The organism is Actinokineospora cianjurensis (assembly GCF_003663795.1).
Classification (GTDB): domain Bacteria; phylum Actinomycetota; class Actinomycetes; order Mycobacteriales; family Pseudonocardiaceae; genus Actinokineospora; species Actinokineospora terrae.
Window position 1 is genome coordinate 1 of record NZ_RCDD01000011.1, and the last position, 115,343, is coordinate 115,343.

Consider the following 115,343-nt stretch of genomic DNA (forward strand, 5'->3'; position numbering starts at 1 on the left):
GTGTTCGACCTGCGCCCGGCCGCGATCATCCGCGACCTGGACCTGCTGCGCCCGATCTACGCGCAGACCGCCGCGTACGGCCACTTCGGTCGCCCGGAGCTGGACTTGCCTTGGGAGCGCACGGATCGCGCCGACGCCCTCAAGCAGGCGGCCACCGACTGAGCCCCACCGGGCGGGCCACTCGCGGGTGGCCCGCCCACCGGCCTCAGTTGGGGTGGTCGCTGAGGATGGCCTCGCCCTTGGTCAGCCAGGACACGCCGAAGGCGACGATCGCGATCGACTCCAGCCACAGCGCGGGCCGCATGCCCGCGGTGGCCGCGTCGAAGAGCCAGACGCTCGCCGCGAGCAGGCCCAGGCACGCCAGCATGATCACCCCGCAGGCCAGGTACACCCGGTTGCGGGCCCGCTTGGCCGGGGTGGGCGTCGGGTCGTCGGAGCGGCGGAACAGCACCAGGCTGAAGTACGCCAGCGACAGGAAGAACACCACCGAGCTGACCAGGTGCAGCAGGCTCACCAACCCGTCGCCGCCCATCGGGTGCGCCGGGGCGGTCGGGAAGATCGCGACGCCGACCGCGGCCACCGCGGCGATGTTGGACACGACGTTGTCGATCGGCTCGTAACCCCGGTAGGAGAACAGGAACACCCCGACCGCGCACATCGCGCCGACCATCAGGTCGCGCACCTCGCTGTAGTAGTAGCCGCTGATCGACAGCCGCATGCCGTCGCCGAGGACGAGGTTGCCGACGATCAGCACGACGGGCAGCCCGAGCCCGATCACCCCGATCGCGCGGCGCAGGAACAGGTACGAGTGCACCAGGGTCTGGTGCGGGGAGCTCCGGTGGGTGGGTGTCGCGACCATGGCCGCCTCCGGGGGGAGTGTTTCGCGCTGGTTGACGAAAAGATAACTCCCCGGTCCGGTTTTTACCCCGACAGGGCCCGCAGAACCGCCCTTTCGGCCCTGCTCGGCCGCGTCCCGACCAGCTCCGGGTGCCCGGGCAGCGGCGGGTGCGGCAGCGGCGGCGCGCACAGGAAGTCCGGGTGCGGGTAGAGCACCGTCCCCAGCGTCGTGACCGCGCGGCCAAGCGTGGCGCGCCAGTCCCGGATCAGCGTCGGCATCCCGGGATTCTGGCGCGCCCGCGGGCCCCGCGCGCCCCTTCTCGAATCGTGGACGGTTGACCGCGCCGCGAAACGGGTACCCCGCGGGAAGCCCTGATCCCCGACGAACACCAATCACGAGCCTGCCGACGGCGGGTGGATGGGAGGTCGATCATGGGATCTCTGCGCAAGAGCGTCGCTGTGGCCGCGATCGCGGCGGCGACGAGCACGGCGGGTCTGGTGGCGGTGGCCCCGCAGGCGGCGGCTTCTCCAGCCCCGTGCAGTCCCGCCGCCCGGGCGTGCGTCGCGTTGGGCGCCAACGCCGCGTGGTTGATGAACGGCGGGGCGGTGACCTACGGGTCGGTCCCCATCACCAGCGGCAAACCCGGCTACCGCACGCCGAAGGGCAGCTTCAAGGTCACCTACAAGGACATCGACCACTGGAGCCACTCGTTCAACGGCCCGATGCCGTTCTCGGTCTTCTTCACCACGACCGGGGTGGCGTTCCACGAGGGCAGCCTCTCGCAGCTCTCGCACGGCTGCGTCCACCTGTCCCCGGAGGCGGCGCGGGTGTTCTACGACAGCCTCGCCCCGGGGGACGTGGTCGAGGTGGTCGCCTAGGTGTCCGAAGGCGGGCCCGGGAGATCCGGGCCCGCCTTCGTCTGTTGTTGCGGTGCTGGTCGACGCGGGTTCACCGGGGTCTGCGACGGTGCGTCGATCGGTGTCGGCGTGGCACCAGTGGGGGAGAAGTCGCAGATGGGTCGTGTGGTGGTGCTCGCCGTGCTGCTGCTGGTCGGGTCGTCGGGCACCGCGTGGGCCGACTCGTCGCAGGTGGGCTCTTCCCAGGTGGGCTCTTCCCAGGTGGGCTCGTCGCAGACCGCCGCCGCGCAGACCGGCATACCGCAGACGGTCTCGGTGCAGGTGGTGGACGGTGACCTGCTGCTCTCGGTCGAGCGCGGTCCGGTGACCCTGCCCGAGCCCCACTTCGCGGGCTCCTGGTACACCACGGCGGGGACGCTGCCCGGGGTGACGGTGGTCGACACCAGGGCGGCCGACCCGGGGTGGAGCCTGTCCGGCCAGTTCGACGACGAGTCCGGGGGGACGCCGCTGTCGTGGACGCCCGCGGTGGTCGCCCAGTCCGCGGTGCAGGTGCTGACCCTGGGGAAGTCGACCATCGGCATGCGCGGCAGCGGCCTGCTGGCGGTCGCCGACCCGGCCGCCGGGCGCGGGACGGCACGGCTGACCGCGGGATACCGGCTGCTGCTCCCCGCGGCGGCCGGGTACGAGGCCACGTTGACTCTGACCGTCATCTAGTCCGTTCGTCGTTCACCCGCGGGCGCACCACCGTTCACGCACGTGTGCGAGGTTGCCGCGTCATCGGGAAACTGGGGAGTGTTGCTGTGGGTAGACCTCGTTCTGTCGTCCTGTGCCTGGCGCTCGTGGGGCTGCTGGTGGGTGCGCCCCCGGTGGCCGCCCAGGCCGGGCGGCTGGTGGGGGCGGGCACGACGACCGTGAACACCCTGGTCCAGCAGTGGCGGACCGCGGTGCCCTCGGTGACCTACGCCGGGATCGGCGCCGCCGCCGGGCTGACCGAGTTCGACGCGGGGCGCGCGGACTTCGCCCTCTCGGAGTTCACCGCGGCCGAGGCGGGGGTGAGCACGACCCGGCCGAGGCGCTACGTCCCGATCGCCGCCCAGGGCATCAGCATCGTCTACAACGTGACGGTCGACGGCTACCGGGTCCAGGGCCTGCGCCTGCCCAGCGCCACCATCGCCGACATCTTCACCGGCGTGGTGACCAGGTGGGACGACCCGGCCATCGCCGCGCTGAATCAGGACATCCCCCTGCCCCCGCTGCCCATCCGGCCGGTGGTCCGGGCCGAGGCCGCCCCGGTGACCGCGCGGTTCACCGAGTGGTTGGACGCGACGCAACCCGAGCGGTGGAACGCGTTCTGCCCGGGCTGCTCGACCACGAGCACCTACCCGAGCGCCCCGGGGATCACCGCGATCGCGGGAGCGCTCGGGGTCGCCAACCACACCCGCCAGACCAACGGGACCATCGCCCTGCTCGAACGCTCCTACAACCAGTCCATCGAACTCCCCCAGGTCATGCCGCCGGACGGCCGCGGTGCATTTGTCGCGCAGACGCCGGACTCGGTCCAGGTCGGACTCGGCCAGGCGCGCCAGGTCGCGGACGGGTCCTTCGACTACCGGTCCATCCACGCCAACCCGGTCCGCGGCGCCTACCCGCTCGTCATGTACGTCTACCTGGTCGTACCCACCACAGTGGACAGTGAGCTGCGCGGGTTCGCCGAGTACGCCCTGTGCGAGGGGCAGGCCAGCGGGCTCGTCCTGGGGATGACACCCGTGCCGCAGGCCCAGGTGGCGGCGAGCGCGGTCGCGGTCGGTGCCACCTGCGGACCCGACCGGCCATCGCAATCGCTGTGGACCGAGGTCGAGGCGGGGGAGTTGCTGATGTCGGTCGAGGCGGGCGGTGTCGCGCTCCCGGCGCCGGTGATGGCCCCGGACGGCTCGATCCTGACCACCTCCGGCCGTCTGCGCACCATCACCATCACCGACACCCGCGCGGGCAACCCGGGGTGGTCGCTGTCCGGCCAGCTCACCGACTTCACCGGCCCGTCCGGCACCATCGCCAGGTCCAACGCCGCGTGGACGCCGATGGTCCTCGAACAGGCCCCTGGTCAGGTGATCACGCCGGGCGCGGTCACCGACCTGTCGACCGCCCGGCTGCTGGCCGTGGCCACCAAGGGCGCGGGCACCGCGAGGCTGACCGCGCGCCTCGACCTGTGGGCACCCACCAGCACCGCGGCGGGTGACTACACGGCCCTGCTCACCCTCACCGCGATCTGACCCGGCCGTCGACCAGTTCGACGACCTGGTCCACGCCTGCCAGGTGGGTGCGGTCGTGGGTGACGAGCACGGTCGCGGTGCCGTGTTCGCGGGTCTTGGCGGTGATGAGGTCGACGATGGCGGCGCCCCTGGCGTGGTCCAGCGCGCTGGTCGGCTCGTCGACCAGGAGGACCTGGGGGCGGTTGACCAGGGCGCGGGCGATGTTCACGCGTTGGCGCTGACCACCGGAGAGCTGGTGCGGGCGGCGGTGCGCCAGGTCTTCGAGGCCCACCTCGGCGAGCAGGGCCGCGTCGCCGCGTCGACCGTCCAAGTGGGACATGACGCGGAGTTGTTCGGCGGCGGTGAGCGCGGGCAGCAGGTTCGGTTGCTGGAACACGATCCCGATCGAGCGCCTGCGCAGCGCCGTGAGCGCCGAGCGGCCACGGCCGTCGACGCGGTCGCCGCCGATGACGACCCGCCCCGAGTCCGGCCGGACCAGGGTGGCGGCGACGGCGAGCAGGCTCGACTTGCCGGAACCGGACGGGCCGAGCACGGCGGTCACGGTGCCCGCGGGGACGTGCAGGTCGACGGCGTCGAGGGCGGTGAGCCGCCGGTCGCCGTCGGGGTAGGTGAGGGTGATGGCGTCCAGGGTGAGGCTCATCGGGCACTTCCCAGCGCGGTCAAGGGGTCCACCGAGGTGACCCGGCGGATGGCGAGCGCGGCCCCCAGGAGCCCGAGGCCGACGAGCACGGCCGCGGGAGCGGCGAGCGTGGCGAGGTCGAGCACGAACGGCGCCGCGTCCCCGAGCAGCGCGCCGACCGCCGCGGCGATACCCGTGCCGACCGCGGTTCCCAGGACGAGCAGCACCGCCGCCTGACCGACGGCGTCGCGCAGCAAGTACACAGTGGACGCACCGAGCGCTTTGAGCACCGCGATGTCCGGTGAGCGCTGGATGGTCCACACCGTGAAGAACGCGCCGACCACCAGCGCCGAGATCGCGAACAAGAACCCGCGCATCAACACCAGCGACCCGTTCTCCGCCGCGAACGACCCGATCCGGCCCACGGCATCGTCGAGGCCCTCGGTCGTGGTCCCGATCCGCTGGTCCGCCGCCGCGATGTCGCAGTCCGATGTGGACAGGACCAGGACCGAGAACCCGCTGCCCGGCTCCATCGGCACCCACACGACCGGCGCGTGGCTGAAGTACTCGGTGTCGTTCGCCACCCGCACCACGGACGTCCTGTCACCCAGGGTGATCCGCTCCCCGTCCCGAACCCCCAACTCCCGCGCGACCGCCGCCGCCACCACGGCACTCCCCGGCTCGACGTCCCGCAACCCCGACCCGACCGGCACGGCGAACACCGCGACCCCCGCGCTCCGCCCACCCGCCTCCGCCCGCCCCATCTCCACCCGCAACGGCTCCACCCGCCGCACCCCCGCCGTCCCGGCCCACGCCCGCGCGCTCCGCTCGTCCAACCCGGTCCCCCCGAACCCCGCGTCCTGCCCGGCGAACACCACGTGGTCCCCGACCAACCCCAGCACCGCCGACGTGTTCCGCCCCGCCAACCCCGCTGTCAACCCCGACAACAACCCGACCAGCACGGTGATCAGCACGACCACCCCCACCAACAACCCGAACCGCCCCCGCGCGAACCACAACTCACGCCACGCCACGAACACCAGCCACCTCCTCCACCTCGGCCCCACCACCACGACCACCGTCCGGTGCGGTGCCATCAGCCTGCCGCTGGGGAAGTGCCGCGACATCGGTCCGGCGATCGCTTCCCGGTAGCCGCCCGGTGTGGTCTCGGCTCAACCTTTCGATTGATGCCGCCGCACGGCCGCGCGGTTACGCTGGCGGCATCGTGAGCTCAGTGGACTCCCGGGCGTCCGCCCGTCTTCTCACCGCGGGACCCGACCTGCTGGGGGTGGCTCTCGTCGTGCTTGCCGCGGTGCGGGATCCTCGGCCCGCTGTCCTTGTGCTCGTGGCTGGGCTTGTCGGGTGTTTGGTTCCCAGGTCGCGGTGGACGTTGGTGCTCTTGGGGATCCTGTGGGTGACGCTGCTCGCGGTGACCCCGGGTGCGGTGTGGTTCGCCTTCCCCTTCTACTTCCTGCTGCTGCGTGCGCTCCCGATCCGGGTCGCCGCGGCGGGTGTGGCGGTGACGGCGGTCGTGGCCGTGGCTGGGTTTGGGTGGCACCAGCACGTGCTGTCTATAGGTACGGTCATCGGCCCGCTGCTCGGTGGGGTCGTCGCGGTGGCGGCCGTGGTTGTCTATCGCGAGAGCGAGCATCGCCGGGAGTTGACCGTGGAGCTCGCCGCCGCTGAACGTGCTGCCGGGGTCTTGGCCGAACGCGAGCGGCTGGCCAGGGAGGTGCACGACACGCTGGCGCAGAGCCTGTCCAGCATCCACCTCCTACTCAGCGCCGCCCAACGGGGCGACACCGCCCGGCACGTCGACGCCGCCAAGGCCGCCGCCGCGGACGCGCTGGCCGAGGCGCGGCGGTTCGTCCGCGACCAGAACCCGCCCGCACTCGACGGCGGCTCCCTCCCCGACGCGCTGCGCCTAGCCTGCGCCGCGACCACCACGGCGGCGGGCCTCACCGTGCACTGTCACATCACCGGCACCGAGGTAGACCTACCCGCCACCCACCAACTGACCATCCTGCGCGTAGCCCAATCCGCCCTCGGCAACGTCGTCAACCACGCCGACGCCACCGAGGTCCAGGTCACCCTCAGCTACCTCGACACCGAGGTAACCCTGGACGTCGTCGACAACGGCCGAGGAATCCCCACCACCGAGCCCCCCACCGCCGGGCCCCCAGCCACCGAACCCCCGCCCACCGACCGCGGCTACGGCCTCGCCGCCATGCGAGCCAGAGCCCGAGCCCTGGCAGGCGACCTCGTCATCGAGTCCGACCCCGGCCAGGGCACCGCCATCGCCATCACCCTGCCGGTGCCCGCGTGACCCCCGCCGCAGGCCACCCCGTCGTCCGGGGCGGAGCGCGTACCGACCGGGGGCGCACCCAGGCCGCCGCGCGAGCACTCGCGGGAGAATGGCCTCGTCGACGTCGCTCGGGAAACCTTCACACCACCGTCGTCCCCGCTGCCGCCGACCACCCCACCCGGGCCATCCTGAGTCGTGAGCCGGACCTCGAGCCCCCGGACGCCGATGGGCTCACTGCCGTGGGGACCCGTGCGGTCGCGCGGACGCCCGTTGTCGACCCCGGCCAGCAGACTGTCAACGCCATCACGCCGCCGGTCCCAGCCGGCCGGGATGGAGTTCCGGGCGCTGGGGCCTCGGGTGCCGACCAGGGGTGCGGCGGTACGCGCGCGTCCACAACAGACCTCGTTGTCGACCCCGGCCAGGGCACCGCCATCGCCATCACCCTGCCGGTGCCCGCGTGATCCGGGTCCTCGTCGCCGATGACCACCCCATCGTCCGCTCCGGCCTGCGGGCCGTGCTGGGCGGAGAGCCGGACCTGGTCGTCGCCGTTGAGGTCGCGACCGCTGAGGAGGCTGTGCGGCAGGCGAGATCGGTTGACGTGGTGCTCATGGACCTGCACTTCGGCGACGGGATGTCCGGGGCGTGGGCCACGGCCGCCATCAGCGCCGACCCGGCCGGGCCCAAGGTGCTGGTGCTCACCACCTACGACACCGACGCCGACATCCTCGCCGCCATCGAGGCCGGGGCGACCGGGTACCTCCTCAAGGACGCCCCGCCCGAGGACCTGGCCGCCGCCATCCGGGCCGCGGCCAAGGGGCAGTCCGCGCTCGCCCCCGCCGTCGCGGCCAGGCTGGTGGAGCGCGTGCGCGACCCCGGCGCCACCTTGTCCGCCCGGGAGACTGAAGTGCTCGGCCTCGTCGCCGATGGACTGTCCAACCTGGCCATCAGCAGACGGCTGCACCTGAGCCAGGCCACGGTCAAGTCACACCTGGTGCACGTCTACGCCAAGCTCGGCGTGGACTCCCGCACCGCGGCCGTGGCCGTCGCCACCTCGCGCGGGTTCATCCGGGGTCACCCGGTATGACCTGAAATCCCCGGCGCAAAGCCTCAAGGGACCCCGGTGGCCGCCGATGAAGCCGTCGACACCGGACCTGGAAGCGTGGTGGAGTGTGGAAGACTTCGATGATGTGGTCCAGGAATTCCTGGTCGAGTCCTACGAGAACCTCGACCAGTTGGACCAAGACCTCGTCGCGCTCGAGCGCGACCCAACGGCGCGCGACCGACTCGCGAGTGTTTTCCGCACCATTCACACCATCAAGGGCACCAGCGGGTTCCTCGCGTTCTCGAAGCTGGAGCAGGTGACGCACGCAGGCGAGTCGCTGCTCGCCCGGCTGCGTGATGGCGCGCAGACCCTGGACCGCCGGGGCGCTGACGTCCTCCTGCGCGTCGTCGACGTCGTCCGCGCCCTGCTGGCGCAGATCGAGCGTGACGGCCAAGAGGGCGACATGGAGCTCGAGGACGTGATCGCGGAGGTCGAGGCGTGCATCGCCGGGGGCCCCGCGCCCGCGGCCAAGTCGGCGGAGCCGGTCGCCGCGACCGACACCGCGACCGACACCGAGCCCAAGGCCGACGCGGAGCCCAAGGCCGACGCGGAGCCCGAGCAGGCCCCGGTCGCCGAGACCGCCCCCGCGCAGCCGGAGACCCCCGAGGCCGCCACCCCGGCGCCCGCGGAGGAAGCCGCCGCCAGCCGCAGGGGTGTCGCCGACACCTCCGTCCGCGTCGATGTCGACCTGCTCGACAAGCTGATGCGCCTGGTCGGCGAGCTCGTGCTGACCCGCAACCAGATGGTGCGGGCCACCGAGCACGCCGGTGACCACACGATGAGCCGGGCCGCCCAGCGGCTCAACCTCATCACCAGCGAGCTGCAGGAAGGGGTCATGAAGACCCGCATGCAGCCCATCAGCCACCTGTGGTCGAAGCTGCCCCGGGTCGTCCGCGACCTGAGCAACTCCGTCGGCCGCCAGGTGCGCCTCGAGCTCGAGGGCGCCGAGACCGAGCTGGACCGCAGCCTCCTCGAGGCCGTCAAGGACCCGCTCACCCACCTCGTGCGAAACGCCGTCGACCACGGCCTGGAGTCCCCCGCGGACCGGGTCAAGGCGGGCAAGAACCCCGAGGGCACGCTGACCCTGCGCGCCTACCACGAGCACGGCCACGTCGTGGTCGAGGTCGCCGACGACGGCAAGGGCGTCGACCCGAAGCTCATCGGCGCCACCGCGGTCAAGCGCGGTCTGCTCACCGCGGAGCAGGTCGCGGCGATGGACACCGACGAGGTGCTGCGCCTGGTGTTCCGGGCTGGCTTCTCGACCGCCGCCAAGGTCAGCAACGTCTCCGGCCGCGGCGTCGGCATGGACGTCGTGCGCACCAACCTGGAGGCCATCGGCGGCGCGGTCGACCTGCGCTCCGTGGTCGGCAAGGGCACCACCTGGCGCCTGACCATCCCGCTCACGCTGGCCATCGTGCAGGCGCTGATCGTGGAGAGCGACAACGAGCGCTACGTGCTGCCGCAGATGTCGGTCCGCGAGCTCGTCTCGGTCGAGGGCCAGACCTCCGCCCGCATCGAGTACGTCTCCGGCGCCCCGGTCTGCCGCCTGCGCGGCAAGCTGCTGCCGCTGGTCCGGCTCACCGAGGCGCTCGGCGGCAAGGCCGTGCGCCCCGAGGAGAACGGCGAGGCCATCTACATCGCGGTGCTCAACGGCGAGGGCCACGAGTTCGGCCTGGTCGTCGACCGCGTGCTCACCACCGAGGAGGTCGTGGTCAAGCCGCTGGCCAGCCACCTCAAGGACGTCGGCTGCTACGCCGGTGCCACCATCCTCGGCGACGGCAGGGTCTCGCTGATCCTCGACGTGCTGGCGCTGGCCCGCAACGCCCACCTCGGCAACGCCGAGCGGGCCGCCGCTGCCGCCGCCGCGATGTCCGAGGTCAAGCCGGAGACCCGCGACCGACTGCTGGTCACCAGGGTCAGCGACCGCCGCGTCGCGATCCCGCTGAGCATGGTCACCCGGCTCGAGGAGTTCCCGGTGCAGGCCGTGGAGCGCGTCGGCAGCCGCGAGGTCGTCCAGTACCGGGGCCAGATCCTGCCGGTGCTGCGCCTCTCGGGTCTGCTCGGCTCGTGGTCGGAGGACGTCTCCGACACCGTGCCCGCGGTCGTGTACTCCTCGGGTGGCCACTCGGTGGCCCTCGCGGTGGACGGGATCCTCGACATCGTCGACGACACCGCCCCGCACGGCCCGTCCGACGGTGACGGCCTCTCCGGCTCCACCGTGATCGACGACAAGGTCACCGAGCTGCTGGACATGCGTCGGGCCATCATGGCCGCCGACCCGGACTTCCAGCTGCCCGAGTTCGTGACCCGTGACTACGTGGAGGCGTCGTGAGTTCCGTCCGGTACGCCACCTTCGAGGTGGCAGGCCAGCTCTTCGGCCTGGAGGTCAGCGAGGTCCAGGAGGTGCTCGCGTTCTCCGAGTACACCCCGGTACCGCTCGCCCCCGGCCACGTCGGCGGCCTGTTCAACCTGCGCGGTCAGGTCATCGCGGCGCTGGACCTGCGGGTCCGCCTCGGTGAGCCCGCCCAGGAGCGCACCGGCCCGGCGATGAACGTCATCGTCCGCACCGACGAGGAGTCGGTCAGCCTGCTGGTCGACCGCATCGGCGACGTGGTCGAGCTGGAGCCCACCGCGGCCGAGCCGATCCCGGACACGCTGTCCGGTCCGGCCCGCGAGCTGATCACCGCGGCCTTCCCGCTGGCCGACCGGTTGATGCTCGCGCTCGACGCCAGGGCCGCCGTCCGCGGCGAGGCCGCCTAAGAGAAACCCCTGGAGGCTCCGGGGCCCACGGGCCCCGGAGCCTCCGCTCAGGCGGGTGGGTCCGCCTCCCCTTCTTCCTCCACTCCACAGCTCAGCCGCGTCGAACGCGGCACCAGGGAAGGGCTCACGCAGATGGCTGACTCGACCTCCACGGCCGAATCCGGCGCCCGCCGCGGCGGGGTCGGCAGGTTCCTCGCCGACCGCTCGCTCGCCACCAAGATCTTCGCCGCCATCGCGCTGCCCGCCGTGGTCGCCATCGGCGTCGGCGTCCAGGGCATCGTCGCCACCGACAGCGGCGCCGACACCTCGGCCAGGCTGGGCAAGAACGCCGCCGCGGTCGGTGCCATCAGCAACTTCAACGGTGCCGCGATCACCGCCATCCAGCACCTGCTGAGCTCCTTCATCAGCACCGACGCCCTGCGGGTGCAGAAGGAGGTCGCCGACACCACGGCCGCCATCGGCGTGCTCGACGGCGCGCTGCAGAAGTTCCAGCAGGGCATCGAGGCCGACCCCGAGTACAGCGCGGTGCCGCTGGCGACGGTCAAGCGGGCCATCAACAACCTCAACCGGGTCGCCTCGGTGGTCGAGGAGCAGGTCTTCCCCGCCGCCCTCGCCGGTCAGTCCCAGGTCGCCCTCGCCCGCTACAACAACCAGGCCGGGCCCGCGCTCGACGACCTCAGCGTCGACCTCGTCGAGATGCAGAAGGTCGAGTTGGCCGCGGTCGGCACCGAGGTCGCCGACGCCGCCGCCGAGAGCGACACCGCCCGCTACACCACGCTGGTGCTGCTCGGCGCCGGTCTGCTGCTGGCACTGCTGGTCGGCTGGCTGATCATCCGCGGCATCACCCGCTCGGTGCGCGGGGTGTCCAGCGTGCTGGAGTCGGTCGCGCACGGCGACCTCACCCGCAAGGTAGAGGTCCGCTCCAGCGACGAGGTCGGCGTCATGGCGGCCGCGCTCAACACCGCGACCGCGAGCATGCACGACACCGTCACCGCCATCACCGACGGCATCCAGTCCCTCGAGGGCGCCACCCAGGACATGGCCACCATCGCGGGCCGGGTCAGCGACAGCACCGGCGAGACCTCGGCGCAGGCCGGTGTCGTCTCCGCCGCCGCCGAGCAGGTCGCCCTCAACGTGCAGACGGTCGCCACCGGTGCGGATGAGATGTCGGCGTCGATCAGGGAGATCGCGCAGTCGGCGAACGAGGCCGCTGGTGTCGCGGGTCAGGCTGTGTCGGTGGCCGCTGCCACCAACAGCACGGTCGCGAAGCTGGGCGAGTCGTCGATGGAGATCGGCAACGTCGTCAAGGTCATCACCAGCATCGCCGAGCAGACCAACCTGCTCGCGCTGAACGCCACGATCGAGGCCGCCCGGGCGGGTGACGCGGGCAAGGGCTTCGCGGTCGTCGCCAACGAGGTCAAGGAACTCGCGCAGGAGACCGCCAAGGCGACCGAGGACATCTCGCGCCGGGTGGAGATGATCCAGGCCGACACGTCCAACGCGGTGAACGCGATCGACGAGATCTCCGAGATCATCGGCCGGATCAACGACTTCCAGCTGACCATTGCCTCGGCGGTGGAGGAGCAGACCGCGACGACGACCGAGATGAACCGCAACGTCGGCGAGGCCGCCGCGGGTGTCTCGGAGATCGCCGCCAACATCGCCGGTGTCGCCGACGGCGCCACCACCGCGACGAACAGCATCAGCGAGTCCAACCAGGCCATGGAGGCGCTGACCAGGCTCTCCGCCCAGCTGCAGGACCAGGTCAACCGCTTCACGACCTGACCGGGTCGCGATCACCGGTGCGTCACCGGGTGCTCGCCTCCCCGCTCGACCAGGCGGCGCCGTCCCTCACCCCTCAGGGACGGCGCCGTCGCTGTGCGTAATGGTTCACCCGATTTGGTACTGTTTCCGTAATCGAGGGTGCATACTCACTCGGGTGTACAGCCTCGTCAGCGCCCCCGTGTTGGGCTTCGACCTCACCCGGATGGTTGGCGGCCCAGCGACGGCGGAGATCCTGCTGACGCTGCTGAGCCGCACCACCGCCGAAGTCGAGGCCATCGCCGACCGCGCCGCGCCCCCGTCCCCCGCCCTGAGCCTCGCCCGCTCGCACGCGCTCGCCGCGGCAGGCGACCTGCCCAGCGTGCGCGACCTGTCCGGCCCCTCCGCGGTCACCCTGCTGCAACACGCCCCGATCGGGTCGCTCGCCGGGTTGCTGCACTGCGTGCGCACCGACGTCCTGGTGCCCGACCGCGACACCTTCCCGCCCGGCACCGCGCCCGAGCCCCCCGACGGCGCGGTCGCCCTGGTCACCGACGCGGTCTGCGCGACCTACCTGCGCCAGCACCTCACCGACGTCGACCGCAGGGTCCTGGGTGCCGCCTGGGTCGCGGCCACCCGCGACCTGCCGGAGGCCAGTCCCCACCTCGGCCCCACCCACGACCTGGTGCACCGCCTGCTCTCCCGGATCCGCGCCGCGCACCCCGCCGAGGTCAGGGCCCTGGCCGTCTCGGCGGACCGGATGCGCGCCGAGCAGCAGGACTGGTCGGCCGCCATGCACTCCTCGGCCTGGGCCGTGCACGTCGCGGGCCGGATCCGCGACGCGGCGGCCGCGCAACTGCTGCTGGTCCGCGCGGTCGACCTGGCCGGTGTCACCCTCGACGACCGGGCCAGCGGCGTGTGGAACGTGCTCAGCGGCGCGGTGCAGGCGCTGATGGTGCGCGACCTCGTCGACTCGGCCTCCGCCCAGGAACTCCTGGTGCCCTGCCTGGCCGCCTTCGGCCCCGACTGGCTTGTGCGGGCCGACTAGGCACGAACCTCCCAGGTGACCCGATCGGCTGAACCGTCCTTTCAGGATCAGCCGGTCGGGTTGTCCGGTTGCGGTGGCGCGACAACTCAACAGCGCGGATTTACTGTGATTGGCGTGAGAACTCGGCCGGGGCGACCGCTCAGGACCGGGCGGGTGCGGCCGATGCCACGGTTGTCGCGGAGGCCGGGTGCCTCCGCCGCCGACCCTGGAGGCCCACGTGATCTCAGTACTGGTGGTGGACGACTCGGTGGTGATTCGCCGACTCGTCACCGATGTGCTGTCCGCGGACCCGAAGGTGCGAGTCGTGGGGACCGCGCCGAACGGGCAGATCGCGCTGGCCAAGATCGCCCAGCTCAAGCCGGACGTGGTGACCCTGGACGTGGAGATGCCCGTCCTCAACGGGGTCGAGACCGTCCGCGAGCTGCGCAAGACCAACCCCACCCTGCCGGTCATCATGTTCTCCACGATGACCAGCGACGGCGCCGAGGCGACCGTGGCCGCGCTGGCCGCGGGCGCGACCGACTACGTCACCAAGCCCGCGAACGCCGGTAGTGTCAACAAGGCGGTCACCGAGGTGCGCGAGCAGCTGCTGCCGCGCATCCACGCGCTGTGCGGCAAGCCCGCCTACGTCGCGCAGCCGCTGCGCCCGACGACCGCGGTCAAGCGCCCACCCGCGAACACCGGTCCGCGCAAGCCCGTCCAGGCCGTCCTCATCGGATCGTCCACCGGCGGCCCCGAGGCGCTGCGCAACGTCCTCACCAAACTCCCCGGCACGTTGTCGGTGCCGGTGCTGGTCGCCCAGCACATGCCCCCCGTCTTCACCACCATGCTCGCCCGCCGCATCGACCAAGAGGCCGCGTTGCACGTGGTCGAGGCGCGTGACGGCGAGCCGCTGCTGGCTGGCACCGTCTACATCGCACCGGGCGGGCGGCACATGGAAGCCGCGAAGACCCCCGGTGGCGCCAAGGTCCGGTTGCACGACGGGCCGATGGAGAACCACTGCAGACCCGCTGTCGACGTGCTGTTCCGCTCTTGCGCGCGCGTCTACGGCTCAGCCTCCCTGGCCGTCATGCTCACCGGCATGGGCCAGGACGGAAAGCGCGGTACCGAGGAGCTCGTGGCCCTCGGTGCCGGAGTACTGGCCCAGGACCAGGCCACCTCGGTGGTCTGGGGTATGCCCGGGGCCGTTGTCAGCGCGGGCTTGGCCGACGCGGTACTGCCGCTCGGCCTCATCGCGGAGAACATCGTCGCCCGCTTGCCCGCATCGGCGGCGGCTACAGGAAGGGAGGTGGCGCGGTGGAAATGACCCCGGCGCTGTTCGGCTTCGTGGCCGATCTCGTCTACCGAGAAGCCGGCATGGTCCTGCGCCCCGGTAAGGAATACCTGGTCGAGTCCAGGCTCAAGCCGGTGGCCAAGGCCACCGGGCACGACACGGTCGGCTCCCTGGCCAACGCACTGCGCACCTCGAACGCCGCGCTGCGCACCCAGGTCGTCGAGGCGCTCACGATCAACGAGACCTCCTGGTTCCGCGACCGCGAGCCGTTCACCGCGCTCACCGACACGATCCTGCCCGACGTGCTCGCCAAGTCCACCCGCCCGGTGCGGATCTGGTCGGCGGCCTGCTCGAGCGGCCAGGAGCCCTACAGCATCGCCATCACCCTGGAGAAGGCCCTCCCGGCCGGTCGCGGCTACCAGATCATGGGCAGCGACCTGTCCGAGGAGATGTTGCGCCGCTCGCGTGCGGGCAGGTTCAACCAGTTGGAGGTCAACCGCGGCCTGCCCGCGACCGACCTGGTCACCTACTTCCAGCGCGCGGGCGCCGAGTGGGAGGCTGTCCCGAGGATCCGGCAGAACCTGTCGTTCCAGCGGGTCAACCTCTGCGCGCCGTTGCCACCCATGCCGAAGTTCGACGTGGTGTTCCTGCGCAACGTGCTCATCTACTTCGAACCGGAGACCAAGCGCGCGGTGCTCGACCGCGTGCGGCAGGTGCTCAACCCCGGTGGGTGGCTCCTGCTCGGTGCCGCCGAGTCCACCGTGGGCATCGACTCCGTGTTCGAGCGAGTACCCGTTGGACGGACAGCCATCTACCGGGCACCCGCCCGAGATCGCCAATTGGTGAAAGAGGTGACGCAGTGCTAGGGATTGTGATCGATGATTCCCGGGCCATGCGCAAGATTCTCCGCGGCCTGTTGGCCGACCTCGGGTTCGAGGTGTTGGAGGCAGGCAACGGTCGGGAGGCACTGGATCTGCTCCAGAGCACTGGCCGGGTGCCCGACCTGGCGCTGGTCGACTGGAACATGCCGGTGATGAACGGCCTCGAGTTCGTGATCGAGGCCCGCAAGATCACCGAGATGCGTCAGATGACGCTGATGATGGTGACCACCGAGAGCGAGCACGGGCAGATCGTCCGCGCGCTGGCCGCCGGTGCGCACGAATACGTGATCAAGCCGTTCACCCGTGACGGCATCATCGACAAGCTGGCCCTCCTCGGGCTCGTCCCGGTGGGGGTGTCCTCATGACCAACGATGTGTCTACCGCAGTCGAGGTCGATCTCGACATGATCGCCGAGCAGGTGTGGTCGGCGTTCCTCAACGGCGGCGAGGAGGAGACGGTCTACGCCGACTCCGACTCCGGTGCCGGTGTCGAGCTCGCCGCCTCGGTCGCCATGGTCGGCGCGTACGAGGGTCACCTGGTCGTGTCCTGCTCGCACAAGGCTTCCCGCGACGTGGCGTCCGTGCTGTTCGCGATGGAGCCGGAAGAGGTCACCGCCGACGACGTCGGCGACGCGCTCGGCGAGCTAGCCAACGTCCTCGGCGGTAACGTCAAGAGCGTGCTCCCGTCCCCGTCGCAGCTCTCGCTCCCGCGGGTCTCGGCGACCGCGCACGAGCGGTGGCCGGGGACCGTCGAGGTCTGCCGGACCGTCGTCCGGTGGCGCGACGAGCCGTACGTGGTGACCTTGCTCAGCGGTGGTCCTGCTGGTTCCAACAACGCACAGGTGGTGTCCGCATGAAGATCCTGGTCGCCGACGACAGCAGGGTCATGCGCCAGATCGTGATCAGGACCCTGCGCCAGGCGAACTTCGACAACCACGACATCGTGGAGGCCCCGGACGGCGCCGCCGCGCTGGAGAGCGTCGCCAGCGAGAAGCCGGACCTGGTGCTGTCCGACTGGAACATGCCCAACATGTCGGGAATCGAGCTGCTGCTTGCGCTGCGCGCCAGCGGGAACACGGTACCCTTCGCCTTCGTCACCTCCGAGTGCTCGGACGAGATGATCGCCAAGGCCGAGGCGGGTGGCGCGTTGTTCCTGATCAGCAAGCCGTTCACCGCGGACACCTTCCGCGAGCGGCTCTCCGACATCCTGGGGTGATGCCATGACAGAGGCGCTGCCGGTTCCCAAGCAGGTCCGCGACGTCCTGTCCGATCTACTCGGCCGCGAGGTCACGGTCAACATCACCGACCCCCCGTCAGCCGACCAGCCGGTCGTCGCGGTGTACCAGCACAACGACACGAAGCTGGCGGGGGTCATCGGTTTCACCCTGCAACTGGCGGCCAACACCGCCGCCGCGACGGGCCTGGTCCCGCCGGGCGGGGCCGAGGCGTGCGTCGAGGACGGTGAGCTCTCCCCGCTGCTCACCGACATCCTCGGCGAGGTGTGCAACATCCTCACCGGGCTGTTCAACACCGCCGGTGGGCCGCACGTGAAGTTCCACGAGCTGCACACCGACGCCGGGTCGGTGCCCTCGGACGCCAGGTCGCACCTGGCGTCGCTGGGCGGGCGGCTCGACCTGACGGTGGACATCGGGGGCTACAAGGGCGGCACGCTGTCCATTGTGGTCCCGCTGATCTAGTCCATTCGGGATAGTTCACCCCCGTAGCGGCGTGTCGCCGCTCGGTTGGGTGAATCCCAGCCGCAAGTGCGTGCGCTGGGTGTGAAACGGGGACTCCCCAACGGCAGGCCGCCAGGTCGGGGCCTGCCACACCAGACCGGATTACCCGCTGGGTAGCCGAAACCGGTGTGCCGACGTCTCGCGAGTGCGGTCGTCGCCCCCCTCGGGGCGGCGACCCACTAGCGGTTCGTCGTTCCCTCGGCGATGCTCAACCGAGGGAATGCTCAGTACCGCTCCGCGACGGCCGAAGAACCGTCCGACGTGGAGCCAGGAAGGCAGCACGACGAGGCCACGGAACGGCCGCACACCGGATATCCGGGATGGACGATGAACTCACGGCGGTTGAGCCAGTTCGCGGTACCCGCGGGCGTCATCATGATCATCGTGCTGATGGTCGTGCCGATGCCGACGTTCCTGCTCGACCTGTTCATCGTGCTCAACATCGCCCTGGCGCTGCTCATCGTGCTGATCAGCATGCAGGTCCGCAAGCCGCTGGAGTTCTCGGTCTTCCCGTCGATCCTGCTGCTGGCCACCCTCTTCCGGCTCGCGCTCAACATCAGCGCCACCCGGCTCGTGCTGCTCGACGGCGACGCGGGCGCGGTCATCGGCGCCTTCGGCCACGCGGTGGTCGGCGGCTCGCTGGTGGTCGGCCTGGTCGTGTTCTTCATCCTCATCGTCATCCAGTTCGCCGTCATCACCAACGGCGCGGGCCGCGTCGCCGAGGTCGGCGCCCGGTTCACCCTCGACGCGATGCCCGGCAAGCAGATGGCCATCGACGCCGACCTCAACGCCGGGCTCATCGACGAGCCCGAGGCGCGCAGGCGCCGCCAGGAGGTCACCGCCGAGGCCGACTTCTACGGCGCGATGGACGGTGCCTCGAAGTTCGTCAAGGGCGACGCCATCGCCGCGGTCGTCATCACCCTGATCAACCTCATCGGTGGCTTCTCGGTCGGCCTGATCCAGAAGGGCATGGCCCCCACCGACGCCATCAACACCTACAGCCTGCTGACCGTCGGCGACGGCCTGGTCTCCCAGATCCCCGCCCTGCTGCTCTCGGTCGCCACCGGCCTCATCGTGACCCGCGCCGCGGGCGACCAGAACATGGGCTCGCTGGTCTCCACCCAGTTCGGCGCCAACCGGATGGCGATGCGCATCGGCGGCATCTCGCTGCTCGCGCTGTCGCTGATGCCCGCCATGCCGATGCTGCCGTTCCTGCTCGTCGGCGGCGGCCTGATCATCGCCTCCACCCGCGGCCCCAAGCCCGGCGAGGAGGTCGTCGAGACCAGCGACTCCACCGAGGTCGCCGAGATCGCCCCGGACGCCACCGAGGCGCTCATCGCCGAGATGCGGGTCGACCCGCTGGAACTGGCGCTGGCCACCGACCTGGTCGACCTCGTCGACGCCGCGGGCGGCGACCTGCTCGACCGGGTCCGCGCGCTGCGCCGCAAGATCGCGCTGGAACTGGGCGTGGTCATGCCGCCGGTGCGCACCCGCGACGACCTCGACCTCCCGCTGTCCTCCTACGTCATCCGCATCAACGGCGCCGACGTGGCCCGCGGCTTCGCCCCACCGGGCACCGTCCTGGCCATCGGCGACGACCTTGACGCGCTGCCCGGCCGCGCGGGCACCGAGCCGGTGTTCGGCCTGGCGGGCAAGTGGGTCCCCGCCGAGCTGCGCCACCAGGCCGAGGCACTGGGCGCCACCGTCGTCGACCGCGCCTCCGTCCTGGTCACCCACCTGGCCGAGGTCACCCGCACGCACGCGGGCCGCCTGCTCGGCCGCGAGAACGTCCGCGCGCTCACCGACGTCGTGCGCCGCACCCACCCGGTCGTCGTCGAGGAGCTCACCCCCGCGCTGATGAGCCTCGGCGAGATCCAGCGCGTGCTGCACCGCCTGCTCGACGAGGGCGTCCCGATCCGCGACCTGGTCGGCATCTACGAGGCGCTCTCGCCAGCGGCCAAGGCCGGGGCTGACATCGACCGGCTGGTCGAGGCCGCCCGCGCCGCGCTCGGCCCGGCCATCGCCGCCAGGCTCGCCGTGGACGGGGTGCTCTCGGTCATCACCCTCGACCCCCGCGTCGAGCAGACCCTGCTGGAGAGCCTGCGGGTCACCGAGATGGGCGACCGGCTCGCGGTGGACACGGGCACGCTCGAATCGCTCGTCGGCGACGTCGCCGGGCTCTCGAGCCGGGCGGAGAGCCAGGGCCAGGCCGCTGTGCTCGCCTGCGCGCCCCGGCTGCGCACGCCCCTCTACCGCTTGGTGCACGCCGCCGTGCCGCGGCTGGCCGTGCTCTCGTATTCCGAGCTGTCCGGTGGTACCCACCGGATAGAGACAGTCGGGGTGGTGAACAGTGGCTACACGCTTGCTGCTTGAGGGACCTGACCTGGAAGCGCTGCTCGACCGCGTGCGCACCGAGCACGGTGCCGACGCGCGCATCGTCTCCGCCGACCGCCTGCGCAAGGGCGGCGTGGCGGGGTTCTTCTCCAAGCAGTGGTTCGAGATCGGCGTCGAGGTGCCCGACCCAGGCGATCCGGAGGTACCCCGTGAGCAGGTGTTGTCCGTGGCCGACCTGATGGAGCTGGCCGACAAGGAGGACATGGCCGCCGTCGGCGAGAGCGCCCCGGTCGACGAACTGCTCGACCGGGTCCCGGAGCCGCGCCTGGGTGTCGCCGAGGAAGAGCCCGCCGCGGCCACCGCGGGCGACCCGTTCGCGCGGTTCTTCGCCGAGGCCGGGGGTCCCGTGGCGCGCACGAACGGTGCCGAGCAGCCGATCTCCGCCGCGCAGGCGCGGGCGGCCGGTCCGGCGCCGCGCGGGCAGAGCCCGGGGGAGTGGGCCAAGGCCGTGCGCCCGCGCGAGGGCGCGCAGACGCCGCCGTCGTCGCGGCCCGCCGAGCCCGCCGCGGTGCGCCCGGCCGGGATGACCGCCGCGCAGCGGGAGGCGGACGCGCGGCTGCGGGCCGCCGTGCTCGGCGAGCGGATCGCCGAGAAGTCCGAAGTGGACGAGATGACCGACGAGCAGCTGCGCGAGGTGCTGCTCGGCGCCACCACCGCGCCGCCGCGGCCCAACGGGGTCCGGCCTGCCGAGTTCCCGTCCGTGCAGCGGCCCGTCGACGGCACCCGCCGGGTTTTCGAGGCCCAGCCGGTCATCGACGACGAGCCGGACGAGCCCACCGCCGACGTGGCCACCGAGGTCGCTGAGGTCACCGAGGTCACCGAGGTCGCCGCCGAGCCCGTCGAGTCCCTTGTGGACTTCCACGACCTGCTGGTGCCGCCGAGGATGCCGTCCTCGACCGCCCGGCACGCGCTGCCCGACGACGACCTCGACACCGACTTCGACACCGCTGCCGCCACCGCCTTCGCCGAGCCGCTCTCGATCGAGGAGTCGTCGGACGACCCGGCCTGGCCGACCGCGGACGAGCCGCGACTGGTCACCGACGCCCGCCCCCGGCCGCGGCGCCGGTGGGACACCCCGGTGCCCACCGACCTGCTGGTCGCGTTGCCCGGCAAGGTGATCGTCGTCGCAGGCGCGCTGCAGGAGGCCACCGCGGCCGCCGAGTGGATCTGCCAGAAGATGCGGCTCGGCCCCGGCGCCGTCCAGGTCGCCGGACCGGACCAGGTCGGCCGCGGCCGGGTGCTCGGCCCCGAGCACGCCGCCGAACTGGCCTACGACCTCAAGCGCAACCCCGTGCCGTCCGTGGTCGCCATCGCCGCCGCGGTGGAGGACCCGGACGGCGGCCGCTGGGCCGGTGCGGTCGCCAAGGCACTGGGCGCCAAGCACATCGTCGCCGCCGTCGACGCCACCCGCAAGACCGCCGACCTGCGCAGGCACCTGGCCGACCTGGGCGGCGTCGACGCACTCGCCGTGCACGGCGCCACCGCCAGCGCCGACCCGGACTCCGTCCGCGAACTCGGCCTGCCCATCCTCACCATCGACGGCGTGCCCCCGAGCACCGCAGGCCACCGGAGGACCTGATGTTCCGCTACTCCACCCTGGCGGTCGCCGCCCTGATGGCCTCCCCGTCCCTGTGGTCCGCCTTCGTCCTCGGCACCCTCGACCCCACCGACGCCGTCATCCGCCTGCTCATCGCGGTCCCGGTGGCCGCCATCCTGCTGGCCATCCCCCGCGCCGCGTTCGACCGCTACGCCCGCACCCTCCCGGCCCGCGAGATCTCCGCCGCACCCTCGCTGGTCCAGGCCACCACCACCCGGGCCGACCGCGCGAGCTGACCGCCGTAGTGGACAGTGTCTAGCCGCGCAGCGCGGTGACGAGTTCGCCGATGTCCGTCGTCCGGCCGTCCAGTTCGGAGCGTGGGAGGACGGCGATAACCAGGCCGTACTGGGTGATCACGACGGCATCCTGGGTCGGGGTGAGGCGGTCTCGGACGGTCGATACCGGTTCGTGCGCGCCTGCGAGGGGGAGGGCGGGGCCGAGGTGGTCGACGACGAGTGCGTCCGGGGCCGCGTCCCGCAGGTCCGCTTGCGACGCCGAGCCGATGACCTGGGCCAGCGACACCGGTTCGGTCTGCTCGGCGGTGCGCACCACGACCGGCAGCGCGTGCCCGCCCCGCAGCGCCGCCCTGGCCTGGTCGACGGTCGCCGAGTGCGGGATCGTGACGAACGCCGCCGCCGGGACGTGTTCGGTGTCCGGGCCGAACCCGCGCCTGCTCACCCAGTCGTCGTCGAAGTACTTGCTGAGGTACGACCGGCCCGAGTCGGGCGCGACGGCCACCACCACGTCGTCGGGGCCGAGCGTGTGCGCCAGCGCGACCGCGGCCGCCACGGCCAGCCCACCGGAGGCGCCGAGCAGCAGGCCCTCTTCCCTGGCCAGTGCGCGGGTCATCGCGATGGACTCCCGGTCGGGCACCTGCCGCACGGTCGTGGCGACCGACGGGTCGTAGGACCGGGGCCAGACGTCGGTACCGGTGTCCGGGTGCACGAAGCGGCCGGTCGCCTCCACCAGGTGCGGGCGGCCCGAGCCGCCGCCGTACACCGAGCTCTCCGGGTCCGCGCCGACCACCTGGACCCGGTCGCCGGACACCTCCCGCAGGTAGCGCCCCGCGCCGGTCAGGGTGCCGCCGGTGCCGATGCTCGCCACCAGGTGCGTGACCCCGCCCCCGGTCTGCGCCCAGATCTCCGGGCCCGTCGTCGTGTAGTGGGCGTCGATGTTGGCCGGGTTGTCGTACTGGCCCGCGTACCAGCCACCGGGGGTCTGGGCGGCCAGTCGGGCGGCGAGCGCGCGCACCTGGTCGGGGTGTTCGGCAGGCAGCAGCGCCGGGGTGATCACGACCTGCGCGCCGTAGGCCCGCAGCAGCCCCAGCTTCTCCTGGCTGCTGCGGTCCGGCACCACCACGACCACCCGGTAGCCCAGCGCCGCCCCGATCATCGCCAGCGCGATGCCGGTGTTGCCCGAGCTCCCCTCGAAGATCACCCCACCCGGCCGGAGCGCACCGTCGGCCTCCGCCGCCCGCACCATCGACAGCGCCGCCCGGTCCTTCGAACTCCCCGCCGGGTTGGCCGCCTCCACCTTCACCAACACCGCCGCCGGGGCACCCCGGACAACCCGCTTCAACCGCACCAGCGGCGTCCGCCCGACCAACCCGGTCACATCGTCGACCACCGCGAACGGCCCGGGGAACTCCTCCGACATCCAGCGCACCCTTCGTCAACCCCCCACCCCGACACCTCGACGCCGGGCCCCCGCCAACATACCCGCCGCCCCACCCCACCCCCCTGCCTTCCACCCGCTGGGACCTGCGGCTCCACACAGCACGACCCCCCCTCGACCAGCCGGTCAACCAGGACTACCGCCTGTAGTGCCGCTGCCCGTCGACGCCGCGCTCACAGTGGACGCAATTCGACGACGGCCGTGACCTGTGTGTCGCCCCGGGAGAGCTTGATCTCCTTGGTGGCCCGCCACCCGTCCTCGAACCGGACCCGGGTGGTGCGGTCCTGGATGTCGGCGGGTCCGGACCACTTCCGCTCCCGCAGCTGGGTCCGCAGGTCTATCGACGTGCCGTGGCGGGTGTCCAGGCGCAGTGTTGTCTCGACGCCGCTCTCCCACGGGCGGCCCGGGTTGACCGTCACCCAGTGCTGGGTCTCGCAGTTCTCGTCGAAGAGCCGTGCGTTGTGCTGTTGCGCGTCGACGGTGATCAGGCCGCAGAGGTCGAGTTCGTCGCCCGAGTCCACCCGGAGTGCCTTGAGGGTCACCCTGACCTCGCCGCTGACGCGCTCGCAGTCGCGCTCGGGGTAGTCGATGACCTTGCCCGCGCCGGTGGTGGCGTTGTCGCGCAGGTTGGACAGGTTGTAGGCGATCGGCGAGCCGGGGGAGGTGTCGGCGTAGTTGCCACCGGAGACGATGTAGGACTTGACCTCGTCGAGGCCCTGGAACGCCCGGGCCGCGGCCGTGCTCGAACCGCCGTAGATGTAGCCGCTGAAACTGGTCTCCTCCAGCGCGTCCTCGCTCCACGCCGACGCGGCGGTGCCGACCAACCCCAGGTCCCAGCCGAGCTTCGCGCCCAGTGCGGCCTTGACCTCGGTGTCCGATCGGGTCGACTCGTAGGCGACCAGCGCGGTCCGCCCATAGGCGACAGACGACACGTAAGAGGTCGACCCGGCTACCAGCGCGTCCACCTCGACCTCGGGCACGCCCTGGGCGAAGAGCTCGGCCGGGCTCTTCGGCTTGTCCATGTCGACGGTGAAGTAGGTCTGGGTGAACCGCAGGACCGTGCGGCTGGTCATCGCGGTGTCGCTCCAGTGGAACGACGCCTCGAGCTGGCTGACGATCGGCATCGAGGAATCGATCCCGAGGAAGGTCCCGATCTGCTCCCGGGAGGTCACCTGCGCGTTGTCCCAGCTGATCTCCGCCGCGCTCGTCCCGGTCACCCCGACCCGCAGCGTCGCGCCGAGGACCTCGCGGAACTCGGACAGGGACGGGGACTGGAGCTTCGCCGTGTGCGGGCCCTTCAGCCTGATCTGGTTGCCGACCGAGAACGTCAGCGGGGCCCGTGGCAAGGAATTGACCGGTGTGAACCGCCGTTTCCCCGTCACGGTGGCGGAATCCACCGGCCCCGGTTGAGGCGACTCGGGGCGCAGCAGCGCGCCGGGGAAGAGCCAGTCGGTGTTCGAGTCGAACACCGGCACCCGCTCGTAGGCGGCGGACCGCCGTTGCGTGGTGTCGTTGCAGTGGAAGGTCTCGACGGGTGCGGCGGCTTCCCCGCCGTCCGAGCACCCGGCCGCGGTGGTGGCGACGATCCCGCCCACCACCGCGACCAAGATCGCACGTCGCATGCCGGTGAGATCGCCGCCGGTCGGGATTCGTTTCACCCCTGGCCATCGGGGAGACGGCTGGGTGAGGAGTTGGTCAGGCCGCGGCGGCGGCTTCGGCGGGCATGTTGTGGATGCCTGCGGCGGAGCCTCGGGAGCGGAGGCGGTGGAGGAAGGCGAGGACGTGGGCTACCGGGCCGAAGAGGTCGACGGGGATTTCCTGGCCTACCTCGCAGGCGCTGTAGAGGGCTCGGGCCAGGGGGATGTCGCGGACGATGGGGACTCGGTGTTCGGTGGCGAGTTCGCGGATCTTGGCGGCGATCTCGCCCGCGCCCTTGGCCACGACGCGGGGGGCGCCCTTGTCCGGGTCGTAGCGCAGGGCGACCGCGACGTGGGTGGGGTTGGCCATGATGACGTCGGCGGTGGGGATGTCGGACATCATCCGGTTGCGGCTCATGGCGAGCTGGCGGGAGCGGATCTGGCCCTTGATCTCCGGGTTGCCGTCGGTGTTCTTGTGCTCGTCCTTGACCTGCTGCTTGGTCATCTTCAGTTCCTTGCCGACCCGGCGCTTGGCGACCAGGTAGTCGGCGATGCCCATGGCGAGACCGGCGACGGCGGCCAGGCGGATCAACGACAGGACCGTGTCGCCGAGGGTCGAGACCAGTGCCTGCAGCGGCAGCGACCCCGAGCCCATGATGGTCGGGATCAGGTCCTTCACCGCGGTGTAGAGCACCACCCCGAGGATGCCGCACTTGAGCAGCGTCTTGACCAGCTCCCACGCCGACTGCGGGCCGAACATCCGCTTGATGCCCTGCAACGGGTTGAGCCGCTTGAAGTTCGGCTTGAGCAGCTTGATCGCGGGCCGCAGTCCACCCTGGACACCGGCGCCGAGCAGCACGGCCAGCAGCGTCGCGCCCAGCAGCGGGGCGATCGCCGCCGCGCCACCGGCGAACGCGTCGCCGAGGATGGCGAAGGCGTCGGCCTGGTCGGGGTTGGCGATGAACTTGCCGATGCGCTGCAACAGGTGCGCGCTGCTGTCGAACAGGTCGCCGAAGACACCCGGGATGACCCAGGTGGCCGCCATCACCGCCGCCCACGCGCCCAGGTCCTGGGTGCGGGCGGTCTGGCCCTGGGACCTGGCCTCCTTGAGCTTCTTCGGTGTCGCCTTCTCGGTGGCGTCCTTGTTCGCGCTCATCGCCCGATCGCTTTCAGTACGGCGTTGGTCGCTTCCTCGGCGATGGCGTGCACCGCCTGCGGGAGCAGGGTGATGGCCAGCCCGACCATCACCAGCGTGAGACCCACCTTCGCAGGGAAGCCCACCGAGAACGGGTTCAGCGCGGGTGCGACTCGGTTGAGCAGGCCGAGGCCGATGTCGGCGCAGAACAGCACCACGATCATCGGACCGGCGATCAGCGCCGCCGCCAGGAACAACCGGCCTAGCCCGGAAGTGAGCAGAGTGGACAGTCCTTCGAGGGAAAAGCCACCACTGAGCGGCACCGCTTCATACGAAAGCGTGAATCCGCGCATCACCAACTGGTGGGCGTCGGTGGCGAACATCAACGCGGTGGCGGTCAGGCCGTAGAACCGGCCGAGCACACCGGCGTTGCCGGAGAACGACAGCGGGTCGTAGGCGAAGGCCAGCGAGAACCCGCCGAACACGTCGAGCAGGTCCCCCGCGGCCTGCACACCGGCGAAGATGACGGCGGTCAGGAAGCCCAGCCCGGCTCCCACCACCACTTGTTCGACGGCGCTGATGGCCAGCGTCCAGGTCTCGGCGCTCGGTGCGCTTGCGGCCAGCTTCGGCACCACCGGCAGCACGATCGCCACCCCCAGCATCGCCTTGATGGTGCCCGGGATCGCCCGTCCGTTGAACGGCGGACAGGTGATCAGCCACGCCACGGCCCTGATCACGGCCAACAGCAGGGCCGGGAGCGTGCCTGCGGCGAGCTGGGCCTCCACCTCAGCCGACCAGCGACGGGATCCGCTCGTAGAGCCCGCCGGTGAAGCTGACGATCTCGTGCACCATCCAGCTGCCGGTGAGCAGCAGCGCGGCGGCGACCCCGATCGCCTTGGGCACGAACGACAGCGTCACCTCCTGGATCTGGGTGACCGACTGGAACAGCGAGATGCCGAAGCCGACGACGAGGGCGGTGAGCAGGATCGGGGCGGCGAGCTTGCCGGTGATCAGCATGGCCTGCACGCCCAGTTCGATGATGGTGGTGTCGTTCACGGCGTTCCCTTTACGTGTAGGTGCCGACGAGGGCGGTGATGAGCAGGCCCCAGCCGTTGGCGAGCACGAAGAGCAGGAGTTTGAACGGCAGCGCGACGGTCACCGGGGGCAGCATCATCATGCCCAGCGACATCAGCGACGCCGAGACGACCATGTCGATGACCAGGAAGGGGATGAACAGCACGAAGCCGATCAGCATGGCCGCCCGCAGCTCGGAGAGCACGAAGGCCGGGATCAGGGTGGTCGTCGGGACGTCGGCCGCGTTCGCGGGCTTGGCGTCTCCTGCGACCTTGGTGAACAGCGCGATCTCCTCAGGGCGGGTCTGCTTGAGCATGAACTCGCGTAGCGGCTTCATCCCGTCGGTGAAGGCGACGGACTGCGACTTCGCACCGCTGAGGTAGGGCTGCACGCCTTGCGCGTTCACCTCGCTGACCACCGGTCCCATGATGAACAAGCTCAAGAACAGCGCCAGCCCCGCCAACACCTGGTTCGGCGGGACGTTGGTCAATCCAAGGGCGTTGCGTGTGATGCTGAGCACAACGAAGACCTTGGTGAAGCTGGTGCACAGCAGTAGCAGCGACGGCGCGACCGACAGCGTCGTCAGCAGCAGCAGGATGACGATGGACTCCGACGGCTTCTCCGGGGTCCCCACGGTCACCGTGACGCCGTTGGGTTCGGTGGGACCGGTCGGCCCCGACGGTTGACCCGCAGAGGGCACAGTTGCGGTGGGCGCCGCTGGGGTCTCGGTCTGCGCCGAGGCCGACCCGGTCGCGCCGAGCAGCCCGATCAGCACCACCAGCAGCGCCAACACGCTGGAGCGCTTGAACCGGCCCAAGCGCGCCGGACCCGCGCAGGCCGCCCCGACCGCCGCCGCGCTCACTTGCGCACCGACCGCTCGCGCAGCGCGTCCAGCGCCTGCTTCCACGTGCTCGGCGACAACACCGACCCCGCCAGCGCCCCCTGCGCGGGTTTGTCCACCGGCGACAGCTCGCCCGGCTTCGTCGGGTCGGCGGGCTTGCCGGGCTCGGGCAGGGCGAACGCCTCCGCGTCGGCCACGTGCAGCAGGTTCACCTGGTGGTCGGTCACCCCGAGCACCAGCGCGGTCTTGTCCACCTGCACGACGGTGACGCTGGCGCCCCGGGAGAGCTGGGTGCGCGCGAGCACGTCCATGGTGCCGCCGCGGCGGCGGTTGCGCATCGGCCTGCGGGCCAGCCGCGCGGCCAGCCACAGCGCGCCGAGCACCAGCAGCAGGGCGATGAACACCCGCAGCAGCTCGGCCATCAGATGGCGTCCGCCGTGGGGCCCGCCAGGATCTCGGTGATCCGGATCCCGAAGTTCTCGTCGATCACCACGATCTCGCCGCGGGCGATGAGCCTGCCGTTGACCAGCACGTCGGCCGGGGCACCGGCGGCCCGGTCGAGCTCGATGACCGAGCCGGAGCCGAGCGAGAGCAGTTCGCGCACGGTCATCCTGGTGCGGCCGAGCTCGACGGTCACCTCCATCTCGACGCCGCTGAGCAGGTCCATCGCCGACGCCGTCGACCGGGTCGGCGTCCCGGACGCGCGCGGCGCCGGGGTGCTCGGGGTCAGCGTGGACAGCGCGATCACCGCCTGCATGGCCGCCCCCGCGGTCAGCGGGACGCCGACCAGGGTGCCGCTCTCGGCCATCGCGGCGAGCGCGGCCTCCGGGGTGGTCTGCCTGCCCGGTCCCGGCACCGAGCCGAGCACCTTGGCCGCGGCCTCCAGCGCCGGGGCCACCGCCGCGCCCAGGTCGAGCTCGCCGAGCGGGCTCGACTTGAGCGCCTCGACCAGCTCCTGGTTGACCAGCACCGCCAGGGTGCCCTGCGTCTGCCCGCTCAGGTCCGCGCAGACGGCCGCGCCGGGCAGCGCGAGGGTGCTGGGGTCGGAGACGGGGGATCCCACGGTGAGCGCCTCACTGGCGGGCAACACGGTCAACGCGGCCTCGGCGGCGGCGCGCACGGCGGCGGCTGAGTCGGTGTGCGTGCTGGTGCTCATCCGGGGAAGTCCTCCTTGTTCGCGGACACGACCTGGCAGGCAAGGCGGGTGCCCTGCTTCGTGGCGACGGCGTGGCCGAACACGCGGCCCGCCGTGGTGATGTCGAGCGGGCGGCTCACCGGGTGCCCGAGCGAGAGCAGGTCGCCGGGGCGCAGGTCGAACAGGTCGTTGGAGCGCAGCTTGGCCGGGGCGAAGCGGACCGACACGTCGACCGGGACCTCGCGCAGGCCCTGGGTCAGCAGGTCGCGGGCGGCCGCCTGGGCGGCGCGTTCACCGGCGGTGGTCTCGTCGCTCTCGCTGTGGCGCTGCAGGGAGGGCAGCACGGACTGCAGCGGCACGGTCAGCGTCAGCACGCTCTCCGCCTCGCCGATGTGCAGGTCGAAGTGGGCGGTCACCATGACGTCGGCCGGGCCGCCGACCTGCACCAGCTGCGGGTTGTACTCCAGCGCGCCCAGGATCGGGTCCACCCGGACGAACTCGGCCAGCCCGATCTTGAGCTCGGTGAGGATGTCGCCGAGCAGGTCGCGGATGAGCGGGGTCTCCAGGTCGGTCAGCGGCCGCACGTGCTGCTTGCCGCCCGGCCCGCCGAGCAGGTGGTCGATCAGGGTCAGCGCGGCGACCTGCGGGAGCTCCAGGATGGCGGTGCCGGGCAGCGGGTCGAACCGCAGCGGCGCCACGACGACCGGGTCCACCTCGCGCGCGAGGTACTCGTCGGTCGAGATCTGGTCGACCGAGGCCACGGCGACGCGGCAGACCACCCGCAGCTGGGAGGTCAGCAGGATGGCCAGCCGGTGCGCGAACGTGTCGTAGGCCAGCTGCAGCGTGCGCAGGTGCTCGCGCGGCAGCTTCGCCGGGCGCAGGAAGTCGTAGCTGGCCAGCGGACGCCCGTCGGTGATGAGCCCGCCGGTCTTCGCGCCGCCCGCCCGACGGCCCGGTGATGACGAAGGAGTCTGCACGGTGCCTCTATCGGTCGGGTCGCCGGAGATCTGATTGACACGGCACCCGATATCGACCTATCGGGTGACACGGCCGGGGCTAAACCTGCCGGTGTCCGATCAGGACGAGCGGTGTTCGGTTGGGTGGTGCGGTTGTCCCGGTGGGACCGGCTCGCGGTGTCCCGATCGGACCGGGCGGGGTCCTGATCGGACCGGCGCGGGAGTCTCGATCGGACTGGGCGGAGTCTCGATCGACCTGGCGGGTCCACGGTGGGTCTGGCTGGGTCTCGCTGGGCCTGGCTGGGGTGTACCGGGGTGTGCTGGGTGTGCTGGGTGTGCGGTCGGGCGGGCGTCCGATCAGGACCGGGCGGGGTCCTCGGTCGGAGCTCACGGTCGGGCTGGGTGGTCCTTCGCTGTCGCGGGCGGTGTACGCCGTGGCGGGGTGCCGGTCCGGTCGGCCGGGCTGGTGGCCGACCGGACCTGGCGCCGCGCTCACTGCATGACGAACTCGGTGAGGTAGATGTCCATGACCTCTTCCTCGTACGCCGCCGAGATCTTCTCCTTGAGCTCCTTCTTCTGCTCCTCGCGCGCGGCGTTGCTGGAGAGCTCCGCCACGGTCTTGTTGCTGAACTGGGCCACGGCCAGGTCGAGCGCCTTGGACCCGTCGAGCTTCTCGGTCACATCCGCGGTGGCCTGCAGGGCCAGCTTCAGCTTCAGGTAGTGCCCGTCGGTGAGGTTCATCGTCACCGAGTCGAGCACCAGGACGGTGCCGGGCTCCGGGGGAGCGGGCTCGCTGGGGGTACGGAAGAACATGAAGTACGCCCCGCCACCCCCACCGAGCAGCACCACGAGCACCAGGATCAGCAGCAGCTTCTTGTTGCCCTTCTTCTCCGGCGCGTCCGCATCGGCGGTCTTCTTCTTCTCTTCGGTCTTGCTCATGGTCGTTCCTCCCTCCGGATCACTTCTCGCCTGCCGCGGTCGGCAACAACGCCTTCACTTCCGCGGACTGGTCGGACATCACGACCACCTCGACCCGGCGGTTGCGGGTCACCGAGAGGGGGTCGCTCGGGTCGTAGAGCGGTTTGGTGTCGGCGTAGCCCGCCGCGGTCATCCGCGACGAGGGCACGCCGTGGGCGAGCAGGTAGCGCACGACGCTGGAGGCGCGCGCGGTCGAGAGCTCCCAGGAGCTGGGGTAGTTGCGCGTGGGCACCGGCAGCTGGTTGGTGTGCCCGCCGATCTCCAGGTGGTTGGGCAGCGAGGTCAACGCCGGGGCGACCGCGTCGAGGACCTCCTTGCCCTGCAGGAGCAGTTCGGCGCTGTCGCCTGCGAACACCACCGAGCTGGTGACGATCGTGACGACCAGGCCGCGCTGGTCGATGGTGAACTGCACCGAGTCGGTGAGACCCGCCTTGGCCAGCAGCTCGGTCATCTTCTTCTGCACCTCGCGCAGCTTGGCGACCTCCTCGCGGGCCTTCTCCAGGTCCGCTGCCGCCTTGGCGCGGTCGGACTGCTGCACCGCCTTCTCCGCGTCGCTCTTGCTCATCGTGGTCACGTCCGCGCCCTCACCGCCCGCCGCGGACTGCAGGTCGATCTTGTCGGGGCTGACCCCCGCGGTGTCCGGGCTGCCGGAGGCACCACCGACCACGAGGGACTGGCTGCCGCCGAACGCGCCTGCCAGGCTCTCCTTGAGCTGGTCGAACTTCTTCGCGTCCACAGTGGACATCGCGAACATGACGATGAACAGCACCATCAGCAGGGTGATCATGTCGGCGTAGGTGAGCAGCCACCGCTCGTGGTTCTCGTGCTCCTCCTCGTGGCCGCCGCGCTTGCGCTTGCCGCCGCCGGACATCAGGCTGCCTTGTCCTGTTCACCGCTGGCAGGCACCAGGCTGCGCAGCTTGCGGGCGACCAACCTCGGGTTGGCGCCTGCCTGGATGGCCAGCACGCCCTCGAGGGCGAGCATCATCTGCTCGCACTCGAGCTCGCTGATCCGCTTGAGCCGGTTGGCCATCGGCAGCCAGAACACGTTGGCCGTCATGACGCCGAACAGGGTCGCCACGAAGGCGCCCGCGATCAGGTGGCCGAGCTCGCTGGGGTCAGCCAGGTTCTCCAGCACGTGCACCAGGCCGAGCACGGTGCCGATGATGCCGATGGTCGGCGCGAAGCCGCCCATGTCGGTGAAGATCTTGGCGCCGACCTTGTCGTGCTTGCGCTTGGTGTCGATCTCGGACTCGAGGATGTCGCGCACCTCCTCGGAGTCGGTGCCGTCGATGGCCAGTTCCAGTCCCTTGCGCAGGAACGGGTCGTCGACCTTCTTGGCCTCGTCCTCCAGGGCGAGCAGGCCCTCGCGGCGGGCGCGGTCGGCGAGCTTCACGACGACGTCGATCACCGCGCCGCCCTCGATCTTGGGCGAGAGCATGGCGCGCTTCATCAGTCCGACGATGCCGATGGCGTCCTTCATCATGCCGCTGGCCATGGCCACGCCGAAGGTGCCGACGAAGACCAGGATGATCGGCGGCAGGAGGATGATCGACATCGGGTCGCCGCCCTCCATGAGCATGGAGACGACGATGGCGATGAGGGCGAGACCCATGCCCGCCAGGCTTGCCGGGTCCATCAGATCCCCCTCTCCGGCAGGTGCAGCAACGTGGCGTCGCCGTCGGCGACGAGGGTGGGACCGGTGCGGTAGCCGTGATCGGCGGCGTCCTGGGCCTGGCCCAGGATGACCGCCCGGTGCTCGCGCACCAGTGCCGCCAGGTCGTCGAGCGACTGGGCGACCACGTACTTGGCCCCGTTGACCAGCGTGATGACCGTGTCCGGGGTGGACTCGGCGCGTTCGAGCAGGTCCGGGTTGAGCGCGAAGGGCTGACCGTTCAGCCGGTTGAGGAGTATCACAGCGTCCGTCCTTGGGGTGCCGTCTAGCTGGTTGGGCCCCTCCGTGGACCCCACTTGTCAAGACATCGGCGGGCGGTTCACCTCCTTGAGGTGAACCGCCCGCCCTAACCGCTAGCGCTTGAGGTTCATCAGGTCCTGGAGCAGCTCGTCGGAGGTGCTGATGATCTTCGAGTTGGCCTGGAAACCGCGCTGGGCGATGATCAGGTTGGTCAGCTCCTGGGCGAGGTCCACGTTGGACATCTCCAGCGCGCCGGAGACCAGCACGCCCATGCCGTTGCTGCCGGGGGCGTTGACCTGCGCGGCGCCGGAGTTGGCGGTGGCGCGGTAGAGCGAGCCGCCGATCTTCTCCAGGCCGGTGACGTTGGAGAACTTGGCGACCGAGATGCGGCCGATGTTCTGCTGCTGGCCGTTGGAGGCCAGGATGCCGACCAGGGTGCCGTCCGGCGAGAGCGAGTAGCTGGCGTAGGTGGTGGAGTCGATGGTCAGCGCGCCGATCGGCTGGGTCTGGTCGATGACACCCGCGGTGCCCATCCAGCCCTGCACCAGACCGCCGTCGGCGGAGGTGAGGCGGCCCTGGGCGTCGGAGGCCATCGAGCCCGCGCGGGTGTACGCCTGCTGGCCCGCGTTGTCGATGACGAAGAAGCCGTCGCCCTGGATGAGCATGTCGCCGGTGCGGTTGGTCAGCTGGCTGTTGCCCTGGGTGAAGTTCACGCTGGTGCCCGCGGTCTTGACACCGAGACCGACCTGCGCGGGGTTCTGCGCGGCGGTGTTGGCGCCCGCCGCGGCGGCCGTGCGGATGCTCTGGCTGAGCGCGTCCTCGAAAACCACCGCCGAGCTCTTGAACCCGCTGGTGTTCACGTTGGCGATGTTGTTGCCGGTGACGTCCATCATGGTCTGGTGGCTGCGCAGGCCGCTGATGCCCGCGAAGAGGGAACGCAACATGTGGTTTCCAGCCTTCTTCTCGTGTGTCGACTGAGGTCTGTCGGAGGGGATCTCGAATCGGGGAGTTGCCCCGGGGTGAGCTGTTGGCCGCGGTGGCGCGGCGCGGGTCAGCTGGTGCGCTGACCGGTGACCAGCGCGAGCGGTACGTCCGCGGTGCCGATGCGCACCGTGGGGCTGGCGCCGAAGGTGGCCGCGGTGACGGTGCCGGTGAGGGTGTCGCCGTCGACCTTGGTCTTGTAGCTGACCGACTTGCCGACCAGGGCGCTGGCCTGCGCGCTCAACGTGGAGGTGAGCATGCTGGTCTGCGACTCCGCCAGCGACGACAGCTTCTCCACCTGGGTCAGCGTCGCGGTCTGGGTCATGAACGCGGTGGGGTCGGCCGGGCTGCTGGGGTCCTGGTAGCGCAGCTGGGCGACGAGGAGCTTGAGGAACGCCTGCGAGTCCAGCGAGGTCAGCGGGCTGCCCTTGGTGCTGCCCGACGCCGCGGTCTGGCCGGTCGTGGTGGTACCCGAGATGGGGGTGGTCATGGGTCTCCTCGCTCCTAGGCGTGCAGGTCGAGCACACCCGCGGTGCGCGCGGGTGCGGCTGGGCCGGTCGACCTGCTGGTCGCGGCCTGGCTGGTCTGGGTGGCGCCGGTGCGGGCGCGGTCGGCGGCCGCGGCGGTCCACTGGTCCCACTGGGCGCGCTGCGACCACTGGTCGCCGGTGCCCTGGCCGGTACCGGCGAACCCGCTGTCGCTGAGCTGGCAGGAGCCGAACCCGGCCTTCTCCAGCTCGCGGCGCAGCTCGGGCAGCGCGGCGCGCAGTGCCTCGCGGCCCGCGTCGGTGGCACTGCCCAGGTCGATGTGGATGTCGCCGCCGGAGATCCGCGCGGTGAGGCTGACCGGGCCGAGGTCGACCGGGTGCAGGTGCACGGTCAGCTCGTGTTCGCCGTTGTGGCCGCGCAGCGGGCTCAGCTCGGCGGCGAGCTGGTGGGCGTTCTGGGTGTGCACGGGGGCGTGCGGGGCCTGCGGCGCGGCCGGGGTGTCGACCGTCTGCACGCGGGCCATGTCCACCGGGGCCACCCCGGCGACCGGGACGGCCACCGCGGTCTGGTCCTGAGTGGACTGGTGGACCGGAGTGGTGTCCACGGAGATGTCCGGAGTGGACAGCTGGACCTGCTCGACCTGCGCGGTGGTGTCCACGCCGGGTGCGGCCTGGCCGTTGTCCGAGGAGCTGTCCTTGGCCGAGTCGTCCTTGGTGGACTTGTCGCCGGTGGCCCGCGCGGTGACCTCGCCCGGCGCGGTCTGCGCGGGGGAGGTGGCGTCGGCGGCCGCGGTGCCGGTGGCGCTCGTCTTGGCGTGCTCGGCGCTCGCCTGGGCCGGGATCGGGGTCGCGACCGGGACGCCGTCGACCGGGGCCGTCTGCTGGGCCTCGGCCCGCACGGTCCCGGAAAGGGGGTTCGGCGCTTGCGCCGACAGGGTGGTCGCGTTGTCCACGAATGACTTGTCGGCAGGCGTGGTGGGGGACTGCAGGGCCACACCCCGGTCGCTGCCGTTCGGCACCTGTTCCGCACCTGTGGCGCCCGGAATCGGGGTGCTCGCGTCGCTGACGGCCGTCGCGGCCGGGCCCTGAGCACTCGCCGCGAGGGCGGCGGCGTCCGCGGTGGGCCGTGCCTGGCCGGGCTGAGCCGCCGCGAGCGGGTTCGCGGTGAGCAGGTCCGCAGTGGACACCGCCGCCGTGGACGGATCCGCTGTGGACATCGCCGCTGCCGACAGGTCTGCCGTGGACAGAGCCGCGCCGGGCAGGGTGGCCGCTGGCTGGTTCGCGGCGGGCCGGGCCTCGCCGAGGGGGGTCCCGGTGGACACCGCCGCCGCGGCGGGCTGGGACGCCGCGGCGGCGGGAGTCTGGGCACCGTCCGCGGGCAGCGCCGACGGCGTGATCGCCAGGTCGGTGGCCTGCCGCGCGGTCGCGGTCACCGGCTGGGCGACCGCGAGGGGTAGTCCGAGAGTCGGCACGACCATGGCCGACATGAGCTCGGCGGAGGCGTCAGCCTGCTCCTCGGAGTCCTGCGCGATGGGCGTGACGGCGGTGGGCGGGGCGGGGGTCTGGTTCTGCGCGACCGGCGCGGTCGGGACCGCGAGCGACTGCAGCAGGTCGGCGAAGGCGGGTGCGGTGTCCGAACCGGACTGCTCGGCACCCTGCGCCGCGTCGACGGCCGCGGTGGTGGGCCTGGTCGATGCCGGGGTGAAACCGGGGATGGTCACGCCGCGACTCCGGAGTTGAGGTTGGCCATGATCTTGCGGACGTAGTTCTGGGTCTCGTTGTAGGGCGGGACGCCGTCGTACTTGCGCACCGCGCCCGGGCCCGCGTTGTAGGCGGCCAGCGCCAGCGGGACCGTGCCGAAGGTCTCCAGGTGGCTCTTGAGCAGCCGGGCAGCGCCGTCGACGGCCTGGCCGGGGTTCATCGCGTCGACGCCGAGGCCCTTGGCGGTCGCGGGCATCAGCTGCATCAGGCCCTGGGCACCGGCGCCGCTGACCGCGTTGGGGTTGTAGTTCGACTCGGCCTTGGCCACCGCGGACAGCAGGCCGGTCGGCAGGCCGTACTTCTGGGTCGCCTGGGTGAACAGCGACGAGTAGGCCGACGAGCCGCCCGCGGACACCCCGTACTTGCCGGTGAGCGCGGTCAGCGAGTCCGAGCCGGTCAGACCCGACAGGCCGGAGAGGCCGGAGAGGCCCGAGAGGTTCGTGGCCGCGGTCTCGGGCAGCACCCGGCGGATCGCGGTCGGGGTCTCGTAGACCTTGCCGATCTTGACGTCCTGGCCTGCCTCGGGCGCGTGGATCATCTTGCCGTCGCCGATGTAGATGCCGATGTGGTGCACCGGCGAGCCGAAGGCCACCAGGTCGCCCGGCTTGGCCTGCTCGAGCGAGGCGACCGCGGTGCCGACCTTGGCCTGGTCGCGGCTGACCCGGGGCAGGTCGACACCCAGGTCGGAGTACACGCGCTGCACGAGGCCGGAGCAGTCGAGGCCGCTGTCGGGGTCGGTGCCGCCCCACACGTAGGGCACGCCGATGTACTTCTGGGCCGCGGTGACCGCGTCGGCGCCGGTCGCGGAGCCCGCGGTGCCCGCCTGGCCGAGCGCGTCGGTGAGCGACGCGGCGAACTCGGAGCTCGAGGTGCTCTCCGCCTGGCGGGACGCCGGGACGACCAGCGCGTTGATCTCCGCCATCCGCGACATGATCGCCTGGATACCGCTCATAGGTTGTCTCCCCGCCCGTCGGTCCGCGCGTCCCCGCGCCGTTGCCCGGCCACTTCATCGGCAGCCCGCTGCTCGGCGGCAATATTTGCGAGCCGTTCTTCCTCAGTCACCCGTTCGACTAGTTTTTCCACGCCGCGGCGGCGCTGGGCGGCCTCGCGCAGCCGTCCCGACTCGACCTCGGACTCCGAGCGCAGGGCCCGCTCCTGGGCGCGCGCCTCGCTCAGCGCGGAGGCCAGTGCCCGGCCCGCGGCGACCGCGGCGACGTAGCTGACGGCGTCGCCGTCGCGCGGCCCGCCCCAGGCGCGCATCGACTCCGCCCGCGACTCCGCGTGCAGGCCCGCCTCGGCCAGCCGGGCGTTGGCCCTGGTGACCGCGCTCTTGGCGATGTCCTCCTGTGCGCGCCTGGCGCGCAGCACGGCGGCCAGCTTGGTGCGGATCGTCATCAGTGCCCTCCACCCTCCGGCGCGCCGTGCAGCAACCGGGACAACTGCTCCCAGGCCGCGGTCGCGGGGACCTGGTCGTCGATGCTCTGGCGCAGGAACTCGTTGATCGGGCCGCGCAGCGCCAGCGCGCGGTCGGCGTCGGGGTTGGTGCCCGGCACGTAGGCGCCGATCTCCACCAGCTCGCGCACGTCGCGCTGGGCGGCGAGCAGCCTGCGCAGCGTCGCCGAGTCGGCCCGCTGCTCGCGGGTGGTGATGGCACCGGTCACCCGCGACACCGACTCCAGCACCTCGATGCTGGGGAAGTGCCCCGCGGTGGCCAGCTTGCGGTCGAGCACCACGTGACCGTCCAGGATGGACCTGGCCGCGTCGGCGATCGGCTCGTTGTGGTCGTCGCCCTCCACCAGCACGGTGTAGAGGCCGGTGATGCCGCCGACCGGGGCGGGCCCGGCCCGCTCCAGCAGGGTGGGCAGCAGCGCGAACACCGAGGGCGGGAAGCCCCGGGTCGCGGGCGGCTCGCCAGCGGACAGGCCGACCTCGCGCTGCGCCATGGCGATGCGGGTGAGGCTGTCCATCATCAGCAGCACGTTCTTGCCGGTGTCGCGGTAGAACTCGGCGACCCGGGTCGCCACGAACCCGGCGCGCAGGCGCACCAGCGGCGGCTGGTCGGAGGTGGCGACGATGACCACCGAGCGGGCCAGGCCCTCGGGGCCCAGGTCGTTCTCCAGGAACTCGCGCACCTCGCGGCCGCGCTCGCCGATCAGCGCGATCACGGTGATCTCCGCCTGGGTGCCGCGGGTGATCATCGACAGCAGGCTGGACTTGCCGACGCCGGACCCGGCGAAGATGCCGATGCGCTGCCCGTGCCCGCAGGGGACCATCGTGTCCAGCGCGCGCACGCCCAGCTGCAGCGGCTCGCTGATCAGCGAGCGCTCCATCGCCGAGGGCGGCGCCATGTCCACCGAGACCCGGGTGAGGCCGGTCAGCGGCGGGCCGCCGTCCATCGGGTTGCCCAGGCCGTCGAGCACCCGGCCGCGCAGCTCCTCGCCGACGGCGATGCGCAGCGGGCCACCGGTGTTGACCACCGGGCTGCCGACGCCGACGCCGCCGAGCGGGCCGAGCGGCAGGCACACCACGCGCTCGTTGTCGAGCGCGACGACCTCGGCCAGCAGCGGCTGCTCGGCCGGGCCGATGCTCACCAGGTCGCCGATGCGGGCGACGATGCCCGCCACGGTCACCGCGAGGCCGACGACGCCGACGACCGCGCCGGTGCGGCTGGGCTTCGCGGCGGGCAGCAGGGCGGCGAACCGCTCGCCGAAGGCGGCGCTGTCGCGCAGGCTTGTGTTCTCGTGGAGGCCGGTGCTCTCGCGCAGGGTCGTGGTCACGGTGCCAGCTCCGCCCTGACCCTGGCCAGCGCTGCGCCGAGGGTCGCGTCGACGGTCGAGACCGCGGTCTGGGCGATCGCGTCGCCGCGCGCCACACCGGGGTCACCGACCAGGATGACCTGCTTGCCGGGGGTCGGGTCGCCGTCCGCGGTCAGCTCGACCAGGTCCAGCGGGTTGACCCGCACGGTGACCGACGCGGTGGCGGGCAGGCCGCCGATGGCCCGGGAGAGCCCGGCCCGCGCGCTCTCGGTCACCGCGACCGAGAGCTGGGTGCCCAGCATCGCCTCGGCCAGTTCGACCGCGGCGGCCAGCACCTCGGCGGCCAGGTCCTCGGCGCGCCGCACGGTGGTGCCCAGCACCTGGGTGGCCGCGTTGTCCACGGCGGACACCGCGAGCGCGGTGCGGTGCGCCCGGTCGGCGAGCAGCCGGTCCAGCTCGGCCTTGGCGGTGGCCCGCGCGGCCGTGGTGGCCTCGCGCGCCTCGCGCATGCCCTGCGCCCAGCCGGTGGCGTAGCCCTCGGCGTGCGCCCCGGCGCGGCCGGACTGGTTGACCGAGGTGACCCCGATCTGGAACGGCACGGCGGCGTCGTCGCCGCGCACCACGGTGCCGACCCGCTCAGGCGACGAACTCATCGTCATCTCCTCGCCGCAGCACGATCTGACCGGACTCCTCGAGCGTGCGGATCTCGCCGATGATCTTGGCCTGGGCTTCCTCGACGACCCGCAGGCGGATCGCGCCGAGCACCTCGATCTCCTCGACCAGGCTCTCCGCCGCGCGCTCGGAGAGGTTGCGCAGCACCTTGTCGCGCACGTCGTCGCGCACACCCTTGAGCGCGGTGGCCAGGTCGGCCGGGGAGACGTTGCGCAGCACCAGCTGCAGCGACTTGTCCTCGATGCCGACCAGGTCCTCGAACATGAACATCTGGCTGCGGATCTCGTCGGCCAGCTCGGGCGAGCGCTTGGCCAGACCGTCCAGGATGGACCGCTCGGTGGCCCGGTCGGACCGGTTGATGATGTCCACCAGCGGGCCGACACCACCGATGCTGGACACGTCGGATGGCTGCAGCAGCGAGGACAGCTTGCGCTCGAGCTGGTTCTCCAGCTTGCGCACGATCTCCGGGGAGGTGCGGCCCATGGTCGCCACCCGCAGCGCCACCTCGCTCTGCCGCTCGGGGGCGAGCCCGCCGAGCACCGCGGAGGCCAGGTTGGCAGGCATGTGCGCCAGCACCAGCGCCACCGTCTGCGGGTGCTCGTCCTGCACGAACGAGAGCACCTGGCGGGGCTCGGCCCGCTGCAGGAAGCGGAACGGCACGTCGACCATGGTCGCCCCGATGCGGTCGACGATCTCGTCGGCGCGGTCGTGGCCCAGGGTCTCGATGAGCAGTTCGCGGGCGTAGTCCATGCCGCCGTGCGCGACGTGCTTGCGCGCCTTGGCCATCGCGTGGAACTCGTCGAGCACGTTGGTGGTGAAGCCCGCGTCGACGGCGCCGAGCCTGGCGACCTCGGCGGAGAGCATCTCCACCTCGGCCTCGCGCAGCTTCGAGAGCACCTTCGCCGAGCCGTCCTTGCCCATCTTCAGCAGCAGTACCGCGGCCTTGCGCAGGCCCTCGGGGGTGTTGGCGGTGTCCGACATGGTGGTCAGGCCCCCTTCGTCGCGAGCCAGCCGCGCAGCAGCCTGGCCACCTCGTCGGGCTGCTCGTCGACGAGCGCCTCGATCTCCTTGAGCTTGCGTTCCTGCGCGCCGCCGTCGCTGTCGCCGCTGAGGCCGCCACCGATGGCGGTCAGCTCACTGGCGGACTCCAGGCGGGCCTTCTCCTCGGCCGCCTCCAGCGCGACGCTGCGGGTGCGCTCCAGCTCGACCTTGATCTCGTCGAGCCGCTGCATCTCCGCGGCCTGCAGCACCCGGTTGCGCTTGCGGCGGCGACGGCTGGCGAACCAGGTCACCAGCAGCAGCACCACGACCGCGAGCGCGGCGGCGCCCTGCTTGATCAGCGTCAGCTGCTCGGCCTTGCCCGCGTCGGCCTGCTGGGTGGCCAGCTCCTGCTGGGCGGCGTCGGCGGTGCTGGTGTTGAACTTCATCGAGTTCACCGCGAGCGTGTCGCCCCTGGTGGTGTTCAGGCTGACCGCGGAGGCCGCCAGCTCCCGGATCTGCGCCAGGTCGGCGCCAGCGGCGGTGTTCTCGTCGATCAGCACGGCGACACCGAGCTTGCGCACCTGGCCCGGCGCGTTCTTGCGGGTCTCGATGACCGAGTTGACCGCGTTGTCGCGCACCGCCTTCTGCTGCGAGTAGGTGCCGTTGCCGTCGGTGGTGGTGCCGGTACCGGTGCCGACGGCGTCCGAGGTGGTGCCGTTGGTCTGGCCGAGGACGCCACCGTTCGCGCCTGCCGCGCCCGCGCCGGTGCCGGAGTAGGTCTCGTCGGTGGTGCTCTCCGACAGCGCGGGGGCGTCGGACTTGGTGTAGGTCTGGCTCTTGGTCTCCGAGGTGTCGAAGTCCAGGTCCGCGGTCACCTTGACCACCGCGTGGTTGGGGCCGACGACCTGGGTCAGCAGCGACTGCAGCGAGCTGGACAGGCGCTGCTCGTAGGCGGCGGTCTCCTGCTGGCGGGTGCTGGTCGAGCCGGAGTCGCCCTGGCCGGGGGCCGCGAGCACGGTGCCGTCCGACCCGGCGACGGTCACGTTGTCGGGGTCCATGCCCTCGACGGCCGAGGCCACCAGGTGCACGACGGTCTGGACCTGGTCCGAGGACAGCTTCTTGCCGCCGGAGGTGGCCACCATGACCGACGCGGTCGGCTTGCTGGAGTCGTCGGAGAAGACGTCCTTGGTGGGGATCGCCAGGTGCACGGTGGCCGCGGTGACGCCGTCGATCGACTTGATCGTCTTGGTCAGCTCGCCCTCGAGCGCCCGCTGGTAGGTGACCTGCTGCATGAACTCCGAGGTGGTCACGCCCTGCTGGTCGAGCAGCGAGTACCCGGTGTCCTCAGAGGACGGCAGGCCCGCGCTGGCCATCTTCAGGCGCAGGTCGTAGAGCTGGTCGGTCGGCACCATGACGGTGGTGCCGCTGTCGGCGAGCTCGTACGGGGTGCCCGCGGTGGTCAGCTCGTCGACGATCGCCGAGGCGTCCTTGGCCGCGAGGTTGGTGAACAGCGGCGAGTAGTTCGTGGTCGCCGCGAAGAACGTGAAGTAGGCCCAGATCCCGATGCTCGCGACGAGTACCCCCGCCACCACGACGATCTTCTGGCCGAGCGAGAAGGCCCTGAACCCGTCGACAACCCTGCGCAGCAACACCATGATCCGGTCCTGGTTCACGCCTGCAGCCTCATGATCTCCTGGAAGGCCTCGATGGCCTTGTTGCGGACCTGGACCGTGAGCTGGGTGGTCAGGTTGGCCTCGGTGGCCGCGGCGAGGTAGTTGTGCACGTCGATGTCGGATCCGGTGGCGGCCTTGACGGCCAGCTCACTCGCCCGGTCCTGCACCTGCTGGCTGCTCTGCAACGCCTTGCCGATGATCGCGCCGAAGCCGGACCCGGAGGCCGACTCGGCAGCGGAGGTCTCGCCGAGGGAGATCGGGGCGACGACGGCTGGCGGGGCGATCGCGGATGTCACCGCGCTGATGGGGCTGCTCACGCGTTCTTCCCGAGGTTGAGTGCGGCCTGGTAGGCCGAGGTGGCCCGCTCGACGGCGGCGATGTTGGCCTGGTAACCGCGCTGGGCCATGATCAGGTAGCCCATCTGCTCGCTGAGGTCGATGTCCGGGTACTTGACGTAGCCACCGGCGTCGGCCATCGGGTGGGTCGGCTCGTAGACCATCCGGCCGGTCTTGTCCCCGGACAGCACCTGCGAGACCACGCTGCCGTTGTGCGTCGGCAACTCCTTGGCCACCACGAAGCGCTCCTGGAACGCGTTGCCGCTCGTCGGGGCGACGTTGTTGATGTTGGCCATGTTGTCCGAGACCGCGTCGAGCCACTTGCGGTGCACCGAGACGCCACTGGCGGCGGTGTCGATGATGTTGAACATGGTTAGCGCACACCCTTCAGCACGGTGCTGACCAGCCCGTACCGGTCGTCCATGGCGCGCAGCATCAGCTGGTAGCGCAGCCCGGTCTCGGTGGAGCCCAGCGTCTCCTCGTCGAGGTTGACGTTGTTGCCGTCCTGCCGGGCGGCCAGGTTCGACGTCGAGAACGACGCCCGCACACCGGAAGCACCGTCGCCGCTGGAGATCGCCTGGGCCAGCGCGGTCTCGAACTCGACCTTCTTGGCCTTGTAGCCGGGGGTCTCGATGTTGGCGATGTTGTTGGCCTGCACGCGCTGGCGCGTGGCCAGTCCGTCGAGCGAGGCCCGCACGGCCTGTGTGGTGAGATCGTCGAACACGACCGGTGCTCCTTCGTGCCGGTGGTCGCCGATCCGTGGCGGGTGACTCTGAGCGTTCCGTGCTCAGGCGCTTCTTCGGCTCCGTAGGAAGAAGAATGAGCCGGCAGCGGTGGTGCACCGGTCGTCGTTCGGTTGCCACTCGGGTGCTCTTGCACCAGGTCAGGCACATGGTCATCGAAGTGGCCCCGATCACAGGGGCGGGCGCGGAGATCGTCGGGAGTCCACACCGGACGAACGCGCACAACCGCGCCCGCGACCTGGGAGGAGGTGGTCGCGGGCGCGATCGTTCACACAGCCGGGCAAGCCCAGCCGCGGGTCTTTCAGTTGGTGACGCGGTCGGCGGCGCGGTGACCTGTCTTCTGGCCGCTGCTCACCCGGCCCCTGTCTACATGGCCACGTCGACGTAGCTGGGGCGGGCCGGGTCGCGCCGGTCCTCGACCATCTTGCCGATCACCAGCGAGTGCATCGCCGCGCCGGACATGGCGGCGGCGAGCTTGGTCGCGATCTCCAACTGCCTGCGCAGCACCGCGTCCGCGCGCGGACGCATGTCCAGCGGCAGCGGGCCGAGTCCGGCAGGCGGGGTCCACGGGTCGAACTTGGGCAGCTCGCGGAGCATGTGCTCCTCGAGCAGCAGCGCCTCCGCGGAGGCCACATCGGACTCCAGCCGGTCGAGCGCCTGGGCCCAGGCCAGGTTCCACGCGCTCGCCGTGCCGCTCACGACTTGCCGTTCGCCGCGGGGAGGGCCTCGACAGCCTCCCGCCACGCGTCGCGCAGCGGCTCGACGATGCCCAGCGCCGCGCGCACCGCTGCGGCGTCCTGGGCGATGTTGGCGCGCATCAGCGCCGCGAGCAGGAACGCGTAGATCCCGGCCAGCTCCTTGCCGCCCTCCCATGCCTCCGGGCGCAGGGAACCCTGCAGCTCCAGCAGGATGTCCTGGGCGTGCAGCAGCAGTTCCGAGGCGGCGGAGCGGTCACCGGCGTCGACGGCGTCCGCGCCGCGGGCCAGGTCGAGGCAGAGCCGGTCGTAGAGCATGACCAGCAGGCGACCCGGGGTCGCGGTCGTGACCGAGTCAGCGAGGTAGCGCTGGCGCAGTGCGGGGCTCGACATCTCAGGGATCTCCTAGCTCAGGCTCGAGAGCTGGCTGGAGAGCCAACTCGACTGGTCCTTCAGCTTGCCGAGCGCGGTTTCCAGGTTGGTGTACTGCCGCTGCAGCGCCACCTTCTTGGAGGCCAGCTTGCCGTCCCAGTCGGTGATCTGGTCGTTGAGCTTGCGGACGTAGGCGTCACCGTTCTGGATGACCAGGGTGAGCTTGCCGGTGGTGCTGTTGGTGACCCCGTCGGCCACCTCGGTGTAGCGGCCGGTCAGCGTGGTGCCGATCTGGGCCTTCACCGCCGCGGGGTCCTTGCCCGCCGCGGCCAGGAACGCGCTGCGGTCGAACTTCAGCGCGCCCGTGCGGTCGAGTGACACACCGGAGGTGCTGAAGGTGCCGTTCGGGACGCCGCTGCTCACCGAGGTGAGCAGTTGGTCGCGCAGGCTGCGCACCATCGGGTTGCCCGCGAGCACGCCCGCGGTCTTCGTGGTCGCGTTGTAGGCGGTGTAGCCGTCGATCAGCGACAGCGCCGAGTTCACCGCGTTGACCAGGGTCTGGGTGGCGTCGGCCGCCTTGCCCGGGTCGGCGGTCGTGGAGACGGTGACGCCGGACTCGACCTTGTTCGCGGTGACCGTCACACCCGGGATGAGACCGGTGAAGGTGTTGTCCGCGCTGGCGAGCTTGTAGCCGCCCGCCAGCGGGTTCCCGACGGTGACGACACCGTCCGCGCCCTGCGTCATGACCGCGGTCGCGTTGGTGAGCCCGGAGACGCTGAACGACTTCGCCGCACCGGTGCCGGTCGCGGAGAACTGCAGCACCTGGCCGGTGGTGGTGGTCAGCACCGTCGCCCGCACCCCGGCGTTGGCGCCGTTGATGGCGTCCGCGACGCCCTGGGGGGTGTTGGTGGCGACCGGGACGTTGACCGTCTTGTCGCTGAACACCAGGTCCAGCGAGGCGCCAGCGGCGGGCGTGCCAGAACCCGGCACCGCCGAGGTCAGCACGTGCGTGGCGGCCAGCGAGGTCACGTCGAAGGTGGCGGTACCGGCCAGCGCGGTGGTCGACGCGGCGACCGAGACCGCCGAGGACGACGAGGTGGCCTTGACCGCGGTCCAGGTGGTGGACGCGGCGAGGTCCTTGGCCGCGTTCTGCACCGCCAGCATGCGGGTGTTGATGGCCTGGTAGGCGGTGGTGAGCTTCTGCTGGTCGCTCACCTTGCCCTTGAGGCGGGTTTGCGGCGCCGCCTCGAGGCTCATCAGCTGCGAGATGATCGAGGTGGTGTCCAAACCGGTGACGAGTCCGTCGACACTTGTCATGGCGGGGCCTTCTTCTTCGTCCGGGGTCGACCACTACATCGGCCGCTGGCGGCCGGGCATGAGAAAAGCCCGGGCACTGATCTGGCTGATCAGTGCCCGGGCCGTGTTCACTCAGCCACGCAGGAGCTGCAGAACGCTCTGCGGAGCCTGGTTCGCCTGGGCGAGCATCGCGGTGCCCGCCTGGGACAGGATCTGCGACCGGGTGAACTTGACCATCTCCTGCGCCATGTCGGTGTCGGTGATCGCCGACTTGGACGCCGAGAGGTTCTCCACCTGGACGTTGATGTTGTTGATGGTGTGCTCGAACCGGTTCTGGTACGCACCCAGCTGGCTGCGGGCGGTCGACAGGTTCTTGATCGCGGTGTCAACGGCGTCGATCGCGTTGCGAGCGTTGGTGGTGTTGTTGAGCGACACCGCGTTGCCGACGCCGAGGCCAGCGCTGTCGAAGCCGGTGGCGGTGGAGCCGGTGGTGCCCGCGACCGCGGTGCCCGCGGTCAGACCAGCAGCCGACGAGGAGACGGTGATGGTCTCGGACTGGGCGACCTTGGACGAGATCTTCAGGTCCGCGCCCGCCTTCGTGGCGACGAACGAGGCGCTGAAGCTGGCGTTGCCGTTGAGCTGGTTGACAACGTCGTCCAGGCTGGACGGGCTGTTCAGCGTGACCGTGGCACCGTTGCCGCCGATGGAGGCGGTGATGGTCTCGGTGTCGAGGGCCGCGCTGAAGGTACCCGAGAGGGTGTTGCTGGCCTTGGTACCGGCGGCACCGAACACCGACGCGTCCATGGACACGTTGATGCGGTCGTCGGTGGTGTTGTTGGCGCCGACCTGGAAGGAACCGGTGTAAGCGGTACCGCCAGCGGTGCCAACGGCCAGCAGCTTCTGGCCGCCGAAGGAGGTGGTCTTCGCGATCCGGTCCAGCTCGGACTGCAGCTGGCCGAACTCGGTCTGAGCCGCCGCCTGGGCGTTGGTGTCCTGCGAACCGCCGTTGGCGGCCTGGACAGCCAGGTCACGCATGCGCTGCAGGATCTCGGCCGACTCGTTCAGGGCGCCATCGGCGGTCTGAACGACGTTGACGCCGTCCTGGGCGTTGCGGGTCGCTACCTTGAGGCCGCCGATCTGGGCCTGGAGGCCCTGGGCGATCGACATGCCCGCGGCGTCGTCCGCGGAGCGGTTGATCCGCAGGCCAGACGAGAGCTTCTCCAGCGAGCCCTGCATCTGCTTGTCGTTGACCGACAGGTTGCGGTACGCGTTCATGGCAGCGATGTTGGAGTTGATGCGCAGACTCATGATGTTTCCTCCTTGAAGAGAGTCCCAATCCCCGCCCTTCCGTGGGCAGGCACCGAGTTATTCGGCGTTCCCCGCCGGTATCTGAGGTTCCGGCGGAAGTTTTTTTGGCGGATCAGGCGGACATGTCCATCGGGACGCCCTGCGCCGTCGTCTTGGCCAGCCGGGTGCGCAGGGTGCCCTGCGCCGCGACAGCGGCGTAGTAAGAGGCGCGGCGGCGCGCGGCGCAGCCGTCCGGCTTGTCCGACGAGGACACCCGCTCGGGGTCGAGCTGGGAGTTGATGCCCTCGCGCAGCAGCGCGGTGGCCTCGGCGCGCAGCTGCGAGACCCGCGACTCGGTGACCCCGAGCCGCTCGGCGATCTCGGCCATCGGCCGGTTGTTGAAGTAGTACTCCTCGACGACCACGCGCAGCCGCTCCGGCAGCACCTCGACCGCGTCGCGCAGGTACCCGACCCGCTCGCGCTCGACGATGAGGTCCTCGGGGGTGGCCCGCTCGTCCGGGATGACCATCTCGGACGCCTCGGGGCCGTCGGTGACGACCGACTGGAGGCTGACCACGAAGGAGCGCTGCACGTCGTCGCGGATGGACACCACGGTGCGCACGTCGGTCTCCAGCGCGGTCGCGAGCTCCGAGTCGTTGGGGACCCGGCCGTGCTCGGCGACGAAGGCGTCGCGGGCGCCCTCCAGCTTGCGGACCTTGCCGCGCACCGAGCGGCTCGCCCAGTCCTGGCCGCGCAGCTCGTCGAGCAGCGCGCCCCGGACGCGGACCGCGGCGTAAGCCGGGAACGGGACACCGCGGGCGGGGTCGTAGGCGTTGGCGGCGGCGACGAGGGCCTCGGAACCGGCGGAGAACAGCTCGTCGCGGCGGACGTGCGCGGGGACCCTGGCCAGCATCTCGCGGACCACGTGGCCGACGAGCGGCAGGTTGGCCGCGATCAGGCCGTCGGTGTCGGTGGTGCGAGTGGTGCCCGGGTTCTCCGCCATGTCGTTCCTCCGCCGCTCAAATCCGTCTGGGACTTCCAGGCGGTGAGTGCGTCCGCCTCGATGTCACAAAGGTGAGGCCCGGAAGGTGCTGGCCAAGTGCCCTACGGGTGCGTCTCGGGTGCGACCGGCCCCGAAGCTTTCGCCCGGATTCCTCAAGCGCGCCCCCGCCGCGTCGATAGGGCTTGACGAAGACCCATCGAGGAAGCCCCCGGAGGCAGCGCAGATGAACCCCGTCGAGACCTCAGCGATCCTCTGGCGGCAGCGCGAGCTGCTGTCCCTGCTGCTGTTCAAGCTCGAGGTGGAGAGCCTGCTGCTGGCCGCGGGCCGCACCAGGTGGTTGGGGTCGGCGACCTACGAGGTCGAGCTGATGCTCGAGCGCATCCAGAGCACCGAGCTGCTGCGCGCGGCCGCCGTGGACGAGCTCGCCGAGACCCTCGGCCTGCCGCCCGGCCCCAGCCTGGCCGCCCTCACCGACGCACTGGACGAGCCGTGGACGGCGGTGTTCGCCGAGCACCGCACCGCGCTGGCGACCCTGTCGGCCGAGATCGAGGCCGCTGTCGAGGCCAACCGCGACCTGCTGACCTCGGGCCGCCGCGCGGTCGCCGAGGCGCTGCGCGTGGTGCGCGGCGGCGGCGACGGCAGCCTGTACCGCGCCGACGGCAGCACCGCACCCGCCGCCGTGGGTGCCCGACTCGTGGACGAGGCCCTGTAGATGAGCTCCTTCAACGGGATCAACACCGCCCTCACCGCCCTGCGCACCCAGCGCCAGGGCCTCGAGCTGGCCGGTCAGAACATCGCGAACGCGGGCACCGAGGGCTACACCAGGCAGCGCCTGGAGACCTCCTCGATCGGTGGCTCCCCGGTCCCGGCCTTCTGGTCGACGCCGAACAAGCTCTCCACCGGCCAGGGCGTCCAGGTCACCTCGGTGAACCGCCTGCAGGACGCCTACATGGACGCCCGCGTGCGCTCCGAGCACGAGCGCAAGGCCGCCACCGACACCAACCACGACGTCCTCGTCGACGTCGAGCGGGTCTACAACGAGCCGAGCGACAACGGCCTGCAGGCCCAGCTCACCGACCTGTGGTCCGGCTTCGCCGACGTGTCCGACAACCCCGGCGACCCCGGGTCCCGCACCCAGCTGCTCACCCGCGCCCAGTCGGTGGCGAGCACGCTCAACGCCGCCTCCGCCGAGCTGGCAGGCCAGTACTCCGACCGCCGCACGCAGCTGGTCAACAACGTCAACGACATCAACGCCGCCTCGAAGCAGCTGGCGAGCCTCAACGAGGCCGTCGTGCGCGCCAAGGCCGCCGGTGTCAGCGCCAACGAGCTCTCCGACCAGCGCGACAACGCCGCCCTCAAGCTCGTCGAGCTCACCGGTGGCCAGCTCACCCGCGGTGCCGACGACTCGGTCACCATCACCCTCGGTGGGTCCAACCTGGTGAGCGGCAGCACCTCGCGCGACCTCAAGGTCACCAACGGTGCCGACATCGCCAGCGCAGGCGCCGACCCGGTGACCCTCAAGTGGGTGGACACCGACACCGTCGCCACCGGCGCGGGCGGCAAGGCAGGCGCCCTGCTCAACGGCCTCAACACCGTGCTGCCCGACCAGTTGGCCCGCTTCGACAAGGTCGCCAACGCGCTCACCACGACCATCAACACCGCCAACGCCGCCGGGTTCACCAAGGCGGGCGTCGCGGGCGGTGCCCTGATGTCGGGCACCACCGCGGCCACCATCACGGTCGCCACCACCAACCCGGCCGACATCGCCGCCTCGGCGAGCAGCACCCAGGCCCTCGGCGGCGGCAACGCCGACGCGATGGCCAGGCTCGGCTCGAAGTCCGGTGGCGCGGACGAGGTCTACCGCACCAACGTCGCCGACATCGGCATGCGCGTGCGCGCCGCCGAGCAGGCCGCCGCCACCCAGGGCACCATCACCAACCAGGTCGACTCCGCGCGGTCGGCCACCTCCGGGGTCAACCTGGACGAGGAGCTCACCTCGATGATCACCTACCAGCGCTCCTACGAGGCCGCTGCCAAGGTCATGTCCACCGTGGACTCGATGCTCGACACGCTGATCAACCGGATGGGGGTCTAGCCATGACGGGTTTCCGGGTGACCGAGCAGTCCACCTCGGCCAAGGTGCTGGCCGGTCTGCGCACCAGCCAGAACAACGTCGACCGGCTGCGCGAGCAGATGACCACCGGCAAGCAGGTGGCCAAGCCGTCGGACTCCCCGACCGGGGTCGTCTCGGCCATGCAGGTCCGCTCCGACATCGCGACCCGCGACCGCTACGACCGCAGCGCCACCGACGGCGTCGCGCGCCTGAGCACTGCGGAGAACGCGCTCAGCACCGGCAGCGACCTGCTCAACCGGGCCCGCGACCTGGTGCTGCAGGGCATGTCCGAGCCCGCGCTGAGCAACCCGTCCGCGCGCGCCGGGATCGCCGTCGAGGTCCGCTCCCTGCGGGAGAACATGATCTCGGTCGCGAACACCACCTACCTGGACCGCCCGGTCTTCGGCGGCACCACCGACAAGACCAGCGCGTTCCTCGACACCGGCGTGTACCAGGGCGACACCGGCAGCGTGCAGCGCCGCGTCGGCGACAGCACCCAGGTCCGCGTCGACGTCTCCGCGGATGTCTTCGGCACCGCCGCTGGCAACGTCTTCGACGTGCTCGCCTCCATCGCCACCGGCCTGGAAACCAACCCCGCCACCCTTTCCGGTGACCTCGATCGGTTGGATCTCGCCAAATCGCGTGTCACGAACGAACTCGCGGGCGTCGGCAGCCGTTACAGTCAGCTCACCGCGGCCCAGGACACGGCGAGCACCCAGGTCCTGGCGCTGACCGGGCGGTTGTCCGAGATCGAGGATATCGACATGGCCAAGGCGGTGATCGACCTGCAGACCCAGACCGCGGGCTACCAGGCAGCGCTCGCGGCGACCGCCCGGGTCGTGCAGCCCTCCCTGTTGGACTTCCTGCGATGACCGCGACTCTTGCCCGAGGAGGCACCGCGTCCGCCGTGAGCACCACCGCAGCCGAGGCAGGGCAAGCACTGCCGACGATCGAGTTCCGCACCCCCATGCCGGGGTTCCCGGAGCACCGCGAGTTCGTGCTGGTCGCCGTGGACCCCGACGGGCCGCTGTTCACGCTGCGCTCGGTCGACGACCCGGCGCTGCGCTTCCTGGTGGTGCCGCCCGCGCCGTTCTACCCGGACTACGCCCCGCAGGTCAGCGCCCAGGTGCTGGAGCAGTTGGGCACGACCGACCCGGAAGACCTGCTGGTCCTGCTGGTGGTCACCGCCGCTGGCTCGGTCGCCGAGGCCACCGCCAACCTGCTCGCCCCGGTCATCGTCGACCAGAGCACCCGACGAGCGGTCCAGGTGATCCTGGAGGAAGATCTCCCCATCCGAGCCCGGTTGTTGCCCGCCTGAAGCGGTGGGGGGAGGAGAGATCACGTGCTGGTGCTGACTCGTCGGACCGGGGAGAGCGTGCGGATCGGGGACGAGGTCACCGTCACCGTGCTCGACATCAGGGGCGACGTGGTCCGCGTGGGCATCCAGGCCCCCAGATCCGTCACCGTGCACCGCGACGAGGTCTACCGGGAGCTGCGCAAGGCCAACGAACAGGCCGCCCGCTCGGTCGACGAGGGTGCCGCCCTGCTCACCGACGCGCTGCGCAACCGCGGGCAGGGACCGGTTCCCGGTCCGGCCCGCCTCGCCGTCGACACCGCGCCCACCCCCGGGCCGGTGCCGACACCACCCGCACCCGCGCGACCGGTCCCGACACCCCCCGTTCCCGGGCCGCCGGTACCCGGGCCCGCTCGACCCGCCGACCCGCGGCACCCGACGCCCCGCCCGCCGGGGACCTGATCGCCCGCCGAACACCCCGTCCGCGCGACGGGGTGTTCGGCGTCGGGCAAATCACCCATCGTGGCGCCAATCGGTGGCCGCCCGCGGTGGGGCGGTGGTGAAAACCCGCGCTCGCCGGTGTCTTGCGGCATGCTGCTGCTGTGCAGCGAGTGACCCCTGAGGGTGAGCAGGACACCACCGAGCCCGAGCCCGAGTACCGGCTCCCGGCCGAAGTGGACTCACCGACCGAGGGCGGCCCGCCGAGGCGACCGCTGGCCAGGTGGCTGCTGCGCCACCGCGTGCAGCCGGTCGGGCGCGCCGGGCACGAGGACCACGGCACCCCGCAGGCGTGGTGGAAGGTCATGTGCCTCACCGGCGTCGACTACTTCTCCACCCTGTCCTACCTCCCGGCCATCGCCGCGGTCGCCGCGGGCGCCGTCTCACCGATCGCGACCGTGCTGATCGTGGCGCTGACCCTGTTCGGGATGCTGCCGATGTACCGGCGGGTGGCGGGGGAGAGCCCCAACGGCCAGGGCTCGGTGGCGATGCTGGAGAAGCTGCTGCCGTTCTGGCGGGGCAAGGTCTTCGTGCTGGTGCTGCTGGGGTTCGTGGCCACCTCGTGGATCATCACCATCACCCTGTCCGCCGCGGACGCGACCGTGCACATGGTGGAGAACCCGTTCTTCCCGTCGCTGCTGCACGGCCACGAGGTGTTGGTGACCGTGCTCCTGCTGCTCGTGCTCGGCGGGGTGTTCCTGCTCGGCTTCAGCGAGGCCGTCGTCGTCGCCATCCCGCTGGTGGCGGTGTTCCTGGCGCTCAACGCGGTGATCGTGGTCGTCGGCGTGGTCGACCTGGTCACCCACGGCGCCCAGTTCGCCGACTGGTGGTCCGCGCTGACCTCCGGCGGCAACCTCGTCGGCACCGCGGTGCTGGCGTTCCCGCTGCTGGTGCTCGGCCTGTCCGGCTTCGAGACCGGGGTCAGCATGATGCCGCTGATCGCCGCCGACGGGGACTCGCCCAAGAAGCGGCTGGCCAGTCGGGTCCGCAACACGCGCAAGCTGCTCACCACGGCCGCGCTCATCATGTCCGGCTACCTCATCGCCACCAGCCTCATCACCACCGTCCTCATCCCGGCCAAGGAGTTCGAGCCGGGCGGGGCCGCGGTCGGCCGCGCGCTGGCCTACCTCGCGCACGCCAGGCTTGGCGACGTCTTCGGCACCGCCTACGACATCAGCAGCATCCTGATCCTCTGGTTCGCCGGGGCGTCGGCGATGGCCGGGCTGATCAACATCGTGCCCCGGTACCTGCCCTCTTACGGGATGGCGCCGGAGTGGGGCCGCGCGGTCCGCCCGGTCGTGCTCGTCTACACCGCGCTGTGCGTCATCATCACGATCGCCTTCGACGCCGACGTCAACGCCCAGGCGGGCGCCTACGCCACCGGCATCCTGGCGATGATGGTGTCCGGGGCGTTCGCCGTCACCATCTCGGCGCTGCGCCGCGGGGAGACCGGCAAGACGGTCGGGTTCTCCGCGCTCACCCTCGTGCTGCTCTACGCGCTGGTGGCCAACGTGGTCGAGAAGCCCGACGGCCTCGCGATCTGCGCGGTGTTCGTGGCCGGGGTCATCGTGGTGTCGCTGGTCTCCCGCGTCACCAGGACGACGGAACTGCGCGCCGACCGGATCGAGTTCGACGACCAGGCCCGCCGGTTCGTCACCGACTCGCTCGAGCACGACGGCAGGCTCAACATCATCGCCAACAAGCGCCAGGCCGGTGACGCCGAGGAGTACGCGGCCAAGGAGATCGAGCAGCGCGGCCTCAACCCGGTACCCGGCAGCGCGGACGTGCTGTTCCTGGAGATCGACGTCGTCGACCCGTCGGACTTCAGCGACGTGCTGCGGGTGCGCGGGGTCGATGTGGACGGTCACCGGGTGCTGCGCGCCGACAGCCCCGCCGCGCCCAACGCGATCGCGGCCCTGCTGCTCGCCCTGCGCGACGCGACCGGGGTCAAGCCGCAGTGCTACTTCGAGTGGTCGGAGGGCAACCCGCTCACGCACCTGTTCCGCTACCTGCTGCTCGGCCAGGGCGACACCGCCCCGGTGACCAGGGAGATCCTGCGCACCGCCGAGCCGGACCCCGGTCGCAGACCGGGTATCCACGTGGGCTGACCGGGTGACACCGGGCCCCGACCGCATGACGTTCTCCTCAGATCTCGCTCGGTTGAGCCGAGTGTCCGGGAAACGAACGTCGTCAGTGGTGAGGAGTGGGTCGTGGCACTGTTCGCACCAGCCAGCGCGTTGCTCGGCAGGCTCAAGTACGCGTACAAGATCCTCCTGCTCACCGTGGTCCTGTTGTTGCCGCTGGCCTTCGTGTCCTACGGCTACATCGGCATCCAGACCGCCCAGGTGGACTTCAGCGCCAAGGAGCGCGACGGCGTCGCGTACCTGCGCCCCGTCCTCACCCTGACCGCGGCCACTGTGGACGCCCGCAGGGCCGCCGCCGCGGGCACCACCACCGGCGCGATCACCGACGAGATCGCCGGGGTCGACGCCGTCGACGCGACCCTGGGCGCCGAACTCGGTGTCTCCGCGGCGTGGAGCACCGCCAAGACGGCGCTCGCCACCGCGGTGCAGGCCGGTCAGGGCCAGGCCGCCTACGACGCGTACAGCAAGGCGTCCTCGGCGCTGCTGACGCTGATCGTGTCCATCTCGGACACCTCGAACCTGACCCTCGACCCCGACCTCGACTCGTACTACCTGATGGACGCGCTGGTGTTCCGCCTGCCCGCGCTGCTCGACCTGGCCGGTCAGGTCGTCGACGACGCCACCCTGGCCACCGCCGACGGCTCCACCGACCGCCTGCAGGAGACCCGGCTGCGGCTGTCGAAGGCGTCCGGCGCGCTGGAGAGCACCCAGGCCGCGGTCGACACCGGGGTGAAGACCTCGTTCGAGAAGACCTCCCGCGACGAGCTGGCCACCGCGAAGTCCGATGTGGACGCCGAGCAGAAGGCGCTCGGCGCGATCCTCGCCCAGGTCAACACCGCGGTGGAGACCGGGAACCTGTCGGCGATCACCGCCGCGACCGGGGACACCGCGCGCACCGAGGTCAGCCAGCTGATGGACAAGCTCGTCCCCGAACTGGACGCGCTGCTGGTGACCCGCATCGACGGGTTCGAGCAGAAGGCCCTCGTGGTGGAGTTGGCCACGCTGATCTCCGTGCTGCTGGTCGGCTACCTGCTGGTCGGCTTCTACCTCTCGGCGACCGTCCCGCTGCGCCGCACCGTCGGCACCCTGCGCGCCCTGGCCGAGGGCGACCTCACCCAGCGCGTCCCGGTCGACACCCGCGACGAGGTCGGCCAGATGGGCACCGCGCTCAACGAGGCCCTCGGCCGGGTCAAGTCCGCGATCGAGGAGCTGCAGGGCGACGCCGAGGGCGTGGCCAGCGCCTCCACCGAGCTGTCTGCCGTCTCCGGCGAACTGCGCCGCACCGCCGAGTCCAGCGCGGCGCGGGCTGGTGAGGTCGGCTCCATCGCCAACCAGGTCTCCGCCCACGTCGACTCGGTCTCCACCGGCGCCGACGGCATGACCGCCGCCATCGACGAGATCTCCTCCGGCGCCAGCCGCGCCGCCGCCGTCGCCGTCGAGGCGGTCGACGCCGCCATCGCCACCCAGAACACCATCACCCGCCTCGAGGAGAGCTCCAAGCAGATCGGCGAGGTCGTCAAGGTCATCACCGCCATCGCCGACCAGACCAACCTGCTGGCCCTCAACGCCACCATCGAGGCCGCCCGAGCAGGCGAGTCCGGCAAGGGCTTCGCCGTGGTCGCGGGCGAGGTCAAGGACCTGGCCCACGAAACCTCCAAGGCCACCGGCGACATCTCCGCCAAGGTCGAGGCCATCCAAACCGACGCCAAGGCCGCCGTCGCCGCCATCGAGGGCATCGCAGGCGTGATCGCCCGCATCAACGACTTCCAGACCACCATCGCGGCGGCGGTGGAGGAGCAGTCGGCGACTACCGGGGACATGAGCCGGGCTATCGGGCAGGTCGCCTCGGGTGCGCGGGAGATGGCCATCGGGATCGGGGAAGTTGTTGTGGAGAACCAGCAGACGACGACCGGTGCTGTGTCCACTGCGGTGGCGGCTGAGGAGTTGGCTGGTACTGCTGAGCGGATGCGGGGGATTGTGGGGCGGTTCACGATCTGATGCGGGGGCATGGGGCCGGGATCCGCTGTTGGGGGTCCCGGTCTCTTGCTGTGGTTGGGTGGGTGGGGGTGTCCGGTGGGGTTGTCCACAGGGGGGTGGGGTGTCCACAGGGGATGGATTCAGCCTTCTGGGGTGTCGGTGCTGCTCGGTAGGCTGTATATCGGGGGCTGCTGTGGCGGGTTTGATCTTGAGCTGAGGGACCGGCGGCTCTCGTGCTCGGCTTCGCCGTCGATGATCAACGCCTCGCCTTCGGCATTGGCCTGTGCGCGAGTTTCGAGCTTTGCTCGATGCGGCGAACTTGTTTTGCGCGGGGCCCCTACAACACCCGTGGCAGAACCGCAAAGCAGGGGCCGAAAAGCAGGCCCTGCCGCGTGAACGACGCTACGGCTGCTGTCCCCCCACACAAAACAAGTCCGCCCCATCGAGCCGGCTTGGCACCAGCGGATCCGAGGAGCGGTTGTGGGCCAACGTTGTAGAGGGGCGTGTTGGGGCCAACGCCTGTGAGGGGCATATTGAGGACCAGTGCCTGCGATGGGCGCGTTGAGGACCAACGCCTGTGTAGAGCACACGGAGGGCCATGCCTGCGATGGGCATATTGAGGAGCAATGCCTGCGAAGGGCGCGCAGAGGACCAACGCCCGTGTGGGGCACGTTGAGGACCATCGCTTGCGTGGGGCGCGTTGAGGACCAATGCCTATGTGGGGCACATGGAAGCCCCATGCCTGCGATGGGCGCGTTGAGGACCATCGCCTGGGAGGGGCGCGTGGGGGCCAACATCGCTAAGTCTTGGGCGGTTCGCGTCGGGGACTTCGAGGAGCGCGTGTGGGCCAACGATGTCGGTCTCGCTGGATCGGTCCCTTGAGGACCTGTTGGTCTAGGCGGCCGATAGGTGGTGCAGGGTGTGGGTTCGGGTCTCGGATCGGTCCAGCAGGATGGCGGTGGCGTTGTCGTCGCCCTGGGCGGCGGTGACCAGGGTTGTGGCCGGGGTGGGGGAGTGCGACAGCAGGGCGGCGATCCGGGAGGTGGACAGTCCCTTGTGGACGCCGTCGGTGGTCAGCAGGAGGGCGGTGGGCTGGTACGAGTCCACCTCCCCGATGGACTCCGGTGTCGCTGTCCGGACGCTCGTGGTGACGATGTTGTTCAGGCGTGGGGCCACGGCGACGCCCCGGTCGGCGAAGTACTGGGCGATGGTGTGGTCGGTGGTCAGTTGGCTGACCACCGAACCGTCCCAGGTGTACGCGCGGGTGTCGCCTGCCCAGGCGATGCGGTAGCCGGTGGGGGTGGCGTGGGCGACGACCAGGACGCAGTCGCCTTCGGCTAGGGCGCGGACGGCGCGTTGGGCGGCCAGGAGGCCCTCGCGGGGGCTGATGCCGATCGTCACGGCGGCTGCGGTGGCCACGCGGGCGGCCAGGGCGGCTGCCGGGGTGTCGCCGATGCCGTCGGCCAGGGCGAGCACCGTGGTGCCGCCGGGGGTGCCGGACGCCGCGGCGTCCGCGTTGACGTGCCTGTTGCCTTGGGATCCTGCCAGGTGCCAGTCCATGGGGTCCTCCTTCGCCGATACCCACTGTCGGCGCGGAAGCTGTGCGTTGGCTGTGCGTGGCCTGACCGCCGGTTATGAAGCCGGTCCGGCCAGCGGCAGTTCCAGGCGGATCACCGTCCCGCCGTTGCCGCCGTGCGACGGGGTGAGCACCATGGCGCCGCCGTGGCGTTCGGCGATGGCGCGGGCCAGGACCAGGCCGAGGCCGGAGCCGACGATCAGGTCGCCGTCGTTCTCGCCGAGGGTCATCGTGGTGAACAGCCGCCCCGAGTCGCCCGGCAGCGGGTTCTCGTCGATGACCTCCAGCACCCAGTCGTCGCCGCCGGTCGACGAGCGCACGTGGACCGACGCCGACGGCGGTGAGCTGCCGATCGCGGCCGCCACCACGTGGTGCACCATCCTGGCCAGCAGGTCCCGGTCGCCGGTGAGCACCGTGGCGTCGGCGCCGAGCCCGCTGACCACCTTCACCGACCGGTCGGCCGCGGGCCGCGACAGGGTGGCGATCTGCGCGGCGACCAGCGGCCCCACCGGGGTCGGCGCCAGGTCGAGGTGCCGCGAGTGCGACTCCAGCCCGGCCAGGAACAGCAGCTTCTCCACCAGCGTCGCCATCCGGTGCACGTTGCGGTCCACCGCGAGCGCCAGCGTCCGGTCGCCCTGGCCGTCGGTCAGCAGCGGGGTCAACGACGTCAGCGTCGTCAGCGGCGTGCGCAGCTCGTGCGACACCGTCGCGATGAACTCCGTCTTCAGCGACGCCAGCCGCGACAGCTCGGCGTTGCGGCGCTGCAGCGAGCGTTGCGACTCGACCTGCTCGGTGACATCGCGCAGCACCCACAGGTTGCCCAGCCGCTCCCGGTCGTCCTTGATCGGCAGGAAGTCCACCTCCAGCACCCGGTCCGGCCCGAAGGGCACCACCGCGCGCCGCACCGCCAGCCCCTCGGCCATGCACTGGCGCGCCAGGTCGTCGAGCCCGGTGTAGTGGCCGGGCGGCAGCCCCCGCAGCCCGCGCACCACCTCGGCGCGCTGCCCGCTGAGCCCCGCGGCGTCCCCGCGCAGGTCCAGCATCGCCGCCGCCGCCGTGTTGATCGTCAGCACCACCCGGTCGTCGTCCTGCAGCAGCACCCCGACCTCGAGCGAGTCGACCAGCTGGCGCAGCCGGGCCGCGGTCACCTTGTTCGTCCGCTGCGCCTCCTGCAGCGCGGTGATGTCGTGCGCGAAGGCGACCAGTCCACCGATGGCCGGGTCGTCGATCCGGTCGAGGAAGTCGATGTCGAGCACCCGCCAGCCGACCGGGGTGCGCACCCGCGCCGAGTGCCTGATCTGCCCGCCGGGGTTGTCGGCGTGCAGGTTCTCGATCAGGTTCGCCAGCTGCGGCTGGTCGTCCGGGTGCACCAGCGAGGTGATCGCCGACAGCGTGGTCTCGCCGTAGCGGACCGGGGTGCCGTCCGGCCACTGGACCATGTTGCTCCACCGCAGCAGCCCGTCCGGGGTGAACAGCGCCACGATGCTGGGCATCTGGGCGATCACCGCGTCCCGGAAGTCGACGACCCCGCCCTCGGCCCGCACCCCGTCGAGAGCGGCCGCGACGGTGTCCACCAACGGCGCCAGCCGCGGGTCCGGCTCGCCGTCGCAACGCACCGACACCGCCCCGCCCGCGGTGAGCGCGACGGTGACCGTCGCGCCGGGCACCGGGGTGCCCACACCGGCGTTGACCACGCCGGGCAGCCCGCGCAGCACGCCCAGTGCCGCGTGGACGGCGCGACCGGACCGGTCGGCCCAGGTGACCGCGCGCACCACAGCCGCGCAGTCCCACGGGGAGCTCCCCGCGGAGGTGTCCGCCATGTGACCTCCTTGTCGTGATCAGTGTGGCGAACCCGCACCCCCGAACCGCGGTGCCGACAACCGTTCCGCACCGGATTCGCTACCGGTGTCCACCCGATACGGTGAAAAACGTCCATCGTGGACTCGAAACCGCCGCCCGAACCGGTCGCGCTCGTAGTGTTGTCCCGGGGACGCCCCGTACCGCCACTGGAGTGAACCTATGTCGTCGGACCAGGCAGGCCAGCGAGCCAGACCCGCCCTCGCGGGGTTGCTCGACGAGGCCACCCGCCTGCTCGGCGGCGACGACCCGGCGAGAGTGGCCGACCTGCTGCACGAGGCGGTCCTGGGTGGACTCGACCCGGACGACACCACCGTGCTGCGCTCGGTCATCGGCCTGGTGCGCGCCCTCAACGACAGCTCGGTCGAGGACGGCGGGGTCCCGCTGCCGCGCTCGGGCCTGCAGCCGGTCGCCGACCGCGCCCTGGTGGTCACCGTCAACCAGGACGGCAGCATGGCCGTCGCCCCGGACGCGCTGCACGAGGTCCTCGGCTACCCGATCACGGCCCTGCCCGCGCGCGGCATCGGCGAGCTCGTGCACCCGCACGACCGCGCGGGCCTGGAGCGCGCCTTCGCCTCCCTGGCCGCCGCGCCCGGTTCCCAGGTCGAGGTGGACGCCAGGGTCCGGCACGCCGACGGCCGGTGGCTGGTGCTCGCGATCAGCATGGTCAACCTGCTGGAGACGACCGGCATCAACGCCGTCGTCGCGCACGGGCACAACGTCACCGAGAAGCGGGCCGCCGACCGGGCGCTGGCGGTCGAGCGGGCCAGGCTGCGCGAGCTGGTGCTGCACCTGGCGGGCGGGGTGGTCGTCGACGACGGCTACCGGGTGCTGCTCGACAACACCGCGTTCGACCGCATCTTCCGGCCGGGCCGCCCGGTCACCGGTGTCACCGTCGCCGAGCTGCTCGACCTCATCGCCAGCGAGTGCGCCGACCCGGTGCCCGCCTGGGAGACCCTCGACCGGATGGTGCGCTCGGGCACCGTGCACCGCGCGGTGCGGCTGGCGCTGGCCGGTGGCCGGGTGGCGACCTGCGACCTGGTGCCGCTGCGGGCCAGCTCCTCGATGGGCACCCTCTGGTACTTCCGCGACATCACCCGCGAGTCGGTGGCCCGCTCGGAGCTGGAGGAGACCAACCGGGCGCTGGAGGAGGCGGCGAACCTCAAGAGCCGGTTCGTGGCCACCGTCTCCCACGAGCTGCGCACGCCGCTGACCGCGGTGCTGGCCTTCGCCGAGATGCTGGAGGACTGCCCGGACCCGTTCTCCGCCCAGCAGGCCGCGCACCTGGCGGTCATCAGCCGCAACGCCAACCGGCTGCTGCGCCTGGTCGACGACCTGCTGCTGCTCTCGCGGCTGGAGACCAACCAGCTGTCGATGTCGTTCACCGACATCGACGTGGCCGACCTGGTCGTCAAGGCCACCGAGAACCACGTGCCGATCGGCGCCCGCGGCGGCATCTCGGTCACCGCCGCGGTCGGCACCGGCCCGCACATCCACGGCGACCCGGCGCGGCTGACCCAGGTGCTCGACAACGTGCTGACCAACGCGCTGAAGTTCACCAAGACCGGCGGTGCGGTGCGGGTGTCGGCGACGGCGGACCAGGCCAGCTGGACCATCGCGATCTCCGACACCGGCATCGGCGTGCCCGCCGCCGACCTGCCCGGCCTGTTCGACGCGTTCACCAGGGCGTCCAACGCGGGCGCGGCGGGCATCCCCGGCAGCGGGCTCGGGCTGTCGATCTGCAAGCAGATCGTGGCGGTGCACCAGGGCGCGATGACCATCGAGAGCACCGAGGACGTCGGCACGACCGTGCGGGTCACGCTGCCGACCGGCCCCGGCGCGGACGACGAGGACATCGAGGGGATCGGGGGCGGCAGACCGGCGGTCGGCGGGAACGGCAGCGGTGAGGGGATCGGCACGGGCGGGATGGGGCGGCGATGAGCACGGTGCTGGTGGTCGAGGACGAGCCGGACATCGCGCTCGCCCTGCGGGTGATCCTGGAGCGCGCCGGGCACGAGGTGGTGGTCGCCCCGGACGGCCGCCAGGGCCTGCGGGTGCTGCACGAGTCGCACCCGACGCTGGTGCTGCTCGACATCGGGCTGCCGGTGATCGACGGCTGGATGGTGCTCGAGCGCATCCGCGACGTCAGCGACGTGCCGGTGCTGCTGCTGACCGCGCACGGCATGGAGGCCGACAAGGTCCGCGGCCTGCGCGGCGGCGCGGACGACTACCTGACCAAGCCGTTCTCCACCAGCGAGCTGCTGGCCCGCATCGAGGCCATCCTGCGGCGCACCGAGCAGGCGGGCGGCAGCGGCCAGACCGAGGTCTACGACGACGGCGTGGTCCGGATGGACCACCGGTCCCGCCGGGTGTTCGTCAACGGGTCGGAGGCCGAGGTCAACGCCACCGAGTACCGGCTGCTCTCGACGTTCGTCCAGCACAAGGGCGCGGTGCTCTCGCCGCGGCAGCTGCTCAACCTGGTGTGGAACGACCCGACCGGCATCGGCGCCGACCGGGTCAAGTTCGCGGTGCTGCGGCTGCGCCGCAAGCTCGGCTGGTCGGCCGACGACTCGCCCATCAAGGCCGCCCGCGGCATGGGGTACCGCTACGACGTCCCGAAAGCCTGAGCGCTTTCCCGTCTGTGGTGACGCACCGTCAATACCGACAATTGACCCATGCGGAACAATTGCCTCGATTCTCATTGGTCGCTATTGTCCGGTTGGCCCGAAAGAAAGGGTAACCGGGCGGGCGAATGCCGACGACGCGGACGCCGAAAAGACACGCCGGTCGCGAGCACCATCCGGTGTGTTTAATTCCCATGTTCGGAGTGTGCCGCAGAACACACCGCGTTCTTAATGCCGGTGCTACGCTCCCCGGATTTCCACGGCCCTGGCGGGGCGGGCGAGCGGGAGGCGGCATGGCTGGCCACGCGAGCGGGCAGTCGGCGCACTGGCCGGAGTTCGGCCGCCGGATGCGCGAGTGGCGCAGGCGGGCCGGGCTCACCCAGGCCCAGTTGGGCCTGCGGGTCGGCTACCACCACAGCCTCATCTCCAAGCTGGAGAGCGGCGTCCGGGTGCCCCCCGCAGGGCTGGTCGACTGCCTCGACCAGATCCTGGGCGCCGACGGCGAACTGATCGCGCTGTGCCGGGAGCCCGCGCGGGAACCCGACCCGCCCCAGCGCACCCTGTTGTCCCTGCTCCCGGGGGCGGGGGTGGAGCCGGTTCCGGTCGCGGTGCGGTTCTGGCCCGCGACCCTGCCCGAGGACGGGATCGGCTGCCCGCTGCACGGCCACCTCGGCTGCGCCGTGCCCGACCTCGACACTGCCCGCGACGTGTTAGCCCTGGTCGGGCCCGGGAAGACCCCGCCGAGGGGACTCGAACCCGACCTCACGCACGTGCTCACCGCGCTGCTCGTCGAGTACTCGCGGCAGAGCCTGGAGAGCGGCTCGGCGACCGTCTTACCCGCGGTCGAGTGGCTCCTGCACGCACTGACCCGACTCGGCGACACCGGCGACGACCCGCACCCCGCCCACCAGCGGCTGGCCGCCAACCTCGCCGCCATCGCGGGCAGGCTGCGCATGCACCGGGGGCAGACCACGCTCAGCATGGCCTGGTTCGGCCACGGCCTCGCCCGCGCCGACCTGGTCGGCGACGTCGGCGTCCGGGTCCGGCTGCTGGCCGAGGTCAGCACCCTGGCCAGGCTCGACGGCGACGCCGACACCGCGCTCGCCTGCGGGCGCGCGATGGCCGCTGCCGACCCCGGCCGCCCGTGGACCACCGTGTTGGCCAACATGTCCCTGGCCAGGGGGCACGCCGCCGCCGGGGATGACGCCGAGGCGCTGCGCGCGGTCGCCGCGGCCGAGACCGCCTTGGGCCTGTTCGACGAACGCGACCACCTCGAGGCCCCCTGGCTTGGCGGTGACCAGGGCAGGCTGCGCATGGACGCCGCCGCGGGCGCGGCGCTGCGCGACCTCGCCGTCGTGACCGACAACCGGGCCCTGGCCAGGCAGGCCGTGGTGGTGACCGGCCAGTCCGCCGCCCTGGTCCCCGAGCGGATGCGACCGGCGGCGCTGCTGCTGTCGGTGCGGCTGGCCGACGCGCACGCCTGCGCCGGTGAGCCGGACGCCGCGGTGGCGATCGCCGAGCAGGTCCGGGTGGAGGCCGAGGCGGCAGGCCGCGCGACCATCACCGCGGAACTGGCCGGGCTGCGCGCCAGGCTCGGGCGGCGCTGGGGCGCGGTCGCCGCGGTGCGCGAGTTCGTCGACCGGGTTCCCGAACCCGGCGGGCATACGATCCGGCCATAGCGAAAACCCCGTTCTGGCGAATCGGACAAAGCGGTTGTGGCATTCACCAGGACTTATGGGGAAATCGCCGGAGTAGCGCCTGCTGGGCGAATTTGCCGGTGTTTGACAATCAGGCGTTCCCACTGTGGATTCCATTGACTGTCACATGGCGATATCTGAATGCTTCGCTGCGCTCGGTGACGTTCGCGTTCCACCCGGCGGTGCACAGCCCACGAGGCCGGAGCAGGGCGCACCGAGCGCAACCCTGCCCACAAGGAGTATTCGATGAAGCGCAGAACGATGACGGCCGGGGTCGCCCTGGCTGTCTTCGCCGGGACGGCGGTCGCGTTGACCGTCAGCCCGGTGTTCGCCAGCCAGGAGCAGCAGGCCCAAGCCCAGGACCACCAGGCGCTGGCCGTCTCCGCCGCCAACCGCGCGGCCGTGAGCGGCCTGGACGCCCTCGCCAAGGGTCCGGACGAGGCGTACTCGCGTGACCTGGTCACCCCGTACGTCAACGACCTCTACTCGGTCTCCTACCAGCGCAGCTACCGCGGCCTCACGGTCGTCGGCGGCGACGCCACCGTCCTGGCCGACGGCCAGGGCCGCGTCCAGGCCATCGCCGCCGCCACGAAGTCGAAGGTGGCCGTCCCGTCCACCACCGCCGTGGTCGGCAAGTCGGCAGCCGAGCAGACCTCCCGGGGCCTGCAGGCCAAGACCACCAAGGTCGAGTCCTCCCGCCTGGTCGTCAAGGTCACCAACGACGCGCCGAAGCTGGCCTGGGAGCACGTGCTGGTCGGCACGACCAAGGAGGGTGGCCCGAGCCACCTCAACGTCTGGGTCGACGCCAACTCCGGCGCCGTGTTGGACAAGGTCGAGGACGCCGCGCACGGCACCGTCAACGGTGAGTGGAACGGCAACGTCAACATCGACACCACCAACTCCGGTGGCACCTACCGCCTCGTCGACCCGAACCGCCCGGGTCTGCAGTGCGCGGACTACAGCGGTGGCGCTGTCTTCTCGAAGTCCTCGGACTCCTGGGGCACCGGCTCGGAGACGAGCAAGGAGACCGGCTGTGGCGAGCTGATGTACGCCGCCCAGCAGGAGTGGAACATGCTCCGCGACTGGCTCGGCCGCACCAGCCACAACGGCTCCGGCCGCAGCTGGCCCGCCAAGGTCGGCCTGAACGAGCAGAACGCCTACTGGGACGGCTCCCAGATCACCATCGGCCGCAACTCGGCCAACAAGTGGATCGCCTCGATGGACGTCGTCGGCCACGAGTACGGCCACGGCCTGGACCAGAACACCCCCGGCGGCACCTCCTCCGAGGCCGGCTTGGGCGAGGGCACCGGTGACATCTTCGGCGCGCTGACCGAGGCTTACGCCAACAACGCCAAGGACGTCCCGGACTACCTGGTCGGCGAGACGATCAACCTCGTCGGCAACGGTCCGATCCGCAACATGTACAACCCGTCGCTGGTCGGCAGCAACCCGAACTGCTACAGCGCCTCGATCCCCAGCACCGAGGTGCACGCGGCAGCGGGCCCGCTCAACCACTGGTTCTACCTGCTCGCCGAGGGCAACAACCCCGGCGGCGGCAAGCCCACCAGCCCGATCTGCTCGGGTGGTCCGTCCTCGATCACCGGCATCGGCATCAAGGACGCCGGTCGCGTCTTCTACGGCGGCATGCTGCTCAAGACCAGCGGCATGACCTACAAGAAGTACCGCATCGCCACCCTGAGCGCGGCGAAGACCCTGGACTCGACCTGCAACCTGTTCAACAAGACCAAGTCCGCGTGGGACGCCATCACCCTGCCCGCGCAGTCCGGTGAGCCCACCTGCACCGGCACCCCGGGCAACGAGTTCTCCGTGTCGCTGAACCCGTCCTCGGGCTCGGTCGTCAAGGGCAACTCCGCCACCTTCTCGGTCGCGACCCAGACCACCTCGGGTTCGGCGCAGAACGTGACCCTGTCCGCCTCGGGCCAGCCCTCCGGCGTGACCGTGTCCTTCTCGCCGACCTCGGTGCAGACCGGTTCCTCCTCCACCGCGACCGTCGCTGTCGGTTCCTCGGTGGCCAACGGCACCTACACGATCACCGTGACCGCGGCGGGCGCCACCAGCCACACCGCGACCTACTCGCTGACCGTCACCGGTGGCGGCAACCCGGACCCGACCGCGCCGAACATCGACGTGGCGGCCGTCCAGGGCCACCTGACCCAGCTCAACACCATCGCGACGAACGCGGGCGGCAACCGCCGCGCGGGTAGCTCCGGCTACACCCAGTCCGTCGCCTACGTCAAGGGCAAGCTGCAGCAGGCGGGCTTCACCGTCGCCGAGCAGAGCTGCACCAGCTGCACCTACGTGTCGAACAACCTGATCGCCGACTGGCCCGGTGGCGACACCGCCCAGACGATCATGTTCGGCTCGCACCTGGACAGCGTCTCCGCGGGCCCCGGCATCAACGACAACGGCTCGGGCTCGGCCACGCTGCTGGAGAACGCCCTGCAGCTCGCCGCCAAGAACCCGACCATGCTCAAGCACGTCCGGTTCGCCTGGTGGACCGACGAGGAGCAGGGCCTCAACGGCTCGAAGTTCTACGTCAACCAGCTGAGCTCGACCGCCCGGTCGCAGATCAAGGCGTACTACAACTTCGACATGGTGGCCTCCAAGAACGGCGGCTACTTCATCAACAACATCAACACCACCGCCGCCGCGCCGCTCAAGGCGTACTGGGACTCGCTGAACCTGTCCCCGCAGGAGAACGTCGAGGGTGCGGGCCGCTCGGACGACTACTCGTTCCAGAACGCGGGCATCCCGTCCTCGGGCTACGCCACCGGTGCCTCGGCTCGCAAGACCTCCGCTGAGGCCACCAAGTGGGGCGGCACCGCGAACGCCGCCTACGACTCCTGCTACCACAGCTCCTGCGACACCACCTCGAACATCAACGCCACGGCTCTCGACCGCAGCGCTGACGGTGTCGCGTACACGATCTGGAAGCAGGCCGTGGGCACCACCACGCCGACCAACGACTTCTCGGTGTCGTTGAGCCCGACCTCGGGCACCGTCCAGCAGGGCGGCTCGGCCACCACCACGGTGTCGACCCAGACCACCTCGGGCTCGGCGCAGAACGTCACCCTGTCGGCGACCGGTGCCCCCTCGGGCGTCACCGTCGCCTTCAACCCGAGCTCGGTGCAGACCGGCTCGTCGTCCACCGCGACCATCAACGTCGGCTCCTCGACGGCCGCGGGCAACTACCAGATCACCATCTCCGGTGTGGGTAGCGCGACTCGCTCGGCGACGTACAACCTGACCGTGGGCAACACCAACCCGGGCAACTGCACCGGCTCGAACGTCATCGCCAACGGTGGCTTCGAGTCCGGCACCACCCCGTGGACCACCACCTCCGGTGTCGTCGACAGCTCGGCGCAGGAGGCCCCGCACGGTGGCTCGTACAAGGCGTGGCTGAACGGCTGGGGCTCCACCCGGACCGACAGCGCGGCGCAGACCGTCACCATCCCGGCGGGCTGCTCCAACTCCACGCTGACCTACTGGCTGCGCATCACCACCGCGGAGACCGAGAACGTCCAGTACGACAAGCTGACCGTCACCGTCGGTGGCACCACGGTCGCCAGCTACTCGAACGTGGACGCGGGCGGCTCCTACGTGCAGCGGACCATCAACGTGGGTCAGTTCGCAGGCCAGTCGGTCTCCGTGAAGTTCAACGGTGTCGAGGACGCGAGCCTGCAGACCAGCTTCCTCATCGACGATGTGGCGCTGCAGACCAGCTGATCTCGTGCTCTGACAACTGAACAGCAGCGGGGCGGGACCACCAGGTCCCGCCCCGCTGTCGTGCTCCCCGGTCGACTAGTCGATCCACTCCTTGGCGAGCAGCTCGAAGGAGCGGATCCTGGCGGCGTGCTCGTGGGTGATGGTGGTGACCATCAGCTCGTCGGCCCCGGTGACCCGGCGCAGCGTGTCCAGCTTCTCGGCGACCTCGCCGGAGGTGCCGACGAACTGGGTCTCGACGCGGTCGGCGACCAGCGAGCGCAGCTGGTCGGTCCACTCGAAGGCGGCGGCCTCCTCGGCGGTCGGGAACGGGATCGCGCCCTCGCCCGAGCGGATGCTGAGCACCCACTGGCCGTAGGGGCGGGCCAGCTCCCGCGCCGTGGCGGTGTCCTCGGCGACCACCACGTCGGCCGAGACCATCACGTACGGCTCGGGGAACGCCTCGGACGGCACGAACGCCGCCCGGTACGCCGCCACCGCCTCCAGCACCGACGACGGGCTCACGTGGTAGTTCGCGGTGAACGGCAACCCCAGTTCCCCGGCGGCCTTGGCGCTGGGACCCGCGCTGGAGCCCAGCACCCACAGCTGGGTGTCGGTGCCCTGCGCTGACGGCGCCTGGAACAGGTGGCCGTCGTCGTCGGTGTGCCCGGTGGTGAGGAACGCCAGGATCTGGCGCACCTGGACCCCGTAGTCGACCTCGTCCTCCCGCGCACCGAGCAGCCGGTGGCCTGCCTCGAACCGCCGCTGCACCTCGGGCCGGTCCAGCGCCCCCTTCGGCCTGCCGGGGATCACCAGGCCGTCCACGGTCCGCGAGGGCACCTGGGGGGCGCTGGTGGACCCGAACAGCTTGGCCAGGTCCTTGGCGCGCACCAGCCCGGACCGCCCGAGCCCGAGGTCGACCCGCCCCGGGTGCGCCAGCGCCACGGTGCCGAACTGCTCGGCCACCGACACCGGCGTGTAGTACCCGAGCAGGACCGCGCCGGACCCGACCCGGATCGCGCTGGTCGCCCCCGCGATGATCGCGCTGAGCACGGCGGGCGACGACGAGGCGACCCCCGAGGCGAAGTGGTGCTCGGCCACCCAGAACCGCCGGTACCCGAACTGCTCGGCCCGCTGCGCGAGCTCGACGGTCTCCCGCAGCGCGGCCGCGGGTCCACGCCCCGACGCGACCGGCGCCAAGTCCAAAATAGACAGAGGGACAGACATGGCTCCCCTTCCTCGATCACCCGAGCCGCCCCCGACGCTACCGCTCGGTCGGGGCCATTCCGCGATGTGGGAACCCCGGAATACCCACCCCCCGTGACCGGTTGCGGCAAGATCGACCCGTTCGGCGCAGTATCGACCACCCCCACCCACGCGATCCTCTCCACGGGACCACCCCGGGGGGAGCCGCGCTGTGCCCACGACGACCAGCCGCCATTCAGCCGCACCAGTCGCCACCCGCCCGCCCGCCCGCCAACATCCCTTTGGTGGAGCCCACTTCCACGGGGCAGGCCGGTCCGACTCCTTGTCCTCCATCCACCGTTCATCTGGTGGGACACGCTTCTGCTGGGATCCCTTACTCGTCGGGCCTTGATCTGTTTGGTGGCAGGCATTCAGCCGTGTGCGCGACCCGGGACCGTTGCTGCCAGGGCGATTCGTGGTCGGGGATGGGTGGTGTTGTTGCGGCGCCGGTTGGTAACGGTCAACACCTGGGCAAGGACTCGCGGCTCCGGCCGGATGGGCGGCGAGGTATGGGTTGTGGGGCAAGGGTTTGTGGCGTGGGCATGGGCGTGAGGGTGGCTCGCGGTGTGGGTGGGGCGGGGACTTGTGGTCCCGCAATCGGGTCGGGTTGGTGTGGTGCGGGGTGGGGGGATGGTTGTGGTGGGGCTTGGGGTCGCAGCGGGTGGGTTGGTGTGGGGGCGGTGGTTGGTGACGGGGGCGTGCGGGCAGCTCGGGGGGCATGTGACCGATCTGCTCGTGCGGCGCGGGGCCGCTGTGGTGGGTGTGGGGCGGCGCGAATGCCCCGGGGGGCACGGCGCCGTGCTCCCGTTGGACCTGCGTCGGGGTGTTGACCTCGACGCCCTGTTGCGGCGGTACCGGCCCACCCACGTGGTGCACCTCGCCGCGGTGTCGTCGCCCGCCGCGGTGGCGGACGATCCCGCGACGGGGTGGGCGCTGAACACCGAGGTCACCGAGCGGTTCGCCCGGTACGCCCGCGACCAGGACGCGTGGGTGTTCTACCCGTCCAGCGACTTCGTCTGGGACGGGTCGGCCCGCCGCCGCTACCGCGAGGGCGACGCGCCGGTGCGGCGCAGCGCCTACGCCTGGACCAAGCTCGCGGGCGAACGCGCCGTGCTCGACCAGGACGCGGGCGCGGTGGCACGGCTCTCCCTGCTGCAGGGCGACCCGGTGTGCCCCAGGCAGACCACCTGGACCCGGGTCGCCGCCGCGCTGCGGGCCGGGCAGGAACTGCCCGTGTGCACCGACGAGTACCGCACCCCGGTCGCCCTCGCCGACGCGGCACGGGTCGTGGTCGGGCTCGGTGAGCGCCGGGTGCGCGGCCTCGTGCACGTCGCCGGACCCGAGGTGTTGACCCCGCGGGACGTGGTCGTCCGGATCGCCGACGGCCTCGGGGTCACGCCGCGGCTGCGCGCCATCTCCCGCCGCGACCTGCCCGGTGGCGCCGACCGCCCGGCCAACATGGCCATGTCCGGCGCGCGCCTGGCCGCCCGGTGGCCCGAGTTGGCCCCCGGGCCGATCCGGGTGCGACCCGCGTTCGGCGTGGTGATCCCGGTGTACCGGGGCGCGGACGTGCTGCACCGCGCCGTCCACTCCCTGGCCGCCCAGGACTTCACCGGCGACCTGCACGTGGCCGTGGCCGTCAACGACGGCGACCCCGGGACCCTGCGCGCCGCGCACCGCCTCGCGCCGGTGCTGCGCGAGGTGGGCGCTCGCTGCGTGGTGCTGGCCGCGCCGCCCGGGCGCGTACCCGCGATCAACGCGGCCGAGTCCGTGCTGCCCGCGGGCGCGCGCCTCTACCTGGACCAGGACGCGGTCCTCTCACCCGACAGCCTCACCGCCCTGACCCGCGCGTTCGCCCCCGGGAGCGGCCTGCACTTCGCCGTCCCCGCTGTGCGCATCGCCGACACCGACAGCGTCGTCTCCCGCGCTTACTACCGCACGTGGCGCTCCCTTCCGTATGTCCGACAGTCCCCGGCCACCATGGGCGCGTACGCCGTGTCCGCCCTCGGCCGCACCCGTTGGGGCGCCTTCGCCCCCGTGCGCTCGGATGACAAGTGGGTGCGCTGGCACTTCGCCCCCGACGAGCGCGCGGTCGTCACGACGGCCACCTATGAGGTGATCGTCCCGCGTGGTCCCCGGGAGTTGGTGCGCGCCCGCCGCCGGTACCAGCGCGGCAACGAGGAACTGGCGCGGCTCCCCCTCGCCCACGGCGACGGCGCGGACCGCAACAGGGGAGTGGTCGCGTCGCTGATCCGGCAGCCGGCAGCAGCAGCCGTGTTCCTCGGTGTGCACGTCGCCGCGGCGGTGTTGGACCGGTGGTCGGCGAAGTGAGGGCTGGGTTGTTCTTCGTCATGGCACCAGTGTGTGGGGTTCGCAAGGTGTTGGGGTGGGGGAGTTGTCGGCTGTGGACAACTTCGGGGGTTGTTGATGGAGCGGTCGCGTGAGGGTGGACGTGGTGGTGCCCGCGCGGGACGAGGGCGCGTTGGTGGGGGCCAGCGTGCGGTCGGTCCTCGCGGGCAGCGCGGGGCTGGACGTCCGCGTGATCGTGGTCGCGAACGGGTGCTCCGATGACACCGCGGAGCGGGCGCGGGAGGCCGGGGCGACCGTCGTCGAGGTCGCGGGGGAGGGCAAGGCGGCGGCCCTGAACGTGGGGTTGGCGCGGTGCCGGGACGGCGCGGTCGTGTTCCTCGACGCGGACACGGTGTTGATGCCCGGGACGCTCGCGCGGATGGCCTCGGCGATGGACGCGCCGGAACCCCGGCTGGTCGGCCCACGACCGCTTGTGGTCCGGCCGTCCGGGTGGCTGGCGCGCAGCTTCTCGGCAGTGTGGACGCGGCTGCCCGCGGTGACCGGGGATGTCGTGGGCGCGGGCTGTTACGCGATCAATGCCGCCGGGCGCGCGCTGGTCCCCCGGTTCCCCGACGTGGTGGCCGACGACGCGTGGGTGCGGATGCAGTTCCAGGAGCGGATTGTTGCGGGGGAGTTCCTGCTGGTCTTCCCCGAGGGTCGCGAACTGGTCGACGTCGTCCGCCGCTGGCGGGACGGCAACGCGGCGCTGCCGGAGGCACCGTCGGCGGGGGCGGGGCAGAACCTGGGGTTCGTCATGCGCAACCCGGCTTTGTGGCTCCGGTTGCCCGGGTTCGTGGCGGTGCTGGCGTTGGGGCGGAGGCAGCGGGGGTGGGCGCGGTCGGAGGGGGTTCGGGTGGCGGGCCGGATGGCGCCTGGGTACACGTTCCTCACGGAGGGGGCTTCGGTGGAGGGGGCCTACGACCGGCTTTACGCGCTGGCGTCGCGGTTTCCGGGGGCGGGGGTGTACGGCGGCGGGACTTCGGGGGAGGTTCGGTTCGGCAAACCCCGGGGAGCGGCCCTGGTGGAGACGCGGCTGTGGGAGCGGATGGGACGCCCGGCCGGCATCGGCGAATTGTGGGCGAGAGCGCGAGCGGCGGGGGCGACACCGATGGTGCTGCCGCTGCGGGCGGGGCGTGCTGAGCAGCCCCCGAATCCAGCCTAGTTGCCGCTGACCAGGGGAAACCAGGGCCGCGTCCGGGCTGTGGATGGTTGCCGGGGATGGGGACAGGCAGGGCAACGGGCTGCTCGAATGAGTGAGTGGGGGAGGCCCAGAGTGGTGCGAGTTCGAGGCGGGAAGGCGCCTCCAGGGGGGTGCGAGGTGGAAGCGAAGGCGCCTGCGGGGATGCAGCCGGGCTGAGCAGCCCCCGAATCGAGCCTAGGGCGCGGTGACCGGGGGAAACAGGGGCGGGTTCCGGGCTGTGGACAACTCGCGGGGATGGGGATGGGCAGGCGCGGAAGTGCCCCCGAATCGAGGCTAGTGGGGGTGGGGTGGGGGGACCGAGGGGAGTGGTTCCGGGTGTGGACAGCTCGTGGGGATGGGGACGGAGATGCCTGTGTGGACGGACGTGGGGGTGGTGCTCTGCGGGTCAAGGGGTGTGCTTTGTGCGGCAAGACCGTTACCGGGGGTCGCGGGTCATACTCGGGGGTATGACGGCGACGACTGCGCGGGTTCGGCATGTTCTTGATCCGTTGACCGGGGATGAGATCGGTCGGGTGCGGGCCGTCCTGGTGGCGGCGGGGCGGGTGGGGGAGAGCACCCGGTTCCCGAGCATTCTGCTGCTGGAGCCGCCGAAGGCCGAGGTCAGGGCGTTCCGGGAGGGGGACCCGGTCAGCAGGCGGGCGCAGGTCGTCGTGCTCGACATCGCCACCGGGGTGGCCAGTGAGGCCGTCGTCGACCTCGTCGCCGGGGAGGTGACCGGTTGGCGGGACCTGGGGCCGGGCGAGGGGCAGCCCGCGGTGCTGTTCGAGGAGTACGACCGCAGCGCCGACCTGGTGCGCGCCGACGAGCGGTGGCAGGCCGCGCTGCGCCGCCGGGGCGTGCAGGACTTCTCGCTCGCGTTCGTCGCGCCGTTGTCGCCGGGGTTCTTCGACTACGCCGACGAGAAGGACCGGCGGGTTCTCCGGGCGTTGACCTTCCTGCGCGACTTCGAGGAGGACAGCCCCTGGGCGCACCCCGTCGAGGGCCTGCTCGCCAAGGTCGACCTCATCACCGGCGAGGTCATCTCCGTCGAGGACAGCGGCAACGTCCCCGTCCCCGCCGAGCACGGCAACTTCGACGCCGAGCACGTCGGACCCGCCCGCACCACCCTCAAGCCGATCGAGATCACCCAACCCGATGGTGTCAGCTTCACCGTCGACGGCAACGAGGTCACCTGGGAGGGGTGGCGGTTCCGGGTCGGCTTCAACGCCCGCGAGGGCCTCACCCTGCACCGCGTCGAGTTCGACGGCGACTCCGTCGCCCACCGCGCCTCCATGGCCGAGATGGTCGTCCCCTACGGCGACCCCGCCCCCTGGCGCTACTGGATCTCGTACTTCGACGCGGGCGAGTACCTGCTCGGCAAGAACGCCAACAGCCTCAAGCTGGGCTGCGACTGCCTCGGCGTCATCCACTACTTCGACGCCGTCGTCGCCGACGACCACGCCAACGCCGTCACCATCCCGCAGGCCATCTGCATGCACGAGGAGGACTACGGGATCCTCTGGAAGCACACCAACATCCTCACCGGCGCCACCGAGGTCCGCCGCTCCCGCAGGCTCGTGGTGTCCTTCTTCGCCACCATCGGCAACTACGACTACGGCTTCTTCTGGTACTTCTACCTCGACGGCACCATCCAGTTGGAGGCCAAGGCCACCGGCATCGTGTTCTGCGGCGCTGCCGAGCCGGGCACCACCTCCCCGTACGCCGCCGAGATCGCCCCCGGCCTGATGGCGCCCGTGCACCAGCACCTGTTCTGCGCCCGCCTGGACATGGAGGTCGCCGGGGAGCGCAACACCGTCGACGAGGTCGACGTCGTGGGCATCCCGATCGGCCCCGACAACCCCTACGGCAACGCGTTCACCACGACCACCACCACCCTGACCAGCGAGTCCGGCGCGCAGCGGGTCGCCGACGCCACCAAGGCCCGCACCTGGGTCATCCGCAACGACGACAGCACCAACCGGCTCGGCAAGCCGCGCGCGTACCAGCTCATGCCGCACACCGGCCCCACCCTGCTGGCCCAACCGGGGTCCACCGTGGCCGCGCGCGCCGCGTTCGCGACCAAGCACTTGTGGGTGACGCGGCACGACGACGCCGAGCGCTTCCCCGCCGGGGACTACCCCAACCAGCACCCGGGCCGCTCAGGTCTACCGACGTGGACCGAAGCCGACCGCGACCTGGAGAACCAGGACCTCGTCCTGTGGCACGTGTTCGGCCCGACGCACGTGCCGAGGCCCGAGGACTGGCCGGTGATGCCGGTCGACTACAGCGGCTTCAGCCTGCGACCGCACGGCTTCCGCGACCGAAACCCCGCGCTGGACCTGCCGGACGGGGCCAAGTCCTGCTCGCACTGCCCACCCGGACAGTGTCACTGCGACCACTAAAGAACCGCCACACCCCATCTGCAACTTGCGTATACGGTTGTTGACTCCACCCGCAGTGGCGGAATCGCGACCAGAACGTGACCCGTCCTGGACTTTCCCGGGCGGGTCGCGTCCGTACGGGGCAGGCTGGGACCGCTGTGTCCAGGAGTCCCACCGCATTTCGGTATTTCTACGGACACAGTGGCCCACCCCACAGGCGCACGCTGTTCGCCACACCGCCACCCCCCGTTGCCAAGGATGGTGTTTCCCCGTGAGTGTTCTGTCCATTGCGGACGTCTGGGTCGAGCGATCGGGTCTGCCGATCGTGCGCGGCGCGACGGTCGCGGTCGCCAGCGGCGCGGTCACCGTGCTGCTCGGGGCGAACGGGGCGGGCAAGACGACCCTGTTGGAGGGCGTCTCCGGGGCCATCCCGGTCGCCGGGGGCGAGATCACCCTCGGCGGCGCGCGGATCGAGAAGCTGCGGGCCTGGCGCAGGGCGCGCGCCGGGCTCGCTCACGTCGAGCAGAACCGCACCGTGTTCCGCGACCTGTCCACTGAGGACAACCTGAGGGCTGCCTGCGGGCCGGGCGCCTCGGTCGACGAGGTGTTCGACCTGTTCCCCGAGCTGCGCAAGCAGATCTCCGCCCCGGCCGGGCTGCTCTCCGGCGGCGAGCAGCAGATGCTGGTGGTCGGCCGCGCGCTGCTGGGCAGGCCCAAGGTGCTGCTGGTCGACGAGATGTCGCTCGGCCTGGCGCCGATCGTGGTGGAACGCCTGGTCCGCGCGGTGCGCCAGCTCGCAGACAGCGGCGTCGGGGTGCTGCTGGTCGAGCAGTTCGCCAACCTCGCCCTCGGCATCGCCGACCGCGCCTACGTCATGGCCAGGGGCGAGGTGGTCTACGCCGGTGACGGCAGGGACCTGCTCGCCGACGAGTCACTGCTGCGGGCCCTCTACCTCGGCGACACCCGGGTCTGACACCCACCCCCAAGACAAGACCGGCGACTGGAGTCACACGAAGTGGACACTGTGCGTAAGACCCGGCCTCAGGGCGGGCTGCTGGCCGCGGCGGGGCCACTGGGCAAACCGCTCCCGCTGGCGCTGGCCGTCGCCGCGGTCGTGGTCGTCGTGCTCTCGGCGGTGTCGGACAGCTCCACGCTGTTCAACCTCACCAGCGCCGCCGTGTCGGTCGTGTTCATGCAGAGCTACGGCCTGATCACCGGCCGCGCGGGCGTCATCTCGCTGTGCCAGCTCTCCTTCGCCGCCATCGGCGCGTGGACCGTGGGCTGGGCCAACGTCAACGACGTCCCCGGCGGCCTGTACGTGTGGCTGCTGCTCGGCGGCCTCGCCGCGGTCGTCGCCGGCCTGCTCATCGGCCTGCCCGCGCTGCGGCTGCGCGGCGTGAACCTCGCCGTCGGCACCTTCGCCTTCGCCATCGCACTCGACGTGGTCTTCGGCGGCCTCAACTTCCCCGGCCAGAGCAGCTCCGACCTCGTCCAACGCCCCGAGCTGTTCGACACCGACCAGGCGTACTTCGTCTTCGCCGCCACCGTCGCCGCCCTCATCTTCGTCGGCCTGTACTTCCTCGACCGCAGCCGCCTCGGCGGTGCCCTGGTCGAGATCCGGCACTCCGAGCGCGCCGCCGCCGCCCACGGCATCAGCGTCACCCAGGGCAAGCTCGCCGCGTTCGCCCTCAGCGCCTTCGTCGCGGGCATCGGCGGCGGCCTGATGGCCGGTCAGCTCGGCGTGGTCACCGCGAGCAACTTCTCCTCCTTCGCCTCGGTCGCCCTGTTCGCCATCGCCCTGTTCGTCGGTACCAACAACGTGGAGGGCGCCATCGCGGGCGGCCTCATGGGTGCCTTCGTGCCGGTGCTGATGGACGAGATCGGCATCCCGCAGGACCTCGCGTCGCTGCTGTTCGGCCTCGGCGCCATCCAGGTGCTGCGGATGGGCCAGAGCCAGACCGACCTGCTGCGCAGCCAACGCCGCCGCCGCAGGCTCGCCAAGAACCCGATCGCCCCGCTGCAACCGCCGCCGGTGTCGGTGTTCCCGCGCAAGCGCCCGGTCCGCGTCACCAGCAAGGGCGCCCCGGCGCTGGAGGTCCGCGACCTGCGGGTCACGTTCGGCAACCTCGTCGCCGTCGACGACGTCAGCCTCGTGCTGCCGCGCGGCCAGATCGTCGGCCTGGTCGGCCCCAACGGCGCGGGCAAGTCGACGCTCATCAACACCGTCACCGGCTTCACCAACAACTACACCGGCCAGGTCCTGCTCGGCGGCAAGCCCATCGACGCGCTCTCCGCCCACCACCGGGCCAGGGCGGGCGTGCGGCGCTCCTTCCAGCAGCTGCGCGTGCCCACCTCCATCTCGGTCGGCATGTTCCTGCAGGTCGCCGCCGGGAAGACGCTGACAGGCCGGGAGATCGACGAGCAGCTCGCGCTCTTCGCCTGCCCCCCGGCCGACACCCCGATGGAGGCCGTCGACGTCGCCACCCGGCGGCTGCTGGAGGTCGCGGGCCTCGCCGTCGGCCGCCCGCCGGTCCTGCTGCTCGACGAACCGGCCGCGGGCCACTCCAGCGACGAGACCCGGCTGCTGGTCGAGCGCCTCGCCGAGATCCCCGAGCGGTTCGACACCTCGCTGCTGCTGGTGGAACACGACATCGAGCTGGTCAGGGCCACCTGCGACCAGGTCGTCGTGCTCGACTTCGGCCGCGTCATCGCCTCAGGCCCGCCCCAGCAGGTCCTCAACGACCCCACCGTCATCGCCGCCTACCTGGGCGACTCGACCCGCTAGTCGACTCACAGACATCGAGCACCGCAGAGCACTGATCGAGGCACCACCCAGTACCCAGGCAAGTCCCTCTGTGTCCCAGGAGTCAACAACCATGCGCACAGCGTTAGTCAAGGTCGGCGGCATAATCGGCGCCGCGGTCATCGCCTCCTCCCTGGTGGCTGGCTGCGGCTCCAGCGACGACGGCACGATCAAGATCGGCGCCATCGCGGGCCTCACCGGCAGCTTCATCACCGAGGAGGTCGTGAAGACGGCCAAGCGCGTCTTCGACGACGTCAACGAGCACGGCGGCATCAACGGCAAGAAGATCGACTTCCTGGTCAAGGACGACGCGGGCAACCCGCAGCGCACCGCCCAGGTCGCCCGCGAGCTCGCCGACGACGACGTGGTCGCCATGGCCGCCTCCGGCAGCTTCACCGACTGCGACGTCAACGACGCCTACTACCGGCAGCAGAAGATCAGCTCGGTGATGGCCGTCGGCGCCAGCCCCAAGTGCTTCCAGAGCCCCAACATCGCCCCGGTCAACGTCGGCCCGTTCACCCTCATCACCGCCGAACTGCTCTTCGCCTCGCAGACGCTGAAGAACGACAAGATCTGCAACTTCACCGTCGTGCTGCCCGGCTCGGAGGAAGCGGTCAACAACGCCCTCGCCCAGTGGGAGAAGATCAGCGGCAAGAAGCTGGTCGTCAACGACACCACCGTGCAGCAGAGCGGCGACCTCACCCCGTACCTGCTCAAGGCCAAGCAGGCGGGCTGCGACGCGGTGCTGTTCAACCCCGGCGAGCAGATGGTCGTGCCGTTCCTCAAGGCCGCCCAGACCCAGGGCATGTCCGACGTCGACTTCCTGCTGATGGCCCCCGCCTACACCGAGAGCGTCGCCAAGGCCGTCGCCGACCTGGGCCTGAAGGTCTACGCGGGCAGCGAGTTCGAGCCGTTCACCGCCGACAGCGACGCCAACAAGGGCTGGAAGGACGCCGTCACCCGCGCGGGCGCCCCGGCGACCGCGTTCTCCCAGGGCGGCTACCTGGCCGCGGTGTTCCTGGTCGACGTGCTCAAGTCCATCAAGGGCGACATCACCCGCGACTCGGTCAACCAGGCGCTGCGCTCCATGCAGCCCATCAGCAACCCCATGGTCGGCACCCCGTTCACCTTCGGCCCCGGTGACCGGCACGCCCCCAACCAGGCGTCGAAGATGGTCGAGCTCAAGGACGGCAAGTGGGTCCCGCTCGGCGACTTCATCACCGTCCCGACCTCCTCCTGACCTGTGCCGTCCTGACCCGCCCTGCCTACCCGTTACCCCCTCGACTCGGAGGCTGTCCGTGCTCCAACTGTCCGCGGCCATCGCCGGACTGGTCACCGGCGGGGCCTACGCCCTGATGGGCCTGTCCACGCTGCTGACCTACCGGCTGGTGTCGGTGGTGAACTTCGCCCAGGCCGCCGTCGGCGCATTCGGCGCCTTCGCCATGGTCGTGCTCTACGAGGGCGGCCTGCCGCTGGTGCTGGCGGTGCCCGCGGGCATGGCCGTCGGCGCGCTGCTGCACTGCGGCCTCGGGGCGATCATGGTGCGCTGGTTCTCCGAGTCGAGCGAGGGCGTCAAGGCCGCGGTCACGATCGCGATCTACACCGGGCTCGTCGCGGTGGGGCTGCGCCTGTTCGGGGCGCAGCACCCGCACCGCTTCCCCAGCCCGTTCGACGCCCCCGCGTTCACCCTGGGCGGCGTCGTGGTCACCTGGACCGCCATCGTCACGATGATCCTGGCGGTGCTGTTCGCCGCCGCGCCCGCCGTGCTGCTCAAGCGGACCAGGATCGGCCTGCTGCTGCGCGCACAGGCCGAACGGCCGACCACCGCCGAGCTCATCGGCATCCGGGTGCCCCGGCTCTCGATGATCGTCTGGGGCATCGCCGGCGCGGCCAGCGCGCTGGCCATCATGATCATCGCCCCGCAGCTGGCCAGCGACTTCGGCTCGCAGGCCGCGCTGATCACCCCGGCGCTGGCCGCGGTGCTCATCGGCGCGTTCCGCAGCTTCCCGGTCACCCTGCTCGGCGGCCTCGCCCTCGGCGTCCTGCAGGGCCTGGCCAGCACCTGGCAGGCGATCCAGCAGTTCCGCGGCGTACTGCCCTTCGTGGTCATCCTGGTGGTCCTCGTCTGGACCCGCCGAGGAGACCGCTGGGACGAGCCGGCGTAATCGCCGTCCTAGACCCGTTCGACGCAGGCGAGGAGTCCGCATGAGGCCACGAGTGACCACGGCCGCGGTGCTGCGTGAGTTCAACGCGCCGCTGGAGATCGAGGAGATCGCGTTACCCGCAGAACTCCCGCCCGGCGCCGCGCTGGTCAAGGTGACCCGCACGACCCTGTGCGGCACCGACGCGCACCTGTGGCAGGGCGTGCTGCCCTTCGTGGGGCTGCCGCTGGTCCTCGGGCACGAGATGGTCGGCGAGGTCGTCGCGCACGGGCAGTCCGCCGAGCGCGACGCGCTGGGCAGGCCGATCGGGATCGGCACCAGGGTCGTGTGGTCGGAGTCGGTGTGCGGCAACTGCTACGGCTGCACCGTCCTGCGCGAACCGGTCCTGTGCGCCGACCGCGGCTACGGGTTCCGCCAGCGCGCGGACAAGTGGCCGTTCGTCATCGGCGGCCTCTCGCAGTACACCTACCTGCCGCCCGGCGCGCACCGCCTGGTGGTGCCCGACGACATCCCCGACACCTGGGCCGCGGCGGCGGGGTGCGCGGTGAAGACCGTGCTGCGCGCCTTCACCAACGCGGGCGGCGTCCGCCCGGAGTCCACAGTGGTCATCCAGGGCGCCGGACCGCTCGGCCTGGTCGGCACCGCGGTGGCCAGGGCGGCAGGCGCGGGCCGGGTGATCACCATCGGCGGCCCGGCCAACCGGCTGGCCATCGCCAAGGCGTACGGGGCCGACGTGACCATCTCCATCGAGGAGACCTCCGACCCCGACGAGCGGGTCGCCGTGGTCGAGGAGCTGACCGAGGCCCGCGGCGCGGAGTTGGTGTTCGACTTCGCAGGCTCGCCGTCGGCCAACCGCGAGGGCGTGCTGATGTGCGGGCAGCGCGGCAAGCACGTGGTGGTCGGCCTGGCCGGACCGCAGGCCATGCCGGTGCCGATGGACGTGGTGATGGGCCGCGAGATCCAGGTCATCGGCTCGCTCAACGGCGACGTGTCCGACCTGGACCGGTCGCTGCGCTTCCTGGCCGCGTTCCGGCACCGCTTCGACTGGGACGCCATGTTCGGCGCCCCGGTCGGCCTCGGCGGCGTGGACCGGGCGATCCGGGACATGGCCTCCCAGGTGGCGGTCAAGGCCGTCATCGATCCCGCTCTCGACCTCGAGGAGATCACCGGATGACCGCGCACCCCGCCGACCCGGCCCCGCTGGCCGCCGTCGCCTCCGGCTTCATGGCCGCCAAGCAGCTCTTCGCCGCCAGCGAGCTGGGGATCTTCGCCGCGCTCGGCTCCGGAGCGACGACCGCGGCCGGGGTCGGCGAGACCGCCGGTGTCCCCGAGCGCTCGGCCCGCATCCTGCTCGACGCCATGGTCGGCCTCGGCCTGGTCTCCTATGTGGACGGTGCGTACCGCAACACCGACGCCACCGCCGCGTACCTCTCCGGCGGCGACGGCCTCGACCTGCGGCCCTGGCTGGCGTTCTGGGACGGCCTGAGCTACCCGCACTGGCTCGGTTACACCGACTCCATGCGCACCGCCGAGCCCCAGCCGTTCGACATGGGCGGCGAGCGCATGGGCGCCTTCATGAGCGGCGTGCAGACCTACAACTCCCTGCACGCCCAACAACTAGCCGCGGTCTACGACTTCACCCCGCACCGCGACCTGCTCGACCTCGCCGGCCTGTCCACGGCGTTCCTCGCCGAGGCGCACAAGCAGAACCCCTTGCTGCGCGGTGCTTTCGTCAGCACCGACATGATGTTGCAGATGGCCAAGGGCGGTGCCCCCGCCGGGTTCGCCGACTTCGCCGAGTTCCACGAGGCCGACCCGCTGACCACCGCCGTGCCCGGGCACTACGACTCGGTGCTGCTCGAGCACGTCCTGCACCGGTTCACCCCGCAGGAGAACAAGACCATCCTCACCCGCGCGCGCGAGGTCGTCGACGCGGGCGCCACCCTGCTGGTGCTGGACTTCCTGCTCGACCCGGCCGACGGCCGCCGCCTCGACCCGGTGCTGGCGGGGGAGTACCTCGTCATCGACGGCACCGTCGTCTACCCCGAGGACGAGGTCAGGACCTGGCTCGACGCCACCGGCTGGCGTTGGGTCGAGACCCGCCCGGTCCCCGGCTCACCCCGCGTCGTCATCGCGCAAGCCGTGTGAGGCAAGGACCCCCCGCCGCCTAGTGAAGGGATCACCGGCGTGACTCGTCGTCTGGTCGACCACACCGACGCACCGATCACCGGCTACACCGACCGGATCTCCGCCCGGCCAGGTGAGCGGATCGGCGTGCGCGCCAGCTCCACCGAGCCGCAGGCGCGCGTGCGGCTGCTGCTGGTCGACCACGACGGCACGGCCCCGGTCCGGGTCCCGGTCGCCGCCGGGCTCCCGGACCGGGTCACCGTGCCGCACCAGCACCTCGACCAGGGCTCCTACGGCCTGGTGCCGAACCCGCCCGCCGTCGACGGCGCGATCACCCTCGCGGTGTGGGTGTGGCCGACGGTGCTCGGCGAGTCCGGGGTCGGGGTGCTGACCCAGGGATCGGTCGCCGAACTGGGCATCGACGCGACCGGCCGCCCCGAGTTCACCGCGCACACCGACGACGGCCCGGTCACGGTGACCGCCTCCGCCGCGCTGTCGGTGCGCCGCTGGTACCTGCTCACCGGGTCCTACTCCGAGCGCGGCGCCCGCCTCGAGGTGCGGCCCGCCGCGCCGCTGGGCAGGGAGAAGCTCTCGACCGTCGTCGTCTCCCCCGCGCGCGGCGCGCTGTCCACAGCGGACACGCCGCTGGTCTTCGCCGCCCGGCTGGTCGACGGCGTCATCGAGGACAACTACGACGGCAAGATCAGCGCGCCCTGCGTGTTCGACCGGGCGCTCGACGCCGCGCAGGTCGCCGAACTCGCCGCCGACACCACCGGCGCCTGGCACCGCGGCGCCGCCGCGCAGTGGGACCTCGCCCAGGACATCGGCGGCGACCGGCTGCTCGACCTGGTCGACGGCCGCCACGGCACCCTCCACAACGGACCCCTGCGCGGGGTCACCGCGCACGACTGGACCGGCGAGGTCCTCGACTGGCGCTTCGCCGACTCCGGCTACGGCGCCGTCCACTTCCACGGCTCGGACCTGGAAGACGCGGGCTGGGACGAGGTGCTGGCCATCGACCTGCCCGACGACCTGCCCAGCGGCTGCTACGCCGTCGAACTCGCCACCAGCGCGGGCGTGGACCGGATCCCGTTCTTCGTCAGACCCCCCGCCGACGCCCCGCGCGCCCCGATGGCCTTCCTCGTGCCGACGCTGAGCTACCTGGCCTACGCGCTCGAACACGTCCACATGGCGTTCCTGCCGGAGGACCCCGCCGAGATCGCCGCCCCGTTCGCCCGCCGCAACCGGCTGCACAGCCTCTACGACCGGCACAGCGACGGCAGCGGCGCCGCCACCGCGTCCCTGCTGCGCCCCCTGCTCGGCATGCGCGACGACCACGTGTTCCGGCACGCGAGCGGCCCGCACCAGTACAGCGAGGACCTGCACCTGGTCGGCTGGCTCGGCCGCCAGGGCTTCCACTTCGACGTGCTCACCGACCACGACCTCGACGCCGAGGGCACCGACGCGCTCGCCGGGTACGGCACCGTCGTCACCGGCAGCCACCCCGAGTACTGGACCGGCGCCATGCTCGACGCCGCGACCACCCACCTGCACGGCGGCGGCAGGCTCGCCTACCTCGGCGGCAACGGCGCGTACTGGGTCACCGCCGTGCACCCGGAGAAGCGGCACGTCGCCGAACTGCGCCGCGGCTACTCCGGCGTGCGGATGTGGGAGAGCGAGCCCGGCGAGCTGCACCTGGCCGCGACCGGCGAACCGGGCGGGCTGTGGGCCGAGCGCGGCCGCTCCCCGCACCGGCTCTTCGGCATCGGCACCTCGGCGGCGGGCCTGAGCACCGGCGGCGCCTACGAGGTCGTCGCCAAGCCGGGCGACCCGGTCATCGACGCCCTGCTGCGCGGCATCGACCGCGACGCCCCGCTCGGCCGGTTCGGCGCCCTGCTCGACGGCGCCGCGTCGTTCGAGACCGACGCCTACGACGAACTGCTCGGCAGCCCACCCGACACCAGGCTCATCGGCCGCGCCCTGCTCGGCGAGGCGTACATGTCCGCTGACACCGGCCCGACCACCCCGCACCCGCTGTCGGACCCGGTGGACCGCCGCCGCTCCGACCTGACACTGCTGGACACGCCCGGGGGTGGCGTGGTGTTCTCCGTCGGCTCCATCGGCTGGTGCGCCGCGCTGTCGCACCGCGGTGACGCCAACGACGTGTCCCGGCTCACCGCCGCCGTCCTGCGTTCCTTCGGCGCCGACAGGTACGGAAAGGAGCACTAGATGCCACTGCACCCCGAGGCCAAGGCCGTCATCGAGGCCACGGACGCCGCGGGCGGGCTCATCCCGGTGGGGGTGTCCCCGGCCGAGATGCGCGCCGCGTTCACCGAGAGCTGGCAGGTCCCCGACGACGTGGAGCCGATCGGCCGCGTCTATGAACGCACCATCCCCGGACCGGGCGGCGACCTGCGCGTGCGGGTGTACGAACCCACCGGCGAGGGACCGTTCCCCGGGCTCGTCTGGTTCCACGGCGGCGGGTGGGTGCTCGGCTCGTTCGTCGAGAACGAGGCCACCTGCCGACGGCTGTGCCGCGAGGCGGAGACGGTCGTGGTGTCGGTCGAGTACCGGCTCGCACCCGAGGACCGGTTCCCCGCCGCGGCCGACGACGCCCACGCGGCGCTCACCTGGGTCACCGAGAAGGGCGACGAACTGGGCATCGACACCCTGCGGCTCGCTGTGGCGGGGGAGAGCACCGGCGCCAACCTGGCCACCGTCGCCTGCCTGATGACCCGCGACCACGGCGGCAGGCTGCCCCTGCTGCAGATCCTCGCCTGCCCCGTGATCGCCCCACCGAGCGACCGCCCCTCTTACGTCGACTACGCCACCGACCACTTCCTGACCCGCGAGGCCATGGAGTGGTTCTTCACCCAGTACCCCCGCGCCGCAGCCGACTTAAGCGACCCGTACCTCACCCCACTCGCGGCCGACCTGTCAGGTCTACCCGCGGCTCTTGTCATGACCGCCGAGTACGACCCGTTGCGCGACGAGGGTGAGGAGTACGCGCACCGGTTGATGGACGCGGGCGTGCCCACTGAGTTGGTCCGCTACCACGGCCAGATCCACGGCTTCTTCGCCCTGCTCGCCGACCGGCTCACCATCGCCCCCCTGGCCCACCAACGCGCCATCAACTCCCTGCGCGCCGCCTTCACCCGGGATCTCGACCTCGGCACCCTCCCCGGCTCGTTCGACATCCCACTCCTGCCCAGGCCCGGCACCGGCTCCTAGGATCTAGGGCCTGACCCGGGAGGACACGCGTGGCAAGGCTCATCTACTCGATGATCACCTCACTGGACGGCTACGCCGAGGCCACGGCGGGCGGCCTCGGCAGGGGCGCGGACGACGAGGAGGTGCACACCTTCGTCAACGACCTCTTCCGCCCGGTCGGCACGTACCTCTACGGCAGGCGGATGTACGAGACGATGGTCTACTGGGAGACCGCGCACACCGTGCCCGACCAGCCACCCCACATCCTCCAGTACGCCCGCGACTGGCAGGCGGCGGAGAAGGTCGTGTACTCCACCACCCTGGAGTCGGTGTCGAGCGCCCGCACCAGCATCGAGCGCACCTTCGACCCATCCGCGATCCGCGCCCTCAAGACCGCCGCCCAAGCCGACCTGACCGTCGACGGCCCCACCCTGGCAGCCCAGGCGATCGCCGCGGACCTGGTGGACGACTACCACCTGTTCATCACCACCACCGCGGTCGGCGGCGGCAAACGCTTCTTCCCCGACGGCGTCCGCCTGGACCTGGACCTGGTCACGACCCGCACCTTCGCCAGCGGCCTGATCCACGCCCACTACCGAACCCGCTAGCCCACCCGACCTGTCCCCACCCAGATCCCTTACCCCCGGCCGCGCTCACGACCCGCACGACAACCGCAAGCCCGCGCCCGACCCCGGCGACTCACCTAAAGTGGTGAGGCAGGTACGGAGCGGCAACACAGGGTCGACTTTGTGTCGATAAACGCGTCACTCGGTGTTGCGGTATTGCCCCGTTCGGCCCAAAGCCCGTAAATTTCTGTAACTGGCGTTGCGGCGGAGGGCGGCGAGATGGACCCCACGATGGTGGCGTCGGCGGTGCGGATCGGGGCCGCGTTGGGCAGTGGGGCCGAGGTGGAGTGGGACGAGGTGTTCGACGCGATCACCGGGGCCGTGCCCGATGTGTGCGCCGCGCAGGTCACCGGGTGGGACCCGGTTGCCCGCGGGTTCGTCATCCTCGCCGAGCGCGGGTACTCCCGGACCATCTCCCAGGACCTCGCGCACGAGTTGCCGCGCACCCGCTGGGGTGGCCAGCTGTTCGACTCCGCCGTCCCGTTGCTGATGGACGACGCGCCGCACAACTTCCGGGACTCGCCGCACTACCAGGAGAACCTGCGGCCCGCGGGCCTGGAGGACGGGCTGTCGGCCGCGCTGCGCCTCGGCCAGCAGCGGGTGGTGGGGATCCTGCACATCAACGCCTCGGTCCAGGCGTCCTTCGGCGAGCGCACCCGGTCGTTCGTCAACGAACTGGAGACCGCCTTCGCCCGCCGCGTCGACCCGTTGCGGTCGCCGCGCTTCGACGCCTGGTTCGGGCCCGAGTGGACCGCCAGCCGCCTGGTCCCCGGCGGGATCCCGCTGCCGCTCGCCGACCGGCAGCCGTCCCCGCTCGCCGACGACCCCAAGGTGCAGGCCATCGGCGCCGCCTTCGGGGAACTCGGTGTCGGCACCGTCGCGTTCCTCTGGCCCGGCCCCGATGGCTGGTACCGGGTCCGCCTGCTGCGTGTCACCGAGGGCTCCCGCACCGGCGTCATCCTGGCCACCGCCCCGTACGCCAACACCATGGGCCTCACCGCCCGCGAGATCGACGTGGCGACCGGCATCGTCGCCGGTCTGAGCAACCAGGCCATCGCCGAGGGGCTCGTCGTCAGCCGCCGCACCGTGGAGACCTACGTCGAGCGGCTGCTCGGCAAGCTCGACTGCCAGTCCCGGGGCGAGGCCGCCGGGGTGGCCGCCCGCGCGGGCATCATCCGACCCAACCCCGACGGCGTCGGCGACCTCAACCGCCTCACCCGCGGCTCCGAGCCCCGCTGGCCCTGACCCGGTCTACCGCGCGGGGATTCCCGGTGCCGTCCGCGCGAACTCGACCAGCCGGGACAGCGATGGCGCGGAGATGTCCAGCCCCTGTCCCGGGTTCTTCGTGTCCCGCACGCCGATCGGACTCACCGCGACACACCCGCCCGATTCGCAGCGGCTGCCAATCCGCCACTGGACGGAAGTCGGGACCTGCACCGAAATCACCTCGCAATGGCCTCCCGGGCGGAGGCGCGTCGATTGTCCCGGGATCCGCGGGGTTCCGGGATCCGCTGCCCGGGTGGGCCGGAATTGAGGCTCGGCAACTGTCACCATGGGTAGAGAAGAGCGCAACGGTCGAGTGACGAAGCCACGGTCGTGTTCGGCGCACACCCCGGACTCGGTGTACCTTCCCAGGATCGGGACGGTGAAGGCTTCACAGTGATGGCGTCACGGGTGTTGCTCTCACCGCATCGGGTGAATACCTCAGGGGGCACAGTGGGTCGAGAACCGGATCCGTGGGTCAGCCGGAAACTCCTCGGCAGGCGGCTCAGGCGCGAGCGCGAGCGGCTCGGCGGCACCCAGCAGGAGGTCGTCGCCGCGCTCGAGTGGTCGCTGTCGAAGCTCCAGCGGATAGAGGCGGGCACGCACGGGGTGTCTACGACGGACCTGCGCTCGCTGCTGGCGCACTACGGCACCGGCGCTGAGCAGGAGTCGTACCTCGCCGAGGCCCGCGCGGGCCGGGAGAAGTCCTGGTACGCGGCCTTCCGCGACGTGCTGTCCACGCAAGTGACCAGGTTGTTCGGCTACGAGTCGATCGCGACCTCCATCAGGCAGGTCAACCCGCTGCACATCCCCGGCCCGCTGCAAACCCGCGCTTATGCCAGGGAACAGCTCACGCCCTACTTCGCCGAACCCAGGCTGGGACAAGCGATCGAGGCGCGGGTCGAGCGTCAGCGGCGCCTGTGGGGCACCGACCGCCCCGAGGCCGCGATGGTGATCGACGAGAGCGCCATCCGCAGGCTCGTCGGCGGCCCCGAGGTCATGCGCGAACAACTCCAGCGGCTGGTGCAGGCCGCGACCGAGCCCCACATGAGCGTGCGCGTAGTCCCGTTCAGCACGGGTTGGCACTACGGGCTGGAAGGCTCGTTCATCCTCATCGACGTCGCAGACCCCCAGGGCCGGACCGAGACAGTGCTCTACCAGGAACAGGCCGACCGCGACTTCTTCACCGACGACGACGCCAAGGTGCTCACCGCCTACGACGCCAAGTGGGACGCACTGGAGGCGGTAGCGCTAGGGGAGCGCGAGTCGGGCGAGCTCATCGCGGACCAGTTGCGGCTACTGGGTTCCTGACCCGGAGCTGGAGACAGCCCGCGCCAGGACCGGCCACATGCGCGGTCCTCAGCCGAAGCGGGCGAGCAGCACCGGACTCAGTGGTCGCTGTAGACCTGCCACCGGCGACGGGGCGACCTCGACGTCGGGGTGCGGCCGGCAGTGGTCGTCCACGTCAGACCTCCGCGGGTTCGCCAGGGGTCAGCCAGCGGAACAGGTCGCGCACGTCCGCGGGCGCCGAGGCCAGCGCCTTCTCGACGCCCGCGCGGCCCTCGTGGAAGTGGGCCCAGCCCTCGTAGTGGACCGGGACCACGGCGCGCGGGCGGACGAGGGAGATCAGTTCGACGGCGTCCGCGCCGGTCATGGTGTAGCGCAGTGGGCCGGTGCGGGGGAACTGGACGCCGCCGAGGTGCAGGACGGTGGTGTCGACGGTCAGCCGGGTGGCGACCTCGCGCAGTGCCGGGTACAGCACCGTGTCACCGGTGATCCAGGTGACGCCGGTGGTCGCGTGCAGCGCGAAGCCGGTGACCTCGCCGACGACCGGGCGGCTCAGCGGCGGGCCGTGGCGGCACGGGGTGGCGGTCACCCGGAGCGGTGGTTTGCCGTCCGCCTCCAAGACGACCTCCGACCACGGTGCCAGCCCGGTAGCGCTACCGAGCCTGCGAGCACCTGCCACGGTCGTCAGCACGGTGGGGACCTCGGCCAGTAGCGCGCGCCCGGCCGCGTCAAGGTTGTCGCCGTGGTGGTCGTGGGTGAGCAGTATCGCGTCTATAGGCAGCAAGTCCGCTGCGGCGACTGCGGGGCCCGCCAGCTTCACCGACGAGATCCCCCAGCCGAACCGGTAGCGCTCACCGGGCGGGTCGAACGTGGGGTCGGTGAGCAACCTCCAGCCGTCGACCTCCACCAGCGTCGTCGGACCACCGACATGGGTCACACGGGGCACGTGCGCCATGATCACACCGGGCCCCGCGCCGCCGACAGCCCCCGAACGGCGCAGTGCCCGGATGATCGGATGTCGCTAGCCTGGGCGCGGTGCTCGTCACCGACTGGGGGTGGCGGCGGCTCGGCGCGCGGGGGCGACCCCGCCCGGTCCATAGTGGACCGGTGCCGGGCGGGTCGACCAAGGGGAGATGCTCATGCGCGGACGACTGGGTGTGCTGCTTGCCGGAGTTCTGTTGCTGCTGACACCGGGGCTGGCCTCCGCGCAGGTCCAAGGTCTGCCGCTGCCCTACACCGGCAGCGCCGACCAGGTGATCACCGTGGTCGCGGCCTCGCCGACGGCCACCACCGCCACGCTGACCGCCTGGCGCCGCACCGCCACCGGCTGGGTCGCCCAGATCGGCCCGGTCAGCGCCTTCGTCGGCAAGGCCGGTGTCGGCCAGGCCAGCGAGAGCACCACCAAGACCCCCGCCGGGGTGTGGCCCCTCACCGAGTCCTTCGGCCACAAGCCCACCAACGGCACCCGGCTGCCGTACAAGCAGGTCGACACGTGGGACTGGTGGGTGTCGGACGTGAACTCCGCCTACTACAACACCCCGCGCCGCTGCGCCCCCGGCACCTGCCCGTTCAACGAGGGCGCTGGCGAGAACCTGGGCAAGGTCGGCTACGCCTACGACCGCGCCGTCGTCCTGGACTACAACCGCGCCCCGGCCGTCCCCGGCGCGGGCTCGGCGTTCTTCCTGCACGTCAGCACCAACAAGCCCACCGCGGGCTGCGTCAGCGTCGCCGCCCCCACCCTGGACACCATCCTCACCTGGCTCGACCCGGCCGCCCGCCCGGTCATCGACATCGGCGTCGCCTGAGCGTCAGACCGCGCCCGCCCGGGTCTCGGCGGGCTCCGGCCACATCGCGACGACCGCGGCGATGACGGCCGCCGAGGTCAGCACGAGGGTCGTGGCCATGTCGTCCACGTCAGGCGGGATCATCAGCACCAGGGTGGCGACCAGGCCCGCCCTGGCCGGGAGCAGGCTCCCGCGGTCGGTGAACAGCGGCTGGGCGGCCAGCGAGAAGGCGGCCACGGTCAACCGGATCGTCATGTCGACGTCGTCCAGGGTGAGGCCGACGCAGGCGATGGTGATCACGAGGGCGTGGAAGGCGATGTCCCGCACGACCGGTTTGCCCGCTCGCCCGGTCCGCACCAGGTGGGCGATGGCGGCGCCGATCAGGACCGCGAACCCGAGTAGCACCACCGTCCCCGAGTCGTCCTTGTAGCGGGGGAACAGCAGCGGGACCGCGGCGACGGGCAACACCCCCACGCTGGTGATGACCTCCCACAGCCAGCCGCGCCGCCGCCCCGCGTTGGCGATCACGATCGCGAGGAACGCCCCGAGCAGCCCGACGCAGTAGAAGCGGGCTGGCCCGACCACCGGACCGAGGGCCGCCAGCCTGGTCGCGAACGCCGCGGTGGCCGCGACCGCGCCGAACCCGGCGCCGATGGCGATGGCGCGCCGATGACCGCGCAGGACGACCAGCCCCACCACGGCCGCGATCAGCAGCCACCCGAACACGGTGGTCGAGGTCGGCGCCAGGATGGTGATGCCCCTCGGGGGGCGGTCGTACATGGCCTGCAGCGCGATATCGGCAGGCGTTGCCGCCAGGGTCACCGCGGTCGCGATCGCGAGGACCGCGCTCACGGCTCGCCACACCAGCGTTGATCGCGGTGTCCTGGTCTCGACCGACGTCGCCCGCGGTTGTGCGGTGGGGGGTGGCGTGCCGCTCGCGAGCTTCGGCGGGGCCAGTCTCAGTCGGACGATCTCCGCCAAGGCGCGTCGTTGCCGGGTGTGTCCCGGCCGGGCAGGGGTTTGTCGGGCGGGCTCCGGCGGGTCGGGTTCGTGCCCGCCGTGCTCGGGCCGGGCCGGTTCCGGCTGGGTGGACCTCGATTGCGTGGACTTCGACCGGGTGGCTTCCGACCGGGTGGCTTCCGGTCGGGTGGCGGGCGGTGGCGCGGGATCCGGATGGGTGGACTCCGGCCGGGCGAGTCCTGGTCGGGTCGGGTGTGGCCGGGCGGGTTCTGACTGGACCGGTTCTGACTGGGTGGCGGGCGGTGGTGCGGAGTCCACTGGGTCCGGTCGCGCGGGTTCCGGCTGTTCTGGTGGTGGCAGTGGTCGACTCGCGGCCAGGGTGCTCGTCGCGGCGGCCGCCACGGAGCGGCTGTCGTCGTCGGACAGGCTCTCCAAGGCCAGGCGAGCGGCCAGCGACAGGCCCTCGTGGCCACCGGTCAACAGGCGGGTGAGGTCGTCGACCACGCCCGCCCGCACCGACCGGCTGGGGTGGCTGATCGCCTCCCGTAACTCCAGCGGTAGCTCTGACGGCACGGTCACCGGCCGCCCGCGCCGTGCGATATAGAGGTCGCCCTGGAGGTCGAAGACCCACTTACCCGGTGTCTGGTTGGACGTCGACGCGCGCACCTGGTCGTAGACGTACTCATAGAGCTCGTCCAGCCCTACCAGCCCATCCTGGTCGCGGTCCGCGTCCCCGCTGCGCAGCCCCTCAACGAGCGCGGACGTGAACACCGACGGCCCGCCGGTAGCGCTATCGGTGACCTCTTGCCCCTCGAACGCGTACTCCACCGCACTCGACGCGGTGATCACGGCCCGCCCACGCCCCTGGAACTGCTCCTCCAACGCCACCGCGGTCCCCGCCCGCGCGACCATCCCCCGCCCGAACGCCCCCGCGTAGCAGCAGTCCAACAACAACACGACCCTGCGCGCCCGCGTCCGGTTCATCCGCTGCCGCACGAAGTCCGCGGCCACCGCGGTCGCCGCGAGCCGGTTCAGCTTGGTCCCCGCGGTCGCGAAGTACAGGTCCCCGGTCTCGTCCTTCACCCCGTGCCCGGAGAAGTACAGCAACAGCAGCTCATCCGGCGCCCGATCGGCGAAGAAGTCCTCGATCGCCTCATTGGTCTCCGCCACCGCCGCGTTGTGCAGCGTCCGCACGGAGAACCCCCCGATCCCCGGATCCCCCAACACCGCCGCCAACTGCGCGGCGTCGTGCTTCGGCGCCCGCAACTCCCGCAACCCCGGATCCCCGTACGCATCACTGGCCACGATCAACGCGCGCCTCATCGCACCCACCTCTCCCGAACCCTTACATCGACCGGGCCCCTGATTCCGTGTCGGTTGCCCGGTCACCCCAGATGACCAAGGCCACGGCGGCGAGGCCGATGGCCGTGTGCATGTACGCCATGGCCAGGGGAGTGTTGAACACCAACGGGATGTGGATGAGCAAGGCGGCGACTATGCCGATACGGGCGATCAGCAGCGGCCTACCCGTCAGGCATACCTGTGCCGCCAACCCGATGACCACGCTGGCGATGTACATCGACTTCGTCGGAACAAGCGGATTCGACAAGGCGGCGTAGCCGAGGTTTGCTAAGAGGCAGAGCGGGAACAGCGCATCGACCAAGATAGATCTACCTGCCTTGCGGTGGACAAGGATGACATTGACGTTGTACGCCGACACCAGCACCAAGCAAACGCCTAGCGGTATGAGCCATCGCGGGTCGTCGTAGGCGTTCGGTGCGAACAGGTCCACCGCCAGCACCACGCACACGATCAGCGCCAGCGGATGTGGTCGGAAGAGAGGTTCGGGCAACAACCGCGCCGCGCCATCGAGGACGAGGCAGCCCACAGCGAGCACGAGACCGACCAGGAAGGGGGTGAGCATCGTGTACTCGATGGCCTGCCCTGCGGCTACCAGCGAGTTCATCTTCGTGGCGTAGGCGATCCCCACCATCGCCAGCGGCAGGCCGACTGCGGGCAGGTGGTCGCGAGGAACCGCCACCACCGCGATCAGGGTGGCCACCAACAACCATCGCGCCGCGGGTGTGAAGACCGTGGCGATCGGGGTCATCGCCAGCTGCGCCGCCGCATGGTTGAGGAGCACCACCAGTTGGGTCGGTGCTGTCGCGGCCAGCACGGCGGCCGCCGCCACGGCGAGAACGACCACTGTGACCGGTCGACGGGGGACCGCCGTCGAGCTGATCCGCGTGCGACGAGCGTGAGGTACCGGGGTGCGGCGGGGTCCCAGCACGCCATCGAGGTCCAGGTCGGGTACGTGGTCACTGAGGTCGACCGGCTCGGGGATCCGCCTGTCGACCCGAGGTGCTGTCGTCGGGTTCTGCGCCCTGTGAGTCGGCACCGCGGGAGCCAGTGTCGTTTGGCTGGGTGCCGCGAGGCTCGGCGTCGGGTCGTTCACGGTTGTGGGGCCGACGTCATCGGGCAAGGTTTCGGACACGTCGACTGGACCCGGGGCCACCTCGGCGAGGACCGCTCTCGGCGTGGGTGAAGGTGCTACCGGCGCTGGTTCCGGTGCGGGGGAGTGGGTCGCGAGCACGGCCGCTGCTGCCGCGGCGACTCGGCGGCTGTCATCCTCGGCGAGGTCGAGCAGCGCGAGCCGGGCGGCGAGTGCCTTGCCCTCGTGGCCCGAGGTCAGCAGCCGCGCGAGGTCCTTGACCACGCCTTCGCGCACCGAGACCAGCAGGTGCCCGACCGCGTCGCGCACCTGTTCCGGGAGTTCGGCGGGCACCGTCACCGGTCTGGCCCGGCGCGCCACCCGCAGGTCGCCGCGCAGGTCGAACACCCACTTGCCCGGGGTCTGGTTCGGTGTCGCGGCGCGGACCCGGTCGTAGACGTGGTCGTAGAGCTCGTCCAGGCCGACGAAGCCGTCCTGGTCGCGGTCGGCGTCCCCGGTGCGCAGGCCCTCGACCAGCGCGGCGGTGAACACCGACGGCGCAGGCGCCGAGTCGGTCAGCTCGCTGCCCTCGAACGCGTACTCCATCGCGCTCGACGCCGTGATCACCGCGCGGCCCCTGCCCCGGAACCGCTCCTCGACGCCGACCTGCTCGCCGGCCCTGGCGACCATGCCGCGGTGGAACGCCCCGGCGTAGCAGCAGTCCAGCAGCAGCACGACCTGCCGCGCCCTGGTCCGGTCCATCTGCCTGCTGACGAACTCGGCCGACACCGCCGTCGACCCCAGCCGGTCCAGCCTGGTCGTCGCGGTCGCGAAGTGCAGGTCGCCGGACGGGTCCTTGACGCCGTGGCCGGAGAAGTACAGCAGGAGCAGGTCGTCGCCGTCGCGGTCGGCGAAGAAGCCCTCGACGGCCTCCGAGGTGGCCGAGGCGGGCAGGTCGAGTTCGGTGCTGACCGCGAACTCGCCGATCGCCGGGTCGCCCAGCACCGCGGCCAGTTCCCGCGCGTCGGCCTCGGGTGCCCGCAGCGCGCGCAGCCCGGGGTCGCGGTAGTCGCGGTTGGCGACGATCAGCGCGTGCCTGGCCATGACCCCAGACCGTACCGCCTACGGTCGGTCCTCGGTGTCGTCCGGGTCCTCGTCCTGGTCGAGGAAGGTCTCGATCACCCGGTGGTCCGCGCGGGTCCTGGCGCCGGTGATCTCCAGGGTCCGGCCGTCCTGGGCGGTGATGGTGATCCTGCGGTCGGTGGCGCGGGTGATCCAGTCGCGCAGCGCCCTGGCGAGCTCGACGAGCACGGGGGAGGAGCTGACGGCGACCACGAGGGTGGTCAGCGCGCCGGGGTCCATGCCCTTGCTGTGCTCCGGTGGGGTGCGCTTGTCGTCGAAGTCGACCGAGTCGACGTCGAGTTCCAGCAGTTCGGAGCGCAGCTGGCGGGTCAGCCCGTCGGCCTCCGCCTCGTCAGCGCCGTGCACGTGCACCGAGATCGACCTCATGGCGCCAACCGTAGCGGGGCGGCCGACCCCGCCGCGGCGGCGGGCGTCAGGCCACGAACTCGGTCAGCACCATGACCTTCGGCTCGGTGAAGTCCAGCATCGCCGACTGCACGCCCTCGCGGCCCACCCCGGAGTCCTTGACCCCGCCGTAGGGCATCTGGTCGGCGCGGTAGGTCGGCACGTCGCCGATCACCACGCCGCCGACCTGCAGCTTCGCCGTCGCGTACGCGGCCACCCGCAGGTCGTGGGTGAACACCCCGGCCTGCAGCCCGTACCGGGACCGGTTGGCGGTCGCGATGGCCTCGTCCACCGACGCCACCCGCTCGACCACGATCACCGGGCCGAACACCTCCTCGGTGACCACCGCGCACCCCGCGGGCACGTCGGCCAGGACCACCGGGTCGATGGCGTTGCCGTTGGTCCTACCGCCGGTGAGCAGCGTCGCGCCCCTGGTCACCGCGTCGGCCACCCAGTCGGAGACCCGGCGGGCGGCGTCGGCGTTGATCAGCGGGCCGACGTGCGTCGCCGGGTGCGCCGGGTCGCCGGTCGGCAGCCCGCGCACGTACTTGACCAGCGCGGGCACGAACTCGTCGTACACGTCGGTGTGCGCGTAGACCCGCTGCACCGACACGCACGACTGGCCCGCCTGGTGCGTGCCGAACGCCGCGACCCTGGCCGCGGCGCCGTCGAGGTCGGCCCAGTCGGGGGCGATGATGACCGGCGCGTTGCCGCCCAGTTCCAGCAGCACGTGCTTGCGCGGGTGCGAGTCGTTGATCCGCCAGCCCACCGCGTCGGACCCGGTGAACGAGATGACCGGCAGCCTGGGGTCGCCGACCAGGTCCGCGATCTGCTCGTTGGTCATCGGCAGCACCGACCACGCGCCCGCGGGCAGGTCGGTCTCGGCCAGCAGTTCGCCGAGCAGCAACGCCGACAGCGGCGTCGCAGGCGCGGGCTTGATGATCACCGGGCAGCCCGCGGCGATGGCCGGGGCCAGCTTGTGCGCGACCAGGTTCACCGGGAAGTTGAACGGGGTGATGCCCAGCACCGGTCCGCGCGGCACCTGCCGGACCAGCGCGACGCGGCCCTCCGAGCCGGGGTCGGTGTCGAGCCGCTGCACGGTGCCGGAGAACCGGCGGGCCTCCTCCGCGCCCCACCGGAACGTGGCCACCGCGCGAGTGACCTCGGTGCGCGCCCAGGTGATCGGCTTGCCCGACTCGGCGGTGATCAGCGCCGCGACCTCCTCCAGCCGCTCGTCCAGCCGTCGCGACACGTGGTCGAGTGCGTCGGCCCGGACGTGCGCGGGCAGCGCGGCGACCTCGTCGCGGACGGCGGCCGCGGCGGCCACCGCCTCCTCGATGTCGGCGGCGGTGGCGTTGCTGGTGACCCCGGTGACCGCGGCGTCATACGGGCTGCGCACGGTCACCGGGGAGTCGGAGGTGCGGGGTTTGCCCGCCACCCAGTACGGGGTCGGCACGGGAGTGGGGCCGCTCACTGGGCCTGCCCGTAGTGCATCCAGACGCCCTTGATCTCGGTGTAGGCGTCGATCGCGTAGGGGCCCATCTCGCGGCCCCAGCCGCTGGACTTGAACCCGCCCCACGGCGCGGCAGCGTCAGGGATGCAGGGCATGTTCACGAACACGGCGCCCGCGCGGATGCCGTTGGCGAGGCGGTGGGCAGTGCGAACGTCGTCGGTCCACACTGACGCGGCCAGGCCGTAAGGGGAGTCGTTGACGCGGTGCAGCAGCTCGTCCTCGCCGTCGTAATCGAGGACAGTCAGCACTGGGCCGAAGATCTCCTCGCGCACGATCGCCATGTCGTCGGTGACACCGGCGAACACGGTCGGGCGGTAGAAGTTGCCCTTGGCCAAGTCACCCTCGGCGCGCGCGCCACCGGCGACAAGCTGGGCGCCAGCGGTAACGCCACCTCGCACGTAGGAGTCGACCTTGGCGAGGTGCTCGGCGGTGACAAGAGGGCCGAGTTGGGTGTCGGCGGCGTTGCCCGGCCCGATCTTGAGGCCGTCGACCGCCTTGCCGAGCTTGGTGGCGAACTCGTCGACCCGCTTCGAGTCCACGTACAGGCGGGCGAACGCGGCGCACACCTGGCCGCTGTTGAGCAGACCCCCGGCGACGGCGCCCGCGACGGCCGCGTCGATGTCGGCGTCGCGCGCGATGACCGTCGGGGTCTTGCCGCCCAGCTCCAGGGTGATCCGCTTCAGGTCGTGCGCGGAGGCGGCGACGATGTCCTTGCCGACCTCGGTGGACCCGGTGAACGAGACCTTGTCGACGCCGGGGTGGCGGACCAGGGCCTTGCCAGCGGCGGGGCCGCCGGTGATCAGGTTGACCACGCCTGCGGGCACGCCCGCCTCGGCGCACAGCCTGGTCAGGAAGGCCGCGGTCAGCGAGGTCTGCTCGGCGGGCTTGAGCACCACGGTGTTCCCGCAGGCCAGCGCCGGTGCCAGCTTCCACGTCATGATCATCAGCGGGAAGTTCCACGGGGCGATCAACGCGCACACGCCCACCGGGACCCGCTGGTCGAACTGCAGGGTGTCCGGGAAGGAGACCTGCCGCACCGCCCCGTCGATCTTGGTGGTGTACCCGGCGAAGTAGCGGAAGTGCTCCACCGCCCCGGCCACGCTGACCGCCTTCGCGACCCCGAGCGGCTGCCCCTGGTCCGCGGTCTCCAGCGCCGCGATCTCCTCGCCGTGCGCCTCGATCAGATCCGCGATCCGCCACAGGATCCGCGCCCGCTCCGTAGCGGGGACCCGCCCCCACCCCGGCAACGCGGCCCGAGCCGCCGCCACCGCCGCGTCCACCTCAGCCACCCCGGCATCCACCAGGGTCGCGATCTGCTCCCCACTGGCCGGATCGACACTGGCGAACTCACCAGCCCCGGCCGGACGCACCCACTCCCCATCGATGAAAAGCCCCTCGGTGCGCATCGGCTCCCCTTCCTTGCCGCCACTGGACCAACGCGACACCAAGTCTCAGCCCAGCACCCCTCCCAGTGATTGCCTACCAGCGCATACCAATTGACCCGCCGCGCCCGGAGGCGCCTTCCGCGTGCTTGGCCGGTGTGCCAGGTCAGGGCAGTTCGGGTTCGATCCGGCCTGCGACGGCGTTCGCGATCTTGCAGCGCTCTGGTGCCGGCCCGCCGAGGACATAGACATCGACGCGGCTGCTGTCTGTGACGTTGATGGCGACCACGCAGCCATTGGCGGTCTCGTCCAGGGTCTGCACGGCGTCACGCGAACCGACCTTGACGGGAGTGCGCGGCTGACTGCCCTGAAGATCCTTGATGCCGTCTTGCTGGTAGTAGGTGATGTCGAGCGAGAAGCTGTCAGCGATGACGGGCTTCTCCGCGCGCCACCGGCACGCCGTGTACCCCTTGGACTTCTTGGGTCTTGCGGAGGTGCTGATGCCCAACTCCTTGATCATGGAGCTGGGCAACCACTCGCACGGGTCCGCTGCGGGCGCGGGTGAGGTCGTGCCCGGGGTCGAGGTGGTCGTGCCGGTGCTCTCGGCTCCAGCACTGGGGGTACCGGGCTCCTGTGTCGTGCACCCGGCCAGCGCGACCGCCACGCCCGCGACACAGGCAAGTCTTGTCGAACGCCTCACAGACCTTCTTCCCCTCAGCTGAGCTGCCCCGCCACCTGCTGGTCCACAGACTGATAGTTTGCCATCGCCTGTCTGATCGCTGCCTCAGCGTCCAGCAGCGATACCCGCAGTTGGTCCAGCTGGGTGAGGAAGCCTGCGCTGTCACTGGCGACTTGGCGGAGGTAGGGCTTCATGACCTCGGCGTTGGTGGAGGTGCCGAGTTTGGCCGTTTGGTCGAGCTGGCGGAGGTCCATCATGTTGTCGTCGACCCATGCCACCATGTTGCGGATCGCCGTGAGCAGCGATTGCCCGCCGTGGTCGTTCACGGCGAAGCCGCCGCGGGCTGCCAGGGCGGCGAACTCACCTACGGCCGCGCCGATGCTGCCGATGTCGTCGGTCGTTGCCACGTGCGCTCCCCTGCGTGCTCCCTGTCCAGCGGGACAGTAGCAACGTTGCCGTCAGGGCAACTGCGGAACGGGGGAAGATGGTCACAATAGGTGATAGTGACCGAGGTCACGACAACGGGAATCGAGTCCGCGGGTTTCGGCTACAAGTGGAGACCGTCAGTCGGCGCGGTGGGTGGCGCTGCGTTGGCGGTATTCGCTGGGGGAGAGGCCGTATTCGGTTTTGAAGGCTCGGCTGAGGTAGGAGGCGTCTACCAGGCCCCAGCGGGCGCCGATGGTGCCGATGGCCAGTTGCTGCTTGGCGGGGTCGGCGAGGTCTTGGCCGCAGCGTTCGAGGCGGCGTTGGCGGATCCAGCCGGAGACGGTCACTCCCGCGTCGCTGAAGAGCTTGTGCAGGTAGCGGGTGGAGATGTGGTGGGCGGCGGCGATCTCGGTGGGGGACAGCGCCGGGTCGTTGAGGTGGGTTTCCACATAGGACTTGATTTTGACCAGCAGTGCGCCGCGGGTGGATTCCGCTGGGACGTTGGAGTAGTCGACGCGGTCGGCCAGCGCGGTGCCGAGGAGGTCGACGACGTTGCGGGCCAGGCGGACGCTGCCGTAGACCTGCGGGTCGTCGAGGTTCCTGGCCAGTTGGACGAGGATCGACGACACGATGCCGGACACGCCGGAGCCGCCGGAGAAACGGGTCGCGGTCAGCTGCTCCACGTGACCCGATGGCAGGCACAGCATGTCGCGCGGGAACATCAGGACCAAAGTGGACGACACGTCGTCGAAGGCCAGGGTGTAGGGCCGGGTCGTGTCGTAGATGGCGAAGTCGCCCGGGTCCAGCGCGGCCTGGCGGCCGTCCTGCGACAGGCGGGCCGTGCCGTGCAGCTGCAACCCCAGCTTGTACATCTCCGGGTTCGCCCTGGCGATCGCGCGGTGCGTGCGGCGGACGGTGTGGGCGTCGGCGGTGGCCTCGTAGACGGCGACGCTGCCCAGGTTCTGCCCGCGCAGCCGCCCCCGGAAGGCCGCCCGCTCACCGGGCGCCGCCTCCAGTGGGACGAACGTCTGCGATACCGCGGACTCCCACAGGTCGAACTGCTGCGCCGCTGGCGCGCCCGCCGTCGTCACCGAGTACGTCAACGCTGACCTCCTTGCCGCAAGTGACACTGCGTGACTGGGAACACTCTGCCCCGCGCCCCGGTCCCGTCAAGGGGCCGCCGCGCACCGAGTCCGACCCGCAACACGGACCGACCGCGATGCGCTGGCGGACAACCGCTGTGCACCCCTTGCCAACCGCACAACGCCGGAAGTGGGTAGACCTGTTCCCATCGGCGGCACGCGCCGCCGCCGGAGTGGGAATCATATGCGATCCGCTACATGATTTCGACGACGAAGTCCGATGGAGGAGGTCACCATGGGTGAGCTGGTCCTGGCAGCCAAGATCACGCACGTTCCGTCGATCTGGCTGTCCATCCAGCCCGGCAAGAACCACGGCATCCGCAAACCCGCGGAGGAGGGACTTGCCGAGGTCGGCCGCCGTGCCCGTGAGCGCGGTGCCGACACCTTCCTGGTGGCCGACTCGCACTGGATGAACAGCATGTCCTTCCACGTCAACGGGAAGGCCAGGCACTCCGGCAGCTACGCCTCGCACGAGCTGCCGCACTTCATCGCCGACCTGGAGTACGACTACGACGGTGCCGCCGACCTGGCCAAGCTCATCGGCGAGGAGATCAACGCCGGTGGACAAAAGGCCATGGTCCACGACGTCAAGGACCTGGGCCTGGAGTACGCGACCCTGGTGCCGATGCACTTCATGAACCGCCCGGAGAACACCGGCGGCGCCCAGCCGCTCAAGGTGCTGCCGATCGGCTGCAACATCTACTCGACCATCGACGAGAACCGCAGGGTCGGCGAGGCCATGCTGCGCGCCATCAAGCGCTCCGACCGCAAGGTCGCCTTCCTGGCCAGCGGCAGCCTCTCGCACCAGTTCCCCACCAACGAGATCTCCTCGCAGTACCTGAACAAGATCTCCAACCCGTTCAACGAGCAGGCCGACCGGGTCGTGCTCGAGCAGTGGCGCGAGGGCCGCATCGCGGACTTCCTGGAGACGCTGCCGACCTACAACGAGCGCTGCACCGGCGAGGCCGCGATGGCCGACACCGCCATGATGTTCGGCCTGCTCGGCTGGAAGGACTACAGCGGTAGAGGCGAGCAGCTCTGCGACTACTTCCCGAGCAGCGGCACCGGCCAGGTCATCGTCGACTTCCCGGTCCCGGCGTGAGCGCGCACCCGCTGGGTCTCCAGCCGTCGAAGATCATCGCGGTGCACCTGAACTACCGCAGCCGGGCCGCCGAGCGGGGCCGCTTCCCCGAGGAGCCGTCCTACTTCGTCAAGCCGCCCTCGTCGCTGTCGCACACCGGCGCCGACCTGGTCCGACCCAAGGGCACGGTGCTGTCCGCGTTCGAGGGCGAGATCGCCGTCGTGATCGGCAAGCGGGCCAAGAACGTGAGCCGGGCGCAGGCGCTGGACCACGTCAAGGGCGTCGCCGCGGCCAACGACTTCGGCGTGCACGACCTGCGCTACGCCGACCGCGGCTCCAACCTGCGCAGCAAGGGCGCCGACGGCTACACCCCGGTCGGCCCGGTCCTGCTCGACCCCCGCACCGCCGACCTGACCCTGCGCACGTGGGTCAACGGCGTGCTGGTGCAGGAGGCCAAGGTCGACGACCTGCTGTTCGACTTCGCCTACCTGATCGCCGACCTGTCGCGCACCATCACCCTGGAGCCCGACGACATCATCCTCTGCGGCACCCCCACCGGCGCGACCGTCGTCGAGCCGGGCGATGTCGTGGAGGTCGCCGTTGGTGACTCCGAGCGACTGGTCAACACCGTTGTGGAGGCCGACACCGAGCTCCCCAAGCCGGGCGCGCGGCCGCAGGTGACTCCGACGGATCGGTCGATCGCTTACGGCAACGACGTTCCCGCCATCAAGGCGGAGACCGAGGCCGCGCTCCGGCAGGTGTCCACCGCGACCCTGTCCAGCCAGCTGCGCAAGCGCGGTCTGAACCACACGTTCCTCACCGGACTCGCCCCGGCCCGCCCGGACCTGCGCATGGTCGGTACCGCGCACACGCTGCGCTACCTGCCGTTGCGGGAGGACATGTTCGACCAGCGCGGCGGCGGCATGAACGCCCAGAAGCGCGCCGTCGAGGCCATCGGCGACGGTCAGGTCCTGGTGATCGACTGCCGCGACGAGCACGGCGCTGGCACCATCGGCGACATCCTCGCCCTGCGCGCGGCCCGCCGCGGCGCGGTCGGCATCGTCACCGACGGTTGCCTGCGCGACAGCCCGTCGTTCCGCGAGTTGGAGATCCCCACCTACTCCGCGGGCGCGCACGCCGCGGTCCTCGGCCGCAAGCACGTGCCGTGGGAGATCGGCGTCGACGTCGCCTGCGCCGGTGTGCTGGTGCGCCCCGGTGACGTGCTGGTCGGCGACGGCGAGGGCGTCATCCTCATCCCGCCCGCCATCGTCGACGAGGTCGCCGCCGACGCGCTGGAGATGGAGCGCCAGGAGAAGTTCATCCTGGCCAGGGTCGACGAGGGCGAGTCCGTCGACGGCCTCTACCCGCTCGGTCCGAGGTGGCGCGAGGCGTACGACAGCTGGGACGGGCAGTGAGCAGCCCCGCCACCCCGACAACACCGGCGCTGGAGGGCAGGTCCAAGACGCAGTACGCGTACGAGACCCTCAAGCAGCGCATCGTCGACGGCTGGTACGGCCCCGGCACCCGCCTGGTGTTCGACCGCATCGCCCGCGACCTCGGCGTCAGCGCCGTCCCGGTGCGCGAGGCGGTGCGGCGGCTGGAGGCCGAGGGCTGGGTGGTGTTCGAGCGCAACGTCGGCGCCCAGGTCGCGGGCGTCGACCCGGACCAGTACCGGCACGCCATGCACACCCTGGCCCTGCTGGAGGGCCACGCCATGGCCACCGCGCGGCTCACTCCCGCGGCGCTGACCAGGGCGGCGACCCTCAACGAGCGGATGCGCGCCACCCTCGCCGCGTTCGACCCGCTCGGCTTCACCCGCCTCAACCGCGAGTTCCACCTGCTGCTGTGCGGCGGTTGCCCGAACCCGCACCTGCGCGACCTGGTCACCAGGGAGTGGAACCTGCTCGACGTTCTACGCCGGTCGACTTTCGCACTGGTCCCCGGCAGGGCTCGTGAGTCGGTGGAAGAGCACGACGAGCTCTTGCGCCTGCTGCGCACCGGTGCCCCGGCCGCCGAGGTCGAGGCGTTCGCCCGCCAGCACAAGCTCAACACCGTCAGCGCTGTCGTATCCGCCAAGTAGCACTTGCGAGGTCGACAACGATGGTCCACCCGCACGTCTACAAATGTCTACAGTTGGAGACGCAATGAAGTTCCGCGCCACCCCGTCGCTGATCAAGGGCTCGATCGCCCCGGTCGTCACCCCGTTCACCGCCGATGGCGCGGTGGACACCGAGGGCCTGCGCAGGCTCGTGCGCTGGCAGCTCGAGTCCGGCTCGCACGGCATCTCCATCGGCGGCTCCACCGGCGAGCCCAGCGCGCAGAGCGTCGCCGAGCGGATCGCGGCCATGAAGGCCGTCGCCGAGGAGATCGACGACCGCGTGCCGTTCCTGCCCGGCACCGGCTCCACCAAGCTCGAGGAGACGCTGGAGATCACCGAGGCCGCGCACAAGCTCGGCGCCGACCTCGCGCTGGTCATCACCCCGTACTACAGCCGCCCCACCCAGGAAGGTCTCATCGCCTGGTACGGCACCGTGGCGCGGGAGTTCCCCGACCAGCCGATCGTGATCTACAACGTGCCGTCGCGGACCGCTGTGGACATCGCGCCGGACACCGTGGCCACCCTGCGCCGCGCCCACGACAACATCGTGGGCATCAAGGAGACCACAAAGGACTTCGAGCACTTCTCGCACGTGCTGCACAAGTGCGGCCGCGACTTCCTGATGTGGTCGGGCATCGAGCTGCTGTGCCTGCCGCTGCTGGCCATCGGCGGCATCGGCTTCGTCAGCGCGCTGGCCAACATCGCCCCGGCCGCGGTGGCCAGGATGTACGAGCTCTACGTCGCCGGTGACCACGACGGCGCCATCGACCTGCACTACCAGTTGGCGCCGCTGGTGGAGCTGCTGTTCGTGGAGACGAACCCGGCGCCCGCCAAGCACGTCCTCAAGGACCTGGGCCTCATCGAGAGCGGTTTCGTCCGCGCCCCGCTGATCGAGCCGACCCCGAAGGGCCTCGAGCGCATCAACGCACTGCGCGCCCAGGCAGAGCACCTGCTGGTCCGCCCCTCCCTCTAAGCGCCCCGAGCCGACCCCACCTAGGAGCTACCCCATGGCCGAGCAGGCTGTTCCCCGCCCCGTCGACCTGCCAAGCGACCTGCGGCACTTCATCGACGGCAAGCCCGCGTCCAGTGTGGATGGTGCGACCTTCCCGGTCGCCGACCCGGTGACCAACGAGGTCTACGGCCGCGTCGCCGCCGGTGACGCCGCCGACATCGACCTCGCCGTCGCCGCGGCCAAGCGCGCGTTCACCGACGGCCCCTGGCCGCGGCTGACCGCCCGCGAGCGCGCCAAGATCCTCAACAAGATCGCCGACGGCATCGAGGTCCGCGCCGAGCGCCTCGCCGAGCTGGAGACCTTCGACACCGGCCTGCCGATCACCCAGGCCCGCGGCCAGGCGCACCGCGCCGCCGAGAACTTCCGCTACTTCGCCGATGTCATCGTCGCCCTGCACGAAGAGGCGTACATCGTCGGCGACAAGCAGGTCAACTACGCGATCCGCCAGCCAGCGGGCGTCGCCGGTCTGATCACGCCGTGGAACACCCCGTTCATGCTGGAGACCTGGAAGCTGGCGCCCAGCCTCGCCTCCGGCTGCACCGTGATCCTCAAGCCCGCCGAGTGGTCGCCGCTGTCGGCGAGCCTCCTGCCGGAGATCATGGCCGAGGCTGGCGTGCCCGACGGCGTGTTCAACCTGGTGCACGGCATCGGTGAGCAGGCGGGTGCGGCGCTGGTCGCCCACCCCGACGTCCCGCGCATCTCCTTCACCGGCGAGAGCGGCACCGGGCAGATCATCATGCGCACCTCGGCGGAGAACCTCAAGGAGGTGTCGATGGAGCTCGGCGGCAAGTCCCCGTGCGTGGTCTTCGCCGACGCCGACTTCGACCGGGCCGTCGACGCCGCGGTGTTCGGCGTGTTCTCCCTCAACGGCGAGCGCTGCACCGCCAGCTCCCGGGTCCTGGTCCAGCGCGAGATCTACGACCGGTTCGTCGAGGCGCTGGCCGCCCGCGCCGCCGCGGTCAAGGTCGGCATGCCCGCCGACGCCGACACCGAGGTCGGCGCGCTCATCCACCCCGAGCACTACGCGCGGGTGCTGGAGTACGTCGAGATCGGCAAGCGCGAGGCCCGCCTGGTCGCCGGTGGCGACCGCCCGGCGCACCTGACCTCGGGCAACTTCCTGCAGCCGACCGTGTTCGCCGACGTGCGCCCCGACGCCAGGATCTTCCAGGAGGAGATCTTCGGCCCGGTCGTCGGCGTGACCCCGTTCGACACCGAGGAAGAGGCCATCGAGCTGGCCAACGCCACCAAGTACGGCCTCGCCGGGTATGTCTGGACCAAGGACCTGCAGCGCGGCCACCGGGTCGCGCGCGCGGTGCAGTCAGGCATGGTCTGGATCAACTCGCACAACGTGCGCGACCTGCGGACCCCGTTCGGCGGCATCAAGGCCAGCGGCGTCGGCCAGGAGGGCGGTGTGCACAGCATCGACTTCTACAGCGACGTGCGCGCCATCCACGTGGCCGTGGGTGACCTGCACACCCCCCAGTTCGGCAAGCAGGGCTAGTCCAGCGATCTCGCGGCCCGGTCCCACGGGCTGGGCCGCGAGGTTGGCCGGGGGCGAACATTCGTTGTCCGGCGGCGCACTAGTGGTCTTGGTGGTGGCGGAAACCACTCCGGCGGGAATTAGCGTGCCCGCCATGGGCAGCATGGGCGGGAAGGTGGCACTGGTCACCGGGGCCGGTTCCGGGGTGGGCGCCGCGATCGCGCGGCTGCTCGACGCCGAGGGCGCCACGGTGGCCGTGCTCGACGGTGACTCCACCGCGGCCGAGCTGGCCTCGCGGGTGCTGCGCCGGGGCATGGTGGTCCGCGCGGACGTCGCGGACCCGGTCCAGGTCGACGGCGCGGTGCGGGCGGTGCTCGAGCACTTCGGCAGGCTGGACGTGCTGGTGAACAACGCGGTCGGCCGGGAGTGCGGCCCGGTCGGCCCAGGCTCCACAATGGACATAACGGACGAGCAGTGGCACGCCGCGCTCGCCGCGGGCCTCGACGGCGCCTTCTACGCCACCAGGGCCGCGGTGCGGGCGATGAAGGGCCAGGGCAGCGGGGCCATCGTCACCGTCGCCGCGCGGTGCGGGCACCTGGCGCACCACAGCGCGGTCGACGGCGCGATGCGCGGCTTCACCGCCGCGGTCGCCAAGGACGTCGCCCCGCTGGGCATCCTGGTCGGCGGCGTCGCCCCGGACTGCGCGGACTTCCTGGTGCCCGACGACATCGCCGCCGCCGTGCTCGACCTGCTCGGGCCAGGCGGCGAGCGGCGCAGTGGACAGACGATCACGACGAGAGGGACGAGCGGATGAGGTTCGCGGACACGGTGGTCCTGATCACCGGTGCTGGTACGGGGATCGGCGCGGCCACGGCCCGCCGGGTGGTCGCCGAGGGCGGCAAGGTCGTGCTGACCGGGCGGCGCGAGGCCCCGCTGCGCGAGGTGGCCGACCCGCTCGGCGACGCGGCGCTGGTCCTGCCAGCCAACGCCGCCGACAGCGCGGCCATGCAGGGCGTCGTCGCGGCCACCCTGGAGCGGTTCGGGCGGCTGGACGTGGTGGTGGCCAACGCGGGCGGGCACGGGCTCGGCTCGGCGCTCGACACCGACGACGCCAGCTGGGCGCAGGCCATCGAGGTCAACCTGACCACGGCGTTCGTCACCATCCGCGAGGCGCTGCCCGCGCTGTCGGTGCGCGGCGGCTCCATCGTGCTGGTGTCGTCGCTGGCTGGGCTGTTCGCCGGTCCCGCGGTCGCCGGGTACGTCACCACCAAGCACGCGCTGATCGGCCTGACCCGCTCCATCGCCCGCGACTACGGCAAGCACGGCGTGCGCGCCAACGCGGTGTGCCCCGGCTGGGTGCGCACGCCGATGGCCGACCTGCAGATGGACGAACTCGCCGCGATCAAGGGAACCGACCGCGACGGCGCCTACGGCATCGCCACCGAGAACGTGCCGCTGGGTCGCCCGGCCACCTCGGAGGAGGTCGCCGCGGTGATCACCTTCCTCGGGTCGAGCGACGCCGCGATCGTCAGCGGTGCCGTGGTGACCGCGGACGCCGGGTCGAGCGCGGTGGACCTGCCGACGATCGCTTTCGACTAGGGCTGTGTTCGACTAGGGGTGTTTCGAGGGGTGGTCGCGGATAGCGGCCACCCCTCGATGCACCAGGACCCGCCGCGACCGGTCCGCTACGCTGGGCGCATGTCGACGTGGCGCGATCTGGTGCAGTACGTGTCCGAGGAGTACGAGGTCATCTCCAGCGAGGGTGACGAGGTCCGCATCCTGTTCAACTTCGAGGCGTTCAACGAGGACGACGAGCGCACCCAGGTCGTCATCATCGCCAGGGAGGTCCTCGACGCCAAGCACGAGTGGGTCCAGATCGCCTCCCCGGTCGGCCTCGCCGACAAGGTGGACCTCAAGGCCGTGCTCACCGAGATCGGCCACTCGTCCATCGCCTGCGGCGCCGCGATCATGGGCGAGCACGTCGTGCTGCGGCACTCCCTGCCGCTCAAGGACCTCGACATCCACGAGTTCACCGACCCGCTCGAACTGCTCGCGGGCACCGCGGACCAGATCGAGGAGATGTTCTTCGGCGGCGACAACTACTAGGTCCCGACTTCGGCGAGTACTCCACCCCATCGGCGTGTGCCGATGGGGTTTTTTGTGTTCGCAGGTACCGGACTGGGGTCCGGTGGTGCGAATGTCCGGTCTGCGAATCCTTGTCATGGGCTCGCGGGCTATTGTGGATGAGTGGGCGCGGCATCCTGCCACACGCCGATGTGGGTCGCATTTCGGAAGCGGCGGGAGAAGACGCAGTTATCGCCCGTGCTTATCATTCGCGGGCTTCGGTGCCACAACTGGATCATATCGCTGCGACGTTCGGACCAGCTCGGAACTCCGGCGGGCCCTCGCATTGGGGCGCCCTGTGGACGCTATGTGGAAGTGTTATGGATAGCGTCGCTCGCGCTTCAAGAGTTTAGAAGCCGCACATTCCCAGAATGGGAAGCTGTGTGAATGCTGCTCCTTTCGGGTAGCGCTATGTGAATTCCTGCACCCGGTAGGCGCTACATGTGGTTGCTTAGCAACAGCTACGTTTTGGGTGTCGCCCACATCTGCGACAACTGTGAATTGGTGTGAATGCCGGTCGGTGGTCGGCGGAATCCGCACGGCCACCGCGAGGTGAAAGGAATTCGATTATGAGCGCACCGGAGTCCGTCGCCGTCGTCGACGACGCCGGGGTCCTGGTCGGGACTGGCGTCGCGCACGGGGCGCGGTGGCGCAACGGGGAGCGGTTACAGGACCTGCTCCGGCGATCCGACCGGGCCGCTGTCGACAGTGGCGAGGTGGCGCTGACCTACGCCGAACTCGACGACCGGGCCAACCAGTTGGCCAGGTACCTGCTCAGCCGCGGCGTCGGCGCGGGGGACCGGGTCGGCCTGCTGTTCGACCAGGCGTGGCGCGGCTACGTCGCGATGCTGGCGGTGCTCAAGGTGCACGCCGCCTACGTCCCGCTCGATCCCGGGTTCCCCGCCGACCGGATCGGCTACATCCTCGGCGACGCCGACGTCGCGCTGGTGCTCACCCAGCAGCACCTGGTGCCCCTGCTCGGCTCGGGCGAGGCGGCCGTGCTCGGTGTGGACACCGCCGCCGACGCGGTAGCCGCCCTCGACACCGCCCCGCTCACCGACGACGAGCGCGGCGGCCCCGTCGACGACCTCTGCTACATCATCTACACCTCGGGCTCCACCGGCCGACCCAAGGGCGTCGCGGTCGAGCACGCCAGCATCTGCAACTTCGTCCGGGTCGCGGGCGAGGTGTACGGGCTGCGCCCCGACGACCGGGTCTACCAGGGCATGACCATCGCCTTCGACTTCTCCGTCGAGGAGATCTGGGTGCCGTGGGTGGTCGGCGCGACGCTGGTACCCCGTCCCGGCGGCGCCGCGCTGGTCGGCCACGACCTCGCCGAGTTCCTCGCCGAGCGCGCCGTCACCGCGCTGTGCTGCGTGCCGACCCTGCTGGCCACCCTGGACGACGACCTGCCCGACCTGCGCTTCCTGCTGGTCTCCGGCGAGGCGTGCCCGCGCGACCTCATCGCCCGCTGGCACCGCCGCGGCCGCCGCTTCCTCAACGTCTACGGGCCCACCGAGGCCACCGTCACCGCCACCTGGACCACGGTCGACCCGGACCGCCCGGTCACCATCGGCGTGCCGCTGCCCACCTACTCGGTGGTCATCCTCGACCCGGACCGCACGACCGCCCTCCCGCGCGGGGCCACCGGCGAGATCGGCATCGCGGGCATCGGCCTGGCGCGCGGCTACCTCAACCGCGACGACCTCACCGGCAAGGTGTTCATCGAGGACTTCCTCGGCATCGACAACAACCCGTCCGGCCGCATCTACCGCACCGGCGACCTGGGCCGGGTCGACGCCGACGGCCACATCGAGTACCTGGGCCGCATCGACACCCAGGTCAAGGTGCGCGGCTACCGGGTCGAGCTGACCGAGATCGAGTCCGTGCTGCTCAACGCCCCAGGTGTCGTCGCGGCCGTTGTGGACACCCACCAGCCCGCCGAGGGCGCTGTCGAACTGGCCGGCTACTACACCTCCCGCGGCGAGTTAGACCAAGACGACCTGCGCGCCCACCTACGCGAACACCTGCCCTCTTACATGGTCCCGGCCTACCTGCAACGGCTCGACGCGATCCCGATGACCCCGAGCAACAAGGCAGACCGCAAGAGCCTGCCCGCGCCCAGTGGCCCCCGCCGTGTCAGCACCAAGGACCACGTCGCCCCGGAGACGCCGCTAGAGATCGCGTTGGCCGAAGAGTTGGCGGCAGTGCTGGGCGTCGAGCAGGTCTCGGCGCGCGGCCACTTCTTCACCGACCTCGCCGTCGACTCCCTGCTGATGTCCCGGTTCTGCGCCAAGGTCCGCCACCGCGCCGACATCCCGACCGTGACGATGCAACAGGTCTACCAACACCCCACCATCCACGATCTCGCGGCAGTCCTACCCGCCACCGTTCCCGTAGAGGCCGCGGTCACCGTCGCGGACACACCTGACCCGATCAAGGGTTGGCGCTACCTGCTCTGCGGCGCCGCGCAACTGGCCTTCCTGCTCGGTTATGTCTACTTCGCTGCCCTAGTCCTGGATGTCGGCGTCAGCTGGGTCCTCGCGGGCGCCGACCTGCTCGACATGTACGTGCGCGCCGCGACCTTCAGCGGCACCGGCTTCCTGATCGCCTGCACCGTCCCGATCGCGCTCAAGTGGCTGCTGGTCGGCCGCTGGAGGGCGCGGTCGTTCCGGATCTGGGGCCTGGCGTACTTCCGGTTCTGGGTCGTGCGGTCGCTGATCAGGTTCAACCCGATCAGGTTGTTCACCGGGTCCCCGCTGCTGGCGCTGTACCTGCGGGCGATGGGCGCGCGGGTCGGCGCGGGCGCGATCATCCTGACCAGGAACATCCCGGTGTGCACCGACCTGCTGACCATCGGCGCGGGCGCGGTCGTGCGCAAGGACACCTGGCTGGTCGGCTACCGGGCCGAGGCTGGGATGATCACCACGGGGCGGGTCACCATCGGCGCGGGCGCCTACATCGGCGAGGCGGGAGTGCTCGACATCGACACCACGCTCGGCGACGGCGCCCAGCTGGCGCACGCGTCCTGCCTGCCCGCGGGCGCGTCGGTCCCGGCGGGGGAGCGGTGGCACGGGTCACCGGCTCGACCGACCACAGTGGACTTCCGGTCGGACATCAGCGCGAACGTCACCCGGTGGCGGCGGTTCGGCTACAGCTTCCTGCAACTGTTCACCACGATCGTGTGGTCCTTGCCCGTGGTGATGCTCGTCGGCGACCTGCTCGCCGAGGCGTTCGCGGGGCTCATCCCGGCGAACCCCGCCAGCGTCGCCTTCTACGCCACGCAGTTGGCCGCCGCCGCCACGTTCTACCTAGGAGCCATCGTCCTGGGTCTGCTCGTGGTGACGACCTTGCCGCGCCTGCTCAGCCGACCTCTTGTCCCGGGCAAGGTGTATCCGCTCTACGGGTTCAAGTACACGTTGCAGCGCACGATCACCCGGCTCACCAACTCGCGCACGAACCTCTACCTGTTCGGCGACAGCTCTTACATCGTCCACTACCTGAGGCTGCTGGGGTACGACCTCGGCCGCGTCGAGCAGACCGGCTCCAACTTCGGCGTGGAGCTCAAGCACGACTCACCGCTGCTCAGCGGCGTCGGCTCCGGCACGATGGTCTCCGACGGCCTGTCCGTGGTCAACGCCGACTACTCCGGGACCGCGTTCCGGGTGCGCCGCGCCGACATCGGCCCGCGCAACTTCCTCGGCAACAACATCGTCTACCCGCCCGACGCCCGCACCGGCGAGAACGTCCTGCTGGCCACCAAGGTCATGGTCCCGGTCGACGGCCCCCTGCGCGGTGACACCGGCCTGCTCGGCTCGCCCGCCTTCGAGATCCCGCGCACAGTGCGGCGTGACACCTCGTTCGACCACCTCAAGTCCGGCGACACCCTCCGGCGCCGCCTCGCGGCCAAGAACCGGCACAACCTGGCCACCATCGGGCTGTTCCTGCTGGTCCGCTGCGTCGACCTGTGGGCGGTGGTGGTGCTCAACGTGATCGCCGCCGGCCTCCACCCCCGGCTCGGCACCCTCGCCACCGCGCTCGGCATGCTCGCGACCTACCTGTTCGTGGTGCTCTTCGGTGTGCTCGTCGAACGCGCCGCGCTCGGCTTCCGCCGCCTGAGGCCCCGGTTCTGCTCGATCTACGACCCGGCGTTCTGGCGCCACGAGCGGTTCTGGAAGCTCAGCGCGGGCCGCTACCTCGCCCTGTTCAACGGGACACCGGTGAAGGTGCTGCTGTGGCGGCTGCTCGGCGTCCGGATGGGGCGACGCGTGTTCGACGACGGCTGCGCGGTCCCCGAGAAGACCCTGGTGACCATCGGCGCGGACTCCGTGCTCAACGCAGGCAGCGTCGTGCAGGGGCACTCGCTGGAGGACGCCACCTTCAAGTCCGACCACATCGTCCTCGGCGCCCGCACCACCGTCGGCGTCGCCGCGTTCGCCCACTACGGGGTGCGGGTGGCCGACCGCACCACCGTCGACGCCGACTCCTTCCTGATGAAGGGCAGCGAGACCGACACCGGGTCCCGCTGGCGCGGCAACCCGGCCACCGAACTGACCGGGCACGCGCCCACCGGACCCGACCCGGTCGTGCCGACCCGCCTCGACCTGACCACTGCTGACCCGGTCGTACCGACTGTTGCTGACCCGGTCGTACCGACCGGAACCCACCACGCCGCCAAGAACACGGGAGTGAGCCGATGACCGACCTGATCGCCGAGATGACCCAGCCGCGCGTCGACGGCGCCCTACCCGGACCGGGGTCGGCGGCCTACCTGGCCCGCCAGGCCCGCACCGAGTCCAACGCCCGCAGCTACCCGCGCGGCCTGCCGATCGCCATCGAACGCGGCCAGGGCAGCTTCGTGCGCGACGTCGACGGCAACGTGTTCATCGACTTCCTGGCCGGTGCCGGGGTGCTGTCGCTGGGGCACAACCACCCGGAACTGGTGCGCGCCATGGTCGAGCAACTCGGGTCGCTGACCCACGCGCTCGACTTCCCCACCCCGGCCAAGGACGCCTTCGTCGAGGCCCAGCTCTCGATGTTGCCGCCTGCCATGCGCTCCCGCACCAGGATCCACTTCTGCGGGCCGACCGGGGCCAACGCCGTCGACGCCGCCATCAAGCTGTGCAAGACCGCGACCGGCCGCGGCGACATCGTGTCGTTCCAGGGCGGCTTCCACGGCGCCAGCCACGCCGCGATGGCCGTCACCGGTCTCGTGTCGCAGAAGCAGCCCGTCGCCAACGGCATGCCCGGCGTGCACTTCCTGCCGTACTCCTCGTGCGCGCGCTGCCCGCTCGGGCTGCGGCCCGACACCTGCGAGACCAACTGCGCCACCTACTTCGAGAACGCCCTGCGCGACCCGAACGGCGGCCTGCCCAAGCCGGCCGCGGTGATCATGGAGCTGGTGCAGGGCGAGGGCGGTGTGGTGCCCGCGCGGCCGGAGTTCGTCCGCCGGGTCCGCGCGGTCACCGCCGAGCTGGACATCCCGCTCATCGTCGACGAGGTGCAGACCGGCTGCGGCCGCACCGGCACCTGGTTCGCCTTCGAGCAGTACGGCATCACCCCGGACGTGGTGGTCGCCTCCAAGGCGCTCAGCGGGGTCGGCTCGCCGGTCGCGGTGATCTTCTACGACGAGCGCCTCGACGTGTGGAGCCCCGGCGCGCACACCGGCACCTTCCGTGGCAACCAGCTCGCCTTCGCCGCGGGCACCGAGGCCGTGCGGATCGTGCGCCGCGACAACGTGCTGGGCAACGTCGTGGCCCGCGGCGAGCAGGTCGCCGACCGGCTCGCCGTGCTCACCGCGCACCCGCTGGTCCGCGAGGTGCGCGGCGTCGGCCTGATGTGGGGCATCGAGCTGGTGGATGCCCCGGACGGCACCCCGGCGTCCGCCCTGGCCGCGGCGGTGCGCACCGAGGTGCTCAACCACGGCCTGATCCTCGAACTCGGCGGCCGCGACGACACCGTGGTCCGGCTGCTGCCCCCGCTCAACGTCACCGCGGAGGTCCTCGACACCGCGTGCGACATCCTCATCGCGGCCATCGCCGGGCTGCCCCACCTGGAGCGGGGTTGAGATGGCACTCGTGGTCCAGAAGTACGGCGGCTCCTCGATAGGGTCGCCGGAGCGGATCCGGCGCGTCGCCGAACGGGTCGTGGCCACCCGCGCCGCCGGGCACGACGTGGTCGTCGTCGCCTCCGCCATGGGGGACACGACCGACGAGCTGCTCGACATGGCGAACCGGGTGTCGCGCGCGCCCGGCCCGGCTCGCGAGCTGGACATGCTGCTCACGGCGGGTGAGCGGATCTCCAACGCCCTGCTGGCCATCGCGCTGACCGACCTCGGGCACCCGGCGTGCTCGTTGTCCGGGCCGCAGGCGGGGGTGTTCACGACGCCGGAACACGGCCACGCCCGCATCGTCGACGTGCTGCCGACCCGGGTCCGCCAGGAGTTGGACCGCGGCCAGGTCGTGCTGGTCGCAGGCTTCCAGGGCCTGTGCAAGGACACAGACGACGTAACCACCCTCGGCCGCGGCGGCTCCGACACCACCGCGGTAGCCCTAGCAGGCGCCCTCCACGCCGACGTCTGCGAGATCTACACCGACGTAGACGGCGTCTGCACCGCCGACCCCCGAGTAGTCCCCACGGCCCGGTTGCTGGACCGCGTCTCCTACGCCCAGATGCTCGAACTAGCCGCCCACGGCGCAAAAGTCCTCATGCCCCGCTCAGTCGAATACGCCCGCCGCCACGACGTGCCAATCCACGTCCGCTCCTCCTTCACCGACCGGCCTGGCACCCTCGTCACCACCCAGGAGCCCGAAATGGAGAAACCCACCGTCACCGCGATAGCCCACGACCGGTCTGTGGCCCTGGTATCGGTCACTGGCGTCCCTGACGAGGACCCGGCTCGTTCCGCGCGGGTGTTCCGCGTGTTGGCCGACGCGGGGGTGGAGGTGGACATGCCGATGCACAAGTCTTCGCGGGGGCGGGTGGATCTGTCTTTCGCGGTTGCGCGGGGGGCGGCGTCTACGGCTGTTGGCGCATTGCATGCTGCTGCTGGGGAGATCGGGTTCGCTGCTGTTACGAGTGACCACCATGTTGGGACTGTGTCGGTGGTGGGAGCGGGGGTGTGCGCTGACGTGACGGCGACGGTGTGTGAGACGTTCGCGGCTTTGCCTGCGCGGATTCGGTTGTTGACTACGTCGGAGTTGAGGATTTCTGTGTTGTGTGGGGAGGGGGAGTTGGATCGGGCTGTGCGGGCGTTGCACGAGGTGTTCGAGTTGTCGGCTGGGCGGGTGGGGGAGGTGGCGACTGTGTATGCGGGGACAGGGAGGGGGTGGTGAGGTGGTGCGGTGAGCGGGTTGTCCACAGGGGTGCTGCTCGCTCTGCCTGTGTTGTCGGTGCTCGCCGGTAAGCTGTATATCGGGGGCTGCTTTGGGCGGTTTGATCTTGGGCTGAGGGTGTTCCGGCTCTCGGTCTCGCCTGCGGCGTCGACGGTGGACGCCTCGCCTTCGGCATTGGCCGGGGCGCGAGAAGGCGAAGAGCTCGATGGGGCGAACTTGTTTTGCGCGGGGCCCCTACGATACCCGGGCAGAACCACAAAGCAGGGGCCGAAAAGCAGGCCCTGCCACGGTGAGCGACGCTACGGGCATCGTCCCCCCACACAAAACAAGTCCGCCCCATCGAGCTGGCTTGGCACCAGCGGATCCGAGGAGCGGTGGTCGGCCAACGTTGTAGAGGGGCACGTTGGG

103 protein-coding genes are annotated in these 115,343 nt (G+C 71.1%); 56 read left to right on the top strand and 47 right to left on the bottom strand.

Going from position 1 to position 115,343, the window contains the following annotated elements; all coding sequences use genetic code 11:
• Positions 1-162: methionine adenosyltransferase domain-containing protein (locus CLV68_RS32295; protein WP_170224717.1), on the top strand; the 162-nt coding region annotated here is incomplete at its 5' end.
• A 43-nt stretch (positions 163-205) separates the two neighbouring features.
• On the opposite strand, the gene CLV68_RS32300 is transcribed toward CLV68_RS32295, so the two are convergent.
• Positions 206-859, bottom strand: coding sequence for a DUF998 domain-containing protein (locus CLV68_RS32300; protein WP_121394834.1), 654 nt, complete (start codon positions 857-859; stop codon positions 206-208).
• A 62-nt stretch (positions 860-921) separates the two neighbouring features.
• Positions 922-1,116: a hypothetical protein gene (locus tag CLV68_RS33595; RefSeq protein ID WP_147460255.1), complete on the bottom strand. Its 195-nt coding sequence runs from the start codon at positions 1,114-1,116 to the stop codon at positions 922-924.
• Positions 1,117-1,269: 153 nt separating this feature from the next.
• Between CLV68_RS33595 and CLV68_RS32310 the strand changes: the two genes are divergently transcribed.
• The 3 genes from CLV68_RS32310 to CLV68_RS32315 all read left to right on the top strand — a co-directional run bounded on the left by CLV68_RS32310 (position 1,270) and on the right by CLV68_RS32315 (position 3,965).
• Positions 1,270-1,716, top strand: coding sequence for a L,D-transpeptidase (locus CLV68_RS32310; RefSeq protein ID WP_121394836.1), 447 nt, complete (start codon positions 1,270-1,272; stop codon positions 1,714-1,716).
• A 135-nt stretch (positions 1,717-1,851) separates the two neighbouring features.
• Positions 1,852-2,409 carry a hypothetical protein gene (locus CLV68_RS33600; RefSeq protein WP_147460256.1) on the top strand — a complete coding sequence of 186 codons (558 nt, stop codon included), beginning with the start codon at positions 1,852-1,854 and terminating at the stop codon, positions 2,407-2,409.
• 86 nt (positions 2,410-2,495) lie between these two features.
• On the top strand, positions 2,496-3,965 hold the full coding sequence (locus CLV68_RS32315) for a substrate-binding domain-containing protein (protein ID WP_147460257.1): 1,470 nt from the start codon (positions 2,496-2,498) through the stop codon (positions 3,963-3,965).
• On the opposite strand, the gene CLV68_RS32320 is transcribed toward CLV68_RS32315, so the two are convergent.
• Together CLV68_RS32320 and CLV68_RS32325 are read right to left on the bottom strand one after the other, a co-directional pair.
• On the bottom strand, positions 3,952-4,605 hold the full coding sequence (locus tag CLV68_RS32320) for an ABC transporter ATP-binding protein (protein ID WP_121394838.1): 654 nt from the start codon (positions 4,603-4,605) through the stop codon (positions 3,952-3,954). The two genes, CLV68_RS32315 and CLV68_RS32320, sit on opposite strands and share 14 nt — an antisense overlap.
• On the bottom strand, positions 4,602-5,711 hold the full coding sequence (locus CLV68_RS32325; protein WP_342772832.1) for an FtsX-like permease family protein: 1,110 nt from the start codon (positions 5,709-5,711) through the stop codon (positions 4,602-4,604). The genes CLV68_RS32320 and CLV68_RS32325 overlap by 4 nt, the downstream gene beginning before the upstream one ends.
• 98 nt (positions 5,712-5,809) lie before the next feature.
• Here CLV68_RS32325 and CLV68_RS32330 point away from each other — a divergent pair, with 98 nt between their 5' ends.
• From CLV68_RS32330 to CLV68_RS32400, 15 genes are all read left to right on the top strand, one after another.
• Positions 5,810-6,910: a sensor histidine kinase gene (locus CLV68_RS32330; RefSeq protein WP_246010239.1), complete on the top strand. Its 1,101-nt coding sequence runs from the start codon at positions 5,810-5,812 to the stop codon at positions 6,908-6,910.
• Positions 6,911-7,346: 436 nt separating this feature from the next.
• A complete protein-coding gene (locus CLV68_RS32335) occupies positions 7,347-7,973 on the top strand; it encodes a response regulator (protein WP_121394840.1) in 627 nt (208 codons plus the stop codon).
• A 46-nt stretch (positions 7,974-8,019) separates the two neighbouring features.
• Positions 8,020-10,323, top strand: coding sequence for a chemotaxis protein CheW (locus CLV68_RS32340; RefSeq protein ID WP_246010240.1), 2,304 nt, complete (start codon positions 8,020-8,022; stop codon positions 10,321-10,323).
• Entirely contained in the window at positions 10,320-10,751 is a 432-nt protein-coding gene (locus CLV68_RS32345) for a chemotaxis protein CheW (RefSeq protein WP_121394841.1), read from the top strand. Before CLV68_RS32340 ends, CLV68_RS32345 begins: the two co-directional genes overlap by 4 nt.
• Positions 10,752-10,883: 132 nt before the next feature.
• Complete coding sequence (locus CLV68_RS32350; protein ID WP_121394842.1) at positions 10,884-12,536, top strand: methyl-accepting chemotaxis protein; 1,653 nt, start codon at positions 10,884-10,886, stop codon at positions 12,534-12,536.
• A 154-nt stretch (positions 12,537-12,690) separates the two neighbouring features.
• Positions 12,691-13,560, top strand: coding sequence for a hypothetical protein (locus CLV68_RS32355; protein ID WP_121394843.1), 870 nt, complete (start codon positions 12,691-12,693; stop codon positions 13,558-13,560).
• Positions 13,561-13,777: 217 nt separating this feature from the next.
• Positions 13,778-14,866 (top strand): protein-glutamate methylesterase/protein-glutamine glutaminase, encoded by a 1,089-nt coding sequence (locus tag CLV68_RS32360; RefSeq protein WP_121394934.1) that lies wholly within the window; start codon positions 13,778-13,780, stop codon positions 14,864-14,866.
• Positions 14,863-15,699, top strand: a complete 837-nt coding sequence (locus CLV68_RS32365) for a CheR family methyltransferase (protein ID WP_121394844.1) — start codon at positions 14,863-14,865, stop codon at positions 15,697-15,699. The genes CLV68_RS32360 and CLV68_RS32365 overlap by 4 nt, the downstream gene beginning before the upstream one ends.
• A gap of 5 nt (positions 15,700-15,704) precedes the next feature.
• Positions 15,705-16,079, top strand: a complete 375-nt coding sequence (locus CLV68_RS32370) for a response regulator (RefSeq protein WP_211346859.1) — start codon at positions 15,705-15,707, stop codon at positions 16,077-16,079.
• Positions 16,076-16,570 carry a chemotaxis protein CheX gene (locus CLV68_RS32375; RefSeq protein WP_246010242.1) on the top strand — a complete coding sequence of 165 codons (495 nt, stop codon included), beginning with the start codon at positions 16,076-16,078 and terminating at the stop codon, positions 16,568-16,570. Before CLV68_RS32370 ends, CLV68_RS32375 begins: the two co-directional genes overlap by 4 nt.
• A complete protein-coding gene (locus tag CLV68_RS32380; RefSeq protein WP_121394846.1) occupies positions 16,567-16,929 on the top strand; it encodes a response regulator in 363 nt (120 codons plus the stop codon). The genes CLV68_RS32375 and CLV68_RS32380 overlap by 4 nt, the downstream gene beginning before the upstream one ends.
• Before the next feature lie 4 nt (positions 16,930-16,933).
• Complete coding sequence (locus CLV68_RS32385) at positions 16,934-17,410, top strand: hypothetical protein (RefSeq protein ID WP_121394847.1); 477 nt, start codon at positions 16,934-16,936, stop codon at positions 17,408-17,410.
• A 366-nt stretch (positions 17,411-17,776) separates the two neighbouring features.
• Positions 17,777-19,822, top strand: a complete 2,046-nt coding sequence (locus CLV68_RS32390) for a flagellar biosynthesis protein FlhA (protein ID WP_121394848.1) — start codon at positions 17,777-17,779, stop codon at positions 19,820-19,822.
• Positions 19,800-21,422, top strand: a complete 1,623-nt coding sequence (locus tag CLV68_RS34425) for a hypothetical protein (protein WP_170224718.1) — start codon at positions 19,800-19,802, stop codon at positions 21,420-21,422. Before CLV68_RS32390 ends, CLV68_RS34425 begins: the two co-directional genes overlap by 23 nt.
• Positions 21,422-21,676, top strand: a complete 255-nt coding sequence (locus CLV68_RS32400) for a hypothetical protein (protein WP_121394849.1) — start codon at positions 21,422-21,424, stop codon at positions 21,674-21,676. The genes CLV68_RS34425 and CLV68_RS32400 overlap by 1 nt, the downstream gene beginning before the upstream one ends.
• A 19-nt stretch (positions 21,677-21,695) precedes the next feature.
• Here CLV68_RS32400 and CLV68_RS35840 read toward each other — a convergent pair whose 3' ends face one another.
• From CLV68_RS35840 to CLV68_RS32550, 30 genes are all read right to left on the bottom strand, one after another.
• Positions 21,696-23,096 (bottom strand): PLP-dependent cysteine synthase family protein, encoded by a 1,401-nt coding sequence (locus CLV68_RS35840; protein WP_121394936.1) that lies wholly within the window; start codon positions 23,094-23,096, stop codon positions 21,696-21,698.
• A gap of 191 nt (positions 23,097-23,287) precedes the next feature.
• A complete protein-coding gene (locus tag CLV68_RS32410) occupies positions 23,288-24,772 on the bottom strand; it encodes a thiol-activated cytolysin family protein (protein WP_170224719.1) in 1,485 nt (494 codons plus the stop codon).
• Between the two features lie 37 nt (positions 24,773-24,809).
• Positions 24,810-25,907 carry an EscU/YscU/HrcU family type III secretion system export apparatus switch protein gene (locus tag CLV68_RS32415; protein WP_121394851.1) on the bottom strand — a complete coding sequence of 366 codons (1,098 nt, stop codon included), beginning with the start codon at positions 25,905-25,907 and terminating at the stop codon, positions 24,810-24,812.
• Positions 25,904-26,671: a flagellar biosynthetic protein FliR gene (locus CLV68_RS32420; protein ID WP_121394852.1), complete on the bottom strand. Its 768-nt coding sequence runs from the start codon at positions 26,669-26,671 to the stop codon at positions 25,904-25,906. Before CLV68_RS32420 ends, CLV68_RS32415 begins: the two co-directional genes overlap by 4 nt.
• A gap of 1 nt (position 26,672) precedes the next feature.
• The gene (fliQ, locus tag CLV68_RS32425; protein WP_121394853.1) at positions 26,673-26,942 is read right to left on the bottom strand and encodes a flagellar biosynthesis protein FliQ; all 270 of its coding nucleotides are present in this window, start codon (positions 26,940-26,942) and stop codon (positions 26,673-26,675) included.
• A gap of 10 nt (positions 26,943-26,952) precedes the next feature.
• The gene (gene fliP, locus CLV68_RS32430) at positions 26,953-27,822 is read right to left on the bottom strand and encodes a flagellar type III secretion system pore protein FliP (RefSeq protein WP_246010243.1); all 870 of its coding nucleotides are present in this window, start codon (positions 27,820-27,822) and stop codon (positions 26,953-26,955) included.
• Positions 27,819-28,223, bottom strand: coding sequence for a flagellar biosynthetic protein FliO (gene fliO / locus CLV68_RS32435; protein ID WP_121394854.1), 405 nt, complete (start codon positions 28,221-28,223; stop codon positions 27,819-27,821). Before fliO ends, fliP begins: the two co-directional genes overlap by 4 nt.
• The gene (fliN, locus tag CLV68_RS32440) at positions 28,223-28,957 is read right to left on the bottom strand and encodes a flagellar motor switch protein FliN (protein WP_092784058.1); all 735 of its coding nucleotides are present in this window, start codon (positions 28,955-28,957) and stop codon (positions 28,223-28,225) included. Before fliN ends, fliO begins: the two co-directional genes overlap by 1 nt.
• Positions 28,954-29,913 (bottom strand): flagellar motor switch protein FliM, encoded by a 960-nt coding sequence (locus tag CLV68_RS32445; protein WP_121394855.1) that lies wholly within the window; start codon positions 29,911-29,913, stop codon positions 28,954-28,956. Before CLV68_RS32445 ends, fliN begins: the two co-directional genes overlap by 4 nt.
• Positions 29,914-30,384: 471 nt before the next feature.
• Positions 30,385-30,831, bottom strand: coding sequence for a flagellar basal body-associated FliL family protein (locus tag CLV68_RS32450; RefSeq protein WP_121394856.1), 447 nt, complete (start codon positions 30,829-30,831; stop codon positions 30,385-30,387).
• 19 nt (positions 30,832-30,850) lie between these two features.
• A complete protein-coding gene (locus CLV68_RS32455) occupies positions 30,851-31,741 on the bottom strand; it encodes a flagellar motor protein MotB (RefSeq protein ID WP_121394857.1) in 891 nt (296 codons plus the stop codon).
• A complete protein-coding gene (locus CLV68_RS32460; RefSeq protein ID WP_121394858.1) occupies positions 31,741-32,508 on the bottom strand; it encodes a flagellar motor protein in 768 nt (255 codons plus the stop codon). The genes CLV68_RS32455 and CLV68_RS32460 overlap by 1 nt, the downstream gene beginning before the upstream one ends.
• Positions 32,508-32,786: a flagellar FlbD family protein gene (locus tag CLV68_RS32465; protein ID WP_121394859.1), complete on the bottom strand. Its 279-nt coding sequence runs from the start codon at positions 32,784-32,786 to the stop codon at positions 32,508-32,510. Before CLV68_RS32465 ends, CLV68_RS32460 begins: the two co-directional genes overlap by 1 nt.
• Before the next feature lie 111 nt (positions 32,787-32,897).
• Complete coding sequence (locus CLV68_RS32470; RefSeq protein WP_121394860.1) at positions 32,898-33,728, bottom strand: flagellar hook-basal body complex protein; 831 nt, start codon at positions 33,726-33,728, stop codon at positions 32,898-32,900.
• A gap of 107 nt (positions 33,729-33,835) precedes the next feature.
• Complete coding sequence (locus CLV68_RS32475; RefSeq protein ID WP_121394861.1) at positions 33,836-34,255, bottom strand: flagellar hook assembly protein FlgD; 420 nt, start codon at positions 34,253-34,255, stop codon at positions 33,836-33,838.
• Positions 34,256-34,269: 14 nt separating this feature from the next.
• Positions 34,270-35,973, bottom strand: a complete 1,704-nt coding sequence (locus tag CLV68_RS32480; RefSeq protein ID WP_121394862.1) for a flagellar hook-length control protein FliK — start codon at positions 35,971-35,973, stop codon at positions 34,270-34,272.
• On the bottom strand, positions 35,970-36,965 hold the full coding sequence (locus tag CLV68_RS32485; protein ID WP_121394863.1) for a transglycosylase SLT domain-containing protein: 996 nt from the start codon (positions 36,963-36,965) through the stop codon (positions 35,970-35,972). The genes CLV68_RS32480 and CLV68_RS32485 overlap by 4 nt, the downstream gene beginning before the upstream one ends.
• Complete coding sequence (locus CLV68_RS32490; RefSeq protein ID WP_121394864.1) at positions 36,962-37,408, bottom strand: hypothetical protein; 447 nt, start codon at positions 37,406-37,408, stop codon at positions 36,962-36,964. Before CLV68_RS32490 ends, CLV68_RS32485 begins: the two co-directional genes overlap by 4 nt.
• Positions 37,408-38,790 (bottom strand): FliI/YscN family ATPase, encoded by a 1,383-nt coding sequence (locus CLV68_RS32495; RefSeq protein WP_246010244.1) that lies wholly within the window; start codon positions 38,788-38,790, stop codon positions 37,408-37,410. Before CLV68_RS32495 ends, CLV68_RS32490 begins: the two co-directional genes overlap by 1 nt.
• Positions 38,787-39,422 carry a FliH/SctL family protein gene (locus tag CLV68_RS32500; RefSeq protein WP_170224720.1) on the bottom strand — a complete coding sequence of 212 codons (636 nt, stop codon included), beginning with the start codon at positions 39,420-39,422 and terminating at the stop codon, positions 38,787-38,789. The genes CLV68_RS32495 and CLV68_RS32500 overlap by 4 nt, the downstream gene beginning before the upstream one ends.
• Complete coding sequence (gene fliG / locus CLV68_RS32505) at positions 39,406-40,422, bottom strand: flagellar motor switch protein FliG (RefSeq protein ID WP_121394866.1); 1,017 nt, start codon at positions 40,420-40,422, stop codon at positions 39,406-39,408. The genes CLV68_RS32500 and fliG overlap by 17 nt, the downstream gene beginning before the upstream one ends.
• Before the next feature lie 5 nt (positions 40,423-40,427).
• Positions 40,428-42,095 carry a flagellar basal-body MS-ring/collar protein FliF gene (fliF, locus tag CLV68_RS32510; protein WP_121394867.1) on the bottom strand — a complete coding sequence of 556 codons (1,668 nt, stop codon included), beginning with the start codon at positions 42,093-42,095 and terminating at the stop codon, positions 40,428-40,430.
• Positions 42,092-42,412 (bottom strand): flagellar hook-basal body complex protein FliE, encoded by a 321-nt coding sequence (gene fliE, locus CLV68_RS32515; protein ID WP_121394868.1) that lies wholly within the window; start codon positions 42,410-42,412, stop codon positions 42,092-42,094. The genes fliF and fliE overlap by 4 nt, the downstream gene beginning before the upstream one ends.
• Positions 42,409-42,801 (bottom strand): flagellar basal body rod protein FlgC, encoded by a 393-nt coding sequence (locus CLV68_RS32520; RefSeq protein ID WP_121394869.1) that lies wholly within the window; start codon positions 42,799-42,801, stop codon positions 42,409-42,411. Before CLV68_RS32520 ends, fliE begins: the two co-directional genes overlap by 4 nt.
• Before the next feature lie 2 nt (positions 42,802-42,803).
• Positions 42,804-43,154, bottom strand: coding sequence for a flagellar basal body rod protein FlgB (locus CLV68_RS32525; RefSeq protein WP_121394870.1), 351 nt, complete (start codon positions 43,152-43,154; stop codon positions 42,804-42,806).
• A 385-nt stretch (positions 43,155-43,539) separates the two neighbouring features.
• Positions 43,540-43,872, bottom strand: a complete 333-nt coding sequence (locus CLV68_RS32530; protein WP_121394871.1) for a hypothetical protein — start codon at positions 43,870-43,872, stop codon at positions 43,540-43,542.
• A complete protein-coding gene (gene fliS, locus CLV68_RS32535) occupies positions 43,869-44,261 on the bottom strand; it encodes a flagellar export chaperone FliS (RefSeq protein WP_121394872.1) in 393 nt (130 codons plus the stop codon). The genes CLV68_RS32530 and fliS overlap by 4 nt, the downstream gene beginning before the upstream one ends.
• 12 nt (positions 44,262-44,273) lie before the next feature.
• On the bottom strand, positions 44,274-45,557 hold the full coding sequence (fliD, locus tag CLV68_RS32540) for a flagellar filament capping protein FliD (protein ID WP_121394873.1): 1,284 nt from the start codon (positions 45,555-45,557) through the stop codon (positions 44,274-44,276).
• Positions 45,558-45,668: 111 nt separating this feature from the next.
• Positions 45,669-46,844, bottom strand: coding sequence for a flagellin N-terminal helical domain-containing protein (locus CLV68_RS32545; RefSeq protein ID WP_121394874.1), 1,176 nt, complete (start codon positions 46,842-46,844; stop codon positions 45,669-45,671).
• 112 nt (positions 46,845-46,956) lie between these two features.
• Positions 46,957-47,826 (bottom strand): sigma-70 family RNA polymerase sigma factor, encoded by an 870-nt coding sequence (locus CLV68_RS32550; RefSeq protein ID WP_121394875.1) that lies wholly within the window; start codon positions 47,824-47,826, stop codon positions 46,957-46,959.
• Positions 47,827-48,049: 223 nt separating this feature from the next.
• Here CLV68_RS32550 and flgN point away from each other — a divergent pair, with 223 nt between their 5' ends.
• From flgN to CLV68_RS32585, 7 genes are all read left to right on the top strand, one after another.
• Positions 48,050-48,538, top strand: coding sequence for a flagellar export chaperone FlgN (gene flgN / locus CLV68_RS32555; protein ID WP_121394876.1), 489 nt, complete (start codon positions 48,050-48,052; stop codon positions 48,536-48,538).
• Positions 48,539-49,921 carry a flagellar hook-associated protein FlgK gene (flgK, locus tag CLV68_RS32560; protein ID WP_121394877.1) on the top strand — a complete coding sequence of 461 codons (1,383 nt, stop codon included), beginning with the start codon at positions 48,539-48,541 and terminating at the stop codon, positions 49,919-49,921.
• A gap of 2 nt (positions 49,922-49,923) precedes the next feature.
• On the top strand, positions 49,924-50,811 hold the full coding sequence (locus CLV68_RS32565; protein WP_121394878.1) for a flagellin N-terminal helical domain-containing protein: 888 nt from the start codon (positions 49,924-49,926) through the stop codon (positions 50,809-50,811).
• Between the two features lie 35 nt (positions 50,812-50,846).
• Positions 50,847-51,257 carry a flagellar assembly protein FliW gene (gene fliW / locus CLV68_RS32570; protein WP_246010245.1) on the top strand — a complete coding sequence of 137 codons (411 nt, stop codon included), beginning with the start codon at positions 50,847-50,849 and terminating at the stop codon, positions 51,255-51,257.
• Positions 51,258-51,281: 24 nt separating this feature from the next.
• The gene (gene csrA / locus CLV68_RS36060; RefSeq protein ID WP_425454896.1) at positions 51,282-51,695 is read left to right on the top strand and encodes a carbon storage regulator CsrA; all 414 of its coding nucleotides are present in this window, start codon (positions 51,282-51,284) and stop codon (positions 51,693-51,695) included.
• 341 nt (positions 51,696-52,036) lie between these two features.
• Positions 52,037-53,839, top strand: a complete 1,803-nt coding sequence (locus tag CLV68_RS32580) for an APC family permease (protein WP_246010249.1) — start codon at positions 52,037-52,039, stop codon at positions 53,837-53,839.
• A gap of 102 nt (positions 53,840-53,941) precedes the next feature.
• Positions 53,942-55,873 carry a methyl-accepting chemotaxis protein gene (locus tag CLV68_RS32585; protein ID WP_121394881.1) on the top strand — a complete coding sequence of 644 codons (1,932 nt, stop codon included), beginning with the start codon at positions 53,942-53,944 and terminating at the stop codon, positions 55,871-55,873.
• An 873-nt stretch (positions 55,874-56,746) separates the two neighbouring features.
• Here CLV68_RS32585 and CLV68_RS32590 read toward each other — a convergent pair.
• Together CLV68_RS32590 and CLV68_RS32595 are read right to left on the bottom strand one after the other, a co-directional pair.
• Positions 56,747-57,412 (bottom strand): PP2C family protein-serine/threonine phosphatase, encoded by a 666-nt coding sequence (locus CLV68_RS32590; RefSeq protein ID WP_121394882.1) that lies wholly within the window; start codon positions 57,410-57,412, stop codon positions 56,747-56,749.
• Positions 57,413-57,484: 72 nt separating this feature from the next.
• Positions 57,485-59,248, bottom strand: a complete 1,764-nt coding sequence (locus CLV68_RS32595; protein ID WP_121394883.1) for a sensor histidine kinase — start codon at positions 59,246-59,248, stop codon at positions 57,485-57,487.
• 199 nt (positions 59,249-59,447) lie between these two features.
• Between CLV68_RS32595 and CLV68_RS32600 the strand changes: the two genes are divergently transcribed.
• The 4 genes from CLV68_RS32600 to CLV68_RS32615 all read left to right on the top strand — a co-directional run bounded on the left by CLV68_RS32600 (position 59,448) and on the right by CLV68_RS32615 (position 67,353).
• Positions 59,448-61,226 carry a sensor histidine kinase gene (locus tag CLV68_RS32600; RefSeq protein ID WP_121394884.1) on the top strand — a complete coding sequence of 593 codons (1,779 nt, stop codon included), beginning with the start codon at positions 59,448-59,450 and terminating at the stop codon, positions 61,224-61,226.
• Entirely contained in the window at positions 61,223-61,912 is a 690-nt protein-coding gene (locus tag CLV68_RS32605) for a response regulator transcription factor (RefSeq protein WP_121394885.1), read from the top strand. The genes CLV68_RS32600 and CLV68_RS32605 overlap by 4 nt, the downstream gene beginning before the upstream one ends.
• Before the next feature lie 290 nt (positions 61,913-62,202).
• Positions 62,203-63,588 carry a helix-turn-helix domain-containing protein gene (locus tag CLV68_RS32610; RefSeq protein WP_121394886.1) on the top strand — a complete coding sequence of 462 codons (1,386 nt, stop codon included), beginning with the start codon at positions 62,203-62,205 and terminating at the stop codon, positions 63,586-63,588.
• A gap of 264 nt (positions 63,589-63,852) precedes the next feature.
• Entirely contained in the window at positions 63,853-67,353 is a 3,501-nt protein-coding gene (locus CLV68_RS32615; RefSeq protein ID WP_246010246.1) for a M28 family peptidase, read from the top strand.
• A gap of 75 nt (positions 67,354-67,428) precedes the next feature.
• Here CLV68_RS32615 and CLV68_RS32620 read toward each other — a convergent pair whose 3' ends face one another.
• Positions 67,429-68,556 carry an LLM class flavin-dependent oxidoreductase gene (locus tag CLV68_RS32620; RefSeq protein WP_121394888.1) on the bottom strand — a complete coding sequence of 376 codons (1,128 nt, stop codon included), beginning with the start codon at positions 68,554-68,556 and terminating at the stop codon, positions 67,429-67,431.
• A 648-nt stretch (positions 68,557-69,204) separates the two neighbouring features.
• Between CLV68_RS32620 and CLV68_RS32625 the strand changes: the two genes are divergently transcribed.
• The 13 genes from CLV68_RS32625 (at position 69,205) to CLV68_RS32685 (ending at position 86,657) form a co-directional block, all read left to right on the top strand.
• Positions 69,205-70,905 (top strand): sugar nucleotide-binding protein, encoded by a 1,701-nt coding sequence (locus tag CLV68_RS32625; RefSeq protein ID WP_121394889.1) that lies wholly within the window; start codon positions 69,205-69,207, stop codon positions 70,903-70,905.
• Between the two features lie 109 nt (positions 70,906-71,014).
• Complete coding sequence (locus CLV68_RS35845; RefSeq protein ID WP_121394890.1) at positions 71,015-72,085, top strand: glycosyltransferase; 1,071 nt, start codon at positions 71,015-71,017, stop codon at positions 72,083-72,085.
• A 485-nt stretch (positions 72,086-72,570) separates the two neighbouring features.
• Positions 72,571-74,505: a primary-amine oxidase gene (locus tag CLV68_RS32635; RefSeq protein WP_121394891.1), complete on the top strand. Its 1,935-nt coding sequence runs from the start codon at positions 72,571-72,573 to the stop codon at positions 74,503-74,505.
• Between the two features lie 250 nt (positions 74,506-74,755).
• Complete coding sequence (locus CLV68_RS32640; RefSeq protein WP_121394892.1) at positions 74,756-75,457, top strand: ABC transporter ATP-binding protein; 702 nt, start codon at positions 74,756-74,758, stop codon at positions 75,455-75,457.
• A gap of 42 nt (positions 75,458-75,499) precedes the next feature.
• Positions 75,500-77,269 carry a branched-chain amino acid ABC transporter ATP-binding protein/permease gene (locus CLV68_RS32645; protein WP_121394893.1) on the top strand — a complete coding sequence of 590 codons (1,770 nt, stop codon included), beginning with the start codon at positions 75,500-75,502 and terminating at the stop codon, positions 77,267-77,269.
• A 91-nt stretch (positions 77,270-77,360) separates the two neighbouring features.
• Positions 77,361-78,527 (top strand): ABC transporter substrate-binding protein, encoded by a 1,167-nt coding sequence (locus CLV68_RS32650; RefSeq protein ID WP_121394894.1) that lies wholly within the window; start codon positions 77,361-77,363, stop codon positions 78,525-78,527.
• 58 nt (positions 78,528-78,585) lie between these two features.
• On the top strand, positions 78,586-79,452 hold the full coding sequence (locus CLV68_RS32655) for a branched-chain amino acid ABC transporter permease (RefSeq protein ID WP_121394895.1): 867 nt from the start codon (positions 78,586-78,588) through the stop codon (positions 79,450-79,452).
• A gap of 40 nt (positions 79,453-79,492) precedes the next feature.
• A complete protein-coding gene (locus CLV68_RS32660; protein WP_121394896.1) occupies positions 79,493-80,623 on the top strand; it encodes a zinc-binding dehydrogenase in 1,131 nt (376 codons plus the stop codon).
• A complete protein-coding gene (locus tag CLV68_RS32665) occupies positions 80,620-81,597 on the top strand; it encodes a methyltransferase (RefSeq protein WP_121394897.1) in 978 nt (325 codons plus the stop codon). The genes CLV68_RS32660 and CLV68_RS32665 overlap by 4 nt, the downstream gene beginning before the upstream one ends.
• Before the next feature lie 39 nt (positions 81,598-81,636).
• The gene (locus tag CLV68_RS32670; protein ID WP_121394898.1) at positions 81,637-83,805 is read left to right on the top strand and encodes a N,N-dimethylformamidase beta subunit family domain-containing protein; all 2,169 of its coding nucleotides are present in this window, start codon (positions 81,637-81,639) and stop codon (positions 83,803-83,805) included.
• Positions 83,806-84,807 (top strand): alpha/beta hydrolase, encoded by a 1,002-nt coding sequence (locus CLV68_RS32675; RefSeq protein WP_121394899.1) that lies wholly within the window; start codon positions 83,806-83,808, stop codon positions 84,805-84,807.
• Positions 84,808-84,836: 29 nt separating this feature from the next.
• Entirely contained in the window at positions 84,837-85,394 is a 558-nt protein-coding gene (locus tag CLV68_RS32680; protein ID WP_121394900.1) for a dihydrofolate reductase family protein, read from the top strand.
• Between the two features lie 237 nt (positions 85,395-85,631).
• Positions 85,632-86,657, top strand: a complete 1,026-nt coding sequence (locus tag CLV68_RS32685; protein ID WP_121394901.1) for a helix-turn-helix transcriptional regulator — start codon at positions 85,632-85,634, stop codon at positions 86,655-86,657.
• Between the two features lie 6 nt (positions 86,658-86,663).
• Here CLV68_RS32685 and CLV68_RS35850 read toward each other — a convergent pair whose 3' ends face one another.
• The gene (locus tag CLV68_RS35850; protein ID WP_121394902.1) at positions 86,664-86,966 is read right to left on the bottom strand and encodes a DUF397 domain-containing protein; all 303 of its coding nucleotides are present in this window, start codon (positions 86,964-86,966) and stop codon (positions 86,664-86,666) included.
• Positions 86,967-87,128: 162 nt separating this feature from the next.
• Here CLV68_RS35850 and CLV68_RS32695 point away from each other — a divergent pair, with 162 nt between their 5' ends.
• Positions 87,129-87,986, top strand: a complete 858-nt coding sequence (locus tag CLV68_RS32695; protein WP_170224723.1) for a DUF5753 domain-containing protein — start codon at positions 87,129-87,131, stop codon at positions 87,984-87,986.
• A gap of 154 nt (positions 87,987-88,140) precedes the next feature.
• Here the strand turns inward: CLV68_RS32695 and CLV68_RS32700 are convergent, their stop codons facing one another.
• Entirely contained in the window at positions 88,141-88,908 is a 768-nt protein-coding gene (locus CLV68_RS32700) for an MBL fold metallo-hydrolase (protein WP_246010248.1), read from the bottom strand.
• Between the two features lie 193 nt (positions 88,909-89,101).
• Between CLV68_RS32700 and CLV68_RS32705 the strand changes: the two genes are divergently transcribed.
• On the top strand, positions 89,102-89,767 hold the full coding sequence (locus tag CLV68_RS32705; protein ID WP_121394940.1) for a L,D-transpeptidase family protein: 666 nt from the start codon (positions 89,102-89,104) through the stop codon (positions 89,765-89,767).
• Between the two features lie 3 nt (positions 89,768-89,770).
• Here CLV68_RS32705 and CLV68_RS32710 read toward each other — a convergent pair whose 3' ends face one another.
• From CLV68_RS32710 to CLV68_RS32745, 8 genes are all read right to left on the bottom strand, one after another.
• On the bottom strand, positions 89,771-92,029 hold the full coding sequence (locus CLV68_RS32710; protein WP_121394904.1) for a caspase family protein: 2,259 nt from the start codon (positions 92,027-92,029) through the stop codon (positions 89,771-89,773).
• A gap of 22 nt (positions 92,030-92,051) precedes the next feature.
• On the bottom strand, positions 92,052-94,241 hold the full coding sequence (locus tag CLV68_RS32715) for a caspase family protein (protein WP_121394905.1): 2,190 nt from the start codon (positions 94,239-94,241) through the stop codon (positions 92,052-92,054).
• An 18-nt stretch (positions 94,242-94,259) separates the two neighbouring features.
• Positions 94,260-94,646 (bottom strand): effector-associated constant component EACC1, encoded by a 387-nt coding sequence (locus CLV68_RS32720; RefSeq protein WP_121394906.1) that lies wholly within the window; start codon positions 94,644-94,646, stop codon positions 94,260-94,262.
• Positions 94,647-94,692: 46 nt separating this feature from the next.
• Positions 94,693-96,120, bottom strand: coding sequence for an aldehyde dehydrogenase family protein (locus CLV68_RS32725; RefSeq protein ID WP_121394907.1), 1,428 nt, complete (start codon positions 96,118-96,120; stop codon positions 94,693-94,695).
• 14 nt (positions 96,121-96,134) lie between these two features.
• Entirely contained in the window at positions 96,135-97,583 is a 1,449-nt protein-coding gene (locus CLV68_RS32730; protein ID WP_121394908.1) for an aldehyde dehydrogenase family protein, read from the bottom strand.
• A gap of 142 nt (positions 97,584-97,725) precedes the next feature.
• Positions 97,726-98,259: a DUF3558 domain-containing protein gene (locus CLV68_RS32735; RefSeq protein WP_342772834.1), complete on the bottom strand. Its 534-nt coding sequence runs from the start codon at positions 98,257-98,259 to the stop codon at positions 97,726-97,728.
• A 14-nt stretch (positions 98,260-98,273) separates the two neighbouring features.
• Complete coding sequence (locus CLV68_RS32740; protein ID WP_245782656.1) at positions 98,274-98,645, bottom strand: hypothetical protein; 372 nt, start codon at positions 98,643-98,645, stop codon at positions 98,274-98,276.
• Between the two features lie 156 nt (positions 98,646-98,801).
• Positions 98,802-99,767 (bottom strand): AraC-like ligand-binding domain-containing protein, encoded by a 966-nt coding sequence (locus tag CLV68_RS32745; protein WP_121394910.1) that lies wholly within the window; start codon positions 99,765-99,767, stop codon positions 98,802-98,804.
• Positions 99,768-100,041: 274 nt separating this feature from the next.
• Between CLV68_RS32745 and hpaD the strand changes: the two genes are divergently transcribed.
• The 11 genes from hpaD to CLV68_RS32800 all read left to right on the top strand — a co-directional run bounded on the left by hpaD (position 100,042) and on the right by CLV68_RS32800 (position 114,935).
• Complete coding sequence (hpaD, locus tag CLV68_RS32750) at positions 100,042-100,908, top strand: 3,4-dihydroxyphenylacetate 2,3-dioxygenase (protein ID WP_121394941.1); 867 nt, start codon at positions 100,042-100,044, stop codon at positions 100,906-100,908.
• Positions 100,905-102,302, top strand: coding sequence for a fumarylacetoacetate hydrolase family protein (locus CLV68_RS32755; protein WP_121394911.1), 1,398 nt, complete (start codon positions 100,905-100,907; stop codon positions 102,300-102,302). The genes hpaD and CLV68_RS32755 overlap by 4 nt, the downstream gene beginning before the upstream one ends.
• Positions 102,299-102,967 (top strand): GntR family transcriptional regulator, encoded by a 669-nt coding sequence (locus tag CLV68_RS32760; RefSeq protein WP_121394912.1) that lies wholly within the window; start codon positions 102,299-102,301, stop codon positions 102,965-102,967. The genes CLV68_RS32755 and CLV68_RS32760 overlap by 4 nt, the downstream gene beginning before the upstream one ends.
• A gap of 64 nt (positions 102,968-103,031) precedes the next feature.
• Entirely contained in the window at positions 103,032-103,958 is a 927-nt protein-coding gene (dapA, locus tag CLV68_RS32765) for a 4-hydroxy-tetrahydrodipicolinate synthase (RefSeq protein WP_121394913.1), read from the top strand.
• Between the two features lie 34 nt (positions 103,959-103,992).
• Positions 103,993-105,498: a 5-carboxymethyl-2-hydroxymuconate semialdehyde dehydrogenase gene (gene hpaE / locus CLV68_RS32770; RefSeq protein WP_121394914.1), complete on the top strand. Its 1,506-nt coding sequence runs from the start codon at positions 103,993-103,995 to the stop codon at positions 105,496-105,498.
• A gap of 133 nt (positions 105,499-105,631) precedes the next feature.
• On the top strand, positions 105,632-106,291 hold the full coding sequence (locus CLV68_RS32775) for an SDR family NAD(P)-dependent oxidoreductase (RefSeq protein WP_121394915.1): 660 nt from the start codon (positions 105,632-105,634) through the stop codon (positions 106,289-106,291).
• Positions 106,288-107,076 (top strand): SDR family NAD(P)-dependent oxidoreductase, encoded by a 789-nt coding sequence (locus CLV68_RS32780; protein WP_121394916.1) that lies wholly within the window; start codon positions 106,288-106,290, stop codon positions 107,074-107,076. Before CLV68_RS32775 ends, CLV68_RS32780 begins: the two co-directional genes overlap by 4 nt.
• Positions 107,077-107,175: 99 nt before the next feature.
• Positions 107,176-107,583, top strand: coding sequence for a type III secretion system chaperone family protein (locus CLV68_RS32785; RefSeq protein WP_092784485.1), 408 nt, complete (start codon positions 107,176-107,178; stop codon positions 107,581-107,583).
• 587 nt (positions 107,584-108,170) lie between these two features.
• Positions 108,171-112,301: a Pls/PosA family non-ribosomal peptide synthetase gene (locus CLV68_RS32790; RefSeq protein WP_121394917.1), complete on the top strand. Its 4,131-nt coding sequence runs from the start codon at positions 108,171-108,173 to the stop codon at positions 112,299-112,301.
• Positions 112,298-113,668, top strand: a complete 1,371-nt coding sequence (locus tag CLV68_RS32795; protein WP_121394918.1) for a diaminobutyrate--2-oxoglutarate transaminase family protein — start codon at positions 112,298-112,300, stop codon at positions 113,666-113,668. The genes CLV68_RS32790 and CLV68_RS32795 overlap by 4 nt, the downstream gene beginning before the upstream one ends.
• A 1-nt stretch (position 113,669) precedes the next feature.
• Positions 113,670-114,935 carry an aspartate kinase gene (locus CLV68_RS32800; RefSeq protein WP_121394919.1) on the top strand — a complete coding sequence of 422 codons (1,266 nt, stop codon included), beginning with the start codon at positions 113,670-113,672 and terminating at the stop codon, positions 114,933-114,935.
• The last annotated feature ends 408 nt before the right edge of the window (positions 114,936-115,343 follow it).

Bases quoted from the DNA above. Each gene is read 5' to 3' on its own strand.
- CLV68_RS32550 (WP_121394875.1), bottom strand. From the start codon at position 47,826: ATGGCGGAGAACCCGGGCACCACTCGCACCACCGACACCGACGGCCTG.
- CLV68_RS32350 (WP_121394842.1), top strand. From the start codon at position 10,884: ATGGCTGACTCGACCTCCACGGCCGAATCCGGCGCCCGCCGCGGCGGG.
- flgK (WP_121394877.1), top strand. From the start codon at position 48,539: ATGAGCTCCTTCAACGGGATCAACACCGCCCTCACCGCCCTGCGCACC.
- CLV68_RS32590 (WP_121394882.1), bottom strand. From the start codon at position 57,412: ATGGACTGGCACCTGGCAGGATCCCAAGGCAACAGGCACGTCAACGCG.
- CLV68_RS32795 (WP_121394918.1), top strand. From the start codon at position 112,298: ATGACCGACCTGATCGCCGAGATGACCCAGCCGCGCGTCGACGGCGCC.
- fliO (WP_121394854.1), bottom strand. From the start codon at position 28,223: ATGGCCGAGCTGCTGCGGGTGTTCATCGCCCTGCTGCTGGTGCTCGGC.
- CLV68_RS32470 (WP_121394860.1), bottom strand. From the start codon at position 33,728: ATGTTGCGTTCCCTCTTCGCGGGCATCAGCGGCCTGCGCAGCCACCAG.
- CLV68_RS32400 (WP_121394849.1), top strand. From the start codon at position 21,422: ATGTTCCGCTACTCCACCCTGGCGGTCGCCGCCCTGATGGCCTCCCCG.
- CLV68_RS32710 (WP_121394904.1), bottom strand. From the start codon at position 92,029: ATGAGGCGCGCGTTGATCGTGGCCAGTGATGCGTACGGGGATCCGGGG.
- CLV68_RS32500 (WP_170224720.1), bottom strand. From the start codon at position 39,422: ATGAGTTCGTCGCCTGAGCGGGTCGGCACCGTGGTGCGCGGCGACGAC.
- CLV68_RS32665 (WP_121394897.1), top strand. From the start codon at position 80,620: ATGACCGCGCACCCCGCCGACCCGGCCCCGCTGGCCGCCGTCGCCTCC.
- CLV68_RS32320 (WP_121394838.1), bottom strand. From the start codon at position 4,605: ATGAGCCTCACCCTGGACGCCATCACCCTCACCTACCCCGACGGCGAC.
- CLV68_RS32775 (WP_121394915.1), top strand. From the start codon at position 105,632: ATGGGCAGCATGGGCGGGAAGGTGGCACTGGTCACCGGGGCCGGTTCC.
- CLV68_RS32325 (WP_342772832.1), bottom strand. From the start codon at position 5,711: ATGTCGCGGCACTTCCCCAGCGGCAGGCTGATGGCACCGCACCGGACG.
- CLV68_RS32565 (WP_121394878.1), top strand. From the start codon at position 49,924: ATGACGGGTTTCCGGGTGACCGAGCAGTCCACCTCGGCCAAGGTGCTG.
- CLV68_RS32675 (WP_121394899.1), top strand. From the start codon at position 83,806: ATGCCACTGCACCCCGAGGCCAAGGCCGTCATCGAGGCCACGGACGCC.
- flgN (WP_121394876.1), top strand. From the start codon at position 48,050: ATGAACCCCGTCGAGACCTCAGCGATCCTCTGGCGGCAGCGCGAGCTG.
- CLV68_RS32450 (WP_121394856.1), bottom strand. From the start codon at position 30,831: ATGAGCAAGACCGAAGAGAAGAAGAAGACCGCCGATGCGGACGCGCCG.
- CLV68_RS32455 (WP_121394857.1), bottom strand. From the start codon at position 31,741: ATGTCCGGCGGCGGCAAGCGCAAGCGCGGCGGCCACGAGGAGGAGCAC.
- CLV68_RS32785 (WP_092784485.1), top strand. From the start codon at position 107,176: ATGTCGACGTGGCGCGATCTGGTGCAGTACGTGTCCGAGGAGTACGAG.
- CLV68_RS32610 (WP_121394886.1), top strand. From the start codon at position 62,203: ATGGCTGGCCACGCGAGCGGGCAGTCGGCGCACTGGCCGGAGTTCGGC.
- CLV68_RS33595 (WP_147460255.1), bottom strand. From the start codon at position 1,116: ATGCCGACGCTGATCCGGGACTGGCGCGCCACGCTTGGCCGCGCGGTC.
- CLV68_RS32490 (WP_121394864.1), bottom strand. From the start codon at position 37,408: ATGACGATCCGCACCAAGCTGGCCGCCGTGCTGCGCGCCAGGCGCGCA.
- CLV68_RS32380 (WP_121394846.1), top strand. From the start codon at position 16,567: ATGAAGATCCTGGTCGCCGACGACAGCAGGGTCATGCGCCAGATCGTG.
- CLV68_RS32605 (WP_121394885.1), top strand. From the start codon at position 61,223: ATGAGCACGGTGCTGGTGGTCGAGGACGAGCCGGACATCGCGCTCGCC.
- fliN (WP_092784058.1), bottom strand. From the start codon at position 28,957: ATGAGCACCAGCACGCACACCGACTCAGCCGCCGCCGTGCGCGCCGCC.
- CLV68_RS32310 (WP_121394836.1), top strand. From the start codon at position 1,270: ATGGGATCTCTGCGCAAGAGCGTCGCTGTGGCCGCGATCGCGGCGGCG.
- CLV68_RS32715 (WP_121394905.1), bottom strand. From the start codon at position 94,241: ATGGCCAGGCACGCGCTGATCGTCGCCAACCGCGACTACCGCGACCCC.
- CLV68_RS32800 (WP_121394919.1), top strand. From the start codon at position 113,670: ATGGCACTCGTGGTCCAGAAGTACGGCGGCTCCTCGATAGGGTCGCCG.
- fliS (WP_121394872.1), bottom strand. From the start codon at position 44,261: ATGTCGAGCCCCGCACTGCGCCAGCGCTACCTCGCTGACTCGGTCACG.
- dapA (WP_121394913.1), top strand. From the start codon at position 103,032: ATGAAGTTCCGCGCCACCCCGTCGCTGATCAAGGGCTCGATCGCCCCG.
- CLV68_RS32615 (WP_246010246.1), top strand. From the start codon at position 63,853: ATGAAGCGCAGAACGATGACGGCCGGGGTCGCCCTGGCTGTCTTCGCC.
- CLV68_RS32375 (WP_246010242.1), top strand. From the start codon at position 16,076: ATGACCAACGATGTGTCTACCGCAGTCGAGGTCGATCTCGACATGATC.
- CLV68_RS32620 (WP_121394888.1), bottom strand. From the start codon at position 68,556: ATGTCTGTCCCTCTGTCTATTTTGGACTTGGCGCCGGTCGCGTCGGGG.
- CLV68_RS33600 (WP_147460256.1), top strand. From the start codon at position 1,852: ATGGGTCGTGTGGTGGTGCTCGCCGTGCTGCTGCTGGTCGGGTCGTCG.
- CLV68_RS32415 (WP_121394851.1), bottom strand. From the start codon at position 25,907: ATGAGCGCGAACAAGGACGCCACCGAGAAGGCGACACCGAAGAAGCTC.
- CLV68_RS32650 (WP_121394894.1), top strand. From the start codon at position 77,361: ATGCGCACAGCGTTAGTCAAGGTCGGCGGCATAATCGGCGCCGCGGTC.
- fliD (WP_121394873.1), bottom strand. From the start codon at position 45,557: ATGACAAGTGTCGACGGACTCGTCACCGGTTTGGACACCACCTCGATC.
- CLV68_RS32600 (WP_121394884.1), top strand. From the start codon at position 59,448: ATGTCGTCGGACCAGGCAGGCCAGCGAGCCAGACCCGCCCTCGCGGGG.
- CLV68_RS32545 (WP_121394874.1), bottom strand. From the start codon at position 46,844: ATGAGTCTGCGCATCAACTCCAACATCGCTGCCATGAACGCGTACCGC.
- CLV68_RS32660 (WP_121394896.1), top strand. From the start codon at position 79,493: ATGAGGCCACGAGTGACCACGGCCGCGGTGCTGCGTGAGTTCAACGCG.
- CLV68_RS32730 (WP_121394908.1), bottom strand. From the start codon at position 97,583: ATGCGCACCGAGGGGCTTTTCATCGATGGGGAGTGGGTGCGTCCGGCC.
- CLV68_RS32520 (WP_121394869.1), bottom strand. From the start codon at position 42,801: ATGTTCAACATCATCGACACCGCCGCCAGTGGCGTCTCGGTGCACCGC.
- CLV68_RS32635 (WP_121394891.1), top strand. From the start codon at position 72,571: ATGACGGCGACGACTGCGCGGGTTCGGCATGTTCTTGATCCGTTGACC.
- CLV68_RS32385 (WP_121394847.1), top strand. From the start codon at position 16,934: ATGACAGAGGCGCTGCCGGTTCCCAAGCAGGTCCGCGACGTCCTGTCC.
- CLV68_RS32485 (WP_121394863.1), bottom strand. From the start codon at position 36,965: ATGAGCGGTATCCAGGCGATCATGTCGCGGATGGCGGAGATCAACGCG.
- CLV68_RS32780 (WP_121394916.1), top strand. From the start codon at position 106,288: ATGAGGTTCGCGGACACGGTGGTCCTGATCACCGGTGCTGGTACGGGG.
- CLV68_RS32475 (WP_121394861.1), bottom strand. From the start codon at position 34,255: ATGACCACCCCCATCTCGGGTACCACCACGACCGGCCAGACCGCGGCG.
- CLV68_RS32300 (WP_121394834.1), bottom strand. From the start codon at position 859: ATGGTCGCGACACCCACCCACCGGAGCTCCCCGCACCAGACCCTGGTG.
- CLV68_RS35850 (WP_121394902.1), bottom strand. From the start codon at position 86,966: ATGGTGACAGTTGCCGAGCCTCAATTCCGGCCCACCCGGGCAGCGGAT.
- CLV68_RS32580 (WP_246010249.1), top strand. From the start codon at position 52,037: ATGTGCCTCACCGGCGTCGACTACTTCTCCACCCTGTCCTACCTCCCG.
- fliG (WP_121394866.1), bottom strand. From the start codon at position 40,422: ATGTCGGACACCGCCAACACCCCCGAGGGCCTGCGCAAGGCCGCGGTA.
- CLV68_RS32340 (WP_246010240.1), top strand. From the start codon at position 8,020: ATGAAGCCGTCGACACCGGACCTGGAAGCGTGGTGGAGTGTGGAAGAC.
- CLV68_RS32685 (WP_121394901.1), top strand. From the start codon at position 85,632: ATGGACCCCACGATGGTGGCGTCGGCGGTGCGGATCGGGGCCGCGTTG.
- CLV68_RS32365 (WP_121394844.1), top strand. From the start codon at position 14,863: ATGACCCCGGCGCTGTTCGGCTTCGTGGCCGATCTCGTCTACCGAGAA.
- hpaE (WP_121394914.1), top strand. From the start codon at position 103,993: ATGGCCGAGCAGGCTGTTCCCCGCCCCGTCGACCTGCCAAGCGACCTG.
- hpaD (WP_121394941.1), top strand. From the start codon at position 100,042: ATGGGTGAGCTGGTCCTGGCAGCCAAGATCACGCACGTTCCGTCGATC.
- CLV68_RS32790 (WP_121394917.1), top strand. From the start codon at position 108,171: ATGAGCGCACCGGAGTCCGTCGCCGTCGTCGACGACGCCGGGGTCCTG.
- CLV68_RS32705 (WP_121394940.1), top strand. From the start codon at position 89,102: ATGCGCGGACGACTGGGTGTGCTGCTTGCCGGAGTTCTGTTGCTGCTG.
- CLV68_RS32390 (WP_121394848.1), top strand. From the start codon at position 17,777: ATGAACTCACGGCGGTTGAGCCAGTTCGCGGTACCCGCGGGCGTCATC.
- CLV68_RS32720 (WP_121394906.1), bottom strand. From the start codon at position 94,646: ATGAGGTCGATCTCGGTGCACGTGCACGGCGCTGACGAGGCGGAGGCC.
- CLV68_RS32460 (WP_121394858.1), bottom strand. From the start codon at position 32,508: ATGGACCCGGCAAGCCTGGCGGGCATGGGTCTCGCCCTCATCGCCATC.
- CLV68_RS32625 (WP_121394889.1), top strand. From the start codon at position 69,205: ATGGTTGTGGTGGGGCTTGGGGTCGCAGCGGGTGGGTTGGTGTGGGGG.
- CLV68_RS35840 (WP_121394936.1), bottom strand. From the start codon at position 23,096: ATGTCGGAGGAGTTCCCCGGGCCGTTCGCGGTGGTCGACGATGTGACC.
- CLV68_RS32595 (WP_121394883.1), bottom strand. From the start codon at position 59,248: ATGGCGGACACCTCCGCGGGGAGCTCCCCGTGGGACTGCGCGGCTGTG.